This is a genomic window from Mucilaginibacter terrae, from assembly GCF_042679325.1.
In the GTDB taxonomy this organism is placed as follows: domain Bacteria; phylum Bacteroidota; class Bacteroidia; order Sphingobacteriales; family Sphingobacteriaceae; genus Mucilaginibacter; species Mucilaginibacter terrae.
The window spans coordinates 230,687-346,029 of sequence record NZ_JBHTMJ010000001.1 but is presented as its reverse complement, the minus strand read 5'-3'; the positions used below and the strand labels follow the sequence as shown (position 1 = coordinate 346,029).

Genomic DNA, 115,343 nt, shown 5'->3' with positions numbered 1-115,343 from the left:
TGCTTTAGATAGCGCTTATCTTTGGTTTCACGGTAGAGGTTAGTGTAACCGTAAATGGCCCAGGCCTGTCCCCTCGCCCAGCACGATTCATCGGCATTACCCTGATGCGTTCTTTTGGCCAGCAGCTTACCGGTTTCCTTGTCAAAATCAAGTACGTGGTATGTAGAATTGTTGATCCTGAAACGGTACTGCATGTCGGTATTGGCATGCTTAACGGCTATCTTGTAAAAGGATGAATCGCCGCTAACGCGGGTGGCCCAAAACAGGTACTCGAGGTTCATCAGGTTATCTACTATGACCGGATAGTTAAACTTCGGATTGTCCCAGGACTTGATAGCGCCCACATTGGCATTAAAGCGGGTGGCTAAAGATTTAGCACCTTGCAGCAGTACCTGTTTATGATGGGCCGACCCGGTTAGGTGATATGCCTGCCCAATAGAATTATACATCATAAAGCCCAAATCGTGCGTGCCGGTGTTGTTTTGCTGGCTCTCTATACCTGCGGTAAAAGCCATAGCCTGCTTTTTCCAATAAGGGTTGTTGGTAAAACGATATATGAACCATAATTCGCCGGGGAAAAAGCCGCTGGTCCAATCGGAAGCGTTAACGGTTCGCAAGGATCCATCTGCATTGGTATTGCGGGCATATTTTGTAGTATCGGGATATTTGCTCAGGTAACCCTGCAATTGCGCTTCTGCCAGTTTCAATACTTTTTGTACCGGTAGCTTAGCCTCTTTTTGCGCATGGCAAACTTCAGCTGTAAAAAAGGTTAATGTGAGTATGAATATATATTTGAACATGTGCTGATGATAGGATAGCTGGTGTTTTAAGTTTTATTATAAGGCTATTTTGCAGGAACCAGGTTAATTTCGCGAAAAGTAAAGCCACGGCCTTCCTGTATAATAGTTATGGGTTCTAATTTTAACTGGTAAATTCCCGGCTTCTCAAAAGTAAGGCTACCGGCATTGGTTATAATGTTTTTCCAGTACAGGGTACGTGGGTTAGGCCTTTTACTATCGGCATAAATTTTTAAATCGGTTACTTTACCGTTAAAAATAACTTTTACCTGGTGGCCGCCGGTCCAGTCGGGCTTTTCATGAGCGCCGGTTTCGGTAGATACCACTTCCATGTTATAATTTCCGGGCTTAATAACGGTAAATGTCCAATCCAGTTTAATGGCGGCATCTTTCCAGTTTTGTGCTCCTCCCCCATTGTTATTAATGGCCAGTAACGCAGCTCTACCGTTTTTGGTAATGGCGGCTTTACCACCAAACAAGTTTATTTTACCTGTATGGTCCTGAACAATTTGTTGCTCTGTTTTAGCTGCACCTTCAATCTCTAATACCAGTACCGATAACACCTTGTCTGGTGCCTGAACGGGCAGCTTTATTTTTAACGTGTGATGATTGGCTTGCTTATTATATTGTTCTTCAAAAGGTATTGGTTTCTTTGCTTTATCGGCCAACAGGTACATTCTTCTTATTTTACTTTGCAGCCCTTCTATATAAAAATCGCCTTGGGGCCAGTTAAATATACCGGCATAAAGCCTACCTGGTTTTTGAGTTATGTTACCCCAGGGAAATTCCAGGTAATACGGACTGGCTTTACTACCATATATGGCTTCACCATTCACTTTCATCCAGTCTCCTACCTGTTTAAGTATATTTACCGATTCCTGGGGTATTACACCATCGGCAGTTGGCCCAACGTTCAGCAGGTAGTTACCCCCTTTACTGGCAATATCAAACAACAGGCGGGTTACACCATCGGGAGATTTCCAGGCGTTATCATACTTTTTGAAGCCCCAGGTATTATTGAGCGTAGCAGGCACTTCCCAATCGCCGGTTACGGTGGTGGGTGGTACGGTATTATCACTGGTAGATTGGTAATCGGGTTCTATACCTCCACCTAACCTGCCGCTAATAATACATTTCGGCTGTAGTTTGCGCACTAATGCTTTTATAGTGTCAGCCTGTTCTTTGGTGATGGATAACGGGGTATCAAACCATATCATGTTTACCTCTCCGTAATTGGTTAACAGTTCGGTGAGTTGAGGCAAAACCTTGCTGTTGATGTATTGGGTATGGTTTCTCTCCTTTTCGGGTGGATAATTATCCCAGTTGTTACCCCAGGCGTTAGGTTCGGCCCAGTCTTGAGCCTGCGAATAATAATAACATATTTTCATACCCTGCTTATGACATTCATTAGTTAAGGCTTTGATAATGTCTTTTTTATAGGGTGTGGCATCTACCACATTGTAGGGCGAAACGTTAGATTTGAACAGCGCAAAACCATCATGATGTTTACTGGTAATAGTAATGTACTTCATCCCGGCATCTTTGGCTGTTTTAACAAAGGCTTTTGCATCAAACCGGCCAGGGTTAAACTGTTTAGCCAGTGTACTGTATTCGGCATAAGGAATTTTGTAGGTATTCATAATCCACTCGCCTATCTTTTTATCATCGTACTGCCCTTTCCACTCTCCCGCCGGGATAGAATACAGTCCCCAATGTATGAACATACCGAAACGCGACTCGCGCCACCAAGCCATACGCTCATCTTGAGTCGAATTTATTTGCGCATTAGCCCACTGCCCATAAACCAGTGATAATAATATTACAAAGATTATTTTTTTCATAGAAGTTCTTAAAAGTTCATTATTGCCTCACAAAACTTCAACTCTCCTGTCAAACTCCGTTTCCGAAACGCTCAAATTTATGTTACCAACAGTATATGAACACTAAATAAGTGCTTGGGCAACCTGTAGTATGCAAGGCAATAGCTGCATAATTAATCAACAGCTCTTTGCTTCTTTACCGGGTAAGGCTTGTATTTACCTTCAGCGTTAAGCGGCAGTTTGGCGGCATTGGCCGGCTCTACGTATTTTACCTCTTTAAGCTGGTTTTGATATGCAGCTTCCATTTGCTTTTGCAGGGCGACGTACTTAGGGTTGTTAAACAGGTTATTCATTTCATAAGGATCAGTACCCAGGTCAAACAGTTCCGTCCAATCGTCCTGATGTGGATATTTGATCAACTTAGCTGTTTTGGTGCGTACGGCAAGCATAGTAGGAGTTGGCGAATTACTTTCGTAGTAATATTGAAAAAAGAAAGCGTCGCGCCATTGCTTTTCCTTTCCGGCAACCAGGTTAACCAAACTTTTACCCTGAAAATCCGCCGGTGGTTTTACCCCGGCCAGTTGCAGTAAGGTAGAGGGAACATCCAGATGCAGTACCATATCGTCAATTACCTTGCCCTTAGGAAACTTTGCCGGATATTTAATTAACAGAGGAATGCGCATACTTTCCTCATAGGCGGCGCGCTTATCCTGTAAAAAGTGTTCGCCATGAAAGTAACCGTTATCGCTGGTAAAAACTACGATGGTGTTTTCCTCCAGCTTCAGTTCTTTAAGTAAATCGAGTATGCGGCCTACATTATCATCGGCGCCGGTAACGGTGCCCCAATAAGGTTTTACACGTTTATTGCCGCTACTGTCTGTCCACGAATACAAGGGTTTATCGGGGTTGGCAAAGCGAGCGTCCCAAAATGAGATATATGACGGTTTCGATAGTTCGTTCACCGGTTTGGTAAGCTTAGCATCGGTATATAAATTTTTATACCTGGCCGGTGGTGTCCAGCCACCGTGCGGAGCTTTAAAGCCTAAAATAACTACAAAAGGCTTGTCTTTATTTTTCCTGATGTAATTTACTGCGTAATCGGTAGCCACATCATCAACCCAACCGTTAGTAGGTTGTTTAACACCGTCGATCTCAAAGGGGCAATTATTGTACTGCCCGTGCGCTACGTAACTGGCCGAATAATCAAACCCCGGCCTTTTGCCGCTTTGGCTACCCATGTGCCATTTACCAATATAAGCTGTAGTATAACCAGCCTTTTTAAGCAGTACCGGATAGGTGTTTACAGAATCGGTGAAAGGATGATAATTGTCTATAATACCGTTAACATGGTTGTATTTGCCGGTAAGAAAAGAAGCCCTGCTGGGCGAACATAGCGACAAGGTAACAAAGGCATTTCTAAAACGTACGCCTTCTTTGGCTATCCTGTCCATATTAGGTGTTTTTAAATATGGAAATCTTGCTGCCTTGCCCTGCTCCTGCTGTACAATGCTCAGGCCGTCAAACCTTTGATCATCAGTGTACATAAAAACAATGTTAGGCGCCTTTTTTTGCGCTACAGACAGGGTAACCAGCATAAGCATTATTACGGTGAAAATCAATCTATTCATATTGGTAATCCTAATTATTAATTTAATATGCTTGTATTGGTTAGTTATATATTGCTACAGCTTTGTTAATCTTATAAAAAATACGTCTTTACTTTGTACGTTAACTTCGTAAGTAAAACTGCCGGTAGTAATGTTTTGGAGTTTTTCAACAACAGGCTTGCCTGCGGTAAGTGCTTTCAGCTTACCTTCCTGCTCGCGGTTAATATTATATGGCGATCCCATCTCCTTATAAGCATTTAAGACATCGTTATGATGGTAGCCGGTTTGGTATAATTGTATTCTGTACTTTCCGTTAGGCACGTTGGCAATGTTCAATTTAATTTTACCCTGGTTTTCGGGTTTGTTACCATTATCGAAATACTTAACGGCATAGTTAGAATCGGGCTTGGCCATAAAATCCCAGAACAAGGCCTGCAGGTTGCCTTTAGCATCTTTACAAACGTAGGATTCCCCATCGTTATTTTTAAGTTCCAGATTACCTAATTCACTTAAAAACTGGTAAGCAAAATAAGTGGGTTTTTTAATACTCTGCAGGTTAAGCATACCAAAACCACCATGAAAAGGGGTTACCTGCGGCCCCGGTTCCTCAAAAATATCGGTAAAAGTCCAGTAGCTCATCGAATTAGCACCCTCGGTATGGCGCAGTACATGCAACACAAAGGCAGCATTTTGATAAGTATCGTGCCGGGTATCTTTTGGGCCTGATGAAGAGTTCCACTCAGTAAAATGCAGCTCCTTTTTATAGCTCAGGCTATCCATCCAGTGTAAAACAGTATTCACATCTTCTGGAATGGCATTACTGGGACGCAACCTTTGTTTGCGGGTACCGAATTCATCCAAAAAACTTCCAGAACCGTAAGCATGGGTAGAGATGAAATCGACCGGCAAATTGTTTTGCTTGCAGTAATTAATAAACTCGCGTACCCAGGTTTTGCCCGAAGTAGCCGGCCCGCCTACGCGGTAATTGGGCGATACAGATTTAACCGCTTTAGAAGTTACATTATAAAGCTTAAAATACTCATCGCGCCCGGCCGACCAAAAAGAAGTTAAATTAGGTTCGTTCCATACTTCAAAATACCATTGCCGAACTTCTTCTTTTCCATAACGTTCCTCAAAATGTTTAACCATAGCTACAATCAGATCATTCCATTTATTATAATCTTTTGGTGGCGTATTGATGCCCTTCCACCAAAATACGGTTTTGCTGGCATCAGTTGCTAGGGCAGCAGGCATAAAGCCAAACTCAACAAAAGGCCTGATTTTTATGCTGAGCAGAAAATCGTAAAGTTTATCAACATACTGCCAGTTGTAAATGGGTTTACCATTGGCGTCTTCTTTATACACCCCCATATCATCATGCAACAATCCATGAAAACGAATATACTTGAAGTGCATTACCTTTTGAACATCGGTAAGCTGCTGCTGCCAATCGGCACGGAGGCCTTCATTGGCACGGCCGGCACCCACGCAAAAATTATACATGGTACTGGTACTACCTTTTACCTGCTGCATATCGGCATTAATAGCACGGTTGGTTTGTGCCAAAGCCATGTTGAACAGCAAAATGGAACACAGTGCAGTATATAGTATCTTGTTTATATGGTAATAAATCATCTTGTTGAATATGATCTGATTTTTATTAGTGTTTTTTACATAGGAAAAGCTTAGCATAATTCATCTGCATAAAATTATCAATTATCAAATTTACAAAATACTAAATCGTTTTAGCCATAAATAATTTATTATTTTGATACTCATTGCTTAGGTAAATTCCCCAGTTTAATAAGTATGTTTCCACCTTTTGCAACTGAATTGTGTTCTAAATAAGTTTTCACATAAGGTAATCCGTTTTTAGCTACAAGTTGTATATATTTTACCGAAGGTGAGCTATTTGGTGCTGCAATAGTTAACCGTTTACCATTTGGCAACCCGATAATTATTTTACTAAAAAGAGGAGAGCACAGCTCATACCTGCCCGAAACAGGATCTAGCGGGTACATACCCATAGAAGCAAACACATACCAGGCCGACATTTGACCTGCATCATCGTTTCCACTCAAGCCGCCCGGACCGTCGGTGTACTCCTCTGCCAGTACGCGCCTTACTTCACGCTGTGTTTTCCATGGGGCTTTGGTATAATTGTACATAAAAGGTATTTGGTGCCCAGGCTCATTACCATGCCAATATTCTCCTTTTTTAAACAAAGTATCCAGCGCAGCTTCCAACTTATTGGTTCCACCCATTAGGGCCGCCAAACCAGGCACATCATGCGGCACATAAAAGGTGTACTGCCGGGGCGTACCTTCAGTTATATAACTTACTTTTTTATCCGGCTCAAAATCTTTTATCCAGGTGCCGTCGTCGTTTCGGCCGCGTGATAGGCTTACGGACGGGTCGAACACATTTTTATAACTGGCTGATCGCTTCATCAGCTGTTGATAATCACGGGTATAATTTAAAGCTTTGGCCATCATAGCCAGGGCATAATCATCATAAGCATATTCCAGCGTACGCGATACCTGTTCTGCTTTATGAAATGCTTCCTTAACCGGGTCCTGTAAGGGAACGTAACCGTATTTGAGGTAAGAGGTTAATGCCCTGCGTCCTTTGCCATCTACGTATTCATCTACAGGAGGGGTTTCAAAAGCATTTTTATACATCAGGCTGTAGGCTTGTTGGGTATTATAACCTTTAATGCCCTTTAAATAGGCCGAAGCTATAAACACGGTTGAATGGTCGCCTACCATTTCGTTGGTATAGTTGTTCCAGCATGGAAATATTGGAAGCCACCCACCCTGCCTGCCTTTAATGAGAATAGAGTTTACCCAATCATTTACCAGGGCAGGATCAAGTAACTCGTACAAGGGTAGCTGTGCCCGGTAAATGTCCCACATCGAAAAATCATCATAATATTTGCCTGATGTAAGTTTAGCTGTTTTATATTGCTGTGCAAATTGGGGGTACGTACCATCGGCATCGCTAAACAGGCGTGGCAGTTGCATGGTATGGTATAAAGCCGTATAAAATATTCGCTTATTCTTTTCAACACCTTCTACCCTGATCCGGGCTAATCTTTTTTCCCATTGTGCGGCGCTGCGTTGCTTCAAAGCTTCAAAACTGAGTGTGGCCACTTCGGTATCGAGGTTTTTCCGCGCTTCGGCAATACTGGTAAAAGAAGTGCCTACACGCACAAGCAATTGCTCACCTTTTTGTAACTTAAAACCTGCAAAAGCGCCGATGCCCTTCCTGTTACTTAGTGTTTTACCGGTTAGTATGGTATCATTACAAAAAGTACCGCTTTGGGCAAATGTTTTTACCATGCGCATTACAAAATAGCCGCTAAAGCCCGCCGGCTTACCCGAACCTTGGTACAGGCGGTAGGCAGGGTTATAGCCATAAATTTCCTGCATTTTGGCGTTAACTTCAATATAAGCTTTGCCGCGGTCATTATTGGGGGTAACCAGCAGGTACAGGCTATCGGTACGCTGCATAGTAAAACGTAAAATACCGCATCGCTCGGATGAGGTAACTTCGGCCGTAACCTGGTAGCGGGGCAGGTTTACGCGGTAGTAATTAGGTGCTAAAACTTCATCCTGATGCGAAAAAACGGTTTCATATTGTTGAACACCGGTTTGCAATTTGCCGGTTACAGGCATGAGTGTTACGCTGCCATAATCCTGCATGCAGGAGCCACTTATCCAATGCGTGGCACGCAAGCCACTAAAACTGGTGGCTTTGTATAAATAAGGTGGAACACATTTTTGTTCGCCAACTTGTGTTTGGGGTGTCCACTGGGTCATGCCAAAAGGTACGCCTACGGCCGGTATGGTATTGGCATACTGTTCAGAGCCATCGCCATGTTTAAGCGCCTCGGCAGTAGTACTGCTTGCCGTACCCGATAAGGGCTGAACGTAAGACAGTAGTTTTACCTGCGCTGCAAGCGGCACGTAACTCATATTTATTAAGCCTATCACTAAAAAACAGGCATTTAAAGAAGGCTTTAAAACACCGCTTAACTTTGCACTTGTACGCTTCAACATCAGTTTTACTTTAAATAAATAGTTGATACTTTTCCCTGCATGGCAGGCAAAGTAAAAACCGCCTGCCTGGCATCATTAGCCGTAATAATTTTACCGATATAAGTATTTTGCTTGCCGTTTTCATCTACCGCTGTTAACAAGGCTTGCCTGCCTTTTAAGGTATAGGGTAAACTTAGCTCAATGGCCTTATCTGCATAAAGCTTCCATACCTTGTTTTCATAACTTAAGGCGGCGGTAACCGAAGTGTGAAGCGCTTTAATGCCATAGTTACCTTTAAACAAGGATTGCCCGTTACCTAAAAACAGGTATTCCAGCTTACCACTTTTTAAACCCGCAACAGCATAAGTACCCGTAAAACTATAATCCTGATAATTATTAGTTTTCTTACCGTCGGCATCGGCAAAAATATATTGAGTGGTTCTATTAATACTGGCCACTTTAAGGCCGGTAAATACAGGGTTAGTGTTAGCGGCGGCAAAACTGCTGATGCCGGTAACCGATTGCTCATGCGCGTAAGAAGGTTCCAGTACAGCTACAAAAGGTTTTGTCCAGGCTTCGCCATTTTGCCGTACTACGAGGGTTGGCACTTTTGCTTCAGCTATATCACTGGCTACCAAATTATTTCGTAATGACCGGGCCTTGGGTGAATTTACAGAGAATATTTTTCGGCCTTGCTGCCCCTGCATCCACATATTCATCCAAATAGCTTTTTTGGAAACGCCCTGAAGCTCGAATTGGGCCTTAAAATCACCATTGTAATTTATGGCGATTTTATCGGTAAAGTAATTATAACCTACAATATCGCCTTTAGCTGATGAAAGTTCATCGGTAGGCTGCAACATAAGCGGCTTACCTCCGGCATTGTACAACCAGGTATGCTGGCCGAGGTTATGATACAGGTATTCGTTTTTGACATCGCTACGGTCTGTTTTTGCCGACCGGAAGATGTCAACATAGTAAGCTGTTGAATTACCTGTGCGAATGATGCTCACCAGACGTGATTGCACGGCCTTGGTTGCCGGTTCAATAAAGCTAACCCTGGTATAAGTAACGTTTTTAAACAGACTGTTTTTTTGCAAAACCTGCGGATAATAATCCTCCAATACAAACGGATAATTGGAACGCATACTGCCATAGGTTGATTTACCATCGACCACCACCGTATTATGGGCAGCAAATTGAGAATAAAACTCATGGTGGTTTTGCTGCCAGTAGCTATCGCCTGCAGCAAAATCGGGGGCCAGTGGGTAACCTTTGCCATATAGCTCTACATTAATACCATTAGCATGCGCATGGTTACCCATAGATGCATTAACGGAGGCCATCATACCGGTATTGATATCAAAGCCGTTACGTTGCACAAACCAGCTTACATTAGGTGCATAAAAAGTAGAGGTAGCAAAACTTTCGAGCCCTTTGGGTATTGTTCTTTCCAGCTCGGGCACGTAAAAAAACAGTTCAAACAAAGAGGTAATACCCCGGTCGTAATCATCACCTTGGCTATATTTGAGCAGGCTTGTAAAAGTATCAAGGTTAGTTTTTTCTCGGTATTTGTTGCACCAGGCAATCATATACTCTATGCTCTTATTGGATAATTTGTCGTAATGTGCATCGCCGAAAGAAACCGTGTGCTTATTGGGCATTAAATATTGAGCGGTGGCAATAACCGCCTTTTTTAAGGTCGGCACAATGGGTTTGGCATTACCCTTCATTACACGATCGGTTAAGAGCAAGGTTTTTAAAAAATCTTCTGATACGCTAAGCGAATAGCCCGGGGCTTCATACCATATACCAGTATTGGTGTCAAAGTATTTAAGGCTCTCTGTTAAAGGTACCTGTGCGGGCATAGTTCGGTTAAAAATAATATCTAAGTAATATTGAACCCCTTTTGCGTTTTCATAGTTATCATCATCATCAAGCGCCATGGACAGGTACGATAAAAACCTGGCTTCAAATATATTCCAGTTGTTGTTGGTAACACCTTTGAGAGTAATATTATCAGCCCATTTTTGAAAAACGGGGGCTGCAAATTGTTTACCGAAACCCGGATGTTTTTGCTCCAGGTAAGTATATAAAAAATCGTAACTTATGACTGTTGGAATAATTACCGACTCATGTATGACCTCGAAGGAAGTTAAACCCGATATTTTATTAGGTTTGTGCTCATCTGCATCTAAAGGTAGTTTGAGGTAGTATAATCCTTTAATGTAGGTAGTAAGCACTGGCAAAGCAAAATCTGCATATTTTTTATCGCCGGTGTACCAGTACAAAAATGCGGCATCCTGCGCCAAACTAATAATGCTTTCGTTAATACGTTCGATATTAAGACCACTTTTAGAAGGTTGTACCCATACTCCTTTGCCTTCGCTCATCATATATACAGAACCATCATCTGGATCGGCATAGGGTACCAAATCTTTTATAGCTGGACTACTGTAAGGTGTAGACCAGTCTCTCGAACCTGTATATCTTACCGTTGGTACCGGCGCATAGCCCTCTGCCTTAACAAAATCATTCACACGGGTATATATATCGGTGTGGTGCGATTTCCAATACATTTGCAAACGAGACACCAACCAGGTACTGTCTTTTTGAAAATAAGCCAAGTAGGGTTTCAATTTTTTTTCAGTGCGGTCAATAACCGCTTTTGCCCAGGCAAACTGGTTTACTTTATCAGTTAACTGCTGTTTTTCGCTATTACTGGTATAAATACGCGGGTGTACAGCTGTTACGTGCTGTGGTATAGGAATTACTTGTGCCTTAACTGAAACATAACAGCAACAAATGATTACAATAATTATAGCATTGTAAACGATATTGAAAATTTTAAACATAAAATTTCACTACTTACTCTGCGGCGTAAAAATAATGGTTTGGCCGCCACAAGGTTTTATATCCCACGTAAAGTTATCATCTTTATTTACCTGTATAGTACGTGTCATTATACTTTCCAGCTTGTCATCCTGGTAAATAGTTGCCTTATAGGTAACTCCCGGTTTTAAAAATGAAAGTTTCTGGCTCGAATTCCATGCTGTAGTACCCGTAGCGCAACCCATATACCAGCTATCACCGTTGCGCCTGGCTATGGCAATATTTTCACCTATTTGACCTTGCAGGGCTTGGGTTTCATCCCAAACCGTTGGCACTTTGGTAAAAAATTCAAGTTCTTTTTCATTCTTATAATCTTCGGGCTTGCCATACCATAAAAGCGTTTGCAAAGGGCTGAAGAAAATAACAGACAAAGCCAACTGATGGCCTTTGCTTACGTCGAAACCCAATTTGGCGTACCTTGCAGAAAGGGCCCGGCTACTATTAAGATAACCGATGGTGAAATCGCCCGGGCCGGCTAAAAAGCGTGTAAAGGGCAAAGTGACATTATGCAAAGCACTACCGCCATGCTCATTACCACGTATTCCTTCTTGGGTTAACAGGTTAGGGTAAGTACGGCTTAAGCCGGTAGGCTTGTAATTATCATGTATATTAACCAAAAAGCCTGCTTTGTAAGTTTTATCGAGCGCCTGGTTTAGCCAACTTAAGCCATTTTGAGTTAAACCGTCAACAAAGCCAAATTTGAGTCCGGTAACTCCCCATTTTTTATATAGTGGTAAAATACTATCTAAATGTGCTTTTAAGCCAACATAATTTACATACAAAAATACTCCAATGTTCTTTTTTTTCGCATAAGTTATTACCTGCGGTATGTTTATAGCCGGTATAAAAACTTTGGGGTTTGAAGTAGTCCTGAATTCGGAACCATACCAGCCGGCATCAAACAACACGTATTGAAAGTTATGTGCCACGGCAAAATCAATACTCAAACGGGCATCATTATCAGTTAAATTTGACCGGAATATCTTACCGGGTTTTATCCAGTTGTTTTGGGCGGCTGAATATTTTACATCGCACAGTTTAAGTAACAGATCGTTGTATTTTAACAAACCTATTGCTGTTGTTGCAAATGATACTGTACGCCATGGCGTTATAAAATAAGGGGTGGCATTGACAACTTTATCTTTAAAAAACGCCATTTTTAATGCATCACCAGCTTCGCCTTTACGAAGCACCGCTTTGTTATAATTGATATTATTAGCTTCGGCAATACTAATATAACCCAAAGCTGATTTTAATGTGGTTGGAAAGTCGCATGAATCGGCGAGGGATGATAAAGCCGTTGGCCTGAACACGGATTCTTGCTCATAACGGAAAATAGTTTGTGGTTTACTAAAATTGAATCCGGTGGTTTCTTTAAGTATAGTAAGGGTATCGGCATTATTTAAGCGGTACCTAAAGGCAGCACTGCCGTTAAATACACGTATTTCTACTTCGTAAAGCTTTTTACCAGAGGCCATTACTTCAAAAAACTGACCGCTATACTTATTGCTAATTTCTTTATTTTCGCCAACCGGCCAAGGAAAAATTTCGTTAACCTGAGTTACTCTGCCCGGGTTTACCATTATATTATTGAGAGCACCTGTCCATTGCTTAACCTCCAGCCCCAGCGGCGAAGCGGTTAATAATGGCTGCTTGTTAAAAGATATGCCATAAACCATTTGCTTTGAGGAAGTTGTGTTCAGCTCAAAAATGGTACTCTTATCTGGCGATACTATTTTAAACGATTGTGCTATGCTTGATTGCCATACACATAAAATAAGTAAAAACAGGGGCAATAAAATTTTATATTTTAAATCGGTTTTAGCCATGTTAAATAGTTTTAGTATTAATAAGTTTATGCGCTTGCCAGCCGCTTGCCGCTCCTATTAGTGCCGATTTTTCGCCCAATGCAGAACGTTTAACATCAATGGCAATACCTTTACTGCTAAGCTGCTTTTGTAGGCTTGGGGCAAACAGATCAAAAGCGTTTGATATATTACCACCACATATTAAAGCCTGCGATTTATTTGAAGAAAGCACCTCTTCCAGAAATAAACCCAAATTATAACCAAATTCAGCAAACATGTTTTGTATTAATTTACTACCGGCTGCTGCATCTGCCAATTGTTTTACATCTAACGCCATATTACCTGTAAGTTCATAATACCGTTTTATAAACCAATTGGTTGAAAAATAATATTCTGCAATGCTCTCTTTAAAAGGCATTTGCCAAAGTTCGGCATCATTAGCTACATGGTTTGCATAATTGGCGGTTCCAAAACCTGTGCCCAAGGTAATTCCAATTACGCTGCTATAGCCTATTGCTGCGCCACCTAAAACCTCTCCCTGTAAAAAACAAGGGGCATCGTTTTTCATGTGTATATTTTGAGGGTCGAGATCCAGCTCTTTGGCAATTAATTCTTTTATACTTAAGCCGTATAAGGATTCGTATTTATTTAAACCTTTAATCCATACTACTCCGGTTTCATAATTACAGGGACCGGGCATAGCAATACCCAGCTTTTGCGGTTTAAAGCCTGCTTTGTTGCAAAGCTCTTCCATGGTCATGCACCATACCTTTATAATTTCAGACGCAGAAGCCGCTGAATTTACACTTTTGCGTAAACAAAAGTCGTCAACAATTATACGTTTACTAATATCAACCATGCCGGTAGTAATGTGCGAACCACCAATATCTGCACCAATAATTATAGATGAATTCATGAAAAAAAGAAAAATTAGGACTTGTAAAATTTGTATCCGAAAAGAAATATAACCGCGTAACAAACAATAGGTAAGTAATATGCTGCAGCTACATCATAATTGGCAATCTGCCCCATTATAAGCGGAAAAAATGCTCCTCCTACCACACCCATTGATATAAAGGACGAAGCTTGCTGAGTTTTTACACCAAGATTTTTGATCCCTAAACTAAAAATAGTGGGAAACATGATACTGAAGAAAAAGTTGACCATAAACAAGGCGATGAAAGATACCCACCCAAAGCCTTGTGCTACTATTAAACACATTACAATATTGCCTAATGCAAAAGCAGCCAGTAATCTATTGGGTGCAATAAAGCGCATTAAATAAGTCCCTACAAAACGTCCTAACAGCATCATAAACATAAATATGCTCATGTATCGGGCTGCAGTAGCATCAGTGAGGCCCATCTTTTCGTGACCGTAATTAATGAAAAAAGCCCAGGTACCGCTTTGCGCAGCTACGTTAAAAAATTGTGCGGTAACGGCCCATACAAAATGGCGATGGCCGAAAAGTCCTTTTTTAACAGGCATTAATACAGCATCGGTATGGTAACCTTCGGTTATAGCCTGATGCGGATCTGCAACAGGCGGTACTTTAACAAATGCAAATGCAATGGCAACAACTGTAATAGCAATTCCGATAATAATATACAGGGTTTTTATTGAACTAAGCCCAGCCTCACCATGTACTGCAACGGTATTAAATATAAAGAAAGAGCCTATAGTTGGGCCAATGGTGCTACCAACAGCGTTGAAAGCCTGCGCAAAATTGATACGCTGATCGCTGGTTTGCTGGTTACCCAATGCAGCTGCAAACGGATGTGCTACAGTTTCTAAGGTAGACAATCCACATCCCATAATAAACAGGGCTACACGAAAAAATAAAAAAGATTGTGCAGCAGCTGCAGGTACAAACAAAAACGAGCCAAGTGCAAATAACAATAGGCCTAATAATACACCATTTTTATATCCAAAGCGTTTCATGAACAATCCGGCGGGAATACCCATTACAAAATAGGCTCCGAAGATAGAGAACTGCACCAAGCCCGATTGGGACTTTGATAGGTTTAACACCTGTTGAAAATGCTTGTTCAAAACATCGGCCATGGATATGGCTATGCCCCAAAACAGGAATAAGGAGATAACAAAAATGAGTGTAACCAAAAACTTTTTTTCGGTAAAGGCAGGCTTAACTGCAATAGAAGGTTGTAATTGCATTTGTTGATGTAATATTATTGGGGCATTTGGATTTTAAGATCATCATAGTAAAATGGCGCAGTGTTGATGTCGGCCCAAACCGAACCCAGAAAAACCTTATCTACCTTGTTGCCTGATTGTATTTTATTAACCGACTGCATATCGATAAAAAATTCGCAGCCTGTGATAGTAAAAACAAATTTGAATTCATGCCAGCCAGTTTTACGGGGTACACTGGTAGGCTTAAAATCTTTACCGTAGCGTACACTGTAATTAGTTGTCGAGGTTGCCGTACGCACACCTATCATATATACTTCTTTGGTTTCTGTATTATTTATTGAAACAGCCGTTATACCGGTAGCTTCGGCCTGATCATAAAACCATATACTTATGGTGGCATTTTCAACTGCAGGACTTATGGTTTTAAATATACCGCATTTCGCAGTTGTACCGGCTTCATAACTTTGCTTACCACTGCGGGCCTGCTTGATGCTTATTACCGGCTCGCATTGCGAGTTGGCATTTTTCCATTGTTTGCGGCCTGCTTCGAAATCGTCGGTAACCTGGGCAAATGCAGAGTAACCACAAAATAATGTTAGACTTATTAGTAAGGTTATTTTCATGTAAAGTTACTTTAGGGTTAAAAAACTAAACTTATCCTGCGCCTTGTATTCAAGCGCAGGATAAGTGAACTCCAATCATATTATCGGTAAATGGTTATTAGCTATGGCGTTACTGTTATAGTAATTTCTTTCAAGCTTTCTTCCACCCCGTCAGCGTTAGCATTACGCACGGCAAATGTTGCTTTATAAGTACCCGGCGTTGTATAAATATATGTAAACTGCGGTACCACGAAACCTGTAGAAGCAGTTTTGATCGTAATTACGTTCGCTGCATCGGCGGTGATCTTTTTCAGGTCAAACGCTTTAGAGATTGCCCAGTCTTCGTCGGCCGGCAAGCCAATATCCAAACCAAGATGACTCAAATTGCTGCTATTTACTACCCATGAGGCGTTGCCACCATTAAGATCTACCGAAGTAAAGGCACCGCCTACATTATCTGCTGCAAGGGTGGTAATTTTTCCGTTATTGAATATGGAACGAAATTTAAATCCACCAACTGTCCATTGTCTTTGTTTTAATGTTTCGGGGCTATTGGACAAATATTTAAATGCCACGTATAATGGCTTACTATCCATAGCCAAATCATTTACACTAATAACACCCGATGCTAAATTGGTTGCCGAGGTACCTAAAACGGCACGGCTTGTAACATCTGTCCAGGTGGCTTTGCTAATGTTTGCGGCATCATTAATTCCGCTAAAATTGCTTGATACCAGTACCGATAAATTATTGGTCGCCGTGCCAAACTGCACATTGCTGGTAAATTCAAACTCTGGCTTGCCATTAACGGGCGACATGTACTCGCTTCGCTTTTCATATTCGCTCCCTACTTCGCCACTAAAAAAGTATATATAGTCGGCCGTACCCGATAAGTTAAACCTAACAGTATCGCCCACTTTAAAAGTTAGCTTATTAGTTTCCGCATTAAAATCGGGTTGCTTTAATTTTACTTTATTACAAGCGGTTGCCAGTAAAGCAACAGCCAATAATGGTAACAATATCTTTTTCATTTTTAAATTTTATGTTAAAACCCAGGATTTTGTTTAGCTAATTTATTGTTAGATAATTCTATAAATGGAATCGGCAATAAGTTCCACCTATCACTAATGTTAGTACCATCTAACATAACAGGTAAATAATTGGCACCTCCGGTGCCGCGAGGTTGAGGAGGTATCCTTTGCACATTATCATAAAACCGCTCTACACTGCCATTGGTTGCCAAATCGTAATTTTCCCTAACTTTTTGCACTAAAATACCCCAACGTTTTAAATCTTGTTTCCTAAAAGCTTCAAAGCATAGCTCGCGCATCCTTTCATCCCGTATAGTTTTCTGGAAAGCGGGTTTTGAAGCGTACATATCAGGTGACATATCGCCCACAATGAGTTCGGCTGTGGCTGTAGCGCCCGTGCCGCCGCCACCTGTTATGGTTACCGTTGGCGCAGAAGTATAATTAGTGCCTAATGATCCCATTAAAATTTCCACTACCTTACCAGTCACTACCCTGGCCGTTGCCGTAGCACCTGTACCGCCGCCACCTGTTATGGTTACGGTTGGTACTGTAGTATAATTGGTAATTCCCTGATTGGCGATCTTAACCCGCACTCTCCTTCCACCCGCAAGCAGTTGCCCGTAAGCACGACGGCGTACCTGGTTTACGGCATCAATAGCCGTTGCGGTTGGTCCGTTATCTTCATTATCTGCCTCAGCAAACATTAGTAGCACATCAGCATAACGTAATAATGGCCAGTTTTGAGGCGTGTTATTATTATCGCGCGGTAGCTGTACCTCGTTTATACGTTTCCATTTACCCGGCCACCTTTGCCACCAGCCATTTTGATTCCAGCCAAATGGCCTCTGTACCGATGGTACGGTTGGAGTACCACCTCCATAATCAAAGGGAGCACAGTTTAAATCGCGCCTTAAATCAGGCGTATTATCCATGCTTAAGCCTGAGTTATAATATGATTCGTAAGACCTATACAATAAAGGAGTAGTAAACAGCTGCCCTATAGTTTGCCCGTTAGGGTTTGCCCCGTCATTTATACCAACCATATTATTACTCATGATTTCGCGGGTAATATTTTCGGCAGCAACGCGATAAAAGCCTACCTCCCACATACTCTCTTTATAAGTTACATCATACGCGTCGGCTGAGTGATTAATGAAAATTTGCTCGTAACTGGGGTTTAAACGATGATCGCCCGAGGCTATTACCTTTGCTGCCCAGGCTTTAGCTTCTGCATATCGCTTGGTATCATTAATTGGGAAGCCGGCAGCATATAAGCATACCCTGGCCAAAACACCCTGTACGGTAGTTTGCACCACACGCTCACTGTGATATGGAGTAATGTTAGCTACACGCTGATCAGAAAGCATAGCTTCGGCTTCCGTCATCTCCTTGATCACAAACTCATATACCTCTTTTGAAGGGGTGAAGGCTATATTAGCATCGGCAGGGGTGCGTGTAGATTTTAGTTTTAAAGGCACATCGCCCCACCATTGTGTAGCTATAAACAAGTAGTAAGCCCTTAAAAATTTAGCTTCGGCTATAAAATGTTTTTTCCTAACGGGATTTAAACCTGGTACCCTGTCAATATTTTCCAACAAGGTATTTGCTCTTTCAACGCCTTCATAAATCCGTCTGAAAAGACCAATAGTGTTTGCACCCGATCCGTCATCCATATAATGCTCTACCCTAATACCTGATGTATTACCACGATTATAACTCTCGTCTGTACCCTGCGCAATAAAACATTGATAATTAGAAGAATACCAGGAGGTGGTACCTTGAGCAGTGTTCATGGCGTCGTACACAGAATTCAGATAGGCATCGGCCTGCGCTTCGTTGGCAAAATAGGCCTCTAACGCTACCGAGTCCTTGGGTATAGTTTCAAGATATTTTTTACACGATGTTGCACCAAACAAAACAATGGTTAATGCAGCTGCAAATATTTTATTTCTTTTCATTTTTTTAAAGCTTATAAAGTAAGGTTTAAACCAAAAGTTACTGTTAAGGCACGCGGGTAAGCCGAAAAATCATATCCGGCTGTAACACCGTTGCCACGTGTAGAATTCTCGGGGTCGGTAGAAGAATACTTGGTCCAGGTGTACAGGTTTTGCGCTGAGGTGTACAACCTGAGCGTTCTAAGGCCTATCCTGTTAATGAGTTTAGCAGGCAGTGTATAACCTAACTGCATGGTTTTTAAACGTATAAAAGAAGCATCCTCTAAAAACCTGGTTGAGTACACCGATGTACCTATGGCATTAGCGCGGTAAAGTTCGTTGCTCGGGTTATCGGGTGTCCAGCGGTTAGCATAGGTTGCAAACTGGTTAGTATTTAGCCCCACGGATGTTCCTCCCTCGAGGTATATACGGTTGGCATTGTAAGTTTGATTACCGTAAGACCATTGAAAGAAAACGTTAAGATCGAATGACTTATAAGTAAAATTATTATTGATACCGCCAACGTGTATAGGGTATGGGTTACCTATAATGGTTTGATCATTGGCATTAATTAATCCGTCACCGTTGATATCCCTGTATTTAGGGTCTCCGGGCTGCACATTAAGTGGCGTTTGGCCACCTACACCATTTCCGGCCGGTACCTCATCTTTTATTACATAGCTACCGTTCGGCTGCTGGTTAAAATCGCTGTATTGGTAAATACCGTCAAAAACAAAACCATACATACTGGCAATTGGATAACCAATTTTAGTGATATAGCCAATTACAGTGTTCAGGGTATTGCCCGCACCCCCAACCGGCCTGGTAATATTATCCGAACCGTTATTTAACGCTACAACCCTGTTTTGGTTGAAAGATATGTTGAAGTTGGTGTTTCAATTAAAATTTTTAGTACGCACATTTTCGGAGGTTACGGTAAGTTCGAAACCCTTATTGCTCACCTGGCCTATATTATCAAATATACTATTTATACCTGAGCTTAAAGGCAACTGTGATGATAATAACAGATCGTATGTTTGCTTGTTATAATAATCGGCCTCAATTAACAAACGGTCTTTAAACAAACCCATCTCTAAACCCAGGTCTAACTGTTTGGTGCTTTCCCACTTCAATTTCTCATTACCTAATGAGGTGATGTAATAGGCTTGTGCAAGTTGGTTAGCAAAGGGATAGTAAGTATTGGTACCGGTTATTAAAGAGGATGACGGGAAGTTACTGTTGATCCTGTTATTACCCACTATACCATAGCTGGCTTTTAATTTACCACTTGAAAATAATTTTAGTTTCTTAATAAAGCTCTCTTCGGTATAACGCCAGGCAAAAGCACCGGTAGGGAAGAATGCGAACCTGCTATCGCTTTTAAACTTAGACGATCCGTCGCGCCTTGCGCTTGCTTTAAACAGGTATCTGCCGCCTAATAACTGATAATCGGCGTTAAAGCCAAATGATAATAACTTATATTCTGTTGCACTGCCAAAAGGGGTAATGTTACCGGCCAGTGCATCCTTTAAACCATTTACACCCAAACTTTCGTTAGGTACTCTTATAGCCCTGTAGCCAAAAGATTGGCTATTACTGGCCTGGGTTTCGGCTAAGGCAAGTAAATTGATCCTATGATCTTTATTGAAGGTTTTATTATAGGTTAATATATTGGTGTTGGTAAAATCATTTACTTTAGTGTAATCGATGCGCCCGTTTTGCCCGTCGGCCCTACCTTGATTAGTTAATGGGCTCCCTTGGCGTGTAAATGAGTTATAAAACACCTCGTTACGGCGGTTAGATAAACTTGCACCGCCTGTACTACGAAATACCAACCCAGGAGCTATATTATATTCCAAATATAGGGTTGCTAAAAACGTATTATTAAATTGATGGTTATACTCGTTATTCACCGATGAGATCGGATTAACCCTGTAATCACCCGAGTTAGCAGGATTGTCAGGGTCCTGAAATTCGTCAAGAATGTCATCAGGATTTAAACTACCTGTAATAGGCCTATATGACCAAACCTGATAAAGCAGGTTGAAGGTAACATCATTTCCTCCTACATTATTTTGACTTCTGGGCACTAAACCAAATGATTCACTTGCCGAAAAATTAATATTACTACCGATCCTAAACTTCTTCCCTATCTTTTGATCGAGCGTGGCCCTGCCCTGGTAACGGTTAAATCCGCTATTAGCGATGATACCGTCCTGATCTGTAACACTGCCCGAAACTGTGTAACGGGTGGCATCTGTTCCGCCGGTTAAGGCAAGGTAATGGTTTTGAAAAGCACCTGTTTTAAATATCCTGTCTTGAAAGCTTGCCCCTGCAATATTACGGTAACTCTCCAAGGTTTTTCCATCTGTAAAATAGCTGTTAGCTGCAGTTGTTGGGTTAATTTCGGTTTGTAATTTTACAAACTGATAGGGGTCCATCAAATTAACTTTCTGCGTTATCTTATTAAAACCGCGATAACCACTATATGATACACTGGGTGTACCTACCTTACCTCTTTTTGTAGTAATAATAATAACGCCATTAGCACCCCTCGAACCGTATATTGCAGTAGATGAAGCATCCTTTAATACACTGATAGATTCGATCTCAGCCGGGTTGAGCGTATTATTATCCGGATTTTCTATCGCGAAACCATCTATTACATATAGCGGCGCATTGCTACCGTTGATAGAGTTATTACCCCTGATCACAATTTCGGCCGCATCGCCCGGTTGGCCATCTCCATTAATTACCTGCACACCGGCAACCCGGCCTCCCAATGCCTCCTCAAACGATCGAACAGGTGCTTTTTGCAATTCACCTACCCTTACCGAACCAACAGAACCTGTCAGATCTATTTTTCGTACGGATCCGGTATAACCTGTTTGTACCACAACTTCCGATAGATTGGTTACATCAGTTTTTAAAGCTACATTTATTGATGTACGGTTGCCAACGGTTATTTCTTGCTTAACAAAGCTTACATAGCTATAAACTATTACGGCGTTGTTGTTAGGAACCCTGATAACATATTTACCGTTAACATCGGTGACAGAGGTAGTTTGTGTTCCTTTTAAGTTTACGGTAACACCAACCAGGGCCTCTCCGTTATCATCACTCACTACACCGGTAACATTTTTTTGGGCAAAAGCACTGCTTGCACAAAATAACAGTATAAGAAGTAATATCTTTTTAATCAATAAATTCTTAGCAACCGCTTTTAAGGGTGATTGGTCACCAATAAAAACGGCTTCAGAATCTTTCAAGTAATTTTTTTTCATAATTATTTAGGCTTAACTATTCAGGGTAATTTTATCTCTGGAATTATTTGGTTTGAAAGCGGCGTTATGGTCTTAAAACCTGATCGATAACATTATAAACACCATTGGTGGTGGTAATATCGGCTGGGTTAACATTAGCTGTAGCAGTGTTTCCGTTTCCTAGAATTTTATAACCGCCAGATAACGTAACAGTAGCTTTGGCTCCACTTAAGGCAGTAAAAGTGTAAATTGGAGTTATTTCTAAACTGCTGCCATATATGCGCCCTTTAAATATATTATTGTTAAGAATAACTGTAAGCGTCGCTGCTAACTCGTTACTTACGGCAGCTTCGTTTGCATAACCCGCAGCAATAAAGGCTGCATCTGTTGGCGCATAAACCGTGTTGAGGCTCGTTCCCGAAAGTAGTTGCGTAAAGTTGGTTGTGCCTGTACTGGCCTTTACTATAGCAGCCGATAAAAATTTAAGGTTGGTATTGGCATTGATAGTTTGCAAAGTATTTAAGTTGCTGGGCACTGATAATACAGATGTTATACCATGTATAATACCATTACTTGCAACTGAATTAGCCAGAAAACCTTTTACAGTTACACCATTTGCAGAAGCACGTGTACCTGCTAACGAGTTAGGGCCTGTTGCTCTTACTTTAGTTATAATAATTGTTGTTGGCGTTGTGCCAGGCGTAATGGTTACTGTATTGGCAGGTAAATCATGTGCGAAAAATTTTCCGGCTACAATATGGTAGTTTAAAATAGTTGTAAGTGTGTTAATATCCGCTGCGGCTATTTTAGCAACAGAGTTATATACACCGCCGGCAACTGCTGTAAAAGCAGCATTAGTTGGTGCAAACAACGTGTAATCACTCGTACCGGATAAGAGTTGAACGAAATTTGTGGAACCCTGACTGGCACGGGTTACGGCAGATATTAAAAACGAATAATTTGGATCTGCCTGAAGCGTAGCCAGTATAGTCCTGCTGTTTGGTATCAACAACCTGTTAACAACCTGAATGTTGCCGTTAGTAGCTTTGACATCGGTTTTTAACACATTGGCTCCGTTAGCGAACGTGGCTGCGAAAGACGTATCGGCTGTTGTAAAATTTATTTTTCCCAATACGATCTTTTGGTTAACCGCACTGCTTATTTCCTGCTTATCTGTGGTTGTATTCAGATCGATTTTTGTATTAACGATGTGGTTTCTCACAATACTGCGCAGCAAAAGTGGATCGGCAGTTTTTACTGCGTTAACATTAGCATAACCCGCATCTATGAATGCTTGGTTAACGGGCGCAAATACAGTTATATTAACATTTCCATTTAAAGAATCTGCCAAACCCGCCCTGTCTACAGCTGCACGCATAAAGCTAAAATTAGAGATATCTTCCTGGAGAATTTTGTAAACACTTACGGCTTCATCAGTATCAATACTTGTGTCCTTTTTACAGGCCGAAAGCATTGCACAAAACAAAAACAATACGGGTACTACGTAACGGAGTACTTGGCGCTTACGGTTTTTAAGTCCGCAAACATAGTTTTGCAAAGTAAATCTTGTATTCATTTATAATTGGTTTAATAATTTAGTTTAGAAACTAAAACGTTTTAGCAAATAAAGCTAATTTATTTTATTTGTAAAGCAGAATATGAACTTTTACTATATTTTCAATAAATAAAAAAATGCTTTTATGCATTATCAAAAATTTACAGCCGTTGTTACAAGTTGTATAAAATTTTTACACGTTTTTTGAAACAGCATTAGTCAAATTTTTATAAGGCAAAGCTAAATTCATTAAATTATGCATTTTAACATTTATAATTTAGCCTTGATACTGCTTTTTTATACTATCTGTAACATTATAAAATAACAGTAGTATTTAATTTGATTAAAGCTGATGAACTACCAACAAGTAAGTTAAATTTGCCCGGTTCAAAAGTCCAGCTTTTTGTTTTGGGATGCCAGTATTCAAAATCGTGTTTAGTTAATAATAAAGTAACCGTAGTAAGCTCACCTTTTTTAATAAGTATCTTTTTAAAGCCCTTCAATTCTTTTACCGGCCGTTCAACTGTACTATGCTTATCAGCAATATAAAGCTGAGCTACCTCGGCACCATCCAGCGTACCCATATTTTTTATATCGAAGCTTACTTTAATGGTACCATTACTTTTAAAGCTCTTTATATCGGTTTTTAAATTGGCATAACTAAAATTAGTGTATGATAAGCCATAACCAAATGGGAACAAAGGAGTTATATTTTGATGCTCGTACCAGCGGTAACCCACAAAAATTCCTTCTCTATAATTTACATTGTAAATTTTTGAACGGTCGCCGTCTTTAGGCGCGTTCTTATTCATAGGCCTGTCGCCGGGCTCATAACCAAACCCGGGAGAGTCATGAAAATCTTTTTCAATAGTAAAGGGCAACTTCCCCGACGGATTAATTTTGCCGCTTAATATTTCGGCCAGGGCAACCTGCCCTGCTTGCCCTGGGTACCAGGCATATAATATAGCAGCTGCCTTGTCTTTCCAAGCGTTCATATTAATACCCGAACCCGAACTAACTACCACAATGGTACGCGAATTTAAATTGCATATACGCAATATCTTATCATTCTCGGCTTTCGATAAATTGAAGGGCCGGTCTATGGCTTCAGCATCATTAGTACCGGTAGATAAGATGATATAAGGCGCAGCTTTTATTTCGGCATCGGTAAGCTGCTCGGTAAACCTAATTGTGTTGAATGTTGCTGATAAAGCAGCTTTTAAATTCACATTGTTATATCCTAATACCCTGGCCGAGCCTCCTCCCAAAGCATTTTTATTAACATACTTTCCCATAACCAAAACAGGTGCCCCGGTGTTGAGCGGTAATATTCCGTTTTCGTTTTTTAATAACACTATTCCTTCGCGAGCAGTTTGTAAAGCTACTTCTTCATGTTCGGGATATGGTTTACCTTCTTCTTCTTTAATTAAGGGTTTGTTATCGTAAAAACCCATCATTATACAGGCTGTCATTATATGCTTCACCATATCATCAATATCGGCAATGTTTACTTTACCGGCATCAAGCAACTGTCGGGTTGTTTTTAGGGCATCTCCGTTAGGCATTTCCAAATTTTGGCCCGATTTGATTACCTTTTCACCATCCCATACCGATGTCCAGTCGGTCATTACCAATCCTTTAAAACCTAATTCTTTCCGTAACAGTTGTTTGATCACATATTCGCTTTGTCCGGCCCATTCACCGTTAACCAAATTATAAGAGGTCATTACCCCCATGGCACCGGCATCAATACCCGCTTTAAAAGCTGGCATATATATTTCATGCAAAGCTCTTTCATCAATTACAGAGTTACTTTTCCGCCTGTCTAAATCAGTATTGTTGGCCACAAAATGTTTAATTACTGCCATAGTACCTGTATTTTGCATTCCTGCCACGTAGTTTTCTACCATACGAGATACCAGATAAGGATCTTCGCCCAGGTATTCAAAATTTCGCCCGTTTTGTGAAATGCGGTAAATGTTAAGGCCCGGCCCTAACAATACATTGATAGCCTTTGAACGGGCTTCTTCCCCTATAGCTTGTGCATACTGATAAGCCAAACGGGTATTCCATGTGGCTGCCAGCGCAACAGGCGCCGGAAATGCTACAGACTTTTTAGTTAAATTAACTGTAGCAGTATCAGACGGTGCATTTAATCGTATTCCCTGACTGGCATCTGTAAAATTTACAGCCGGAATATCATATTTTTTAAATTCTGCAATATGAAAACCTTTGCCTCGGATCATTTCTATTTTTTCGTCAACGGTCATCTTTTGCAGTATAGCTTCGGCTCTTATTAAGGCTTTCTGATAGTTTACCGAAGGCACAAAGGGTTTGAAGTTACCGGTTTGTGCAAACGTACAAACGCAGCATACGAATATGATTACAAAACTTACAAAGGCTTTTTTCATGTGGTTAATTAATAATTGGCTAAATAACGTTTTAACAATTTACTCAAAGCAAGATGTTAAAACGTTTTAGCAAATTAAATACATTATACACTCCGAACAAAATTTTTACCAAGTTTAAAGTAAATAATTACGGTGTTTGGTTAAAAAAATATGTAATAAAACTCCTGTTTTGTAATCAGGTTACCGGTTCAGGTAGTGGCTCGTGTTGGTACACGGTAGTCTACCGGGCCATATACCACTACCGGCAAATGTGGAAATATGAAGTTTTTTCAATAAAAAAGTAATCAATAAAAAATAAAAGGTTACATAACGTCGCTTTTAATGCTTAATAAACAGGCAATAAATGCCTACTTATTAAATACTAAATATCTTATTTGTTAATTAAATACCTTTTTTATAAAGCGATCTATTTCCTGTATTTTTTGGCCAGCAATAAAATCATAGCGTGCATGTCCTTTTCCAACCATAATATGAAGTTCCGACAAATGGTTATCTTTCTTATTATTAAACGCTTTTTCTATGGCATAGGCGTAATCTACACTAATGGTTTTATCCATATCGCCATGATAGGTAATTATTGGCGGAGCATTATTTCCTATAACATCTGCATTTTCTAAACCTCCCCACAGATTTATTACCGCCCTAACTGGTAAAGCTTTATTCTTACAAACATAAGCTGTGTATAAGGCCGTCATTCCACCTGCTGATCCACCGGATATAATAAGTTTCGAAGAATCGAGCTTATAAGTGTGGGCATTATTTTTAATCCATGTTATTGCCAATAGTGCATCATCAGAAGCCATAGTAATAGCTTTATTAAGTGCAGGATGAAATTTACCGTTTACAGGCAGTCCGAGTGCCATATTATCACCTGCGCCTGCACCTTTTATTTTAACCCGTTTTAACTCAAGTCTATAATTTACAGATACAACCGCATAGCCTGAATTTGAAAATTTAGAACAAATTTCTTCTGTACCCTTTTTATCACCGCCACTAAATCCACCACCGTGTATAAACAAAATTACAGGAAATTTATTTTTGGATACATTGGCAGGCAAGTACAAATCCAGCTTTCTATCTGATGATGTATCTGTTTCAAAACCCTCAGGCTTTTCTGCATATCTTAAATTTCTATATTGTTTAAGGGTATCATTATCCACCATAACTTTTGTTTTAACGAAACCCTTATTACCAGAAATAATACCACAGTTTGTTACCAACAGTAATGTACAATTTATTAAAATAACAATCACATTTTTCATTATTATCACTTTAGTAAAGTGTACTTGCAAATTAAATTAGCTGTAATGATTAAAGGCGGCAACGCCCTTCAGCATTCAGCATCAATATGCTTGCTAATACACTATATATTGTTATCAGGATTATATCCCTGTCTATTTGATGAAATTTAATTTTACATTTGCTTTTGCGCAGGTCAACAAGTTTGATTATCTACAAATCTCAGATCCTCGTTTGCTACTTAGTAAATTACCTTTTGGTCGTGATGTTCTACAAATTTATTAATATTATCAAACATCCTATAAAACTTTAATTAGTATCGCACTAAATACTATCTCTAATTAACTAATCACTGTAATGTTTTCAAAGCGCTATTTTTTTGCAAAAAAATAATCTCATTAGTTGCTATAAAATGAATAGAATAAACGAAGCGTAAAATTCATTCGGCTTTATTGCTGACCTACCGGCAAAAATTAATTGGCTGTACCAAATATTACATTTTAGTTGTTGTTCTTTATAGAACTGCTATAAGATTTTACAGGAACTGCTGATGAAGTTAAATTCTCTATTTTACTGAAGCAATACAAGCCCATATTGGCAAACCATCCTCTACTGTGTAGTGTGAAAATTTGCACCGGAATTAGCTGGATCTGGTTAATCGCCAGAATATATAGATTTTACGTCCTTTATATTAACTTATTGTGCAAGTGTTATAAAAGCAAAAATTAATTTGAAAGGCGATAAAAAATATTGATTTTCTAAATTGGTTGTATGTTTGAAGGGTTAATAATTGGGCACTTAATTGAGTATTAGAGTTTTTAATTTCTAAATAGGTAATTGATAATAAGCTAATAAAAAAATATTTTCGAACTTATTAGGGATCACAAATCCAAAAACTAAAGTTTTTTTAAAAATGCCTTTACATAACGTACAGGCATTTTTCATTTGTGCAAAACCATTTTTGACTAACTTTTATTCCAACGGTTTTTCAATTACTTCATACCCCGGTTCAACTCCACTATTGATGAGTAAATATTATTTTCCTGTTCATAAGTCATGCTGCATAGTCTCCGGCACAACAATTATCTTTTCAAAGAACCTCACACAGCACCGAGAGTTTTATTATTTGAAGTTATATTAGGTAAGCTGGTTAGGTTAAAGCACTACTCCCATCTATTCTATTATTGAGGTCTAACTATTTAACTGGTCAATTATAAATGTAAAATTGTTTGCGCTAAAACCTACCCAACTCACCTAACACTTGCGTATTGTTTAATATTCAAAAGCGCTAACGGCATCCTTGCTTTCAAGCATCGAATGGCCCATTAAAAACTCATCTACCTTACGGGCAGCTTCGCGGCCCTCGCTAATAGCCCAAACCACTAAAGATTGCCCCCTGCGCATATCCCCGCAGGCAAATACTTTGCTTACATTGGTACGGTAAGCACCTTCTTTGGCTTTCACGTTTTTGCGTTCGTCCAGTTCCAAACCTGCTTGCTCTACCATACCGGTATGCTGCGGATGTAAAAAGCCCATGGCTAAAAACACCAGCTGGCAAGGGAGTTCACGTTCCGATCCGGGTACTTCGGCAAACTTCATAGGGCGGCCCATTACGTCCAGTTCCCAGCTTACGTCGGTTACTCTTAAAGCACGCAGGTTGCCGTTCTCATCGCCTAAAAATTCTTTAGTGTTTACTCCCCAGTAACGTTCACAGCCTTCCTCGTGCGAACTGGTTGTTTTGAGCAGCATGGGGTAGCTCGGCCACGGCATATTTTGATTACGGGCTTGTGGAGGCTGCATCATTACCTCAAACTGGCGCACACTATTGGCACCATGACGGTTGGATGTACCCACACAATCCGAGCCGGTATCGCCGCCACCTATCACCACTACATCTTTACCGGTAGCCAAAATATCTTCTACTGCAAAAGCGGTATCGCTTACCCGTTTGTTTTGCTGCTTTAAAAAGTCCATGGCAAAGTACACGCCTTTAAACTCACGACCCGGTATAGGCAAGTTGCGCGGTATAGTAGAACCACCTGCCAGCACAACCGCATCATTATTACGCTGCAGTTCTTCTAACAATATATCTTTACCAATCTCGGTGTTGCATTTAAATACAATACCTTCGTCTTCCATTACTTTTACACGGCGGTCTATCACCCATTTTTCCAATTTAAAATCGGGGATACCGTAGCGCAGTAAACCACCCGGACGATCATCGCGTTCATAAACCGCAACTTGGTGACCAGCTTTGCTCAACTGCGCGGCAGCAGCCATACCCGCCGGTCCCGAACCTATCACCGCTACTTTTTTGCCGGTTTTGATGAAGGGAGCACCAGGTTTAACCAGGTTTTTAGCGTAAGCAATTTCAATAATATGCTTCTCTATTTCCTCAATAGCTACCGGGGGCTTGTTGATACCCAACACACAGGCCGATTCGCAAGGGGCCGGACAAATACGCCCGGTAAACTCCGGGAAATTATTGGTGGTCGACAAAATATCGTACGCTTCTTCCCAGCTATGGCGGTACACAGCATCGTTAAATTCGGGTATCACATTGCCCAGCGGGCATCCCGAATGGCAAAACGGAATACCACAGTTCATACAACGGGCCGATTGCTCGTTCAGTTTTTCGTCGTTATATAAACCAACAAACTCGTTATAATTCTTCACACGCTCATCGGGCGCTTTTTTTACGGGTAGTTCTCTGTTAAACTCCTGAAATCCGGTAGGTTTTCCCATTTCTTAAATTAGCTAATGGTTTGATATTCTTGCTGCAACAACACTTTCTTGTACTCTTTGGGGAATACCTTAACAAAGCTCAGCGATGCCGAAGCCCAGTTGTTTAATAATTGCTGGGCCAGCTTGCTTCCTGTTAAATTTATATGCTTTTTAAGCAGGCTTATAATGTGCTCTTCATCTTGTTGGGTCAATGGGTCAAGGTCAACCATTTCGGTGTTGCAGTTATCGGCAAAGTCGTTATCGGGGTTATAAATCCAGGCTAAACCACCGCTCATGCCTGCGGCAAAATTACGACCTGTTTTACCGATTATAAGGGCACGGCCACCGGTCATGTACTCACATCCGTGGTCTCCAATACCTTCCACCACAACGGTTGCACCAGAGTTACGCACCGCAAAACGCTCGCCTGCCATACCGCGTACAAACAGCTCGCCCGAAGTAGCTCCATACATGGCCACGTTACCTATAATGATGTTATCTTCGGAAGTAAAGCTGGCTTCTGCTTTTGGATAAATAGCCAGTTGCGCACCCGAAAGGCCTTTACCTACGTAATCGTTAGCTTCGCCTTCCAGTTCAAAAGCAATACCCTTAGCGGCAAACGCGCCAAAGCTTTGACCCGCCGAACCTTTAAATTTATAATTGATGGTATTTTCGGGCAAACCAACTGACCCGTATTTTTTAGAGATCTCGTTAGAGAGCAAAGTACCCACGGTACGGTCGGTGTTCTTCAACTCGAAAGAAGCGAATACCGGCGTTCTATCGGCCAGGGCAGGTTGTGCGGTTTCCAGCAATTGCCAGTCGATGATATTCTCCATACCATGATCCTGTTTTTCGCTGTTATAAAGTGTGTTGCCTTTAGCATTGGTAACCGGGTGTAATATACCCGATAGGTCCACCTTCTTGGCTTTCCAGCTTTGCAGGTTATCCTTAACGCGTAAAAACTGTACACGGCCAACCATTTCCTGTATGGTACGGAAACCCAGCTCGGCCATAATTTCGCGCATATCCTCGGCCAAAAAGCGGAATAAGTTCACAATATGCTCGGGCTTACCGCTAAACAGCTTACGCAGGTCAGGGTCTTGCGTGGCTACCCCCACCGGGCAGGTGTTTAAATGGCACTTACGCATCATAATACAACCACCGGCAACCAGGGCTGCCGTTGCAACACCCCATTCTTCGGCACCTAAAAGTGCAGCAATCACCAGGTCCCTACCGGTTTTCATCTGACCATCGGCCTGTAAAACCACACGGCTGCGCAGTTTACTGCGTACCAGGGTTTGGTGCGCTTCGGCCAAACCCAATTCCCAAGGCAAGCCGGCATGTTTAATGGAGCTAATAGGCGATGCACCCGTACCCCCATCATAACCGGCAATTAAAATTACATCGGCATGAGCCTTAGCTACACCTGCGGCTATAGTGCCTACACCCGCTTTCGATACCAGTTTTACATTGATACGTGCTGCACGATTAGCGTTCTTTAAATCAAAAATCAGTTGTGCCAGATCCTCTATCGAATAAATATCGTGGTGTGGAGGTGGCGAAATTAAGCCTACACCCGGTGTAGAGTGACGGGTTTTAGCGATCCAGGCATCTACCTTATGGCCGGGCAGTTGTCCGCCTTCGCCGGGTTTAGCGCCTTGTGCCATTTTTATCTGTAGTTCATCGGCATTGGTGAGGTAGTTGGAGGTTACGCCAAAACGTCCCGATGCAACTTGTTTAATGGCCGAACGCATGGAATCGCCGTTAGCCATTCTTTCGTAACGCATTTCGTCTTCCCCACCCTCGCCGGTGTTGCTTTTGGCACCAATACGGTTCATGGCAATAGCTAAGGTACTGTGAGCTTCGTGCGAGATAGAGCCGAACGACATGGCCCCGGTGGCAAAACGCTTCATGATGCTTTCAATAGATTCTACCTCATCAATAGAAATAGATTCGCGGTGATGCGTAAAATCCAGCAAACCACGGATGGTGTAATGCTTTTCGGTTTGCTCATTTACCAAACGGGCGTAGTTTTTATAAACCTCAAAGTTATTGGTGCTGGTAGCATGTTGCAGCAAATGAACAGTTTGCGGATTAAACAAATGTGCCTCACCCCTGCGTTTCCATTGATAGATACCACCCTCGGGCAATAGTTTCACTTCACCCTTGGAGGTGGTAAATCCAAATTTGTGCTTAGTTAACGCCTCGCGGGCAATTTCATCTAAACCTAAACCACCAATACGGGTAACCGCACCGGTAAAGTAACGGTCAACCACATCTTTGTTAAGTCCTAATATTTCAAATTGTTGCGATCCATGATAAGATTGCAAAGTTGAAATACCCATTTTTGAGAATATTTTGAGCAGGCCGTAATTAACCGCTTTTACATAATTCTTAGATAATGCCTTAACATCCAGCGGACTATCGATACTGCTATTGTTCTTCATGGTTTCGATGGTAGACAGGGCCAGGTAAGGGTTTATAGCCGTTGCACCAAAGGCCAGTAAGCTGGCGAAATGATGAACTTCCCAAACGTCACCTGCCTCAACCACCAAACCTACCGCGCCACGACGGCCCTTTTTAACCAGGTAATGGTGAACAGCCGATACAGCTAACAATGAAGGGATAGCCGCATGTTCGGAATCCAATGCGCGGTCGCTTAATATTAGTACCTCAAAACCGTCATCAACGGCATCTTCGGCATAACGGCATAAACGCTCAATACCTTTTTGCAGGCTACCCGGATGCCCGTCGGCCTTAAAATAGGTTTGTAACGTTTTAGCATGGAACAAGCCGGTATCTATACTGCGCAGTTTTTCTAACTGATGGTCACGTAATATGGGGTGCTTTAAGGCCACGCAATGGCAGTGCATTTTATCCTCATCAAGCAGGTTACCGTTGTTACCTATAAAAGTAGCTAAACTCATTACCAAACGCTCGCGGATAGGATCTATAGGCGGATTGGTAACCTGGGCAAAAAACTGCTTGAAATAACTGGACAAGTGCTGAGGCTTATCGCTCAATACGGCCAAAGGCACATCGGTACCCATGGAGCCGATGGGCTCCATGGCATCGGTTGCCATGGGTTTAATAATACCGTCAATATCCTCACGGGTATAACCAAACACTTGCTGGTAACGGAAAACTGACTCAGGCGCTAAACTGGTAAAAGCTACACGCGGCTCGGGCAGGTCTTCTAAACGGATCTTGTAATTTTCTAACCAACGGCCATAAGGCTGGCGCGAAGCCATTTCCTGTTTGATCTCTTCGTCGGTTATAATTTTGTGCTGTACGGTATCAATCAGCAACATTTTGCCGGGCTGTAAACGGCCTTTGCTTAATACCAGCTTTTCATCAATAGTTAATACACCGGTTTCCGAAGCTGCAATTACGCGACCATCGGTGGTAACCGTATAACGCAGCGGGCGCAGACCGTTACGGTCTAACAAGGCACCAACCAGTTTACCATCGGTAAAACTGATAGCTGCCGGACCATCCCAGGGCTGCATAATGGTGGCATGGTACTCATAGAACGCTTTTTTAAGTGGGTCCATTTGCGTGTTGCCATCCCAGGCCTCGGGGATCAGCATCATCATTACGTGTGGTAAAGAGCGGCCCGAGTGCTGTAAAATTTCAATAATATTATCCAGACAAGCCGAATCGGACTGGTTATTGTCTATCACCGGCAATAGCATTTCCATCTCTTCGCTGCTGAAATAACCCGAAGCTAACGATCTTACACTACTGAAGAACCAGTTTAAGTTACTGGTTAAGGTATTGATCTCGCCATTATGCGCAATTAAGCGGAACGGCTGGGCCAGTTTCCAGGATGGGAATGTATTGGTAGAAAAACGCGAATGAATTACGGCAAAGCCCGATACCAATCGCGGATCGGCCAAATCGGTAAAATACTGGCGTAACTGAAAGGTAGTAACCTGGCCTTTATATACAATGGTTTTGCAAGAAAACGATGGAAAATAAAAATGCTCTACTGCGGCAGGCAAGGTTTCGTTAACTGTTTTATTGATGAAACGGCGCAGTACGTATAACTTACGCTCAAAATCTTCGGTATTATGAATATGCGACGGCCTTGACACAAAAACCTGTTCGGCATCGGGCTCGGCACTACGGGCGGTTTCGCCAATTACAGAGGCGTTTACCGGTAATTTACGGAACCCTAACAGGTTAATAGCTAATTTTTCGGCAGCATTAACAATAATATTGCGGCAGGCTTTTTTCAGTGTCGAATCTTTTGGAAAGAAGATCATCCCCACACCATATTCGCCGGGCTGCGGCAAGCTCACTTCTATATCCGAACACTCTTCCATTAAAAATTCATGCGGCAATTGTATCAGGATGCCTGCACCGTCACCCGAATCGGGATCGCAGCCGCAGGCTCCCCTATGCTCCATATTTTCGAGCATGGTAAGGGCGTCATGAATTATCTGGTTGGATTTACTGCCGTTAATATTGGCAATAAAACCCGTCCCGCAGGAGTCGTGCTCAAATTCAGACCTGTACAGGCCTTGTTGGTCACTTTCTATTTGATCCATTTTAAAATAAAATATTGTAAAGTTGGGCTATTAGTACGAATATACTGTTTTAGCAATTTAAACGAAATTAAAATTGCTTTTTTATCAAATTTCAAAATATTATAGCTTAACAACTAAATATTTTTCAAATTTCATAACAGGTTATGAATATTTTTGAGGCATGCTAACCTGCATATCAGGCTGCTTTAACTTACCTTTGAACTTCAATATTACTAAAATGAATGTTAAAAACAAAGCGGTTTTTTTAGATAGGGACGGCGTATTAAATAAAGAATTGGGCGATTACGTTTGCCGACTGGAAGATTTTAAAGTGCTGGAACATAATTTTGCTGCCCTAAAAGAACTGCAAAAACGCGGCTATTTACTCATTGTAGCCACCAATCAGGGCGGCTTAGACAAGGGTTGGTACACCGAAGAACAATTAGCCGAAATGCACCAACATTTAAAAAACACTTATGCTGCGCACGGCGTAACCTTTACCGATATATATTATTGCCCGCACCACCCGCTGTTTACTGGTGCCTGCGAATGCCGCAAACCTAAACCGGGCTTGTTGTTACGAGGAATTAAAGAATACGATTTGGAACCCTCCCTATCCTATTTTATAGGTGACCGCGAACGCGACGTAGAGGCCGGCCAGGCGGCAGGTGTTACCGGAATCCTGATCAATAGCGACCAGCCCATTGGCGAGGTGTTGCATTTAATAAAATAGGAGGATTTCATAAATTCATAACTTAAAGCGTTATGATCTGCGAATGCTAACATCATCATGCTTACTTTATTGAAATATAATGACCCATCTATTTAGCCTTAAACATACCATACTTTAGTATACAGTAAATAGCCCTCACACCGTCTTTCCAACCTATCTTTTTACCTTCGTAATACGTACGGCCATAATACGATATACCTACTTCGTAAATGCGTATGTGCGGTATGCGTGCAATTTTAATGGTTACTTCGGGCTCAAACCCAAAACGTTTTTCGGTTAAGGTTACCCCTTGTATCATTTTGGTATTAAACAACTTGTAACAAGTCTCCATATCGGTTAAATTCATATTAGAAAACATATTAGATGCAAAGGTTAACCAGCGGTTACCAATGGTATGCCAAAAAAACAGGATACGGTGGGGGTTACTGCCCATAAAGCGTGAGCCATACACCACATCGGCAAACCCGTTAACAACCGGTTTCAGCAGGTCGTTATATTCAAAAGGGTCGTATTCCAGGTCGGCATCCTGTATAATGAGGTAGTCGCCTGTGGCCTTGGCTATTCCGGTATGTAATGCAGCTCCCTTGCCCATATTTACCTCATGCTTAAAGTACTGTATATCAAGGCCGGCATTGGTTTCCCGGTATAAAAGAATAGCATCTTCTGTACTATCGCGCGAACAATCATTCACAATAATCACCTCTTTTTGAATATCGTTGATCAGTTCTACCGCTTTTACTTTATCCAGAATAAGGTGAATAGTCCGGGCCTCGTTATAGGCAGGTATAATAATGGACAACTTATTAATAATCATAGGCAACAATTACAAAGCAAATGGTTTTTAATACAATATTGCTTTAAAACGCATTAAACGGCTGAATAGTTTAAATTATGCTCCCGGTGATGAAAGCAGGCATTTGTAAAAACACAAATGTAGCATCAATACCCCAACATTAGTAAAATTGCTTTACTTTAGTAGTTGTATAAAACTATTGACCGGCATGCTCGAAAATTTGGACTGGAATAATATAATGGTAATTGATATTGAAACCGTGCCTCAATACAGCAGTTACAATCAGTTGCCCGAGCACTTTCAAAAACTTTGGGATAAAAAAACACAATACCAGCGTAAGGAAGAAACGGCTGAAGATTTTTATAAAAACGCGGGTATCCAGGCCGAATTCGGAAAAATTATTTGCTTATCGGTAGGTATATTTACCAAGGGCGGCGGTTTCAGGATAAAGTCCTTCGCATCGCATCATGAGGCTGAACTATTAACCAACTTTGCAGGTATGCTAAGCAGCATGTCGGATAAACTGATACTTTGTGGCCATAATGCCAAGGAATTTGATTTCCCCTATATATGCCGTCGCATGCTGGTGAACGGCATTAAGCTACCTGTGCAGTTGCAAATAGCAGGCAAACGTCCATGGGAAATTTGTCACCTCGACACTATGGATCTGTGGAAATTCGGTGATTACAAAAATTTCACTTCCTTAAATTTACTGGCTGCTATTTTTAATATACCTACCCCCAAAGATGACATTGACGGAAGTATGGTAGGCAACGTTTACTGGGTTGAAAACCAGTTAGAGCGTATATGCGTTTATTGCCAGAAAGATGTGCTTACTACGGCACAATTGCTCAAACGCTTTAAAGGAGAGCAGCTTATTACCGACGAACAGGTAACTATTGTAGATCAATAATCTATAATAAATAACAGTTAATAACCGTTTCATATAACGTATAATTGAGCCGCAGATCTTCTTTATAATTATGCTTCAAATTAACAACCTTAGCATTCAGTTTCGTACATCAAACGGATGGTTTGAGGCGGTTAAAGGAATATCATTACGCATAAAAAACGGCCAAACGCTGGGTATTGTTGGCGAATCGGGATCGGGCAAGTCGGTAACGGCCTTGTGTATCATGCGCCTGTTGGATGAAAAGCAGACCCGCATATGCGGTGACATTATTTTTGATGGAATCAATATTACCCAGGCTGCCGAAAAACAAATGCAAGGTTTACGGGGTAACCGCATAGCCATGATCTTTCAGGAACCGATGACCTCGCTTAACCCGGTTTTAACCTGCGGCAAACAAATTACAGAGGCTATCATACTACATAGAAAGCTTAATAAGGCCGAAGCAAGGCAGCAAGCCATTAACCTCTTTACCGAAGTTCAACTTCCCCGCCCCGAGAGTATGTTCGATAGTTACCCGCACCAGCTATCGGGCGGCCAGCGCCAGCGTGTGATGATAGCCATGGCCCTATCGTGCAACCCCGAACTCTTGATTGCCGATGAACCCACCACCGCACTTGATGTAACGGTACAAAAAACAATTATAGACCTGCTACTCAAACTCAAAGCCGAACGCAATATGAGCTTACTTTTCATCTCGCACGATTTAGGTGTGGTAAGCCAGGTGGCCGATGAGGTTTTAGTAATGTACAAAGGCACTGTGGTTGAACAAGCAACGGTTAAAAGCATATTTACTAACCCGCAACATCCTTATACCAAAGGGTTATTAGCCTGCAGACCATCGGCAAGCCATCATCTTAAAACCTTACCTACCATAGCCGATTTTTTAAAAGTTGATGATAGCGGGCACTTAACCGGCACAGGTTTAACACTTGGCAGCGTACAAGAAAATTTTGCTTATCCTGAAATGGAGGCAAGGCAACGTAAACAGCTATTGTACAAGCAGGAACCTATTTTAAAGGTAAACAGTTTGTGTACCTGGTTCCCGGTCAAATCCGGCTGGTTTTCGTCCAAAAAAAATAATATTAAAGCCGTAAACGATGTAAGCTTTGAGGTATATCCGGGCGAAACATTAGGCTTGGTAGGTGAATCGGGCAGTGGCAAAACTACCATTGGCCGTAGTATATTACGCTTGATAGAACCTACATCCGGCAGTATTACTTTCAAGAATACTAATTTGCTCCAATTGAATACCACCGATCTGCGGCACATGCGCAGGCAAATCCAGATCATATTTCAGGACCCCTACTCTTCTTTAAATCCGCGGCAAACTATCGGGCAACTGTTAATGGAACCTATGCAGGTGCATGGCCTCCATGGTAACGATAGTACACGCAGCCAAAAAGTAATGGAACTGCTGCAAAGGGTAAATTTACTCCCTGAGCATTTTAACCGATATCCGCACGAGTTTTCGGGTGGGCAGCGGCAACGTGTAGTTATAGCACGTGCCCTGGCCCTGGAGCCGCAATTCATCATTTGCGACGAATCGGTATCGGCTTTGGACGTATCAGTACAAGCACAGATTCTGAACCTGCTCCGCCAGCTACAGCAAGACTTGGGTTTAACCTATATTTTCATCTCTCATGACCTGGCGGTAATTAAGCATATATCAGACCGTATTATGGTGATCAGCAAAGGGCAAATAGAAGAAATTGCCGAACCCGACCAACTCTACCATCATCCCAAAACAGCCTATACGCAAAAGCTCATCGCATCCATACCTGAAATTACACTTCCACAATAATTTGGATAGCAACATAAGGTGTTTTAGCTTTGCCATAACTATGCATGCATAGCTTAATTAAGTTTGTTGTGTATATTAGCACCCATACAGATTACGAATGTCTAAAAAGAAAAATATAAACCCATCTGTTAAACAAGTACTTACACAGCTTGTGTTGGATGTATTTGAACAGGACGGGAAAGAAGCATTAAATTACAAACAGGTTGCGGCCAAACTCAACATCCGTGAGCCCGAATCGCGCGAAACTATACTCGAAATATTAAAAGAAGAAGCCAGGAAAGATACCCTTCAGGAAATAGCCCCCGGTAAATTTAAAATACTGGAATTGAAAACCTTTATAGAAGGAAAGGTTGATATGACCAATGATGGCTCGGCATTTATTGTAACCGAAGACGAGTTTGAGAACGACATTTTTGTAGCCCCGCGCAAATTGCGCAATGCCTTGAATGGCGACCGCGTTAAGGTGTACGTATATGCTAAAAGCAAAGGCAAACGCAAAGAAGGCGAAGTAATGGAGATTATTACACGTGCTAAAATGGAGTTTACAGGCATCGTAAAACTATCGGAAAGGTTTGCCTTTTTTATCCCCGATGATAGAAAGATGCTGCACGATATATTTATTCCTTTAGGCGATTTAAACGGCGCAAAAAATGGAATGAAAGCCGTTGCCGCTATTACCGATTGGCCGCCTGAAGCCAAAAACCCCATTGGCCGTATTAAAACCATTTTAGGCGTACAAGGCGAAAACGATACCGAAATGAACGCCATACTGGCCGAATACGGTTTCCCACTTTCCTTCCCTGCCGAGGTTGAGCACGATGCCGAAGAAATATCGGATGTAATTACTAAAGAAGAAATTGCTAAACGCCGCGATTTCAGGAAGGTGCTAACCTTTACTATCGACCCTTTTGATGCGAAAGATTTTGATGATGCCATCTCGTACAAAAAACTGGACAACGGCAATTTTGAAGTAGGTGTACACATTGCCGATGTTTCGCACTACATTATTCCCGATTCGGCCCTGGATAAGGAAGCTTACGATCGCGGCACATCAGTTTATTTAGTAGACAGGGTAATACCTATGCTGCCCGAACGCCTGTCGAACGGATTATGTTCCCTCCGCCCGAATGAAGACAAGCTTTGTTTTGCGGCCGTATTTGAAATGAACGAAGAAGGTCATGTTATAAGCGAGTGGTTCGGTAAAACCATCATCCACTCCAACCGCCGCTTTACTTATGAAGAGGTGCAGGAAGTAATTGAAACGAGTGAAGGTGACTACGTTGAAGAAATTTTAAAACTTAACGCTCTTGCCTATAAACTCCGTGATGCTAAGTTTAAAAATGGTGCCATTAGTTTTGAAAGTAAAGAAGTTAAGTTTAAGCTGGATGAAACCGGTAAGCCTATTGGCGTTTATGTAAAAGAACGCAAGGATGCACACAAGCTGATTGAAGATTTTATGTTATTGGCTAACCGTAAGGTGGCCGAATTTATAAGCAAAAAAGGCAAGGGTAAAAAGAAATACACGTTTGTGTACCGTGCCCACGATTCGCCTAACCCCGAAACGCTGGGTAACTTCGCGCAATTTGCAGCTCGTTTTGGTTATAAAATTAACATGAAATCGGACAGGGAAATAGCCCGCTCATTAAATCATTTGATGGCCGATGTTGAGGGCAAAAAAGAGCAAAACGTACTCACTCAATTGGCCATACGTTCCATGGCTAAAGCGGTTTATACGACCAAAAGCAGCAGTCACTACGGTTTGGCCTTTGACCACTATACCCACTTTACCTCCCCCATACGCCGTTACCCCGATGTAATGGTGCACCGGCTGTTATTACATTACCTCAACGGTGGCGAATCGGTTAATGCCGAGCATTACGAGGTATTGAGCAAGCACAGTTCCGAAAAAGAGAAGAAAGCGGCCGATGCCGAACGTTCATCGGTTAAATATAAACAGGCTGAGTTCCTGAAAGACCATATAGGCAGCATGTACACCGGCGTAATATCGGGCGTTACAGAGTGGGGTATGTATGTGCAGATCATCGAAAATAACTGTGAGGGTATGATACGCCTGCGCGACATATCAGACGATTTTTATACCTGGGATGAAAAGAACTATGCTATTATTGGTCAGCGGAAAAAGAAAGTTTACCAGCTGGGCGATGAAGTGCGCATTAAAGTAAAAAACGTAGATCTCACCAAAAAACAAATTGATTTTTTGCTGGTGCAGGATTAATTTTGCCTGCACTTGCTATAAATATGAATACATTAAAAAACTTACAAGAGCTGATAGAGGATGCGGTACATGAACTGCAATACCCTGTTTACCCGCCCGAACTGTACGAGCCTATCACCTACATTCTATCGGTAGGCGGTAAGCGTATGCGCCCTGCCCTGGTACTTATGGCCTGTGATATGTTTGGTGGTAATGTAAAAGCCGCCATACCCCCTGCCTTAGCTATAGAGGTGTTTCATAACTTTACACTGGTACATGATGATATTATGGACAATGCCCCATTGCGCCGGGGCAAGGTTACCGTGCACGAAAAATGGAACCCTAATGTGGCCATCCTTTCGGGCGATGTAATGCTGGTAGAAGCTTACAAGCTGATGATGCAGGTTGATACATCCGTTTTGCGCCAGGTATTGGAGATATTTAGTAACACCGCCGTTGGCGTTTGCGAAGGTCAGCAGATAGACATGAACTTTGAACAACAGGCTGACGTTGAAATTGATGCTTACATAAATATGATTCGCCTTAAAACGGCTGTATTACTGGGTGGTGCTCTTAAAATTGGTGCTTTAATTGGTGGTGCAAGTTTAACCAATGCCGACCTACTGTGCACTTTCGGAGAACAATTAGGTATAGCATTTCAGCTACAGGATGACATTTTAGATGTGTATGGCGACCCCGATAAGTTTGGAAAGCAGGTAGGCGGCGATATTATCTCTAATAAAAAAACTTATCTGCTCATTAAAGCTTTAGAGCTGGCCGGCATTAACGAAAAGAAGATATTAAATAACTGGATCAATTCAGCCAACTTTGAGCCAACAGATAAAGTGAATGCTGTTAAAGCAATTTATAATAGCCTAAACATCCGGCAATATGCCGAGCAGGCTATGCAGGAATTTGCAGACAAAGCTTTTGTAGCTTTAGATCAAATTAATTTACCTGAAGACCGCAAGCAGTATCTACGTAATTTTGCAGATGGGTTAATGGTGAGGGAAAAGTAAACTTATTTTATGAAAAAATCATTATTTATAATTCTAATTTGTCTTTGCAGCTATACAGCTAAATCACAAACTGATACTACCGCAAAGCAAGAAGTTTTTTACACTGTTGATGTATTGCCTGAGTATCCGGGAGGTATCGAAAAAATGTACAGATTTATCAATAAGAATTTGAAGTATCCAAAGCAGGCCAAAGAAAATAGCATCATGGGAACAGTACAAGTTAAATTTATTGTTGAAAAAGACGGAACCTTGACTAATATTGAAATTAGTCAAGGATTAAATACCGAAATTGATGCAGAGGCTATAAGATTAGTAAGCTTGTTTCCCAAATGGCATCCGGGTCTGGCGGCTGGTATGCCAGCAAGAGTACAATATACGATTCCAATAAAATTTCCTCATAATTAGCAGGCGAAAAAGTTTAATTCATAAAAAAAAGGCTTACACCATTTGATGTAAGCCTTTTTTATGAGTTAATTTATTGCTAATTAAGCAACAACTTCTTCGCCTTCTGTAGCAGTTTCAGCTTTAGGGGCCTCTTCTTCTACTTTAGGGGCAGCAGCTTTTTTAGCTTTACCATTAGTTGGAGCAGCTATTTCTTCTGCCTCAAATGCAATGTTAACAACCGGAGTAATTTCTTCAGCTACTTCAGCAGTTTCGTATGGTAATACCGATACGTATGAACGGTTATCGGCTTTCTTTTTGAAAACAACCTGACCATCGATCAAAGCGAATAAGGTATGATCGCGACCGATACCTACATTCAAGCCTGGGTTATGACGGGTACCACGCTGACGAACGATGATGTTACCGGCAATTGCTACCTGGCCACCAAATATTTTGATACCTAAACGTTTACTATGGGATTCGCGGCCGTTTCTGGAACTACCCGCACCTTTTTTGTGAGCCATGTTTTAATATTTTATCGAAACTGTAAACAGCCCCGCGTTAAACCTTCAATTATAATGTGATGCCTGTAATGGTTATTTTGGTGAATTGCTGGCGGTGACCATTTTTCTTTTTGTAACCTTTTCTTCTTTTCTTTTTGAAAATAAGAACCTTATCACCTTTAACATGAGACACGATTGTTGCTGATACTTTAGCACCCTGTAAGGCACTACCTAACGAAAAACTACCTTCGTTTTCAGCCAACAATACTTTGTCAAATTCAATACTAGCGCCCTCATCTCCTTGCAAGCGGTGTACAAAGAGGTGCTGGTCTTTTGCAACTTTAAATTGCTGTCCGGCTATATCTACTATTGCGTACATTGTTTGTTAATTAAATTGTTTAAAAATTTGAGGTGCAAATATACGAATTGAAATTTTAAAAAGCAACGCACTCCATATTAATATTATCGCAATTATTGTAGGTCAAAATCTCTGTTTTACTTATTTATTGATGTTTCAGAATATATTTCGGTTCATCATTCCACCTGTTGCTTAATTTTCCAGATGCTTTTCGCGCTCGTCTAATATGGTTTGGATTTCTTTAATGAGGCGCAGGTTGGCATCCTTCAAATTTACATCGCCATTGTAAGCCTGGTCAAACAATACTTTTTTTACCTTATTTTTATATGCAAATTCTATCAGGTACCTGGGCGATTTTAATTTTTTACCCTGGTACGTATCACCTTCTTCTACAGCCGGAAAATTCCAGAAACCAAGGTCGGATGCTTTACGATGCAGGTATAATTTATCCTCATTGGTTATACGCATGGTCAGCTTTTTAAGTTTTCCACTACGGGTAACATATTGGTAAGCACTTGTTCTCGAGTCGTATTTATTAATCAGGCTATCACCCAGCCCGTATTCAAACCTAATGTATTGCAGATCGGAAAAGCGGTAAGGAGCATTTTTGATCATCATACCATAATAATATACACAATAGAACGCTATAGGCAATATTACGGTTAGTGCAAAAAATATCTTTTTAGATTTATCAGTCATGTAAATTTTACAGATTATGCTGTTTACTTGCAAAAATAGATCAAATGGAATAATTACACGGTCATATTCTTGTTCAGATTATAATTTTCTGAATTTAAAAATCAGCTGAATTTCCTTTAATGAATACTCAATTTGAAATTAAACATTCGAAATTTCAAATTAGTGCTTCAATTCTCCCTCCCACTTGCTAACAACGGCGGTTGCCATAGCATTGCCCAATACGTTGGTAGCCGAGCGGCCCATATCCAGCAGTGGGTCAATACCAATTAGTAATGCCAAACCTGCTTCGGGTATGTTAAACATGGCAATAGTGCCTGCAATAACCACTAAAGAAGCGCGTGGAACACCGGCAATACCCTTACTGGTAAGCATGAGCACCAACAACATGGATAACTGCTGACCGAACGCCAGGTGAATACCATACGATTGCGCCAAAAACAGTGAAGCAAAGGTCATGTACATCATAGAACCATCGAGGTTAAAGGAATAACCTAAAGGCAGCACAAAGCTTACAATTTTGTTATTACAGCCAAAGCGCTCCAGTTCCATTAATATGCGTGGATAGGCCGCCTCACTGGTAGAAGTGCTGAAGGCTACCAGCATGGCATCCTTTATACGGTTTACCAAAGTAAAGGCCCGTTTACGCAGCACCAGGAAACCGGCAAACAAAATCACCAGCCAAAGTACTACCAGCGAAAAATAGAACTCGCCAATGAATATGGCATAGGTAGATAATATGCCCAGTCCTTGCCGGGCTACCACTACGGTTATAGCCCCGAAAACGGCCAGCGGTGCTACCAGCATTACATAACCTGTTATCTTTAAAATTACATGGGCTATGGCATCCATCGCTTTAATCACGATCTCACCTTTTTCGCCAATAGCACCGGTAGCTACCCCGAAAAATAAGGCGAATACTACAATTTGCAGGATCTCGTTATTAGCCATAGCTTCTACAAAACTCTTGGGTACAACGTGTGTAATAAAATCACGAAGGGATAAGGCTGTTTTTTGAATACCTGTGCTAATATGACTATCGGGTAATTGAATGTGCATATTTTCGCCTGGTTTAAAAAAGTTGACCAATACCATACCCAACAGCAACGATACCAGCGTGGCACTCACAAACCACAGCATGGTTTTTCCGCCAATACGCCCTACCGCACCAATATCGCCCACTTTGGCAACACCTACCACCAGCGTAGTAAATACCAGCGGGGCCACTATCATTTTTATGAGCCTTAAAAATATATCGCTTAATATACTAAAGCCAACCAGTTTGTCTTCACGTATGGTATCGTTCTCTTTACGAATCTTTGCCTCGGTGCTGCGTTCGGCTTTCAGTGTAGCATATTCAGCTAAAGTTGTGTCGGTTAACTGTACAACACGTACGTCTATAGCCTTTATCCGGGTTTCGGCAGCGGCTATTTTTACGTTATAAGCATTAATCACATAAATATTGTACAAATACCCGGTTATAACACCGGCCAATAAGGCAATAAAAATAAAAAGGGTAAGTTTGCTTTGTTTCATGAAACTATTTGAGTGGCTAAGCTACAATTAAATCCTATTTCGGTAAAATTTAAAGTGAAGGTATGGGGTTAACAACCTACAATTTACAGTCGGTAAAAAAAGAATTACAGCATTTGAGCAGCAGTCAGCTGGCCGATTTATGCCTGCGCCTGGCTAAATATAAGAAAGAGAACAAGGAATTACTGTCTTATTTACTGTTTGATGCCGGTAACCACGAAAGTTATATAGGGGGCATCAAACAGGAGATGGATGATTTATTTAAAGAACTGCCGGCTCATTACTATTATGCGGCCAAAAGCATGCGCAAAATTTTGAAGCTCATTACCAAGCATACCAAATTCATGGCGTCGAAACCTGCAGAGATCGACTTACTGCTGCATTATTGCCAGCAGTATGTTACCCATGTTGATAAGCGTACGGGTTACAAACCGCTACGTCAAATACTTCATAAGCAATTAGAAAAAACGGCAAAGTTGATTGGCGCGTTACACGAGGACTTACAATATGACCACAAAGCCGGTTTTGAAAGGGCGGTACTGGAAGCCGATGAAAAGTTAAGCTGGATAAATAAAAACGATTACCTGTAACAATCGCTATCTTTCGGCTCTCTAAACCTTACAACTTAAAAACTATTTCAGTGGCTGATAAAGATGCTGCCTTCAGGCAGATATTTGAATCGAACTCAAAAAAGATATACCGTTTATGTTACGGTTATACCGGCGACGAAGATGCGGCGCATGACCTGTTACAGGAAACTTTTGTGAAGGTATGGCAAAACCTCGACAAGTTTCGTAACACGGCCATGATCTCTACCTGGATCTATCGTATTGCGGTAAACACGTGCTTAACGTATCTGCGGTCGGAGAAACGCCAGGCTAAAGAAGAACTCACCCCTCTATTGGCCGAAACCCGCAGGGAAGAATATTCGGAGAAAAACGAACAGGTAGCTTTACTTTACAAGTGTATAGCCCGGCTCGAAGAATCGGAAAGGATTATAATTACCATGGTGCTTGATGAACTGCCCTACCCCGAGATCGCCGAAATTTCGGGCATATCAGAAGGAAACCTTCGGGTAAAAATTCATCGTATTAAACAAAGGCTAACCGATTTATACAACCAATATGAAAGACTTTGATCACCTGCTATCGGTTTGGCAAGAACAACCAAAGCTGCCTAAGCTTTCGGTAGATGATGTGCTTAAACAGGTAAAAAAAGGAATAAATAAATTAGGAATAAGGGTGCTATGGAGCATTGTGAGTATATCGGTGGCTATTGCCACCACTGCGGGTTTAACGTTATTTGCCGTGTTTGAAAAGCGCCTGAGCTACATTGGCTTATTTGTTTTGCTTATTGGGATGATTGTTTACCTGGTGCTGCAAATAGGCGATTACCGTACCATTGCCCGGCACGACCTAACCCTTAACCCTGGCGCTTACCTCAACAGTTTAAAAGAGTACCAAAAACGCCGGGCTTATTTGTACGGACGTTTTTATTACGCCTTTGTGCTCATGATCTGCGTTGGGATCTCCTTATACACTGTTGAGGTTTTAAATAACAAACCCTTAGTATTCAGAATCATATATTACACCTTGTGCGCGGCATATGTGTTATTTTGTACATTTTATTTAAAGGACAAACTGATACAGCGCGAAGAAAAACGGGTTAGCTATTTAATTGAGCGGCTGGAGCGATTAGAAGAGCAATTTGAGTAAAGCCTCACCCCGCCCTCTCCAAAGAAGAGGATTTTAAACGCCCGTTTGGTATTTACGGCTGATCAAACAAATAGTGGCTTTTGCCTGCGTAGCAAACCAATAAGCCGAGTTATGCCGAAGTTCATCGGCATAACTTAATTTAATTTCACATGTAAATGGCAAACTACCACTTAACTGTTTTATTAATAAAACCAATTAACTGGTCGGCCATGTCCTGCTGTTCTTTGGCGCTTGGGTGGCCGGGCGTACTTTTAACCGGGAAAATAAGGCTGTACACATTTTTATCGTTCAGGTTGCTAACCGCCTGTTTAATGTATCCGGTCCAAGGTAAATTGGCCCGGCTGGCATCCATGCTGCCTAAGGCACATATAATATGAGCTTTAGGATATTTGGAACGGATGGTTTTTACAAACGCTTCATACGCCTTTACTATATCAGCGGCAGCGGGTTTGGTGCTTCCAAAACGTGCTTTAAACTGCTCATGTTCGGGGTGGGTTACCAGCCAGGCATCATTTTGAAACAAGTTCAGCACCACTACTTCGGGCGTATATTTGTTAAAATCCCAATGGCTTTCAGGGTCGTTAGCATCCAGCCGGTCATACATCTCGGGCATAATCAATGGAAACCAGCTTACCATTAAGCCAATTCCGCTACGGGCAGTGCAATGGTATTCGGCATTAAAATACCTTGCCGTTATAGCCGCGTAGCTCTTGTAATTGTCTTCATACGGGGCGCTGCCACGGTCTTGCCCGGTGGTATCCAGCACAGCATATCCGCAGGTAATCGAATTCCCAAAAAATTCGATTTTACGCTTTTGGGTAGCCGGAGCTGTTAAAATTTGTGCATTACCGGTTAAATTAAAGCCGTAAAACCAGGTTTTACCGTGAGCCCACTCGGTTAACTTAAACAATTCGAGGCTGTGCTTACCAGCAGGTAAATTTGTGGCTAATGTGTACTCCTGCTTATCGATGCCCAGGTGAATCTTCTGCACGAGCTTACCATCCACAATAACGTGGTAATAATTATCGCCGCGTTCATCCTGCATAACGGCCTTGGCGCCGGTACCGTTAAAATTAATTTTTACGCTCGTACCCGACCACGATAGCACGGCCTTATCATCTTGAGCATTTACCCTGCCCATGTAATGTATATGGCTATCGGTGCTTTTAACGGCAACATCCTGGGCCTGGCAACATAACTCCCCTAACAGGATCAATGCTGCTAAAAAAACTGTTTTACGCATACAGGTTTTAGTGAATTTAATATTGGTATTTTTATTTAGAATAATTATAAACTATATTTGCAGCAGAATAATTGCTATGGATACAGAAACTATAAATAAACCAGCCGAATATACTGCTAATCAATTAATTTTGATCAAAGAGTTTACTTTTCAGCTGGAATGTGTTTACAAAAAGTGCTGTAAGAAATACAAAAAAGGTAAACGCTGTGGTAGTTGCCCTAAAGGATAGGGATTTCTATTCTTTGCTTGTTAAATGGTGTACATGTACGCCACCCTCCTCTTTTAAGCATTTCCGCTTATTATACAATAAGTTATATTTCCATCCCATAGTAAATCAATAAAAAACTTACACGGTAAAAATCGTTAAGTTATTCCTGGTTTTTATGAATGCACATATTCATTTAAGAAACATTTATGGTACCATATAAAAACGTTGAAAAAACATTAACGGGTTGGAAAGAAAAAAGCTTGCAGGTACCTATATGAAATATAGATCAGCAACTATTGTGGATATGGGTTAGCCCGAAAAAACGGATTGACACATTGCTGGTTAATTACAAATGCGGTATAAATACCAACAACAAGCTAAAGAGACAAATTCCTGAAACAATTATTTAAAACACTTTAATATTTCAAATTTATCTGCATTTTAGCAAAAAAGAACACATACCTATGATAATTGATTCGCGGGCTTTTGCCAGGGCCGGATTGTTGGGGAACCCCAGTGATGGGTATTTTGGTAAAACCATTAGTTTAAGTATTAAAAACTTTGGCGCCCATATTTTATTATATCAATCTCCCGAATTGGTTATTGAGCCGCAGGAAGCTGATGCCAACGTTTTTCGTAACGTTTACCATTTAAGAGATACCGTTAGCCTGATTGGTTACAACGGTGGCATTCCTATTATTAAAGCTGCCATTAAAAAGTTTTGCGATCATTGCGACGAAAACAACATCAAATTATCCAACAAAAACTTTACTATCCGTTACCACTCGTCTATACCACGCCAGGTGGGTTTAGCCGGGTCGAGCGCTATTATTATTGCTACGCTAAAAGCGCTGATGCAATTTTATAGTATAGAAATCCCATTGCATTTACTACCTAACATTGCCCTGCAAGCCGAAACTCAGGAAATGGGTATTAATGCCGGCTTGCAAGACCGGGTAATACAGTGCTATGAAGGCTGCGTACACATGGACTTTAACAAAGCGCAGATAGAGGAACACGGTTACGGGGTATATACGCCTATTGACCCTAACCTGCTGCCTAAGTTATACATCGCTTACAAAACCGACCTGGGTAAGGTATCGGGCAAGGTACTGAACGAGATTCGCTCTAAATATGATAAGGGTGATGAGCATGTGATATCGACCCTTAAAACGATTGCCAACCTGGCCGACCAGGGTGCCGAAGCGATAAAGAACCGCGACTACGACCTGTTAGGCCAGTTAATAAACGCCAATTTTGATAACCGCTGCAAGATTATGAGTATTAGCGAAAGCAATATGGAATTGATTAACACGGCACGTAATTGTGGTGCATCGTCATCATTCACCGGCTCGGGTGGTGCCATCATCGGTATATACCAGGATGATGAGATGTTGAAGAAATTAGTTTACAGTTTAAAAAAGATTAACGCAAGGGTTATAAAACCTTACATGATATAATTATGGTTAAGAAAGCAGTAATACCGGCAGCCGGTTTAGGAACCCGTTTTTTGCCCGCCACTAAAGCATCTCCAAAAGAAATGCTCCCAATTATTGACACCCCTACCATCCAGTATGTGGTACAGGAAGCTGTTGATTCGGGTATCGAGGATATTTTGATCATTTCGGGAAAAGGCAAAAGGTCTATCGAAGACCACTTTGACCGCCACCCTGAGCTGGAAGAGCGTTTGCTGGAAAAAGAAGACAAGATGTATGACGAGATCATGCACCTGTCGGACATGGCCAATATCCACTTCATCCGTCAAAAAGAAATTAACGGTTTAGGAGATGCCATATATTATGCCCGCCATCACACCGGTAAGGAGCCATTTGCCGTTTTATTGGGCGATACCATTATCAATTCGGTAATACCGGTTACGCAGCAGTTAATAGACATTTACGAGCAGTATCAAAGCACGGTGATTGCCGTAGAAACCGTACCGCATGATAAAGTTTCACGCTATGGCATTGTGGGTGGCGACATGCTGTCGGACACGTTAATGAACCTGAACACGCTGATAGAAAAGCCCGATGTAGACAAGGCACCATCGAACTTAGCTATTGCAGGTCGTTACATTTTAACACCCGAAATTTATACCGCGTTAGAAAAAACCCCTCCCGGTAAAAACAATGAAGTACAACTAACCGATGCCATGCTTAACCTGCTTAAAAGCGAAAGCATGTACGCCCATACCATTGAAGGTAAACGTTATGATATTGGTAACAAGCTGGATTTTTTAAAAACCAACGTGGAATTTGCGTTGCGCCGCAAAGAGTTTGCTAAACCTTTTTATAATTTTTTAAAGGACATTGTAGAAGCACATAAAGATCAGTTTTAAGCTGTAAACAAAAAGAGGTTGGTATCAGCCTCTTTTTGTTTATAACCAATTCAACACCTTACTCTGCTTGCAGGTCGGCTTCCTCATTCACCCGTTCAGATATCCGGTGAACTATTCCGTCCAGTTCTTTTGCGCAAAGGTTTATCATTTCCATAATTTCTTCTTTATCGGCTGTAGTTTCAATATCTTTAGCCAGGTACACCAGCCCTAATATGGAGGCAACAGGCCTGCGTACCTCGTGCGAGCTTAACCAGGCTATCTCCTGCAGGGTTTTATTTTGCTGTTTAATCCGGTCTTCTTTTTCTTTACGGGCCGTTATGTTTTGATGTACGCCAATATAGCCGGTACGTTTACCACAATCATTATATAAAGGAGTGAACTCTATTTCCAGCCATTGATGCCCGAGGCGAGGTAAATGGTGCGATACCTCAATGGTAAAGGTTTCAAACCTGTTTTTACGCTCGTTAATCAATACCATTGTTTCGTGCGAAATTTGCAGGCCGTAAAGAATTTCTTTTAGTTGTTGCCCCACCATATCCTCAAAGCTATAACTGGTGTAATCCTCAAATGCTTTATTAACCCAGGTAACCATATCATGCGTATCCATAACTACCACCATGTTATTCACCTTTGTAATAATTTCGGCCAGGCGTCTGTTCTCTTCATCAGCTCGTTTGAGCGCATCAATGTCCTTTATTGCACCTATAAGCCGTACGGGTTCATTTTCAATATTATAAATAAAGTAACCCTGGTCGTACACATATTTAAAAATATCGTTGCCGCAATCTATCCGGTATTCGCACCACCAATTTGTTTCTTTATTGGCCAATATTTTTTGCTGGCTGCTAATTACTTCTTTTAAATCATCGGGGTGTATAATTGATCGCCACCAGTTAAGGTTATTATGTATATTTTGAATGTCCCAGTTTACCAATTGCGTTAAACTGGTGTTATAAATTACGGTGTTTTTTATAATATCATAATCATATATTACATCGTGCGTTGCTTTCGATACAATATCGTACCGGTTTAAAGCTTCCTTTAATTGCAAATCTTTTTCCTTTTGCTCTGTAATATCCTGAAAGTATATAGCCAGGCCGTCTTCGGTTGGGTACACGGAAAAGGATAGCCATTTCTTCAGTGCTTCTGTATATTCCTCAAACTTGGCAGATTTTCCATCGCTGATCACTTTCTTAAACCTTGTACAAGCGCTATCTTCCCGCACCTCCGGAAAAACATCTAACAGGTATTTCCCGATCACATAAGCTTTTGAAAAGCCGGTCTCTTCCTCAAACTGTTGATTTACTTTTGTAAAAACCAGGTTTTTATTGAGCGTGAAGAAACTTTCGCTTATGGTATTCAGTGTATCTTCTAAAGTAAAAAGGTATTTATTCCGTTCTAACTCCAGTTGTTTAAACTCCGTTATATCCTGTGCAGATCCAACAATTTTATAGGGCAAGTCCAGTAATATTCCATTTTGGCTACTTGCCTTACATAATGCGTATTACCGTTTTCCAGTATCATCCTATGGGTGAAATCCGTTTCCTCGCCTGTGCTGGCCAGCAGTTCCAGCTTATCGCTTACTTTCTCCTTATCCTCAGGGTGTATGTGCTGTAAATACAAATCAAACATATTGTTGTTTTGTAAGGGGCCTATGGCTGTAATCATATGCATTTCATCAGACCATACCATGTACTTGTTCTCCAAAAAAAGTTCCCATCCTGCTACTTTTGCTATTTGCTGGGTTTCGCTCAATTTGCTTGTCTTTTCGCGCAAATCGTTGTTAAGTTTCTTCAGCCGCTGCTCAAAGGCAACCCGCTCGTTAACATCCTGGGCCATTACAATTACATGCGGCTTATTATTAAACGTAATTTTTTGCGCTGCTATGTTAACGTATATCTGGCTACCATCAGCTTTTTTATGTAGCCACGGGCCTGATTGCTTTACAGTTTTTGATACATTTTTAACTTCTTCATCAACGTTGGGTACATGGCCGGTCGGCCTGATATCCGATATACTCATTTGCAAAAAATCATTTTTGCTGTAGCCATAGGTATCAATTGTTGTTTGGTTAACCGATGAAAATTTAAGGGTCTCTAAATCGTATATCCACATGGGTAAAGGGCTGCCTTCGTACATGGAACGGTATTGTTTTTCACTTTCAATCAGCCTGTTATCATCGCGCTTGATTAGTTTCCAAAGCAAAACACCGGTCACTATTACAAAAAAAATACCTTTAGTGTTACCTGCTAATTCAAATGTTTTATTACTTAACTCGCCTTTTAACAAAAATAATAGCTTATCGCTGAGCGTGATCCATAGAGTACCCAATGCTATATATACAATAGCAATACGTAATGCACCTAATCTCATCGGCTATATATTTTACTATTAATCAATTGCATATTATACTTTAATCAAAAACATACAATATCGTAAATATCCAATAATAATTATTCACTTTAGGGTTATATAACTTTAAAAAGAAAATCTTTTAAATAAATGATAAAAGTTTGATTGTGTATTTGTGATCAAAAATACAGTAAATGGATTTGTAAGCATGTTGTACTATTTTTCAATTAATTAAACATTTACCTTAAATGTTTGGTTATGTATTATAAATAACTTTTTATATTTGCCCAGCTCATCTAACAATTAGCTATAACCATGAACGGTATTTGTTTACATCATTTGCATTTGCACCATCGCCCCCTGTGGCGATAATAATGATGTATGTTTCTACATGAAATAACAAAACCTCCGTTTACTTATAGTATAATACCCCCAATCTTTTGAAAACACTTAAAATTGCTATCCAAAAATCTGGACGGCTAAATGAAAAATCTGTAGAGTTGCTGAAAAACTGCGGCCTTAATTTTGAAAATTATAAAAGCTCCCTTATTTCGCCCGTATCAAATTTCCCTTTGGAAATCTTGTTCCTGCGTGATGATGACATCCCCGAGTACGTACAGGACGGTATTGCCGACTTAGGCATTGTTGGAGAAAACGTGATCCAGGAAACTGAAGTGGAAGTAAGCTACCTTCAAAAGTTAGGTTTTGGCAAATGCTCGCTCAAAATTGCAGTGCCTAATAATACCAACATCCTAAGCATAGCCGATTTAAACGGCCGCTCCATTGCCACTACCTATCCGGTTATCCTGAATAAATACCTGAACGAACTGGGCATCCAGTCAGATATTCGTACCATATCGGGTTCGGTAGAAATTTCGCCGGGTTTGGGTTTGAGTGATGCCATTTGCGACCTCGTATCAACAGGTGGCACCTTAAAAAGCAATGGGTTAAAACCCTTTGCCGATGTAATGAGCAGCGAAGCCGTGTTAATAGGCGGTAAAGGCAGCGAAAATAATGAACTAATTCAAGAGCTTATTCAGCGCATACAGTCGGTGCTACGTGCTAAAGAAACCAAATATGTGGTTTTGAATGTGCTTAAAGACCATTTAGATGCTGTAATACAATTGCTGCCAGGCGTAAAAAGCCCGTCGGTTGTGCCATTGGCCGAAGCCGACTGGGTAGCCGTACATACCGTAATACCCGAGCGTGATTTTTGGGACCGCATAAGCCAACTGAAACAAGCCGGGGCACAGGGTATTGTAGTAATGCCAATTGAGAAAATAATTTTGTAACCCACAGCCCCCTAAAAAGGGAAGCATGGATTATACAAACATTGTTATGCTGAACTTGTCAAAAACTTAGCCGAGCGTATAAAGCTTCAACAAGCTCAGTATGACAGTTGGCTTACAGATAAAAGAGAGTTGATTTAAGCACTTATAACCAATAAACATAAAATGTTAAAAGTTTATAACTATGCTAATTTAAGCACCGAAGAATTAAAAACCTTGGTGCAGCGTAATGTAGACCCGGCCAACGAGATTCGTACCGTGGTAGAAAACATTATTAGCAATGTACAGCAGCATGGCGATAGTGCTTTGCTAAATTATGCACAGCAGTTTGATAAGGTAGTGTTAGACAAGCTTTACCTGGACAAAACCGAACTGGCCGAAATTGCAACCGCCCTACTTCCCGAACAAAAAGCTGCCTTAGAAATAGCTTACCAGAACATCTATAAATTTCATGCAACGCAGTTAAAAACCGAGGACAAGGTAGAAACTATGCCCGGGGTAACCTGCTGGCGCGAACTGCGGCCTATTGAAAAAGTAGGTTTGTATATACCAGGTGGTACGGCTGTTTTACCCAGCACTTTTTTAATGCTGGGCATCCCGGCGCGCATAGCCGGGTGCCATGAGCTGGTGGTGTGTTCGCCCCCCGGTAAAAATGGGAAAGTGAACGCCTTTATAGCATATGTAGCGCAATTGCTTAATGTAGATCGCATTTATTTGGCAGGTGGTGCCCAGGCCATAGCCGCTATGGCTTACGGTACCGAAAGTATTACCAAGGTAGATAAGATATTTGGCCCCGGCAACCAGTTTGTTACCAAGGCTAAAACTATTATACAGTCCACCACAATTACAGCCATTGATATGCCCGCCGGACCATCGGAAGTATTGGTAATTGCCGACGAAACCGCTAACCCCGCCTATATAGCAGCCGATCTGCTGGCACAGGCCGAGCATGGTATTGATAGTCAAAGCATATTGGTAGCCACATCGGCAGAAATAATTGAGAAAGCAGTTGCCGAGTTGGAAAAACAATTAGCCATATTGCCCCGCGCCGAAATTGCAGGCATGGCTATAGCTAATTCGTACGCTGTAGTGGTGACCGACCTGAATGAGGCTATAAACTTCAGCAACATTTATGCTCCTGAACACCTCATTTTGGCAACCGATAACTGGCAACAGATTACAGGCAGCATCATTAACGCAGGCTCTGTATTTTTAGGTAACCAAACCCCCGAAAGCGTAGGCGATTATGCATCGGGCACTAACCATACCTTACCAACCAGTGCTTATGCTAAAGCCTACTCAGGCGTATCGGTAGATTCGTTCGTGAAAAAGATCACTTTTCAGCATTTAACACCGGAAGGCTTGCAAAACATAGGCCCACATGTAGAAATATTGGCCGATTTGGAAGGCTTGCATGCGCACAGAAACGCGGTAAGTGTAAGGATGCAAAGCCAAGCACCCAACCCCTAAAAGTGGAAGTTGAAGTTTTATAATTAACCATCATGTCATTGCGAGCGTATTGTAGCAACAGTACAGATGAAAAATGATAAACAGCACATCTTAAATGAAACTGATTAAATATTTTTTCTTGTGTATCGTATTCATGTCCTGCGGGGCTAATAAGACTTCGAATAAAATAGATACTACTGTCATTGATAGTCCCGATACATTAAAAATAATTCCAAAAGTGAAAGTACGTCAACCTGATACTGCATTTAAGCCTTATGAGTTAGTGGATAAATTTTACGTGACAGATACAGGTTATTTCGATTTTGGGCTGGGTTCTGGTGTTTATTCAGTAATCAAACAAAATGATAAGCTTATTGATACTATTGACCATACTTACGGAATGAATAAGGTTGATGATCATCAGTATATGTATCTTGTAATTGAAGGTGTAAATAATTTAAATTCATTAGAAGCAAACAAAGAATACACAAAGTCTATAAAGGCTAACATTGGTGACTTTGTAATCATCAATAATAAAAGAAAAATAAATCTAAATAAAAATGCTCCCAATTTTGGATGGTTTGCATCCCCTGCTATAATCAATCACAATATATATTACTGGCAAGTAAAAGAAATTAAAGAAAACAACCTTGTTTCTGCTGCTGTGTTTGATCCTATATCCGGTTCAACAAAGAGCATGTATTTACGGAATGAAGCATTAGAGACGGACGATGCAGGCTATTTTCCTCAACCGTATTTGAATAAAGATACCGTTGTATTTGAAATTGGCAACAGGCTGTGGAAATTCTCTCCATCATTTAAACTTTACAAATAATATGTTTGACATCAATAACATACTCCGAGCAAACATCAAAAACCTTAAACCCTACTCCTCCGCTCGCGATGAGTTTCAGGGTGAGGCCAGTGTGTACTTGGATGCTAACGAAAACGCGTTTGGCTCTCCGTTAGATACTAATTATAACCGTTACCCTGATCCTTTGCAATACGCCGTTAAAAAGCGCTTGATGGAAATTAAGGGTGTGCCCGTTCGTAATATATTTTTAGGTAACGGCAGCGATGAAGCTATTGATATTTTGTTCCGCAGCTTTTGTAATCCGGGAGTTGATAATGTAATATTAGTACCCCCCACCTATGGCATGTACGAGGTATCGGCCAATATAAACGATATTGAGATCCGCAAGGTTAACCTAACCGAAGAGTATCAATTGAACCTGGAAGGCATTGCTGAAGCTATTGACAAAAACACCAAACTTATTTTTATTTGTTCTCCCAACAACCCAACCGGCAACTCTATTAACAGGCCCGATATTGAAACCCTACTTGCTAATTTCAGCGGACTGGTGGTGGTCGACGAGGCTTATATTAACTTCAGTCGTCAAAAAACCTTTATACAAGAACTTACCGAATATGCTAACCTGGTAGTATTGCAAACCCTTTCAAAAGCATGGGGCTTGGCCGGCTTACGTGTAGGTATGGCATTTGCAAGCGAAGAAATTATTGAAGTGATGAACCGGGTAAAACCTCCCTACAACATCAACGAAGCCTCGCAGCAATTAGCCCTGCAAGCTTTGCAAAATATTGAGCAGGTAAACGGTTGGATTAAAGATACTTTAACCGAACGGGATCAACTTGTTTTACAACTAAAAGAGTTTGACTTTGTATTGGATATTTACCCGTCGGATGCTAACTTCATATTAGTAAAAATGACCGATGCAAAAGGGATCTACATGTTTTTAGTACAACATGGCATCATTGTACGCGACAGATCCAAAGTAGAACTTTGCGAAGGCGCATTACGCATTACGGTGGGTACACCACAAGAAAACACCATACTCATTAATACCTTAAAAACTTTAAATGAGCAGTCCTAAAAAAGTATTGTTTGTAGACCGCGACGGCACCATGATCGGCGAATGTGCCGATGAACAGATAGATTCGTTTTATAAGTTACAGTTCTATCCGGGTGCACTAACTTACCTGCCACGCATAGCTAAGGAAATGGATTATGAGCTGGTAATGGTCACTAACCAGGATGGCTTGGGTACTATCTCGCACCCTAACGAAAATTTTTTCCCGGTGCACGAGCTCATCATGAAAACATTTGAGAACGAGGGAGCCAAGTTTGAGGCTACTTATATAGACCGTACCTTTCCGGCTGATAACGCCCCTACCCGTAAACCCGGCACCGGCATGTTAACCGCTTACCTGGATGCAGAAAAATACGACCTGGCTAACTCTTTTGTAATTGGTGACCGCTTAAATGATGTGTTGTTAGCAAAAAATTTAGGTGCAAAAGCCATTTGGCTGAACGATGGGATGGGCATGGGTGCCAAAGAATTTTCTACAGAAGAGCTGGCAGCTATTAACCAAACTATTGCCATAAAAACCACCGAGTGGGAAAAGATATATGAGTTTTTAAAAGCAGGAAAACGAGTGATTGAACATCGCCGCACTACCAAAGAGACTGATATATATATTAAGATTGACCTTGACGGTACCGGTGAAGCCAAGGTAAACACCGGATTGCACTTTTTTGATCACATGCTCGATCAAATTGCCCGTCACGGCAGTATAGATTTGGAAGTAATAGCCAAAGGCGACCTGCATATAGATGAACACCACACCATTGAAGATACCGGTATTGCCCTGGGTGAGGCTATGGCAACAGCTTTAGGCAACAAGCGAGGTATTGAACGCTATGGCTTTTGTCTGCCTATGGATGATTGCCTGGCGCAAGCAGCCATTGATTTTGGCGGCCGTAACTGGCTGATGTGGGAAACCGACTTTAAACGCGAAAAAGTGGGAGACATGCCCACAGAGATGTTTTATCACTTCTTTAAATCTTTTACCGATGCCGCTAAAGCTAATTTAAATATAAAAGCCGAAGGAGTTAACGAACATCATAAAATAGAAGCTATCTTTAAAGCTTTTGCTAAAGCCATTAAAATGGCCGTACGGCGCGATGTTAACAATATGGTTTTACCAAGTACAAAGGGAGTACTGTAAGAAAGAGACAAGAAACGAGAGGCGAGAAACAAGATGCTACGTAATTATGGCATATATCTTGGCTCTTGTTTCTTGGCTCTTGCATCTGAATTCAAATTATGATAGGAATAGTGCGCTACGGTGCAGGCAACATTTTCTCGCTTACTTGTGCACTCGATAGGTTGGGAATTGCCTACGGCATGGTTCATACCGAAACAGATCTGGAGCAGTTCGACCGGTACATTATTCCGGGAGTTGGGCATGCCGGAGCCGCCATGAATAAATTGGAGCAAACCGGGTTGGTACCGGTTATTAAAGCCCTACAAAAACCAACGCTGGGTATATGTGTGGGTATGCAATTAATGACGGCCTACTCCGAAGAAGGTGATGCCAATTTACTACACATTTTCCCGAACAAAACTTTACGTTTTAAAAGCAGTCCCGATTATAAAGTGCCGCACACCGGTTGGAATCGCGTACACCAAACACAGGAAAATCCTTTATTTGCAGGTATTCCAAACGATGCGCACTTTTATTTCGTACATTCTTATTACATTGAGTATAACAATGCATATACTTTAGCATCAACCAATTATAGTTTGCCTTATTCGGCATCAATTTGGTATAATAACTTTTACGGTGTTCAATTCCATCCCGAAAAGTCGGGAATTTATGGAGAAACACTTTTAGCCAATTTTTCAAAAATTTAAAGCATGTACATTATTCCTGCTATCGACATTCTGGACAAAAAAGTGGTCCGCCTGCGCGAAGGCGACTACCAACAAGTAACCCAATACGAGGTTAGCCTCGAAGAAATGATCGATCGCTACCAGGCCATAGGCACCGAGCTGATCCACATTATAGACCTCAACGGCGCCAAAGGCGATTTCAGTAACCAGCAATACCTGTTTGATGTCATCAAAAAAACGGATATGAAAATTCAGTACGGTGGTGGCATCCGTAGTATTGAAAAGGTGCAGGAACTTACCGATGCCGGCATTGCGCGCGTTATTGTAGGTACTCAAGCTATCAGTAATCCAACATTTTTAGATGATTTGAGCAAAGCCATGTGTGGCAGCAGCAAATGCTCTGATAAAATTGTGGTAGCTATTGATGTGTTAGACGAGGTAATCAAATATTCAGGCTGGATGGAAAGTTCGCCTATTAAACTCATCGATTATGTTGACCGCTGCGTGCATTTAGGCTTTTACCGCTTTTTGTGTACCGATATTAATAAAGACGGCAAATTAGGCGGTGCAGGTATTGAGCTATACGAAAAACTGCTGGATCACTCCCCTTTCATCAAACTCATAGCCTCGGGTGGCGTAAGTTCCATGAACGATATTGAAGACTTAAATAAAATTAAGGTAGAAAGCTGCGTAGTTGGCAAAGCCATTTACGAAGACCGCATTACCATAGAGGACGTAAAAAACTGGAATTTGAAATCGTTAATTAGCATATAGTACAAGCCCCCCGCCCCCTAAAGTGGGAGACTTAAAATCAGTATGAAAAAAAGTAGAATGTCATTAGGTGCAAACCATTTGATATTTAAAAATGCAGAGCTATTACGTAATAACCCTACGACGGCTGAAACCATTTTGTGGATGCACTTAAGGGGGAAGCAGCTCGGTGCTAAGTTTAGGAGACAGCACCCTTTATAAACATACATAGCCGACTTCTATTGCCATCAACACAAAATAATTATTGAGGTCGATGGAAGTATTCATTTAGAACCATAAGTAGCTGCTAATGATATTGAAAGGGAAACTTATTTAACGAACAAAGGTTTTAAAGTACTAAGATTTATTAATAATCAGATTTTTACTACAATAGAAAAAGTTTTGGAGCAAATTAAAGATGCTATTGCCTCCCCCTTTAGGGGGCCGGGGGGCTTAGCCAAGCGCATCATCCCATGCCTCGACGTTAAGGACGGTCGAACTGTAAAAGGTGTGAACTTTGTTGACCTGCGCGATGCCGGCGACCCGGTAGAACTGGCCTGGAACTATTCGCAACAGGGTGCAGACGAATTGGTTTTCCTGGATATTACCGCCACACACGAAAAACGAAAAACACTGGTGGAACTGGTGAAATCTGTAGCACGTCAAATTAATATCCCTTTCACCATTGGCGGCGGTATTAATGAAATTGCAGATGCCGATGCTTTACTGAATGCCGGTGCCGATAAGATCTCCATCAATTCAGCTGCCGTTCGTAATCCCGCTTTAATTGATGAGCTGGCTAAAGCATTTGGCGTACAGTTCGTAATTGTGGCGGTTGATACCCGGCATGTGGCCAATACCAACATTGTACATTTAAACGGCGGACGTATAGCTACTGACAAAGAAACATTGACCTGGATCAAAGAAGCCGAAAGCCGTGGCGCGGGCGAAATCCTGCTTACTTCGATGGATCACGATGGCACTAAGGCAGGGTTCGATCATGGCTTGCTCAAAGTAGTGAACGATGCAGTACGGATCCCGGTGATTGCCTCGGGCGGTGCAGGAAGTGTTCAGCATTTTGTAGATGTGTTCAAGCAAACCAACGTAGATGCAGCTTTGGCAGCTTCGGTGTTTCATTATGGAGAGATTTTGATACCGGATTTAAAAGATGTGCTAAGAACGCATCGTATTGAAGTGAGATAAAGTTAATTATTACAACTGTCAGAGTATGAGCTTGTAGAAAACTTAGCACGCTGATACTTCGACAAGCTCAGTATGACAAACGAGTGCCACGTAGTTGGCGTAAAAAACAACCAATGCAAATAGATTTCACCAAATCACCCGATGGCTTAGTGCCGGTGGTTATACAAGATGAGCAAACCCTAGAAGTACTCATGTTAGGTTACATGAACCAGGAAGCTTACGACAAAACTATTCAGGATAAAGTAGTTACCTTTTACTCGCGCAGCAAAAACCGCTTGTGGACAAAAGGCGAGACCAGCAACAACTTTTTGCATGTAAAAAGCATTCACGTTGATTGTGATAATGACACCATCCTTATTAAAGCCAAACCCGATGGACCAACCTGCCATACCGGCGCACGTAGCTGTTTTCAAACTGCTTACAATCAAAACTTTATACTGGAACTGGAAAACATTATTGAAGACAGGTACATAAATCCACAGGAAGGCTCATACATAAACAAACTCCGCAAAAAAGGGCTTAACAAAATAGCCCAAAAAGTTGGTGAAGAAGGTGTGGAGGTGGTTATAGCCGCCCTTGCAGAAACCGAATCCGAATTGATTGGCGAAGCATCAGATCTGGTATTTCACCTGTTGGTTTTACTCCGCGAAAAGGGATTGAGTTTAGAAACTATCGCTAAAAATTTAGAGGGAAGGCATAAGTAAACTTACTATGTTAAGAGCAGTGATTTTTTGCATTTTTTTGATTTGTATTGGATTAAATGTAAATGCCCAATTAAGCACACTTCGCAATAATATTTCCAATATCGCTAAAGACGCTCAAGGCACAGTTGGAATATCTATTATAAATTTAGATACCCGCGATACATTGTCCTTTAACGGCAACAGCAAATTGCCTATGCAAAGTGTAATGAAATTCCCTATTGCCATTACAGTACTGCATGCTGTAGATCAGCACAAATTGGCTTTGAATCAACTGATCCATATCACTAAAAACGATTTACCTAAAACATACAGTCCTTTAGGAGATAAATTTCCAAACGGCAATGTTGATATATCTATTAGCGAATTATTAAGTTACATGGTATCGTTAAGCGATAACAACGCTTGCGATATATTGCTTAAAGTGTTGGGTGGGCCGGAAAAAGCAGAAGCGTACATGCACCAGATCGGCATAAAAAATATTGCAATAAAAGCTTCTGAGGCACAAATGGCAACTGCATGGAACGTTCAGTTTAACAATTGGTGCGAACCAAATGCCATAGCGCATTTACTGGATATAAGTTTTAAGAGCAATTTTCTTTCTAAAAGCAGCCACGCTTATCTGTGGCAAATAATGCAGGCAACCTCAACCGGGCCAAATCAAATAAAAGGGTTACTGCCAAAAAATACGGTTGTTTATCATAAAACGGGACGATCTGGCACTAACGCAGCAGGAATTACCGCAGCTACCAATGATGTAGGTATTATTACCCTACCTAACGGTAAGCATGTTGCCGTTGCCATATTTATAAGCAATTCTAAAGTTGACCTGGCTATGCGCGAATCGGTTATTGCACGGATAGCTAAAGCTGTTTATGATAATGCTATCGAGTAGATATTTATTAAATACACAACCGATCAACATAGCAGCAAAATATTTTTGCTTTCTTACATTATAAGAACTTATACATGATCTCCGTTAAAAAAGCATTCGAACTAACGGGGCACCAAAACCCCATCTTCGCCCTCGAACTTTCGCAGAAGCCGGGAATACTGTTTAGCGCCGGTAACGATAAGGGCTTGGTGGAATGGGACCTTGGCAAACAAGCTTTTATTAAAGTGATGTTCCCGGTTGCAGCTTCAGTATATGCTATCCATTGTCCTGCCGGGTACCCCTTGATGTTTGCTGGTTTACGCAACGGCAGCGTGCTGGTGTTCGATTTTATTCAGCAAAAAGTTATAGCCACACTTAAACAGCATACTAAACCAATTTTTGATATAAAGTCGGTTGCTGGTAAGCAGGAATTGCTTGTTGCCGCCGAAGATGGTGCGGTAAGCATCTGGAATTTAAACACGCTGAAATTTGTTCATACTATTCAGGTAAGTTCCGATACCATTCGTAGTATCAGTATTTCACCTGATGAGCAACAGGTAGCATTTGGCTGTCGGGATAATAGGGTACGCATTTACAGTTTAACAGACTACGGCTTTATTAATACGTTGAAAGACCATAGTATGGCCGTTTTTACAGTACAGTACTCACCCGATAGACAATACCTGCTATCCGGCTCCCGCGATGCACAGATCAAAGTTTGGGATCCGGCTACATTAACACTTAAACAAAGTATCGCAGCGCACCTGTTTGCTGTGAATCATATCCTTTTCCATCCCGAACAACCCTATTTCGCATCGGCCAGCATGGACAAAAGCATCAAGATATGGGGTGCAGATGATTTTAAATTATACAAGGTCATCAGCCGGGATAAGGGTTACGCCAGTCACCAGTTATCGGTAAACAAACTGGCCTGGAACGGTAACCAGTTGTTATCCACCGGTGATGATAAACGCATTATCGCCTGGGATATGGAGTTTTAGCTCCAATTGAATAAATCTACTTGAATGATTGCTGATGCTGACAAAAGTTTAATATCCGCTACATTTAATAATTTGCTGAAAAAAGATGCAGATAAACCTTCCCTGGCTATTGTATTGTTTATAAATACTTTCTACATTTCAGCAATATCTATCTACACCAAAAATCAACCGTATGGCAAATCTTTCGCCCAAGGCAAAAAGGCTTTTAGCTATTAGCCTGGCTATGTCTTGTATCATTATCGCACTGGTCATCATCATGAACAAGCGGGGTAAAAACAAGATCGATCCAGCTTTCAGCAAGTACATCGAGTCGTACACCACGGGTGTTATCTCCCGGCAGAGCGCCATCCGCATCAAACTATCTAACCAGGTACAAACCAGTCACGCCAAAAATGAGGCTTTAAAAGACGGTGTTTTCGATTTTTCGCCAACGGTAAAAGGTAAGGCTTACTGGGTAGATGCGCAAACCATAGAATTTAAGCCAGAAGAAGGTATGCAGCCCAATAAAGCTTACGAGGTAGAATTTGCGCTGGGCGACGTTACCGATGTACCCGGCGACCTGAAAGAATTTAAGTTCACGTTTGAAACTATTAGACCCGATTTTACGGTTGATTATGGTGGGCTGCAAACAGCCACCAATACCTCGCTGGATAAAATGAAATTTACCGGCAGCATTCAAACCGCCGATGTGGAAGACCCGGCTAAGGTTGAAAAAATTATTACGGCCTCCTACCCTTCGGCCACACCAGTTACCTGGCAGCATAACGAGGTTACCCGTACGCACAATTTCACTATAAACAACATTAAGCGTTCGGCAACGGCACCTACAAAACTGGCGGTAGCTTATAATGGCGATGCTTTGGGTATCAACGAAAGCCAAAGCAGCGATTTCGACATTCCTAAAATAGGCGACTTTAAAGTGCTGGCTATCCGTGCCGTGCAGGATCAGGAACAATACGTGCTTGTACAACTCTCTAACCCAATAATGGTAGGCCAGGAACTTAACGGTTTAACCGGCATTGGTACTGTGGCCGATGCCGCCTACACCATTGAAGGCAGTACCATTAAGGTATATGGTGCTAACAAACTGGAAGGCAACTATGCCGCTTTCGCCAATGAGGGCATTGAAGATATTACGCACAAAAAAACAACCCAGGCTTTTACCGCAAACGTATTTTTTGAGAACCGCCTGCCATCGGTAACCATTCCGGGTAAAGGTGTTATTCTGCCCGATTCGGGCCGGTTAATGATGCCCTTTGAAGCCGTTAATTTGAGCGCGGTAGATGTGAGCATTATTAAGATCTATGAGAACAATATTCCGCAGTATTTTCAAAATAACGGTTTCGATGGCAATTACGAGTTAAGGCAGGTAGGTAAACCTGTGCTGCAAAAAACCATCCGGCTGGATACTGATAAAGGGCTCAACCTCAATAAAAAGAACCGCTTTATGCTGGATGTTGACCACCTCATGCGTACCGAACCGGGCGCTATTTATAGGGTGATTATCGGATTCAGGCAGGAGTACTCCTTATACAGGTGTACCGCGGCTAAAGGCGGCAGTGTTACTACCAATAATGAAGACGAAAACAGTGATTACAGCGGCGAGGGAGATGAAGAGGGTAGCGGCAACGGTTCGGGTATTGATGAGGATGATGAGTTTTGGTCGAGGTACGATAACTATTACCCATCGGGCTATAACTGGGATGAGCGCGAAGATGCGTGCAGCTTATCTTACTACACCAAAGACCGCTGGGCTACCCGCAATATATTAGCCTCTAATATTGGCTTAATTGCCAAGCGCGGCAGTGATAATAGCATGGTGGTAGCCGTAACCAATATTATGGATGCCCAGCCCATGAGCGGCGTTACGCTCGACCTGTTAGACTATCAGAAACAGGTGATTATGTCGGTGAAATCAGACGGGGATGGCTTGGCTAAGTTCGACCTGAAACGCAAGCCCTACTTGCTGGTAGCCAAAAACGGCGACGAGCGAGGCTACCTTAAACTGGATGATGCCAGTTCGTTGCCGTTAACCCGTTTTAACGTAGGCGGCGACCAGGTGCAAAAGGGATTAAAAGGTTTTGTATATGGTGAACGCGGTGTATGGCGCCCCGGCGATTCTATCTTTGTATCCTTTATATTAGAAGACAAAAAGAAAACCCTGCCCGAAGATCACCCGGTGGAGTTTGAGTTTTTTAACCCGCAAGGACAATTATATAGCCGCTTAACGCGCACCAAATCCATTGATGGTTTTTACAGTTTTCATACGGCCACCACAACCGGCTCCCCTACTGGTAACTGGCGGGCTAAGGTGAAAGTAGGCGGTGCGGTGTTTGAAAAAACCATCAAGGTAGAAACCATTATGCCTAACCGCCTCAAGCTTAACCTGAGCTTTGGCAACCAGCAGGAATTAACCAAAGGCAGCAGTACCGGTGGTATCTTAAACGCCCGCTGGCTGTTTGGCGGTATCGCTCAAAACTTAAAAGCTAAGGTGGATGCATTTGTATCGGCACAAAAAACTGTGTTTAAAAACCTGGATGCTTACGAGTTTGACGACCCTACCCTGGCCTTTAATACCCAAACGCGAACCGTTTTTGACGGCCGGTTAGATGCCGAAGGCAATGCCACCATTAATGCCGATATTAATGTAGAAAAACAAGCCCCCGGGCAGTTACGTGCTAATTTCCTGGTAAAAGTGTTTGAACCGGGCGGTAATTTCAGCATACAGCAAATGACCATGCCGTACAACGTATATAGCGGCTACGTGGGCATTAAAACCCCTGAAGGCAGCGCCATGAACAATATGCTGGAAACCGATAAGGACAACACTATTGACATTGTGGATGTGAATAGCAAGGGTCAGTTTTTTGCCGGCAACCGCAACGTACAGGTAGAAGTTTACAAAATACAATGGCGCTGGTGGTGGGACGAAACCGGCAACGAACTAAGCAATTTCACACAAGACCAGTATAATAAGCTGGTGAATACCGAAAATGTAACTGTAACCAACGGCCGTGGCAAATGGTCGTTTAGAGTGCCCCGCGAAAACTGGGGCCGTTACCTCATCAGGGTAAAAGACCTGCAAACCGGCCACTCTACCGGCAAAATTATTTATGTAGATTGGCCTAACTGGTCGGAACGTTTACAGCAGGATAACCCTACCGAGGCGGCCATGTTGTCTTTTACATCCGACAAGAAAAGCTATAAGGTAGGCGAACAAGCCACGCTCACCATACCAACCGGTGCGGCAGGCCGGGCACTCATCAGTATAGAGAACGGCAGCCATGTCATTAAAACAGCCTGGATCAATACCGAAAAAGGTCAAACCCGCTACAGCTTTAAAATAGAACCGGGCATGGCACCTAATATTTTTACTACGGTTACCCTGCTGCAACGTCATGCGCAAACACTGAATGATTTGCCTATACGGATGTACGGCGCTATTGGGCTGGATGTGGAAGACCCCGAAACGATATTGAAGCCGGTAATTACCATGCCCGATAAGATCAGGCCCGAAACGCAGTCGTCCATTACCGTGTCGGAAACATCGGGTAAGGAAATGACCTATACCATTGCTTTGGTTGACGAAGGCTTGCTCGATTTAACTAACTTTAAAACGCCCGATCCGCACAGCACATTTTATGCCCGCGAAGGGTTGGGTGTAAAAACCTGGGATTTGTTCGACTATGTGATAGGTGCCTTTGGCGGCGGACTGGAACGCATATTAAGCATCGGTGGCGATGGCAGCGGCGTGGGTAATGGTAAAAACGTATCGGTAAACCGCTTTAAACCCGTTGTGAAATTTTTAGGCCCGTTCCGTTTAGGCAAGGGCGAAAAGCAAACCAAACAGTTCACGCTGCCGCAATACATTGGCTCTGTTAGGGCAATGGTAATAGCCGGGCACGATGGCAGTTATGGTTTTGCCGAAAAAGCGGTAGCCGTTAAAAAGCCGTTGATGATACTGGCTACCCTGCCCCGCGTGTTAGGTCCGTTAGAAAAGGTACAGTTACCGGTAACCGTATTTGCTATGGAAAACAACATTAAAACAGTGATGGTCAAAGTTCAATCCAACGCGTTCAGTAATCCGGGCAGCAGTTATCAAAAAACGGTAACGTTCACCAAAACGGGCGATCAATTGGTATCTTTCGATTTGGATGTAAAGAACTTTGTAGGCGTAGGCAAGGTAAAGATCACCGCTCAAAGCGGCAGCGAAACCACCGCGTTTGATGTGGTGCTCAACGTACGTAACCCTAACCCGCCTATCACCAGCATCATCCAAAAAGAGTTGCAACCCGGTGAAGTTTGGAACACCACCTATACCGCCATTGGCATGGGCGGCACCAATAAAGCCACGCTGGAAGTTTCGTCTATACCGGCGCTTAACCTGAGTAAACGCTTGAGTTACCTGGTACAATATCCGCATGGTTGCGTGGAGCAAACTACTTCTGCAGCATTTCCACAGTTATATCTGGGTAATTTGATCGACCTGAACGCTCGCCAGCAAGCCGAAGCTAAAAATAACATTAAGGCGGCTATCGACCGTTTAAACAACTTCCAGGTACCGGGCGGTGGTTTCAGCTACTGGCCCGATGGTGGCGATGCCGACGAATGGGGTACCAACTACGCTGGCCATTTTCTATTGGAAGCACAAGCCAAAGGTTATACGCTGCCGGTTGGCATTTTAGAGGGATGGAAAAAATTCCAGAAACAAAAAGCGCAAAACTGGTCGCCCGATGTGCGTGAGTTTTACGATTCGGGATTAATACAGGCTTATCGTTTATACCTGCTGGCCCTTGCCCGCATGCCCGAACTGGGTGCCATGAACCGTTTGAAAGAACTGAAATATTTAAGCCCTGAAGCCAAATGGCGACTGGCTGCCGCCTACAAACTGGCCGGCCAGCCCGAAGCGGGCTTACGCCTCATAGCCGGTTTGCCAACCGAAGTTAAACCCTACCGGCAAATGGCCTACACTTATGGCTCCGACGTACGCGACGAAGCCATGATCTTAGAAACGCTGACCCTTTTAGGCCAACAATCAAAAGCAGCCAAGCTGGTTTATTCGGTAGCAGCCAAGCTCTCGGCCAATACCTGGTATAGTACCCAAACCACCGCTTACTCATTGCTGGCTATTGCGCAGTATTGCGGTCAAAATAAATCGGGCAGCCGTTTACAGTTCGATGTGCAAGCGGGCAGCTTAAAAAGCGGGGTTAATGCCATATCCTACTTATGGCAATCCGGCATCTCGCCAAACGGCGGTAAGGCGTTGATCAAAAACCAGGGTAAAAACAGGTTGTACATCCGTTTAATACAGCAAGGGCAACCCACGTTGGGTCAAGACCTGCCATCGAACATTAACCCGGATATTTTGCAGATGCAGGTAAAATATTATATGCTGAACGGGACCCCTATCGACCCAACGTCGTTAAAACAGGGAACCGATTTTATAGCGCAGGTAGTCCTAAAAAATCCGGGGCAGCGGGGCAGGTATGCTAACATGGCACTAACACAAATTTTCCCTTCGGGCTGGGAAATATTAAATACCCGGATGATGAACAATGACGAAGTTTTTAAATCGGCCCCGTCGGATTACCGCGACATCCGCGACGACCGGGTGAACACCTACTTCAGCTTAGGCGAACACCAGGAAGCCACGTATTACGTCATGCTCAACGCGTCGTACACCGGGCGTTACTATTTACCGGCTACGTATTGTGAAGCCATGTATGATACCAGTATTAATGCCCTGCAAAAAGGGCAATGGGTGGAAGTACTGAAGTAAAGACCATTTATTCTAAACTACATTTTCCGTCTTCGTGGGGTTTATTCGAGAGTACCTTGCGAAGACGGAAATGATGTTGGGTAGCATTGCAGAAACTTCCCCCTCCTTTTAGTGGGCCGGAGGGCTTTCCAGCCTATTCTCCTTCCTGTGCATTTGGTAAACTTTTTCTAACACCGGCGAGGGGTGCGTAATCAAAAAGATACCTGTACCGTATTCGCGGGCAAGTTCGTTTTCAACCCCACCTATCCTTTTGTAGCTTTCTACCACGGGTTTCATATCGCTGATGTCGTTATCATCGCTTATATAGATCAGGTAGTTAGCTTTTAAGTTTTCGGGCGCCCAAAGAGCGAAGCTGCTGTTGAGGCATACCACGTCGGGTAATTTATATTGCTTACGGTACGCATGCAGGGCACCGGCTTCGCCATAGTTGTCGGCAAATATGATGGTATGCTTTTGCTGTTCGGGTGTTAGGCTGTAATAGGAGGCAGCAGTTTTGGCGGCCATTTCGTCCCAGCCCAACATATCGGCATAATCTTGCGAAAGCGGGTGTATTTTATGATCTTCCCAGGTTACCAAAAAATTTATGAACGGGGCATGCTGCCGGTAATATTTAAAAAAGCTGAGTGTTTGATTCAATGTTAAAATAGGCAGCGCAATGGGAAACAGCAATAAATTCGGGACTATTAAAAGCAGAACTGCCAAAGCACGCACTATATAATTCTTTAAAAAGAGTGCCAAACTATAGCCGCCGGCCGCAAATAGCATGGGGTAACCCGCCAGCAGGTAATAAGCCTTTCCGTTCATTTGAAGTAAAAAAGCAAACACTATCATATAGGCAAAAGCTATAAAACGGTAGTTACGTAAACTTTGATGAAACAGCAAAAAGCCAAATCCTGCAACCCATATTAAAAAACAAGCGGCATGCATTAACAACTGCGGTACAATAAATTCCGCTGGTTTAACATGGTCTAATTGCTCGCGCTGCAGGTTGTGCATATGGGCAAGCACCGGCCAGTGATGTAAATATTGCCATAACAGGTTCGGTAAAAATACAAGCAAGGCAATAGCTACAGTAATAAGCGTTTCCTTTCGCCATAATATTTTGCGCTGTGGCGTGAGTAGTATTGCTAACAGTAAGGCTCCGGCAAAAAAGCCCATGGTATATTTGGTAAGCAGGCCTAAACCTATAACCGCTCCTAACCAATACAGATACCGCGCCTGATTGGTGTTTACATATTTAACCGATAGATAGGCTGCCAGCAGCCACCATAACTGATCGAACACTACCGGCTGAAACAAATACCCACTGGCGGCCATTCCCGGCGAAAATATGACACATAAGCAGGCCAGCGCAATGGCAAACCGCCTGCCGCCAAATTCTATTACCAATAAACCGGTGAACCATACCATGGCGGCACTGGCCATAGCCGGAAAAACACGTGCAGCTCCAACCGTCGACCCGAAAACAGTAGTACTTACTTTGGCTAAAAGTGCGATAAGAGGTGGCACTTCCATATAGCCCCAATCCAAGTGGTCGCCTAAAACCAGGTGCAGCATTTCGTCGCGGTGAAAGCCGTAATGCCCTGCACTAAGCAGGTTAAACACCAGTTTAACAACTACAAAAATGAACACGAATGGCCAAAGATGTTTGGCAGATTTGGTTTGTGATATTGACATGGCAAGGAGTTGGCTAAAATTAACCAAGTATTTGGTAATTTGCCTGTTGTACTATAAAATACTATGAAAATCCACATTAAAAACATGGTTTGCCACCGTTGCAAGCTGGCTGTAGATGCCGAATTAAAGCAAAGCGGCTATCATCCGCAGCAAATTGAGTTAGGTGAGGTAATCATTGAAGAAGAACTCAATACAGAACAGCTGGAAGCATTAGATACCCGCTTAAAGCAACTGGGCTTTGAGTTGATAGATGACAGGAAAGGCCGTTTGGTGGAAAAGATCAAGAACCTCATTATTCAATTGGTTCATCATACCAGCGATACCTTGAGTATAAATTTGTCCGCCTACCTGGCCCATCAGTTACATTATGAGTATAATTATTTAAGTAACATGTTTTCGGAAGCGGAAGGTACCACTATAGAAAAATACTACATCAGCCAAAAAATTGAGAAAGTTAAGGAACTACTTATTTATGACGAACTTACTTTGAGCCAAATTGCCTACCGTATGGGTTACAGTAGCGTAGCTTACCTAAGCAGCCAGTTTAAAAAAGAAACCGGGTTAACACCAAGCCATTTCAAGCATATTAAAGAAAATAAGCGCCGCAACATTGAAGAACTGTAAATTTCATAAATCCCGGCCCGAATAATGTAAAGCAACCCCGCCCCACTGCCGTATCTTTGTGGTATAAATCATACATCAAAATGAAACATACCTATCAAGTAACCGGAATGACCTGTTCCGGTTGTCAATATAAAGTTCAGCACCTGTTAAGCCAGGTAGAAAATGTAATGGAAGCCACTGTAGATCTTACCAAAAGTGAGGTTACGGTAGAGATGGACAAGCACATCGGCACTCCTACCCTGCAAGCCGCGCTTAAAGATTACCCCAAATACCAGTTGACTGATGCACCTGCCATCAGCAGTGCCATCAGCGGCAGCATGGATGAAGAAACGAAATCGTGGTTTGAAACCTATAAGCCCATAGTGCTTATCTTCGGCTATGTGTTCCTGGTATCGGTTATAGCCGGTTCCACGGTTTTAGGTTTTGATGAAATGGCAGCCATGCGGGTATTTATGGCCGGTTTCTTTTTAGTATTCTCTTTTTTTAAGCTGCTTAATTTAGATGGCTTTGCCGATAGCTATGCCATGTATGATGTGGTAGCCCGCAAGTTTAAAGCCTGGGGTTATATTTACGCATTAATAGAATTAGGGTTGGGGATTGCCTATGCGGCTAATTTGAACCCGGTGATTACCAACCTGGTAACCTTAGTGGTGATGTTGGTTAGTATTATTGGCGTGTTACAAAGCGTACTCAGCAAAAAAACTATTCAATGCGCCTGTTTGGGTGCTGTGTTTAACCTGCCTATGAGCACGGTTACCATTATTGAGGATGGGCTGATGATAGTTATGAGCGGGGTTATGTTGTGGATGCTATAGGTATCTTCCCGTCATTGCGAGGTACGAAGCAATCTCTGTACGACAGACAGGGTGGCGTCCTCGCAATGAACTGTGAGTTATTGTGAACGACAACCAAACGGGCAACCCTTCTACGCGAAGATTGCTTTGTTTCTTAGCGATGACGAGAGTATAAAGCTGTGTTACTGATTAATAAGATCATCATATATATCCTTCCAACCTGGGTTAAGGTTAACAATAAGATCTATTTTATCCTGCCGGCTCCCTCCTTTAATTTGCTTTTCTGCGGCGATGGCTTCTTCAATATGATGATAAAAATTGTAGTAAACTAATTTATCGCAATGATATTTTGCCGTGAAGCTGTTGGGATGGACCTTATTTTTATGCTCCCATGTTCTTCCAATGATATCGGACGTAACTCCTGTATAGAATACGGAATGCCTTTTATTGGTTAAGATATAAACACAGCCACCTCTTTCCATTGTATAATAATAGTAAAAAACACGTGATTGCAACGTACGAAGCAACCGCTGCAAGATGAGTAATTGGCAACTTTTCTACGCAGAGATTGCTTCGAACCTCGCAATTACGAGTTTGAGAATGGTTACACCTTAACCGTCTTGTTCCTCAGCCAATGATCGGCCAGTACCAGGGCGGCCATGGCTTCTACAATAGGTACGGCGCGGGGTACCACACAAGGGTCGTGGCGGCCTTTGCCCTGTATTTGAGCGGCATTGCCTTCGGCATCTACCGTGTTTTGGTTAGTCATAATGGTGGCTACGGGTTTGAAGGCTACCTTAAATTCAATAGGCATACCATTGCTGATACCACCCTGCACCCCACCCGAATAGTTGGTGATAGTCTTCACCTCATCGGCGGTGTCTTTGACAAAAATATCGTTATGTTCCGACCCCAGCATTTCGCTGCCAGTAAAGCCCGAACCATACTCAAAGCCATGTACGGCGTTAATGCTCAACATCGCCTTGCCTAAATCGGCATGCAGCTTATCAAAAACAGGCTCGCCTAAACCTACCGGGCAATTGGTAATAGTACAGCTCACTTTACCGCCAATAGTATCGCCCTGCTTGCGAATCTCGTCTATACGGGCAATCATTTCTTCGGCTGTGGCCGGGTCGGCGCAACGTACAATATTGGCTTCACGAACAGCAATAAACTCCTCGGCCGATTCGATGCTGATATTTGGTGCATCTATTTTGCCTACGCTGCATACATGGGCCAATACGTCAATTCCCTGCAATTTCAACAGCAACTTGGCAATAGCACCCGCGGCAACACGCGCGGCCGTTTCACGGGCCGATGAACGCCCTCCGCCCCTATGATCGCGAATGCCATACTTGTGATGATAGGTGTAATCAGCATGCGACGGGCGGAAAATATCGGTATTATGGCCATAGTCTTTCGACCGCTGATCTTCATTAGGTATCAGCATGGCAATAGGCGTACCGGTAGTTTTACCCTCAAACGTGCCCGATAAGATCTGCACGGTATCGGCTTCCTTACGTTGGGTTGTAATTTTAGATTGACCGGGCTTGCGCTTATCAAGTTCAGCCTGTATGTATTCAATATCTACCTCTAAACCAGCAGGACAGCCATCAATAATTACCCCGATGGCTACGCCATGCGATTCGCCAAAGGTGGTGATACGAAAGATTTGTCCGAATGAATTGCCTGCCATGATTGTTAGAATATAGAGTCAAGAATACAGAATCAAGACTAAGGAGCAAATATGTAATTTTTTATGGAATTGTTTAAACCGGAGCCACAGTTTTAAAACATGTCATTGCGAGGAGCGATAGCGACGTGGCAACCGCACGCGTGTATATCTAAACGCGTGCGGTTGCCACGCTACGCTCGCAATGATAATCTGTGAAAATACTCCCCGTTGGTGGGCCGGGAGCTTACGCCGAAATGGCGTTGATAATATCGTACTGCGTAATGATCTCTATTTTACCTTGCTCATCCTCTACCAATACGGCAATGTTCTCTTTATTGATCATGGACGAGATCTTATCAATAGACGCATTCAAATCCACAAACGGGAACGGCGCAGTCATGATGGTTTTGAGCGGCTGCGATTTTAACGACGGGTTTTCTAACAAAGCATCCAGTATATCGCTTTCGGTAATTTTACCAATCACCATGCCCTGTTGGGTAACTGGTATTTGAGAAATATTAAGGCTTTTTATGGTGTTGATAGCCTCCAAAACGGTCTTCTCGGTGTCAATGGTTACAATCTCCGTGCTTTCTTTTTTGCGGATTATATCGCGGGCGGTGAGCTTATCATCTTTCAGGAAACCACGTTCGCGCAGCCAGTCCTCGTTATACATTTTGCCCAGGTAACGGGTACCATGGTCAGGAAAAATGATCACCACCACATCGCCTTCTTTAAAGCGGTCTTTCATTTGCAAAGTACCGGCCACGGCCGAACCTGTGGAGTTACCTGCGAAAATTCCTTCCTGCATGGCTATCTGGCGGGTCATTAAGGCGGCATCCTTATCGGTCACCTTTTCAAAATGATCTATCAGCCTAAAGTCGACGTTTTGCGGTAAAAAATCTTCGCCTATACCTTCGGTAATGTATGGGTAAATTTCATTTTTATCCATAATACCGGTCTCCTTGTACTTTTTAAAAACCGAGCCATAAGTATCTATACCCAACACTTGTATATCGGGGTTCTGCTCTTTTAAGTAACGGGCAGTGCCACTAATAGTTCCACCGGTACCTACGCCTACCACTAAATGCGTGATCTTGCCTTCGGTTTGTTCCCAAATTTCGGGACCGGTTTGCTCGTAGTGTGCCTGTGAGTTCGACAAATTATCGTACTGGTTGGGTTTCCATGAGTTAGGTACCTCACGCTCCAGGCGCGACGATACAGAATAATATGACCGCGGGTCTTCAGGTTCTACATTGGTTGGGCAAACAATTACCTCGGCACCAAATGCACGCAGGGCGTCAAACTTTTCTTTCGACTGCTTATCGGTACTGGTGAAAATACATTTGTAGCCTTTAATAACTGCTGCTATAGCCAACCCCATGCCGGTATTACCCGATGTACCTTCTATAATGGTACCACCAGGTTTCAGACGACCATCCTTCTCGGCATCCTCTATCATTTTCAGGGCCATACGGTCTTTAATAGAATTACCAGGGTTGGTAGTTTCTATCTTAGCCAACACGGTAGCCTTAATGTCTTTTGTTATTTTATTTAGCCTAACCATGGGCGTATTGCCAATGGTTTCCAGTATATTATTACTCCACATAATTAGTAGACAAAATTGGGAATATTAAATGAAAAAGTGGCAGTTTAGTTTGATATTGTGCAATAAAGGTATATTAAATGATTGTTTTTAACAGAACATAACAGTTTTATCGTTCCTGCAATATGGGCGTTCCCCTATGGGTCAGGCTTTTTGCTCATACGCCTGCAGGCCTTACAGCACGGGCCGGTATCCGCTTCAATCCTTAACGTGAACTGCTAAAAGCCGGCGCTTATCTTATCTTATATCTTTCAAGCCAGGCAAAATAGTATCCAGTCCCCAGCGCTCTTCCATACCCAAACCAAACAGGGCAAAATCATACTTTACCGGGTCGGCAGGGTCAAACTGCCGCAGGTGATCGGTGAGTTCGAGGGCGGTTTGCCAGTCGGTTTGTTTGCGGGTTATGAGTTTAAGTTTACGGGCTACCCTATCCACATGCAAATCGCAGGGGCAAATTAAATCTGCCGCACTTATCCTGTTCCATATCCCGAAATCGACCCCGGCATCATCCTTACGCACCATCCACCTCAAAAACATGTTCAGCCGCTTACAAGTAGCTTTTTGCGACGGCGAGGATACATGCTTTTTAGTACGGTGAGGAAAATCGGGCAGGGAAAAGAAGTAGGAACGGAAATGATTTAACAGAAGTTCAGCCCCAGCCCCCCGGCCCCCTAAAGGGGGAGTAAAATTTCGAATTTCGGATATTCGATTTCGAATTTCTTTACTGAATACAGATTCCTGACTCTTGGTTCTTGTCTCTTGGCTCTCCTCCTGCTCCCCCTTTAGGGGGCCGGGGGGCTGTAGGCTGGGGGTCTGCAAAAATGCATCTTCCAAACTATCAAATTGTTCATAATGATACCTGAAAAATGAGATGAAGTAAAGTGTATCAATATCGTTAAAAGTGCGGTGTTTAAAGCTCAGCAGCTTTTTCAAATCGGGTTCCTTATGATTCATGATGAAATCGTAGGGGGCGCCATCCATCAGCATAATCAGTTCGCGGCATTTGTTAATGATAGTTACGCGTTGACCCCAGGCAAGCGTTGCGGCCCAAAAACCCATGATCTCGATATCCTGCTTCAGCGTGAACTGGTGCGGGATAACGATAGGATCATTTTGAATAAACTCGGGGCGGTTGTATTGCGCTACTTTTGCATCGAGCAGCCCCCTAACCCCCTGAAGGGGGAATATTTGACTATCGGTATCAAAAGTTTTTCCCATCCTATAGTACTCTCCTTTAGGAGGTCGGGGGGCTAAGCGCTGTTTTTAAATCTTCCAGCAAGTCCTCAATATCCTCTACACCTACGCTTATACGCAACAAGTTATCCACCACGCCTACTTTCTCACGCACTTCTTTTGGGATAGAGCCATGCGTCATGGTAGCCGGGTGATTGATCAATGATTCTACACCGCCCAGTGATTCGGCCAGGGTAAAAACTTTAAAGTTAGAGGCAATGCGGAAGGTTTCCTGCAAATCGGCGTCTTTCAATACGATAGAGATCATGCCGCCAAAATCGCGCATTTGCTTTTTGGCCACCTCGTGGTTTGGATGATCGGTAAAGCCAGGCCAGTAGATCTTTTCTACTTTGGGATGATCCTTTAAAAATTCGGCAATGGCGCGACCGTTTTCGCAATGGGCTTTCATACGCAGGTGTAGGGTTTTGATACCACGCAGTGCTAAAAAACTGTCCATTGGCCCCGGAGTGGCACCACAGGCATTGTAAATGAACCATAGGCGCTTGTACAAGTCTTCGTCGTTCATCATGAGCGCACCCATTACCAGATCAGAGTGGCCTCCAATGTATTTGGTTACCGAGTGCATCACAATATCTGCGCCCAAATCCATGGGGTTTTGCAGGTAAGGAGATGCAAAAGTATTATCAACCACCAGCGTTAAGTTATTAGCTTTGCTGATAGCAGCAACGGCCTCAATATCCACCACCTGCATGGTTGGGTTGGTAGGCGTTTCTATCCAGACCATTTTGGTATTGCGGTTCACATACTCCTCAATAATACTGGGATCGCTCAGATCAAGAAAATGAAAAGTTATGCCATAACCGGCAAAGATCTTGGTAAACATCCGGTACGAACCGCCATACAAGTCGTTACCTGTAATGACTTCATCGCCGGGTTGCAGCAGTTTCATTACGGCATCGGTAGCACCCATGCCGCTCGAAAACGCCAAACCATATTGTGCATTTTCTAATGCGGCCAGGCAATCTTCTAAAGCCTTACGGGTTGGGTTGGTACCCCGCGAGTACTCGTATCCCTGGTTATCGCCCGGCGCTTTTTGCGCATAGGTTGATGTTTGGTATATAGGCGTCATCACCGCGCCTGTGCTTGGATCGGGGTATTGCCCCGCGTGTATTGCTTTTGTTCCGAATTTCATGACCTCTCCCAACCCTCTCAAAAGGAGAGGGCTATATTTTTTTTGTAAATCAAAGTCCTTCCCTTCGGGGAGGCTTCAGGTGGGGTTTTAATATGCCCTTGCAAATAACACCCTTTGGCTCGACAGATTGCCCGTCAATATACACTTACCTTCTTCCTGTTTATTGTTCAAAGGGATGCAGCGAATGGTAGCCTTGGTTTCGTCTTTAATGCGCTGCTCGGTTTCAGGTGTGCCATCCCAATGGGCCGATATAAAGCCGGGTTTTTCGTCGAGCAGGCGTTTAAACTCATCGTAAGTATCAACCTCGGTGGTGTTCTCTGCACGGAAATTAAACGCTTTTTGATAAATGTTAGTCTGTATCTCTTCTAACAATTGTTCGATATGATTGGCTAATCCTTCTTGTGCTACGGTATTTTTTGTACGGGTATCGCGACGAGCCAGCTCAACCGTTCCGTTTTGCATATCACGGCTGCCAATAGCAACACGCAGTGGTACTCCTTTTAACTCGTACTCGGCAAACTTAAAGCCCGGGCGTTGGGTATCACGGTCGTCAAACTTAATGGAGATATTTTTGGCCTTCAGCTCTATGGTTAATCCTTTCACGTAAGCACGGATATTTTCCAGTTCTTCATCATGCTTGTAAATAGGCACAACTACTACTTGTATAGGTGCCAGCATGGGTGGCAATACCAAACCGGCATCATCAGAGTGGGTCATAATCAGTGCTCCCATTAAACGGGTGGATACCCCCCATGAGGTGGCCCAAACGTAATCCAGCTTACCTTCTTTGCTGGTAAACTTTACATCAAATGCCTTGGCAAAGTTTTGTCCTAAAAAGTGAGAAGTACCTGCCTGCAGGGCTTTACCATCCTGCATTAAAGCTTCAATGCAATAGGTATCCAGCGCGCCGGCAAAACGCTCGTTGGCTGTTTTACGCCCTTTTACCACGGGTACGGCCATCCAGTTTTCTACAAAGTCGGCATAAACCTCCAACATTTGCTCTGTTTCGGCTACAGCTTCTTCGGCGGTGGCATGCGCGGTATGTCCTTCCTGCCATAAAAATTCGGTAGTACGTAAAAATAAACGGGTACGCATTTCCCAGCGTACAACGTTAGCCCACTGGTTCACTAAAATGGGCAAATCGCGGTATGACTGGATCCAGCCTTTATAAGTATGCCATATTATAGTTTCGGATGTTGGGCGAACAATTAGTTCCTCTTCTAATTTGGCATCTTCATCAACAATAATGTTACCTTCGCCATCGTTCTTTAAACGGTAATGGGTTACAACCGCACATTCTTTGGCAAAACCTTCAACATGACTGGCTTCTTTGGAGAAAAAAGATTTAGGTATGAATAACGGAAAATAAGCATTGCTGTGACCGGTATCCTTAAACATTTTATCAAGCGCAGCCTGCATTTTTTCCCAGATGGAGTAGCCGTAAGGCTTAATGATCATGCAGCCGCGTACCGGTGCATATTCGGCTAAATCAGCTTTTATTACAAGGTCATTAAACCATTGCGAGTAATCTTCGTCTTTACTTGTAATCCCCTTGCTCATATATGTTTTATGGAATAGATTTTGACTATTGAAAATGTGTATTATTGCCGCCAAATTTATAAATTTATACGTTAATTAAACTTCTACTTTAAATATACCTCAACTAAAATGAAAAGGAACATACTACATACCGCCGTTCTTTTGAGTGCCCTGGCACTGGCTTCCTGCTCAACAACCAATAAAATTGCATCAACATCAAAACCAGATGATGATGTTTATTTCAGCAAAGCTGAAGCTGGTGAAGCACCTGTTTACCGTCAACCCATACGCGAAGAGCGCTACGTGGAAACCGATGGAGCCGAAGGAAATGATGACGATTATTACTATTATGATAGTTATTCATCACGCATAAACCGTTTTGGGTATGCGTCGCCATTTAATTATTATGATGATTACTATTACGGTTACAGCCCGTATGGTTACAATAATTACGCCGGTTACGGCGGCTGGAACGTGGGCTTAGGCTACGGTTACGGCGGATTTGGTGGGTTTGGATACGGCTTAGGTTATGGCGGCGGCTTTGGCTACGGCGGTTACGGATACGGTGGTTTTGGCTTAGGTCTGGGTTACGGTTACGGTGGTTTTTACTCACCTTACTCCTATTGGGGAACAGGTTATGGCTACGGCGGAGGTTACTGGGGTGTAGTTTCGGCTAATAACAGCGTGGCACGTGCAAGGCCTTACCGTGGTTCAGGCTTCCCAAATTCTAATATGAACGGCAGCCGTTCAACTGCACGCCCTACCGGTTATAACGGCAACTACCCTAACACCATGAACTATCCAGGCAGGCGCGGGTCAAACAGCGTTGGCAGCAATGGTAGTTATACTGGTAACGGAGGAGCCCGCACTACAAGAGGGCAGGCTGATCCACGACCTGTTGCACGCCCGCAGCGCGACGAGGTTCAACGTCCAACATACCAACCGGCATCTGTTGAAAGGAGTTCAGGTTCCTCTTCTTCTGGCAGTTCATCTGGCGGCGGCGGAAGCAGAGGAGGCGGCCGTCCATCAAGACCATAATATCTTATTGCATATACATCCATGAAAACTAAATATTTACTCCTGGCAATAGCTATAGTAGCAATTGCTCCATCGGCTTTTGCCCAATATTCGCAAGATGCCATACGTTTTGGTACCGGGCAAACCGGTACTACATCGCGCATTAAAGCAATAGGTAATGCTAACGTAGCTATAGGCGGCGATCTCAGTTCGGTTGGCGGTAACCCTGCTGGTCTTGGTTTTTTTACCCGGTCGGAAGTGAGCATTACGCCCGAATTTAACATGAGCAAAGTAAACAGCAGTTATGTTGGCTCTAACAGTACTGATAAGAAAAATACAGGTAACTTTAATAACGCATCGGTAGTGTTTTATAATCAGCTCAAAAAAAGCCGCGGTGAAAGCAAAACCGAAGGTTGGCTGAGCGTAAATTTTGGGGCTTCGTATAATCGTACTAACGACTTTTATCAAAACACCTATTATCAAGGCAAAAATACCACCAGTTCGGTAGCCGATTATTATGCCTTTTTAGGCAATCAGGCCATTGATAATGATTTTAGTTTAGATGGATACCTCGAAGGCTGGGCACGTAATCAGCAATTGATCAATAATAATGATGATCCTAATACCTACGTAGCGGCACCTGCATTTGGTGGTACTCAATCTAATACAATTACTTCTACCGGCGGACAAACCGAGTATAATTTCTCATTCGGTGCTAACTATAGCAATAAGCTTTATTTAGGTATGGGTATTGGTTTTACCAACATCAGGTATAACTACACCTCTAACTTTTTAGAAGACAACCTGAATTTAGAGAACAATCTCGATTTTCTTTCGACTTACACGCGCGACCAGGTTACAAAAGGCAATGGCGTTAACGGGCGTTTAGGTTTAATATACAAGCCGGTAGAAGCTGTGCGAATTGGGGCTACTGTAACAACCCCTACATGGTACACCGTTGATGATAATAGCTACGAAGGTTTGGCAACACGTTATATTGGTGGCCCTAATTACAGTACCCAGGGCGATACCTACCAAGCTGGCTACAATTTACGTACGCCATTTAAAGTAGCAGGCGGATTAGCCGTATTTTTAGGCAAATATGGTTTTATAACCGGCGATGTGGAGTTTATCGACTACACCAGCACAAAAATAACCAGTGAAGAATATGATGTTACTGTAGATAATAACGACATCAAAAGAAACTATCAATCGGCTGTAAACGCCCGCTTTGGCGCGGAGGCTCGTTTGCCTGGCAGCTTGTTTTTAAGAGGTGGTTACGGCATACAAGGTAGTCCGTTTAAAACCGGCGGCAGTGATATTAAAACCGCAAGCGGAGGTTTAGGTTACCGTTTTGGCAATTACTATGCCGACGTAACTTATACTCACGTAAAAAATTCGGTAACGCAATATCCCTATGAAATTGGTGATTTCAGCCCTCCGGCCAATATACGTAACAGGAACAGCAATGTATTTTTAACAGTTGGTTTGCGTTTCTAAAAGCAAACAGATAATGTTTAAACGAGAAAGCCCTGGTAAACTTTTTACCGGGGCTTTCTCGTTAATTGTATAATGTACTGAATTAATCCTCGTTTACAAATGAACGTAACATCCAGGTATTCTTCTCTTTATATTGCATAAAGCTGTTTACCAGATCGTTAGTCCCATCATCGCCGGCACCGGCACTAATATCCAGTATTTCACGCTCCTTCTCAATCAAAATTGCCATGTCTTCTATCAATGCTTTCACCAAATAGGTATCGGTTTGACCAATGGTATTAACTTCTTTAATGGTAGAAACAGAAATATAATCAGCAAAAGTGCTGTAAGGTGGCTTACCTAAAGTCAATATACGCTCGGCCAGGTCATCAATGGTTTGTACTGCCACGGTGTACATTTCCTCAAATTTGGCATGCAATGTAAAAAAACTGGGGCCTTTAATATTCCAGTGGCATCCTCTTATTTTTTGGTAATGAATATGATAGTTAGCCAGCAGTTCGTTTAAATGATCAACAACCGGTTTAACCTCTTTTTCGTTCAGGCTTATTTCTTTAGCATCCATAGTATTTGTAGTTTTAAAGTTAAGTTTCAACACAAACCTAACCTAAGTGTTTTAAAAAGCTAACAATTTATATGCTTTTAAATAAAAAGACTATTTTTAAACATGACTCAGTTAAAGCTGCTGGTAGCCGAACATTTTAACGGGGAAATATGGCGCATGGAGATAGATCATATAAGCCATACCCTATTTGCCGAAACTCGTAATAATGAAGACCGTAAAGTGAGCTTTGCCGCTATTAGCCTGGTAACCGGTAAAACCTTTTTTAAAAACTACACTATTGACGAAAGCTGGCTTACCGGCATTGAAACTGCCTATAATTCGGTATTGTTACTGCATTATTACGAAAATGCCGCCAGCCCGGCGCATAAAGGGTTAGCCGCTGTTGAAGCTACCACCGGTAAACTGCTTTGGCATAACTTTAATTACACTTTCGATCATTTAAGCACTAACGGACCAATTATTTATGATAGCCGTTTGCAGCCTCCGCATTATAAAGTAACCGACATTACCACCGGTATTGGGCAACGCAACTTTAACGGCGCAATTGATACCATTCCCCATAACCATATCAGTGTTCCGCAAGCTATACCCACGCCCGCTAACCTGCCCAAACTGCCGGTAGAACCGCATCGTAACAATGTGTATTACCTCAGGTACAATAATTTGATAATTGTATCTTTGCACGCGCTTTGGGCAGGCCAGTTGAGGCAATATCTTTATATTTTTGAAAATAACCAGCTTGTTTTTGAAGATATATTAAATACCAATATACAAAAATTGCAGCCCGAGGCGTTTGTGTTATACCGTAATCAACTTATTTACCTCAAAGATAAAGTGGAGATTAAGGTACTGAATTTATAAGCTGTAAAGTTTGAATATGACATTGAAGATCTATTTATTAGGCGGCCTGTTATGGGTATGTACATTGCCATTAGTAGCCAGCCCCCTGCCCGATTCGGTTGGGGTAGAAAACCAGGACGGCAAAAAGATAATACTACACAAACTGGAACCTAAAGATAATTACTACTCTATTGGCCGCAGGTATAATATTAAACCATCGGTCATTATACAATACAATACCAACGCATCTTTAAGGGTAGGCAACATTGTAAAGGTGCCTACCGAACAATCTTTTGTTTCGGCCAGTACGCAGCAGCCGGTGCCAACCAGTACCTTAGGCAACGTAGGTGCCGGCACGGCAGCCACGGAGTATAAAGTATCGGCCGGGGAAACATTATATGCTATATCCAAACGTTTTAATGTTAAGGTAGAAGATATTATAAGCCAAAATAATTTAACATCGAACAGCCTGGTGCCGGGCCAGATCCTGCAAATCAGGTCGGTGACGGCTCCGGTAACGTCCCTCCCTGCTACCGTAGTACAGCAGAGCACTGCGCCGGTATATCCAGCCAAGAGAGATTCTACTTTAGTTGGGCAAACAGATAGTGCCACTGTGGTTGAACGTCGTTTACCGGCTAACCGTTATGGCATAACCGAGCGTAACGAAAAAGGCGTAGCCACTTTTATAGACGATGCCGGTATGGGTTTAGACCCTAATAAAAAGCTGGTTTTACACCGCACAGCACCGGTGGGTACGGTGTTAAAAATCACCAATCCTATGACTAACCGTACTACCTTTGCCAAGGTGGTAGGTCGTTTTACCGATAACCAATCCACCAAGGATGTGGTTATTGTGTTAACTAAAAGCGCCGCCGATGCATTGGGTGCCCTCGATAAACGTTTTTATGTGAACATTAGCTACGGAACGCCTAATGAACAATAAACCTTATATTATTGGTATTGCCGGTGGCAGCGGATCGGGTAAGACTTTTTTTTTGAAGTGTTTTTTAGAACACTTTTCGGCCGATGAAGTGTGCTTGGTATCGCAAGATGATTATTACATTCCGGTAGCACACCGCATGACTGCCGAAGAAAATAAACATTATAACTTTGATCTTCCCCGTACTATAGACTTCGATCATTTTTACCAGGATATAGTTAGCCTGATTAATAACGAGGTGGTATATAAAGACGAATACACTTTCAATAACCCCAGCGCAACGTCAAAAACACTGGAAATCAAACCCGCACCCATCCTTATTGTAGAGGGCTTATTTATCCTACATTTTAAAGATATAGCTGAAAAGCTAAACCTAAGGATATTTTTAGAAACCGACGAAGAAGTTGCCCTCAAGCGCCGCCTTAAACGCGACCTGGAAGAGCGGGGTTACTCTAACGATGATGTACTTTATAAATGGTACAACCATGTAGTACCAGCTTACAAAGAATACTTGCTGCCCTACCGCGAAAGTTGTGATAAAATTGTGGTTAACAACACCCAGATAGCCGATGACATTATCCGTATCACTGATGAAATATCTGCCGAATTAAGGCACAACTTATTTGGTGAATAAAAAAATGTATCCTAATAAATATAAACAAATTATAAATACGTACTTATATAACAAATAATGCGTATTACCATCAAAATCAGGGATTTGGGAATCGCTTAAAAAGAAAACGTGCTAAACCAAGCACCCGAATAATCAAACAAAATGGCTGATCATGATGTATGACACAACCTCGTATTTTAAAAAATATCGCTCTAATTACAGCGCAAACAACCTGTAAGCCATGGTTAGGTTAAAGAGGTTAGCCCTAATCTTAGAATCACCCGGACCATTTTCCAGTTTATTTAGGCCCAGTTCGTAACGCAAGTCTAAAGACACTTTTTGAACATCTAAACCAACACCAAATTGCCAGGCATAATTCTGATCTTTAACACGCAACCTACTGGCATTGGCAAAAGCAGTACCCACACTCTGATCGTTACTAACTGCAAATGAAACCAACGGGCCGGTATTCAAACGAACGCCCGATCCAAACATTCCAAATTTAGTTCCTACCAGTAAAGGAAGATCAATGCTTTTGAACTTGGCTGTATTTTGAGTACTGGTGGCGGCATCTCTAAATTCTACATTTTTGGCAGTAAAATACAATTCGGGTTGAAAGTGAATACCAGCGGTGCCTACACGCGCCCAAAATCCGGCTAAATAACCAGCCTTATTTTCACTGCTTAACGTATTTTCGGTTGAAAATGAAGACAGGTTTACGCCAGCTTTAGCACCAAATTCAACACGTGGAATAAACTGGGCCGATGCGGATGCAGCAGTACATAAACTAATTGCCAAAATGTATATTGCTTTTTTCATAATACAGGTATATATTGGCTTAACAACTTTCGTTAACTTTTGTGCTGCCCTAATTATACTTTATACTATGCTATTTGCTTAAAAAGACAACCTGCCCTTATAATAGTTTAAAATTTTAGTGCGGATGTAATAATCATACCGGGCATTAATCAGGTTATTATTAGCCCTATCCAGGTTATTTTTGGCTACTATATAATCAACCGAGGTTAATACACCCGCGTTAAAACGAATTTCGGCCGTGCGAAAAGATTCCTTAAACGCATCTACCTGTTCATTTAAAATTTGATACCTACTGAAGGCCGAACTCATGTTGATGTAAGCCTGCTCCACGTTTTGTTTAAGTTGTATGCGGGTATTTTCCTCCACATAACGCGCTTCGGTAAGGTCTATTTTTGCTATAGATACCCTGCTCCTATTTAAAAATGCATTGAGTATAGGTATTTGAATGCTTACACCAACCTGCGTATTGTAGTTATTCTTAAACTGGTCATAATAACCTATCTTTTCGTTACCTAAGTTTTGATTGAACTGATACACCGGCTGATTTCCGGCAGGCGTTTTAATAAAAGCTCCTGTATTAACCTCGGTTGAATCGATAAAAACCGACCGCCTGGCGGCATTAGAGTACCGTGTTGAAAGGCCACTATACAAAGATAATGTAGGGAAAAGTACCCCCTTGGTTACCTTAACCTGCTTTTCGGCACTTTGCCGCCTTAATGTAGTTGCTTTAACCAGTGGCAGGTTTTGTAGGGCCGAGGTATAAACTTCCTCGGCAGTTTCATTGAACTTTGCAGACGATAATAGGTCGGCACTTAAACGTTCAACAGATATACTCCTGGTATAGAGCACATTCATTAACTGCAATAAGTTTAGTTTAGAAAGCTCCAAAGCATTTTTAGCATTAATAACTGTGAGTTGATCGGTAGACTGCTGGCCTTTTACATCATAATAATCTGATGGTTTAACTGCGCCATTAGTGTTCATTACCTGTAAACGCTGCAACTGCTGTTTCGATACCTCTAACTGGCTGTTAGCCTGGGTAAGTAAATCGGTGTTATTTATTACCTGTAAATAAGTGGTGGTCACGTTAAGCGTAATATCATTTTTAGCCTGCTCAAAGTCCATTTTACCGGCCTGGTATGCCAGTGAGGTACGTTGTATGCTGTTTTGCACGGCCATGCCATTAAACAAAACGAGATTGGCGTTGGCATTATAATCGGCTGAGGAAATTTGCTGATTAAGGTACGTATTGGTAAAAGGATCTAAACTGCGGCCCGTGCTAACACCATGATTGATACTGCCGTTTAAGGTAGGCAACAAATTAGCGCGTTGCTGCTGCCAGTACACACGGTTACGCTCCATATCCAGTTCAGTTTGTTTAACGGTAAGGTTGTTTTTTATGGCAATATCAATACATTGCTGCAGGTTATAAACCGAATCGGCAGTTTGGCACTGGCCCTGTTGATGCCAGTATATTAAAATTAAAAATAAGACAAGGTAACGCATGCTATTTACAATATAATAGATGAATCGATCTTTCCATCGAGTAAATTAATAATGCGTGAACCGTACTGGGCGTTTTTTTCGGAGTGGGTAACCTGTATAATGGTTACGCCGTCTTCCTTATTCAGCTTCTTAAACAATTCCATAATCTCCTCGCCTTGTTTAGAGTTCAGGTTACCGGTAGGTTCATCGGCCAAAATAAGTTTTGGTTTGCTGATAAGGGCGCGGGCAATACCCACTAACTGCTGCTGGCCGCCCGATAACTGTGCCGGAAACAGGTCTTTTTTACCCACCATATTAAAACGGTCTAAAGTATCGGCCACCATAGCTTTACGTTCCGATGATTTTACATCCTGGTAAAGTAAAGGTGTTTCAATATTTTCATAAACGGTTAACTCATCAATTAAATGGTAAGCTTGAAACACAAAGCCTATGTTTTGCTTATATAATGCCGAACGTTGCTTTTCTTTCAACTGATGCACCGGCTCGTTCACGAAGTAATGATAACCTTCGGACGGCTGATCGAGCATACCAATGATATTTAACAGGGTAGATTTACCCGAGCCCGAGGGGCCCATAATTGATACGAACTCCCCTTGTTCAACCTCCAGGTCAACCTTGTTCAACACATAGGTTTTGGCACTGCCCGAAGCGTAATATTTTGATATTTGTTTAAGTGTTAGCATAATTTATTGGATAGTTATAAGCAAATGTTCGCTGTAATTATAGGTTACCAAGTGTCAATTCTGTACCAAACTAACAATCCTCTGAATATCAACAGTTTATTACCGTTTGGGAATATAAACCTGTTCGCTTGCGTAACATACATTGTGCGGTTGCGATACAATTTTTTTGTTCATTAGTTCACTTGCTCATTAGTTCATTGGTGAAATGTTTATTGATTAAAACAAGGTAGTATCGATGCTACTTGCTTTATGAACCAATGAACTACTGAACCAATGAACAAGTAAACCAATGAACTATTCGCTACGCAGACTCTTAACCGGGTTAACCGAGGCAGCTTTAATGGCCTGAATGCTTACCGTTGCAAAGGCGATGAACAGGGCTAAAGCTCCTGCCAATGCAAACATCCACCATTGTATGGTAATACGGTAAGCAAAGCCTTGCAGCCAGCTGTGCATTATATACCAGGCTACGGGCGATGCGATGATGAGAGCAATAATAACGAGTTTAAGAAAATCTGCCGAAATAAGGTTAATAAGGCTTAATAAATTAGCACCTAAAATTTTACGGATACCAATTTCCTTAATGCGTTGACGGGCGGTAAACATAGCCAAACCCAATAAGCCCAAACAAGCAATAAAAACCGCGGTAAATGCTGCAGCAATAAATATACGGCCAAGCTTGTATTCGGTTTTGTATTGCCTGTCGTAGGCCTCATCTAAAAATGAGTAACTAAATGGATCGCCGGGAAATATCTTTTGATACAACTTACGGATAGCTTCAACCTTATCGGGCATGTTACTGCCATCCGTTTTTATAGTAAAATAACCATCGGCCACCGCTGGTAAAAAAATCATCGGTTTTATTTGCTCATGCAGCCCCAGGTGATGGTAGTCTTTTACCACACCTACAATTTCGTAATCGCTTTCCCATTTAATTTTTTGTCCAATTACAGCATTGGTATTTGTATAACCCAGCTGTTTAACGGCACTTTCGTTTAATATAACCTTTTTAGCTTTGCCCCATCCTTGCGCTAATACAGCATTTGTAAAAGTTGAGCCATGTAAAAAACTGATGTCATAAGTGCTAAAAAACTGGTCGTCAACAATTAGCATAGCATAACTTTTTTTGTCATCACCCACACTGGGGTTCATGTTGGTTATACCAGCTGTAGAAAAGTTATAACCTTGCCCCGGAATGTTATTGGAAGCAGCTAACTTTTTTACGTATGGTAGCTGGCGCAATTGGTTTTCAAATGCTAATGAGTTTTTAATTTGCGAACTATTGATTACCGATGGGCCGGTAATTACTATCCGCTGATCTACCTTCATGCCCAAATCCTGGTTTTGCATAAACTGCAGCTGTTGATACAATACAATAGTGGCTATAATGAACACAATGGAAGTAACGAACTGAAACACTACCAAACTACGCCTTAACGATAAGCCGCCAATGGTTAATAAAGCCTTGCTTCTGATAGTTTTTAAAGGGTTAAATGAACTAAGCACCCACGCCACGTAACCGCCGGCCAGTAAGGTGCCGGCCAAAATTAATGTGAATGCGGCAAGCCAAAATAGTCCCTGGTTTAATATGGATAACGATAGCTCAATTTCTAAAAAGTTATTATAAACGTTTTGCACCAGCATTACCAAAACCAATGCAACAATTAAGCTTAGTAAGGTAAGTACAAAGGTTTCGGTAAAATATTGCAGGGTAAGCTGCCACCTGTTTGCACCTAAAACTTTACGTACACCCACATCCTTAGCGCGATTAAGCGCTTGCGCGGTAGATAAATTTATATAATTGACCCAAGCAATTATAATGATTAGTACAGCTACGCTTAAAAATGAAACCACCAACAGCAAACTTCCAAATGTTTGAAAACTGTAATTAAAACCAGGTGCCAGGTGAAGATTAGCCAGAGGTTGAAAACCTACTTTATCGGTTTTGGTATCGGGTTTAAGGCGGTGTAATAACTGTGTGGATTGATTTTCTAATTGTTTTACAGACACACCCTCATTGGCTAAAATATACAAATAGGTAAACTCCGCCCCTAAACCGGCAGGATCGGCCCAGTCGTTGCCATTACGGCCAGCTTCACTTTCAAGCGTTGAAAAAGACAGCAGTACATTGGCCTGTATATCCGAGTTTTGGGGCATGTCTTTAAATACGGTAGTAATTGTGTAAGCGGTGTTGCCAAATTGATTATTAACCTGTAAAACCTTACCTATTACATTGCTTTTTCCAAAATATTTTTTGGCAACACTTTGTGAAACAGCTACCGTTTTGGGTTGGTTCAACAAACCGCTTCCCTGCAAAACAGGAAAGGTGAAAACTTTAAAAAAATTATTATCGGTGAACGACACCATATCCTCCCGAAATGTTTTTATACCGGCAGCATCATCAACTGTAATTACGCCGCTGCCAACACCTTCTGCAACACGCACATACTGTTTAATACCCGGTGTACTGGCTTTTGCAAACGGCCCCAAGCCAGGCGGCATATAATAATTGCTTCGGCCATCCTTGTACAAAAACGATACACGATAAAGCTGTTTAAAGTTTTGATGGAAGCGGTTGCCACTCCATTCAAAAGCTACATACTCGGTTATAAGGATAAATACAGCAAAACCTAATACTAAACCCAGCATATTAATCACAGAAAACGCCCTGTTTCTCCATAAACTCCTGAATGCGATTTTGATATGGTTAGCTAACATCGTATTTATAATTATTAGTTTGCAGTATTAATTGGTTACAAATTATTCGCTTCTTAAACTTTTTACCGGGTTAGCCACGGCAGCCTTTATTGATTGAAAACTAACCGTTATTAAAGCGATGAGGATAGCCGATGTACCAGCCATTACAAAAACCCACCATTCTACCGCTACACGGTAAGTAAAGTTTTGTAACCAGGTATTCATGGCATACCAAGCTATGGGTGTGGCAATAATGATAGAAACCATCACCAGCTTTATAAAGTCTTTAGAAATAAGGGTTGCAATATTGGCTACCGATGCACCTAACACCTTACGCACACCAATTTCCTTAGTACGGTTACCAGCCATGTAAGCCGCTAAGCCAAACAAGCCCAGGCAAGATATGATGATGGTGAGTAGGGCAAAGCTCCCGGCCAGTTTGGAGGTACGTTGCTGCTCCTTAAACTTGGTTAGATATTCCTGATCTACAAACAACGGGGTGAATGGAAACGCAGGATTGTATTTTTTAAAAATAGCTTCGGCTTTTTTCAACGAGGCACTTACAGGTTGATTAGGGCTGAGCCTGTAATTAATTACATTGTTCCAGTCGCTTTTAGGTCCCATTACCAGCATGGGGTTCATGTGTTCAAATGGAGACCCCCATATAAAATCCTTGAAAACACCTACTACATGCCACTTCACAAAATCCTTATCAATGATTTGTCCTAACGGGTTTTTAAACTTCATGGCCTTCACGGCCGATTGGTTCAGCAAGCAGGCGGTTGAATCGGTTGCAAATTTTTCAGGATCAATATCGTGGCCCAGCACCATTTTAAGCTTCATGGTTTTAGTAAAATCGCCTTTGGTTGCCATTTGGTCAAAAACTATTTTTGCATTGGGGTCTTTACCTTCCCACGTTAATCCCCACGAATTGCTGCCCGCACTAACCATGGTTTGGTTAGTGATGCTTACTGCGGTTGCAACGCCGCTGCTTAACAAATCGTTTTTAATGAGGTTGTAGTTTTTCTCCATATCACCCGAAAACCAGCTGTATAACAAACTACCCTTATCGTAACCCTGATCACGGTTTTGCGCATATTGTATTTGCCTGCGAATAATGATGGTGCTGATAATCATTACTACGGCAAAAGTGAATTGTAAGATAACCAAAGCCTTACGTGGGGTAATTAAAATATTAGCCGAACGAAACGTGCCCTTCAATACTTCAATAGGCTTAAAGGATGATAAGTATAACGCCGGGTAACAACCTGCCAGCAAGCCCGTAAACAATATAAAACACAGCATCCCAACCCAAAACTCAACATCGGTATATGGCATAACCAATTGCCACTGCACTAACGTATTAAAATAACCCAAACACAGCTGCGCTAAAATAACTGCTATAACCCCTGCAATAAACGCTACGATAACCGACTCTAATAAAAACTGACCGATAAGCGAGTTTTTCAGTGCGCCTACTGCCTTCCGAACCCCTACTTCTTTAGCGCGTTTTTCGCTTCGGGCAGTACTCAAATTGGTAAAATTGATGCAGGCGATCAACAAAATAAAACCAGCTATTACAGCAAACAGCTTTATCACATCAATTCTGCCACCTGATGGTAAGCCATTTTTAAATACATTATGCAAATAAAAATCACTTAGCGGGAAAAGAAATACCTCATTGTCTTCCTGCTTATTACTATGGCGGATGGTAATGTCTTTGATCTTTTGGTTAACCTGTTGCAAAGAGGCATTAGGCTGCAACTCTACAAACGTTTTGTAACTGTTATTTCCCCAATATGGGTCGTCCCTGCCATATTGCAATTTTATAAATGCCCAGGAAATAATAAAATCACTTTGAAAACGAGTGTTCGATGGTAGCTTTTTCAACACACCGCTAACGGTCAAATTAAACTTGTTATCAAATTTGATGATCTTACCCAGTACGTTGGATGTACCAAACAGTTTTTCGGCAAAGTTTTCGGTAACTACAATATTGTAAACACCATTGAGCGCTATATTTTTGTTACCACTTAAAAGCGGGAAACTAAAGATTTTTAAGAAACCGGAATCGGCGTTAAAGCCATCGGCTTGTATTTTTTTGCCGTTGTAGTCAATCTGGTGACTTTCAGCGGAAGTGGTCCTTACTGATGATCTTACTTCCGGGAACTCCTGTTTAAGTGCAGGCCCTAAAGGGTTGGGCGTTGTAGACCAGCAACCGATCTCCCCTTCAAAATTGGCTCGGTTAAACGCCACATATAAGTTATCTATGTTGCTGTGAAAACGATCGAAGCCAACCTCGTTTTTTATCCATAAGGCTATTAGCATAGCGGCAGCCATACCAATAGATAGCCCGGTAATGTTTATAAACGAAAACCCTTTATTTTTCAGCAGGCTTCGCCAGGCAATTTTGATGTAGTTTTTAAACATAGTTCTTTTGTGTTGCGGGTTGTTAGTTTCGTATTGCGGGCAGTAATACCTTCAACTCAAATCCTAAAAACTTGATTATTCGCTGCGAAGGCTTTTAACCGGGTTAGCCAACGCCGCCTTAATTGATTGAAAACTAATGGTTACAAAGGCCATTACAATAGCCAATAAAGTTGAAAGGGCAAACACCCACCATTGAATGGTAACACGGTAAGCAAAACTTTGCAGCCAGTTATCCATTAGCCACCAGGCTATTGGAAACGCTATAACCGAAGCCAGTAAAACCAGCTTCACAAAATCCATTGATAGCATCATTATAATGCCGGATACATTAGCACCCAGTACCTTACGAATACCTATTTCTTTAGTACGTTGTATCACTATCATAATAGAGATTGCCAGCAAGCCTATGCACGAGATAACAATAGCCAGCACCGCACCACTTACAAATATGCCCGACAAGCGGCGCTCATTTAAATACTGACGTTCGGTATTTTCGTTGATCCATGAGCCTTTAAATTCGGCATTGGGGTATTGGCGTGCCCAGCTTTTCTTAATATCATCATAAGCATGCACCAGGCTGTTGGGTTTAGCTTTCACAAAAATGTAATTGATACTATAACTCTTATCCATAGTTAAAGTAAGCGGATCAATTTTTTCATGCAGCGACTTAAAATTGAAATTTTTGGCGATACCGATGATCTGCACTTTAGGCTGCCTATCGTACATGGGCAAAAAAGTACCTACCAGGTTTTTGCCGCCTAACTCGCGGGCCATGCTTTCGTTAATAATAATGCCGGTACTGTCGCCCGCAAATTTGGGATCAAACTCGCGTCCTTCCACCAATTGAATATCCAGCGTTTTCAGGTAATCATAATCCACCCGCTGTATGTTAGTACGAATCTCGCGGCCTTCCAGGCCAAAACCCAATACCGATGTGCGCAACGAACCATCGTTGCCACGACCCATATTCATGTAAGCACCTGTTACTGCAACAACTTCGTTATTACTCCGCAGTTCGTTACGCATGAGTTGCAATGCTTTTTCACCAATAATACCCCTATTTATGGGTAGGCTAAGTACTTCGGTTTTATTGTAACCCAAAGGTTTGTTTTGCAGATAATTGATTTGCTGCCAGGTAATTATAGTACAAATAATGAGTAAAGTTGATAAGGAGAACTGCACTACCAGTAAGGTATTGCGGAGCTTACCTGGTTTGGCCGATGTTACGTTACCTTTTAATACCGCTACGGTTTTAAACCGGATCATCATTAAAGCCGGATAAAAACCAGCCACCGCTGTTACCAGTAAAAATATCGCCAAAATACCAAACAAATGTGCCGGTTGCAGCATCATGCCCAGGCTTATCTTGCTTTTAAAAACAGCCTTAAACGAACTAATTAACAGCGTACATAATACTACGCCTAATAAAGTTGATACCAGGCAAACCATAATGGTTTCGGTCCAAAATTGGCTCAACAACTGCCATTTACCGGCACCCAGGGTTTTGCGCACCCCAACTTCGCGGGCACGGGTAAAACCACGTGCTACCGATAGGTTAATGAAGTTAATACAAGCGATAATGAGTATGAAGCAGCCTATTACCACTAAACTAACGGGGTAAGTTTTGCTTATTGGGTTACCCTCTACCCCACCCAAATCGGTAGTAAAGTGGTTATCGCTAAACGGTGAAATTGCAAGACTAAATACATTACCCTGTGCATCGGCCTTAGCACCATCTCTTTTTAAGGTTTCAATTTCTTGCGCAAAGTGTTTGGTTACAAATGGCTTTAACTGTTTAGTGAACAAGCCGGTGTTGTAACCTTTTTTAAATTGTACAAGCGATGAATGACTGCGGTTGTCCCAAACATCTTTTTCGGTTTGGTACCATGGTATTTGTTCAAACCGCAGTAGTATATCAAAAGTAATGCTCGAGTTATCGGCTATATTTTTTACCACACCCGATACAATGTACGGCTGCTCTTGATTACCGATGTTGAGCACAACTGTTTTATTTAACGCAGGCTCGTTACCAAATATGGCTTTCGCCGATGATTCGGTAATTACTATACTATTCAGATCAGACATTGCAGTTTTCGCATTTCCCTGAACCAAGGGGAATGAGAACATTTGCAGGAAGTCGGGGTCAACAAAATGAATGTTTTGATCAATTTGTTTGTTGCCATACTTAACCAAAGCGCCCGCGTTTGCCGAACGGCTAATGAATTTTATTGCAGGATATTCAGCCTTTAGCGTAGGGCTAAAAGGTACTGGCATGGCTGAGCTTTTTTCAGCGCCGCCGGTTCGGTTAGATATGGTGTAAACCTGGTAAATATCTTTAAGATTGGTATGGAATTTATCATACGAAAACTCATAAAATACCGTCAAAAATATCAGCGTACAGCAGGCAATGGCAATAGAAAGTCCTACAATATTCATTAAATTAAATATCCGGCCTTTCCAAAGGTTACGCCAAGCCGTTTTTATGTAATTTTTGATCATTGTTTTTTTGTGAGTGGTAATAAGTTTAGTGGTGAGTGGTTAGAGTGGTTGAAAAGTTTGATATGAATGAGCACGCCATATTGGTATAACATAAATACCTAATAACTCACTAACTACTCAATCTTACTAAATTACATCATAATATTTTCTACAACTGTATGGCCGTCAAGCAAGCGTATAATGCGGTGGCTGTAACGGGCATCGTGCTCCGAGTGAGTCACCATAATAATGGTGGTACCTTGCTCGTTCAAATCAGTTAACAGTTCCATTACATCGTTACCGTTGCTGCTGTCCAGGTTACCGGTAGGCTCATCGGCCAGTATTAGTTTTGGTTTATTTACTACGGCGCGGGCAATGGCCACGCGCTGCTGCTGACCACCCGATAACTGTTGCGGGTAATGGTTACGACGGTGCATGATCTGCATTTTGCTGAGTACCGCCTCTACCCGTTCCTTTCGTTCGGCAGTACCAATGCCGGTATAAATGAGAGGCAACTCAACATTTTCAAAAACGGTCAATTCATCAATGAGGTTAAAGCTTTGAAAAACGAAACCAATGTTATGCTTACGCAAATCGGCGCGCTTACGCTCATTGTATTTAGCCACCTCGGTACCGTTAAATAGGTAACTGCCGCCATCAGGGTCGTCCAGCAAACCTAAAATATTCAGCAAAGTAGATTTGCCACAGCCCGATGGACCCATAATGGCTACAAACTCACCCGTATTAATTTCCAGGTTGAGCTTGTTTAATGCAACAGTTTCTACCTCCTCGGTGCGGTAAAATTTTTCCAGATTAGTTATTTTAATCATTTAGCCTCCTTATTAATATTTTGTTATCTGTTTTCAGTTGTCTGTGTTTGGATGTTTTCACATCTATATTCTTGACTCTATATTTCTGTACTCTCTTACTTCAGCACCAGTTCCTGCATATCGCCATAATTCTCGTAGCTGGATGTTACTACGCGGTCGCCAGGTTTTAAGCCCTGCATAACTTCGTAATAATCCGGGTTTTGGCGACCTAACTGAATATCTATCTTATAAGCTGTTTTACCATCATCGCTTAGTTTGAAGATCCAGTTACCACCTGTTTGCTGGTAAAATCCGCCTTTAGGTACTAATACAGCCTGTGTTTCATCACTTAATGCTAAACGGATCTGCAGGCTCTGTCCCTTGCGCAAATCTTTAGGCATCGGTCCGTTAAACTGCATATCAACTTGAAAACGGCCGTTGCTTACCTGTGTGAATACTTTTTTGATTTTCAGCTTATATGTTTTATCTCCCAGAGTAAATTCACCCATTTGTCCATTAAAAACGCGAGTAATGTAGTGTTCATCCACATCAACCCTAACCTTAAAGCCCGATAGTACATCTAATTGGCCTAACCTGCCTCCTTTTTGCTTGCTTTGACCTATCTCGGCATCTAATGAGGTTAATTGGCCGTTTACAGGTGCCCGAACAATCAGGTCACCTACCTTTTTGCGCATCAGTTCCAAGGTAGATTTCATGTGTGCATAAGACTCTCTCGACTGTTTGGTTTGCTGATTAATGGCGGTAGAATCCTGGTTAAGGATCTGCGTGGTTAAACGCTTCCGGCGCAGGGCATAGTTATAATCGTTTTCCGATTTTTGGTATTCCTGCAAGCCAATAGCTTTTTGCTCATACAGGCGTTTGTTCAATTTATAAATGCGGTCGGCCTCTTTAAGTGCGCTTTCCACCTCGGCCATTTGGTTTAATTTACCTATGGTATTTTGGTTGGCATTATCATGTGAGATCTGCATTTGCGTAAGCACGTTGAATACGGCAGTTTCCTCATTAGCGAGGCTGAGCTCTAAGTCGGTATTGGCCAGTTTCAATATCGGCTCACCGGCTTTCATGGTAGCACCATCTTCCACAAATAGTTTTTCTACACGTCCGCCTTCAACAGCATCCAGGTAAATAGTAGTAATGGGCATTACAATTCCATTCAATGGAATGATCTCTTGGAAGGAACCTTTTTTAACTTCACTAACAGTTATGCGTTCGGTATCAACATTCAGCTTACTTTTACCCGAAGTAAAAATAATACTTCCGGCTACCAGTAAAACCACGGCTACTATGCCGCCAATGATTAATACCCTTTTCGTATTCCACGTTTTTTTCTCAATTATTCTGTCCACTTAAAGTATGTATTTTTATAAGTAAGTATATAAACCCTATGCCATAGTTTAATTAATTGTTTATCAATACGTTATATAACCATAGTTAATTACACCGTACGCTTGTGTTACATAAAGTGTGCGGTAACGATACAGTATAAACAATGGAATAAATACGAGTGGATTGATTAACAAATAGTTATACTTTTGGATGGTCAATTGCCACTTTAGTAGTGTAGCAGCACGGTTTAAAACAATGTGTAATTTGCACTCCACACTATATATGTTTAACTTAACCATTCACAATATAACCAAATGATATTAAAAAAGGCAACAGTACTGGTTGTTGATGATGATACAGACGTACTTACCGCGGTAAAGCTTTTACTGAAAACAGAAGTATTGGAAATCATTACCGAAAAAAATCCCGAGAATATCAATTCGCTGCTTACCCGCAACCAGGTTGACTTGGTATTGCTGGATATGAACTTTAACAGTGCCATGAACACCGGCAATGAAGGGATTTACTGGCTACGTAAAATTAAGGAATGGAAGCCCAACGTTTGTGTAATTATGATTACAGCCTATGGACATATTGACCTGGCCGTACGCTCCTTAAAAGAGGGGGCCAACGACTTTGTGGTGAAACCTTGGCATAATGAAAAGCTGATTGAGACCCTGAAAGATTTGCTCGATAAACAGGAAGGCGTTAAAAAACCAAAAGTAGCTGTTAAAAGCACGGCAGGCAGCACCTCAATTTTAGGCGAGGCTGAAGCCATGCAGGACATATTTTATAAAGTAAACAAAATTGCCCCTACCGATGCCAACATATTAATATTAGGTGAAAACGGTACCGGTAAAGACCTCATGGCAAAAGCCATACACGAACGCTCTTTACGGGCCAACAAGCCTTTTATTAAGGTTGACGTAGGCGCACTGACCGATACCCTTTTTGAAAGTGAATTATTTGGTCACAAAAAGGGTGCTTATACCGATGCCCGGGAAGACCGTATAGGCCGTTTTGAGGAAGCCGAAGGTGGTACGCTGTTTTTAGATGAGATAGGAAATATCAGTTTACAGCAACAAGCCAAGTTGTTAACAGTACTGCAAAACAGACAGGTTACCCGTTTGGGCACCAATAAGGCGGTTGATATTAACATCCGTTTAATATGTGCTACCAATATTCCCTTACAGGAACTGGCTAACGAGAATAAGTTCAGGAAGGATTTGATCTACCGGATAAATACAGTAGAGATTACCATGCCGCCTCTAAGGAAACGGAGTAACGATGTTCCGTTACTGGCCCGTCATTTTGCTAAGATCTACGCTTCTAAATACCTGAAACCGACTGTTGATTTCAGCAATGCGGCTTTACAAAAACTGCAAAGCTACAATTATCCGGGCAACGTAAGGGAGTTACAATATACCATTGAGCGTGCTGTAATTATGGCCGAAGATGCCTTGTTGCAACCTGATGACCTGATATTTTCTTCATTGGAAACCAGCATTGCGGAAGCACCTGAAGCGGCCGATAATGTGCCTTTAAGCATGATGGAAAAGAACGCCATACTGCGGGTAATTGAAAAGCACAATGGTAATATAACCCGTGCCGCTAAAGAACTGGGGTTAACCCGAACCGCTCTATATCGCCGATTGAACAAGTATGATATTTAAACGCTATGAATGGCAGCTATTGCTGCGGGTGCTTATCTTATTTGCTATACTATGCGGCGCGGCGTATGGCTTGGCAGGCGGGCAATATATATACAGTATAGTTGCAGCTCCCGTTGTTACTTATGTAATTGTTAGCATCTTAAAGCAATACACTAAAGTGCAGCAAGAGGTTCAGGAATTTTCAGAAGCGGTGCACTACCGTGATTTTTCGCGCCATTACGCTATAAAAAGTGCACCGGCCAACGTACAGATTTTACGCAAGGGATTCAATGATATTAATGTTACTTTTAAAACTATCAACCGCGAACGTGAAACTCAATACCATTACCTGCAAAAAATTCTGGAACTGGTGGGTACGGGCATTTTATCGTACGATCAGGAAACAGGAGAAACCGGTTGGGTGAACGAGTCGTTTAAAAACCTGCTGAATATCCCCTATCTGAAAAGTATCTACTCTTTAGAGAAACGCGATGAGAATTTGTATAAAGAAATCATCAGCCTTAAATCGGGTGATAGCAAGGTGGTTACTATTATAAAGGATCAGCAGAAAGTTAAGCTACAACTGATGGCCAGCGTGTTGCGTAGTGAAAACAAGGTGTACAAACTGGTGGCTTTCCAAAATGTGAGTGACGCAATGGACGAGTCGGAATCAAACGCATGGTCGAAGTTACTGAACGTAATGACGCATGAGATCATGAACTCGGTAGCACCAATTTCTTCACTGGCAGACACCTTAAAGAACCGCATTAAATCACTCGATAAAAGTAACACTTCGGGGCAACATGATCTGGAAGATCTGGAACTGGGTATAGATACCATTAAACGCCGTAGCGAAGGCCTGTTAAAGTTTACCGAAAGCTATCGCAGCTTAAACAAGATCACCAAGCTGGAACTGCAAAAAGTTTCGGTTTATGACCTGTTTGAGAATTTAAACACCTTGATGCTGCCCACGCTCCAAAAGAAAAACATTGAATTAGATATCATTCTGCGCGAAATTAACATGACCATTGATGTGGATGTTAACCTGATCGAGCAAGTACTCATTAACCTGTTAGTTAACGCCATAGAAGCGGTAAAAGATCAACCCGAGCCTATAATGAGCCTCTCGGCCGAGATTTTGGCAAATGGCAAATCGGTATTGAAAGTGAGTGATAACGGTGTGGGCATGTCGCCCGAGTTAATGGAAAAGATCTTTATTCCGTTTTTTAGTACCCGTAAAACAGGCAGCGGTATTGGGTTGAGCTTGTGTAAACAAATTATGCTCATGCACAAGGGTAACATTCAGGTACAAAGCACCGAGGGTAAAGGTACGGTGTTTATCTTACAGGTAAATTAGATAATCTGCCCTTCAAAGTTCATAATTCTTCATTTTTATTTAACGTGTTCCACAAAAAGTTATTAAACAGATGAAACGCGCATTAGTTATACATTTTATACCGTAACTAACTGCCAATTTGACAAGGCGTAACCGTTTGGAACAGGCATTGATGTATGCGGTATATCAACAAACATAAATCTTTTAAAATTTAACTATATGCAAGAAAAAGGAACGATTTCGATTCATACCGAAAACATTTTCCCGATCATTAAGAAGTTTTTATACTCTGATAACGAAATCTTTTTGCGCGAGTTGGTATCAAATGCGGTAGATGCAACTCAAAAGATCAAGCGTTTATCTTCGTTAGGCCAATACAACGGTACTTTGGGCGAACTACAGGTTGAAGTAGCGTTAGACGAAGCTGCCAAAACCATCACCATATCCGACAACGGATTGGGTATGACGGCCGACGAGATCAAGAAATACATCAACCAGATCGCTTTTTCGGGCGCTACCGAGTTTATGGAAAAGTTTAAGGAAGCTAAAGACGCCAATGAAATTATCGGTCGCTTTGGTTTAGGCTTTTACTCCGCGTTTATGGTGGCCGACCAGGTGGAAATACAAACCCTATCTTACCAGGATGGTGCCGAGGCTGCCCGCTGGATCTGCGATGGCAGCACCGAATTTGAAATTACTGAAGGTAAGCGCACCACCCGCGGTACCGACATTATATTACATGTAAACACCGAATCGGAAGAATTTTTGAGCAAACAACGGTTACAGGAAATTTTAGATAAATACGCTAAGTTTTTACCTGTACCAATCAAGTTTGGCGAAAGGACCGATAGCGTACCCGATGGCGAAGACGAAGAAGGCAAGCCAAAATACATGGATGTTCAAAGTGATAATATCATCAATGAAACTAATCCCATTTGGACCAAAGCACCTTCTGAATTAAAAGACGACGATTACCTGCAGTTTTATAAAGAACTGTATCCGTTTTCGGAAGATCCGTTATTCTGGATACACCTCAATGTTGACTATCCGTTTAACCTAACCGGTGTGCTTTACTTTCCTAAGGTGAAAAACGACTTTGATTTTCAGCGCAATAAAATCAAATTATTCTCGCGCCAGGTATTTATTACCGACGAGGTAAAGGATATTGTACCTGAATTTTTAATGCTATTGCATGGTGTTATCGATTCGCCGGATATTCCTTTGAACGTATCGCGCAGCTTTTTACAGGCCGATAGCAACGTTAAAAAGATTAACACCTACATTACCCGTAAGGTGGCCGATAAATTGAGCGACCTATTTAAAGCAGACCGCAAAGCTTATGAAGACAAATGGACCGATATTGGTTTGTTTGTTAAATACGGTTATGTAAGCGACGATAAGTTTCAAGAGAAAGCTAAAGACTTTGTGCTATTGACCAGCACCAGCAAAGAGAACTTTACACTTGCCGAATACAAAGACAAAGTTGAGCCAGCGCAAACCGATAAAGACGGCAACCTGGTTTATATTTATACCAACGACCCCGATAAGCAAAACACGTTCATACAATCGGCCACTAAAAAGGGTTACGATGTATTGCTGATGAACTCGCCTATCGACAACCACTTTGTGGGTTCGTTAGAGCAAAAGCTGGAGAAAACATCTCTGAAACGTGTGGATGCTGATGTGGCCGATAAGCTGATCAAAAAAGATGACGCCCCGGAAACTGTTTTAACTGAAGAGCAGATCACCCAGGTAAAAGCCGTATTTGAAAAAGCGATCACCAAACCAAACTACAAGGTTGAGTTGGAAAGCCTGAACCCCGAAGAGTTGCCGGTTACCGTAACTATGGACGAGTTTATGCGCCGCATGAAAGAAATGTCGCAAATGAATGGCGGCGGAATGGGCTTTTACGGTAACTTTCCCGATAGCTACAAAGTAGCTGTGAACGGAAACCACAAATTAATTACCCGCATACTGGAAACCAGCGATGAGGCCACCCAATTGCAATTGGCTAAACAAGCCTTTGATCTGGCCTTGTTATCGCAAGGTTTGCTAACCGGTGCCGATCTTACCGAGTTTGTAAACCGTAGTGTGAATTTGATATAATTGAGATTGTAGAAAAGCGTTGTCAGTGTAATTTATTCTGATACTGTATTAAAACCAAAAGCTGCCATTAAACCTGGCAGCTTTTTTTGTGTCTAATTATACGGGTTATCAAACAATTTGCATGATCTTATACTTGTAAAAGATAACCGATCATAAGTTTACCCAACTAATTTCAAACCCATGAAAGCATTAAAATATATCGCGTTATTTACATCGTTGTTTGCCGGCAGTGCATTGGTGGTTAGCGCGCAAACAACACCTGTACAGAAACAACGCACACATTTGATTGCAGATAATTCGTCGACCGTATTAACACAGGATAGTAGCAAAAAAACCACTAAGGCTGAGCGCAATGCACTTAAAGCCGCCGATGTAAAAAAACTGATAGAGAGTAAGCAGTTCACGTTTCACGCCAGGTATGCCAATCCTTTAGGAGGCGGTGTGATGTCATTAAACGGACAATTGATCAATATTTCCCCGCAGGGAACCGGTCATATTTATTTGACATCAGATTATGATGTACGTATCAGGCCCGATTCGGTAATAACATTTTTACCCTATTTTGGCCGTACCACCTTTGCACCAAGCTTAAACCCTACAGATGGCGGCGTAAAGTTCACTTCCACCAAATTTGAGTATGATGCCAAAACAGGTAAAAAAGGCAACACCGTTATTACCATTACGCCTCAAGATGCGCAGTACAACCGTAAAATGATCTTAGATATAGCTGATAACGGGGTAGCTACACTACAAATGATTATTACAAACCGTAATGCTATATCGTACGATGGATTTATAGAGGAAATATAATCAACATATTTGATTTGTAAATTAGCACGTTAAAGACTTAATAAATTTCACTGATGTATAACGGGATGAGGTTGTGTAATAACGCTTTCAAAATGTATCCTAACCAACATTCCGCTCCCAAAAAGGTGGAGGAGTTACGCCAAGCAACCGTAGCTACACATAGCCTTGCCCCCTGTGATAAGTTTAGTTATCAATAAAGTAACGTAGAATAGTTAGGTGCTTTGCGTACATACTAAAAGCTACCGCTATATCCTGTAAACGAGCAGAGGTGAGTTTCGGGCCATATTCATTTATTTGAGCGGTTACCTCATCCCATTGTATTAACAATTATGCTTTGGTAGTTGGTTTTGCACCGCTCACATGGCTCCATTTCGTCCAGGCGTTTCCATTTACCGGTGAATACGCCAATAATGCCACCACCTGCAAGGTCTATTATTTCCATCACAAGCAGGGCAAAGGGGGCGCATTCCTCCTATCGAATAAGTAAACAACTGGTCTTCGGGATAGACCTCAATCATTTTGCGGGTCAGTCCGCGGCGCCCCTGCCAGTGTTCTAACAATTGAGCAGGACTCATAACCGTGTTTTGTGTTGCCATAATTTCCTTCGTTTACATAATCTTTAGTTTTTGATTAATACAAAAAAACTCACAGCCGATAACAACCCTATGTAAGCAGGGAAATGGAAATTTAACTTACAAACTATTTCAACAGCCCAATAGCCGAATGCCTAATATTAACCAAATTTGGCTTCTATATCTTCTAATGATTATATTTATGCCATGTCATCCATCCTTATTAAATCGGCCACGATAGTTAACGAAGGCCGCCTGTTCGTAGCCGATATATTAGTAAAAGACGGTTACATTAACCGTATTGATACCAGCATTAATGCACCAGCCCAGCAAACTATTAATGCAGAAGGACTACATCTTTTGCCCGGTTGCATTGACGACCAGGTACACTTTCGTGAGCCTGGGCTTACTTATAAAGCCGATATTTATACCGAAGCCCGGGCGGCTGTAGCGGGTGGCATTACTTCTTTTATGGAAATGCCTAATACAGTTCCCAACACACTAACCCAGCAATTACTTCAAAATAAATATGATATAGCTGCGCGTAACTCGCTGGCTAACTACTCGTTTTACATGGGTGCTTCTAATGATAACCTGGAGGAGGTGTTGCACACCAATATACAAAACGTTTGCGGCGTAAAGGTTTTCATGGGTTCGTCTACCGGCAATATGCTGGTGGATAATCCTAAAACCCTCGAAAAATTGTTTGCACAGTCGCCTATATTAATTGCCGCCCATTGCGAAGACGAGCAAACCATCAAAGCCAATTTTGCTCATTACAAAGAATTGCTGGGTGATGATATTACGATTGATTATCACCCGAAGATCCGCAGTTCCGAAGCCTGTTACCTGTCCTCCTCAATGGCGGTGCAACTGGCCAAACAGCACGGTGCAAGGCTGCATATTTTGCACATTTCCACAGCTAAAGAAACAGAACTATTCGACAATACTATACCATTAAAAGACAAGAAGATAACCGCCGAAGCCTGCCTACACCACGTATGGTTTAGTGATGAAGATTATGCTACCAAAGGCAACCTCATTAAATGGAACCCTGCCGTTAAAACCGCGCAAGACCGTGATGGCATTTTGCAAGCTGTTTTAAATGGCCGCATCGATGTAATAGCAACCGACCATGCCCCGCACACGGTTGAAGAAAAAGAACAGGCTTACTTACAAGCACCATCGGGAGGTCCGCTGGTACAACATGCCTTGCCGGCCTTATTAGCTATGCATCAGCAAGGTAAAATAACCCTGGAGCAAATAGCCGAAAAAACCGCACACAACGTAGCCATCTGCTTTCAGATAGAAAAACGCGGCTTTGTTCGCGAAGGTTACTGGGCCGATTTAGTGTTGGTTAACCTGAATAAACCCTGGCAGGCAACTACACAAAACACTTTGTACAAGTGTGGCTGGAGCCCATTTGAAGGTACATACTTCCCGGCAAGTATTGAGCATACCGTAGTTTCGGGCAACCTGGTTTATAGCAATGGTAACTTTAACGAGACAATAAAAGGTACCCGGTTAATTTTTACCCGCTAATTGTTATTTTCACAGCAGTAAGATTACCTACTCGTTTTATAATATCCGCTTATGTATAACCGCCGTAAATTCATTAAATTATCAGCCGCAGGTGCCTCACTGGCTGTTGTGTCAACAGATCTGCTGGCAAAAACCGTTACAGCGGCACCACTGGCGGCCGGTTTACCTATCGTAATATCTACATGGGGTTTTGGCATTGCGGCCAACCAGGAAGCATGGAAAACCTTATCTAAAGGCGGCCGGGCGTTAGATGCAGTAGAGGCAGGTGTAAAAATACCGGAAGCCGACCTAACCAACCATACCGTTGGCCGCTCAGGCTACCCCGACCGGGACGGGCACGTTACCTTGGATGCCTGTATTATGGATGAAAAAGGCAATTGTGGTGCCGTAGCTGCTATGGAGTATATTGCACACCCCATTAGTATTGCACGCCTGGTAATGGAAAAAACACCCCATGTGTTTTTAGTTGGCGAAGGAGCTACACAATTTGCGGTTGAACAGGGGTTTAAAAAAGAAAGGTTGCTCCTGCCCTCGTCTGAAAAAGCATGGAAAGAGTGGCTGAAAAAAGCGGAATACAAGCCCATCATCAACATCGAAGACAGTAAAGGCATACCAGGGAATCAATATAATCACGATACCATTGGCATGCTGGCCCTTGATGTTAAGGGCAATATATCCGGTGCTTGCACTACCAGTGGCATGGCTTTTAAAATGCACGGCCGTGTTGGCGACAGCCCCATTATTGGTGCTGGTTTGTATGTAGATAACGAAGTTGGTGGTGCCACATCAACCGGCGTAGGCGAAGAAGTGATACGTAATGTAGGTAGCTTTTTAGTGGTTGAACTCATGCGACAGGGCTACACGCCGGAAGCCGCTTGCAAGGAAGCGGTTCAGCGCATCATCAAGAAAAAGCCAGATACAGCTAAAGAGATACAAGTTGGATTTTTGGCTATCAACAAAAAGGGAGAGTATGGCGCTTATGCCATTCAAAAAGGCTTTTCCTTTGCGGTTTGCAATAAAAACAAGCAGGACCTTCTAATTAAAGGAAAAAGTTTTTATTAATAAATAGATGAATTTAAACGGTATGTATCTATATTAGGCGTAAAAAATTAGGCTCTCCGGTCTTTAACCGCCGGTTGTATTTTAGCTGATACTTATCATGAAAATATTGCTTGAAGTTTGTGCTAACTCTGTACAATCTGCTATAGCTGCCCAGGCGGGAGGGGCAAGTCGTATAGAACTATGCGACAATTTGCACCAGGGAGGTACCACACCTTCTTACGGCCAGATAAAAATCGTACGTCAACTCATTCAAATTCCAGTACATGTTTTATTAAGGCCGCGCACAGGCGATTTTCTATATACCCACAATGAATTTGAAGTAATTAAAGCCGATTTAAATTATGCTGCGCTTGCTGATTGCCAGGGCATAGTTACGGGCATTTTAAATGCCAATGGTACGGTAGATAAATTTCGTTGCGCGCAGTTGGTTGAAATAGCTCAGCAAGCCGGCATGCGCACAACTTTTCATCGCGCTTTTGACCTTTGTGCCGATATGTATCAGGCCTTGGAAGATATTATTGAATTAGGCTTCGACTGCATCCTTACCTCGGGTGGTAAAACCACAGCTATTGAAGGTGCCAGTAAAATTACCCAACTCATTCAGAGGGCAGCAGGCCGTATAGTTATAATGCCCGGTGGTGGCGTTAGCGAGCACAACGTAGCCGATCTGGTTCATTTTACAGGTGCAAACGAAATTCATTCTTCGGCAAAAGTACGTCGTAAAAGTGCCATGACATTCAAAAATACGCATATTATTATAGGCAGTACTTTTAGCGACGAGTACGATTTGGATGAAACAGATGCAGACCGTGTAAAAAATATTATCCTTAAAGCCAATGAGCAGTATTTGCTTTAAAAAATACTTAAAGGCAATATAAGCGTAAAGCGATTGCTACCGGATCCGCCAAATACATCGGTATCAAGCAAATAAGTATAGCGTACGCCAAACGTTACCTGGCTTTGATTAAACCACTGCGTATCAAAATACAACTCCGCCCCTGCCGAACGGAAATCGGCTTTAAAGGCAGCACCACTTCGGTAAAAATCGGTTCCGTGGGTATAATCATAAAATAAGTTTCCTCTTAAACGCATCAGGTAAACCAGGTTGGCTATTCCGGCATCGGGGTAAGCTACCGGGAAATGATAATTGGCCCCTGCCTTATATAAGCGGTACAAATTATCAGATGTATATCCCCTCGAAAACGGCAACTGGTTAGAAAAAATGCTGTAATTGCGGTCTCGTCTTTGATGCGCCAAATTAAAAACCAAGCTATGATTGGTAAACAAGCCGGGAAAGTAAAATGTGCCTGAAGCTAAAAATTGATGTGCATTTAAAGTGTTAATGGTATTACGGTAAGTAAGCGTAATGCTTTGTGCCAGTTGTGGGTTAATTAACTGGTAAGGTTTAGCAATTTGGTTACTAAAGGTAATGGAATTATTTAAGTAGGTATTGTTAGGTAATGCACTTTTAAAAGCTACCTGTTTAACATCATTAATACTATAATTAATACTGCTGCTTATATTAAAGCGGGTGTAATTACGGCCTCCTGCAAAATTTAGGGGCAGTTGTAAACCAGCCTGCAAATTAGTTTCGTTCCAGTTCACCTCAACCGTATTGCGGTTTTGGTCAAAGCCATAGTCGCGCCTGTCAATAGTATAATTCACACCGGCAAACAGATAAGGAAAAGCAGCGCCATAAACCGATGTGAAGCCAAACTGCTTGTAGCCTTCGTTGCGGTTGTAGCTAAAAGATAGTTCGCTTTGCAGTGTGTTTAAAATATTTTCGCCCATTAACGAAAATGAATATTCGGGATCATCAAAGTATGGAACCAGGCTATGAAAATTGAATGGGCGTGTAAACTTGGGGTATTTTTTATATGGCAGGGCTTTCTTTTTAATGGAAGCCAGCAAGTTAGCCCCTGTGTCCATTTTCAATGATGCGATCTCAAAATCAGGCAATGGCGGCAAGGCATCAACAGGTTTTAATTGTAGCCGGTTTCTTTCAAGCTCATGCAATTGGTAACCAAAGGTGCTAAAACTTACCCAGGCTATCTTATTGCTGCCCACAGCAGGTTGATAGTTGCCTATATAAGCCTTTAGCGAATCACTTTGTATTTCAAATAATTGACGGTCTTTAATACTAAGGGCAAACATTTTATCGTCCTTGCCCCATGTGCCGGTAAAATACACCGTATCTTTTTGTATCACCGGGAATGCTTTGGGTGCCATATCAACCGTTGTAAGATCATCGGTTTTACCGCTTTCTATATCAATGAGCGCTATAGACATTTCGCCTGATGGTTTCCGCACCGCTGCAACTATCTCACTGTTATTATAAAATTTCGGATAGGTATAAAATACATGGTTGGGGTTAGGTACGGCTGTAATTAATTTACCATCGGCTACATTAAGTACGTGCAAAGCATACTTTCCAGATGCGGGTATATCTACCGCCACAATCCGGCTATTATCGGCATTAAATGCTGGTGCAAAGTATTTGGTTTTGGTAGTAATTTGCCGCTGATGGCCGGTTTTAATGTCAACAATTTTAATTTCGTTATACTCCCGGTACCCCCAGCGCACATCGGGCCTACGCGAAGCGTACACAATTTGTCCGTTCTGGTAATTAAAATATCCATCGAGTGTAAAATCACTCAAGCGGATCTTGCGTTCCAGGTTACCCGTTTTTTCCACAAAAGTCGCACGTTGCCGGTATGATGATTTTCGGTAAATTACAGTATTTTCATCTGCATAAGCCGGAAATTCCTGGTTACCAATAAAATGCTGGTTGCTTTTATAAGCGGATGCACCTTTTTGCAGTTCGGGGGTTACCAGTTGCTTTTTAAAATGCTCAAAAGCGGCCAACCTGAATTTGGAATAGTCCTGACCAGTATAAGTTTTCACCGCATTTTGAAACGGATAAACGAATGATTTATACGCCGCGGCATAGTTGTTTACATTACGCCACAGGTTATCGCCGTACTTTTGGCGACCATAAGCCACCATCATATAGCCCATAGGGTACCAATCGGGCACATAATCGCGGTACGATCCGTTGCGCAACTTCATCCAGTTATAATTTTTACCGGCTGCCCAAAGGCTACGGTATCCGTTAAAGAAGTAAGGCAATCTGCCCCTGCCCTGATTAGTTAGCAAAGTTTCGTTATAAACGGCATCACCCTCGGCAAACCAGTTGGGCACGGCAATGCTATAAGCTAATGATTGCCCGCCCTCGCCAAAAAGTACATGTAAAAAACGGGTAAGGCCAACATCGGAATTATTATATTGCTGTACATGCCTAAACTCATGAATGCCCAACTGATCGGTTGGTAAAATACTACCTAATGAAAAACTGTTTTGAGCCGGTGTAATATAAAATTCGCTACGGAAAGGGGCTAAACCTACGTAACCATTGGTAGTAACCAGTTGATTTTGAAGAACAATATTAACCTGCCTTTGCTTAGTGCCAATGGTAGGTTTCATTACATTGTTGATCTGTTGCACTACATTAGCCACCCTTAAACCTGCCGAATCCATACCTACAGGGAAAATTACCCGAGTTGCCGGGGTATTAATCTGGTTCCATTTAACCGATGGAGGGTTACCGCCAAATTGCTGTGCCCTTACCCCACTTATACCTAATAATAAACCTGCTGCAATAAGTCCGCAAAATTTAACTTCAAACATCAGCGTGAAAATAGGGAGAATTTGCGAGTAAATCAACGCTCGTCAATTCACATAAGCATGACATCCGTTAGCCGAAAACTACCTACATTTGACGCTTGTTAAGCAAGTACTATGGCTAAAGTTTCCATTAACCTGGCAACAGGTTCTTTACAAAAAGAAGACATTATTGTTGGTATAGATTTAGGCACTACCAATTCACTGGTAGCATTCATCGACCCAGATAAAAACCCGAAAGTAATTAATGATGCCGGTAAAGGCGTGCTGGTGCCATCGGTTGTACATTTTAACACCAGCGGTAGCATTACGGTAGGTAACGAAGCTAAAAGTTATTTAATAACCGATCCGCAGAACACCATATTTTCGGTAAAGCGTTTGCTGGGCCGTTCATACAATGATATTGAAAATTATCAGAATTTTTTTTCATACAAGGTGATTGATGATAATACCGAAAGCCTGGTTAAGGTTAAAGTGGGCGACCGCTTTTACACGCCTATTGAACTATCGGGATTAATACTGAAAGAACTTAAAGAACGTGCTGAACATGCGCTGAAAACGCCGGTTAACCGCGCGGTTATAACCGTACCTGCCTATTTTAATGACTCGCAGCGCCAGGCTACCCGCGATGCCGGTAAACTGGCCGGACTGGATGTACTCCGCATTGTGAACGAACCAACCGCGGCAAGTTTGGCGTATGGAATAGGTTTAGATCCCGAAGTAACCAAAACTATTGCCGTTTACGATTTAGGGGGAGGCACTTTTGATATGTCTATTTTGCAAATTCAAAACGGGATATTTGAGGTACTCTCTACTAATGGTGATACCTTTTTAGGCGGCGACGACTTTGACCGTGCTATTGTAGAATACTGGATAGAAAAAAATAATCTCAACAAAACCGAACTGAGTGAAAACCGTGAACTTACCCAGCAACTACGCTTAAAAGCCGAAGAGGCCAAAAAAGCATTTGCACATCAAAGCTTATTCAACGAAAAGATAGGCGATATTTGGTGCACACTTGACCGTAATACTTTTGAAGAACTGATAGCGCCTAAAGTACAGCAAACTGTTAACGCCTGTAACAATGCTTTAAAAGATGCCAAACTGACCATTGCCGATATTGACGAAGTGATTATGGTTGGAGGTTCCACCCGCACGGCGTTGGTTCAAAAAAAGGTAGCTGAATTTTTTGGCCGACCAGTACATAACGAGTTGAACCCCGATGAGGTAGTTGCCTTAGGCGCCGCCATACAAGCCGATATATTGGCCGGTAACCGTAGCGATATTTTACTGCTGGATGTTACTCCCCTATCTTTAGGTATTGAAACTATGGGCGGGTTAATGGATGTCATTATTCCGCGTAATTCCAAAATTCCTACTAAAGCTGGAAGACAGTACACCACCTCTCTTGACGGACAGGTAAACATGAAAATTTCCGTTTACCAGGGCGAGCGCGACTTGGTTAAAGAGAACCGTAAACTGGCCGAATTTGATTTGAAAGGCATACCGGCTATGCCTGCGGGTTTCCCTAAGGTAGATATTAACTTTTTGCTGAATGCCGATGGCATTTTAACCGTGCAGGCCATCGAGTTGCGCTCAGGTACCAAACAAGAAGTAGAAGTTAAACCGGCTTATGGCATCACCGACGATTTGGTTGAAAAAATGCTTATTGACAGCATCACCCACGCCCAAGACGATGTGAACCAGCGTATGGTAATAGAAGCGCGTACCGAGGGAGAACAAATGGTGTACACCGCCGAACGCTTTATTGAGAAGCATAAGGAACTACTTACCATTGCCGAAATTGCCGAAACACACCAGTACATTCAACACTTAAAAGACGTACTGACCAGCGGCGATAAAGACCTGATCCTGAAAAAAGTAGACAGCCTGAACAACTTGACCCGTCCCTTTGCCGAACGGGTAATGGACCAGGCGATTAGTACGGCTATGAAGGGTAAAAGGGTTGATTAAGGCTTATTGGTAACAACTATAAAGTCAGTCTTGTCGAAGGCTTAGTAAATTGTACAAGTTTTCAACATGCTCAGCATAACAAATCACTAAATAAACAGAAAGGCCTCGAATTTCGAGGCCTTTCTGTTTATTTAGCTTACTATTTATTTCAAGTTGTCTATTTCTTCCTGCTCTTTCAAGGCCTGAATATTGTTCTTGCCTTCATATTCGCTGGTTTGACCGGCAAAATCTTCCAATATAGATGCGATGGCATCCAGGTTGTCGGCAACACGCTGGTGCATATCCGGCAGGTCTTTCTCCAGACGTTTATCGCCTAAGTCAATATTATCAACCTCAATTTTTCCCAGTTTTTGTATAATGGCCTGTTGGCTGTGCTTTAAGTCTTCTAACTCATGGACAATCTTTTCCATTAGTTCAAATTTTCTGATCTTATCCATCTGTAATATATATTTGTAAACTATTACAAGACTTATTTTCAAAAAAAGTTTTATTAAATTTTAAGAAAATTAGCACTTCAACAATTGTTAACGCTGCATTAACCGCGCCACATACTTACCAATAATATCAAACTCTAAGTTCACTACCGTGCCAATGCGTACATGCTGCAAATTGGTGTGCTCGTAAGTATAAGGTATAATAGCTACCGAAAAACTATTGGCCTGAGAGTTTACCACCGTTAAACTAATGCCATTGATACAGATAGAACCCTTTTCAACGGTTACATTACCCATAGCCGGGTTGTAAGTAAAAGTGTATTCCCAGCTACCGTCCAATTCATTATAAGCGGTGCAGGTAGCGGTTTGGTCTACGTGCCCTTGTACAATATGCCCATCCAAGCGGGCGTTCATTTGCATACAGCGTTCCAGGTTCACCAGTTCGCCCACTTTTAAATGCCCGACGTTCGATTTATTGAGTGTTTCTTCGATTGCGGTAACCGTATGCCTGCCATCGGCCACGGCAACCACGGTAAGGCAAACGCCGTTATGTGCTACCGACTGATCGATCTTCAAGTCAGATGAAATATCAGATGCAACCGTGATGTGAACATTGCCCTGTTCGTATTTTAAATCGGCCACCTGGCCTAAAGTCTCTATTATTCCGGTAAACATATTGCCCCCAATTCCCCTATAAAAAGGAAGTAAATTTTGTGAGCACAATATTAGTTATAATCTTGCAGGCGTTTATCAGTTGTAAATCATTATCAATTATTCTCACCCGATAATTACAGCAAGAAACGGGTTTCATGCGCTATATTAGCCAAGTACTTTTGTGTATCAATAAAATCAATAATGGAAACGCAAAACGAGTTAGATTATAAGAGAATAGCCGGAGCCATTGAGTTTTTAAGGCTCAATTACAAACGCCAGCCCACTTTAAACGAAGCTGCCAATTTTGTGAATTTAAGCCCGTTCCATTTTCAGCGAATGTTTAAGGACTGGGCCGGAGTTACGCCCAAACAATTTTTGCAGTATGTAAGTGTAGAACATGCCAAAAGTATTTTGAAAGAGCAGCAGGCCTCCCTGTTTGATACAGCTTTTGAAACCGGACTATCGGGCACGGGCCGCCTGCACGATCTGTTTGTGAAGATTGAGGGAATGACACCCGGCGAATACAAGAACGGCGGCAAACAATTGCACATTAATTACAGCTTTGCCCAAACCCCGTTCGGCACCATCCTGGTGGCATCAACCCCTAAAGGTATTTGTTATATGGCCTTTGCCGATGCTGATGAAACAGACGCTTTTATTAAATTACAAAGCCGCTTCCCTAATGCCGGTTATCATAAAATGCTCGACCAGATCCAACAAAACGCGTTGTTTATTTTTACGCAAAATTGGGGCAAGCTTGGCGAGATCAAAATGCATTTAAAAGGTACGGCTTTTCAACTCAAGGTTTGGGAAAGCTTGCTAAAAGTGCCTATGGGTGGCTTAACTACTTACGCCCGCTTAGCTTGTAGTTTAAACAACCCAAACGCTTGCCGCGCAGTAGGCACTGCCGTGGGCGATAATCCCGTAGCTTTCCTTATTCCCTGCCACCGGGTTATCAGGTCGACTGGCGAAATTGGTCAATACCACTGGGGCAGTACGCGCAAAAATGCTATAATTGGCTGGGAAG

Annotated in this window: 86 protein-coding genes and 1 pseudogene (2 of these 87 running past the window's edge); 40 read left to right on the top strand and 47 right to left on the bottom strand. The window is 42.1% G+C overall.

What is annotated here, in order from left to right; translation table 11 throughout:
* The 19 genes from ACFQ3S_RS01405 to gltB all read right to left on the bottom strand — a co-directional run.
* A protein-coding gene (locus ACFQ3S_RS01405; RefSeq protein ID WP_377160434.1) for a glycoside hydrolase family 88 protein crosses the window boundary here: on the bottom strand, nt 1-800 show its 5' portion. It extends 388 nt beyond the left edge of the window; only the first 800 of its 1,188 coding nucleotides appear in the window; it begins with the start codon at nt 798-800; its stop codon lies off the left edge, out of view.
* 44 nt (nt 801-844) lie between these two features.
* The gene (locus ACFQ3S_RS01400; RefSeq protein WP_377160432.1) at nt 845-2,638 is read right to left on the bottom strand and encodes an alpha-L-fucosidase; all 1,794 of its coding nucleotides are present in this window, start codon (nt 2,636-2,638) and stop codon (nt 845-847) included.
* Between the two features lie 152 nt (nt 2,639-2,790).
* On the bottom strand, nt 2,791-4,245 hold the full coding sequence (locus ACFQ3S_RS01395; protein WP_377160430.1) for a sulfatase family protein: 1,455 nt from the start codon (nt 4,243-4,245) through the stop codon (nt 2,791-2,793).
* Nucleotides 4,246-4,299: 54 nt separating this feature from the next.
* Nucleotides 4,300-5,796, bottom strand: a complete 1,497-nt coding sequence (locus ACFQ3S_RS01390) for a GH39 family glycosyl hydrolase (protein ID WP_377160428.1) — start codon at nt 5,794-5,796, stop codon at nt 4,300-4,302.
* Nucleotides 5,797-5,999: 203 nt separating this feature from the next.
* Complete coding sequence (locus tag ACFQ3S_RS01385; protein WP_377160426.1) at nt 6,000-8,285, bottom strand: GH92 family glycosyl hydrolase; 2,286 nt, start codon at nt 8,283-8,285, stop codon at nt 6,000-6,002.
* A gap of 5 nt (nt 8,286-8,290) precedes the next feature.
* Nucleotides 8,291-11,119, bottom strand: a complete 2,829-nt coding sequence (locus ACFQ3S_RS01380) for a heparinase II/III domain-containing protein (protein WP_377160424.1) — start codon at nt 11,117-11,119, stop codon at nt 8,291-8,293.
* 9 nt (nt 11,120-11,128) lie between these two features.
* Nucleotides 11,129-12,985, bottom strand: coding sequence for a glycoside hydrolase family 97 protein (locus tag ACFQ3S_RS01375; RefSeq protein ID WP_377160422.1), 1,857 nt, complete (start codon nt 12,983-12,985; stop codon nt 11,129-11,131).
* A 1-nt stretch (nt 12,986) separates the two neighbouring features.
* The gene (locus ACFQ3S_RS01370) at nt 12,987-13,880 is read right to left on the bottom strand and encodes an ROK family protein (protein ID WP_377160420.1); all 894 of its coding nucleotides are present in this window, start codon (nt 13,878-13,880) and stop codon (nt 12,987-12,989) included.
* A gap of 14 nt (nt 13,881-13,894) precedes the next feature.
* On the bottom strand, nt 13,895-15,139 hold the full coding sequence (gene fucP / locus ACFQ3S_RS01365; protein ID WP_377160418.1) for an L-fucose:H+ symporter permease: 1,245 nt from the start codon (nt 15,137-15,139) through the stop codon (nt 13,895-13,897).
* Nucleotides 15,140-15,153: 14 nt separating this feature from the next.
* Nucleotides 15,154-15,741 carry a hypothetical protein gene (locus tag ACFQ3S_RS01360; RefSeq protein ID WP_377160416.1) on the bottom strand — a complete coding sequence of 196 codons (588 nt, stop codon included), beginning with the start codon at nt 15,739-15,741 and terminating at the stop codon, nt 15,154-15,156.
* Between the two features lie 101 nt (nt 15,742-15,842).
* Nucleotides 15,843-16,751 carry a DUF5017 domain-containing protein gene (locus ACFQ3S_RS01355; RefSeq protein ID WP_377160414.1) on the bottom strand — a complete coding sequence of 303 codons (909 nt, stop codon included), beginning with the start codon at nt 16,749-16,751 and terminating at the stop codon, nt 15,843-15,845.
* Between the two features lie 14 nt (nt 16,752-16,765).
* Complete coding sequence (locus tag ACFQ3S_RS01350) at nt 16,766-18,709, bottom strand: RagB/SusD family nutrient uptake outer membrane protein (RefSeq protein ID WP_377160412.1); 1,944 nt, start codon at nt 18,707-18,709, stop codon at nt 16,766-16,768.
* Nucleotides 18,710-18,720: 11 nt separating this feature from the next.
* Complete coding sequence (locus tag ACFQ3S_RS01345) at nt 18,721-19,431, bottom strand: hypothetical protein (RefSeq protein ID WP_377160410.1); 711 nt, start codon at nt 19,429-19,431, stop codon at nt 18,721-18,723.
* 150 nt (nt 19,432-19,581) lie between these two features.
* Complete coding sequence (locus ACFQ3S_RS01340; RefSeq protein WP_377160408.1) at nt 19,582-21,969, bottom strand: SusC/RagA family TonB-linked outer membrane protein; 2,388 nt, start codon at nt 21,967-21,969, stop codon at nt 19,582-19,584.
* A gap of 64 nt (nt 21,970-22,033) precedes the next feature.
* On the bottom strand, nt 22,034-23,524 hold the full coding sequence (locus tag ACFQ3S_RS01335) for a fasciclin domain-containing protein (RefSeq protein WP_377160406.1): 1,491 nt from the start codon (nt 23,522-23,524) through the stop codon (nt 22,034-22,036).
* Nucleotides 23,525-23,817: 293 nt separating this feature from the next.
* Complete coding sequence (locus ACFQ3S_RS01330) at nt 23,818-25,914, bottom strand: beta-glucosidase family protein (protein WP_377160405.1); 2,097 nt, start codon at nt 25,912-25,914, stop codon at nt 23,818-23,820.
* A 377-nt stretch (nt 25,915-26,291) separates the two neighbouring features.
* Nucleotides 26,292-27,176 (bottom strand): alpha/beta hydrolase, encoded by an 885-nt coding sequence (locus ACFQ3S_RS01325; protein ID WP_377160403.1) that lies wholly within the window; start codon nt 27,174-27,176, stop codon nt 26,292-26,294.
* 1,249 nt (nt 27,177-28,425) lie between these two features.
* Nucleotides 28,426-29,898 carry a glutamate synthase subunit beta gene (locus tag ACFQ3S_RS01320; RefSeq protein WP_377160401.1) on the bottom strand — a complete coding sequence of 491 codons (1,473 nt, stop codon included), beginning with the start codon at nt 29,896-29,898 and terminating at the stop codon, nt 28,426-28,428.
* Between the two features lie 8 nt (nt 29,899-29,906).
* Nucleotides 29,907-34,430, bottom strand: coding sequence for a glutamate synthase large subunit (gene gltB, locus ACFQ3S_RS01315; RefSeq protein WP_377160399.1), 4,524 nt, complete (start codon nt 34,428-34,430; stop codon nt 29,907-29,909).
* Nucleotides 34,431-34,647: 217 nt separating this feature from the next.
* On the opposite strand from gltB, the gene ACFQ3S_RS01310 reads away from it, so the two are divergent.
* Nucleotides 34,648-35,142: a D-glycero-alpha-D-manno-heptose-1,7-bisphosphate 7-phosphatase gene (locus ACFQ3S_RS01310; protein WP_377160397.1), complete on the top strand. Its 495-nt coding sequence runs from the start codon at nt 34,648-34,650 to the stop codon at nt 35,140-35,142.
* Nucleotides 35,143-35,230: 88 nt separating this feature from the next.
* On the opposite strand, the gene ACFQ3S_RS01305 is transcribed toward ACFQ3S_RS01310, so the two are convergent.
* Complete coding sequence (locus ACFQ3S_RS01305; protein ID WP_377160395.1) at nt 35,231-35,956, bottom strand: glycosyltransferase family 2 protein; 726 nt, start codon at nt 35,954-35,956, stop codon at nt 35,231-35,233.
* Nucleotides 35,957-36,143: 187 nt separating this feature from the next.
* Here ACFQ3S_RS01305 and ACFQ3S_RS01300 point away from each other — a divergent pair, with 187 nt between their 5' ends.
* From ACFQ3S_RS01300 to ACFQ3S_RS01280, 5 genes are all read left to right on the top strand, one after another.
* Complete coding sequence (locus ACFQ3S_RS01300; protein WP_377160393.1) at nt 36,144-36,848, top strand: 3'-5' exonuclease; 705 nt, start codon at nt 36,144-36,146, stop codon at nt 36,846-36,848.
* Nucleotides 36,849-36,918: 70 nt separating this feature from the next.
* Complete coding sequence (locus tag ACFQ3S_RS01295; RefSeq protein ID WP_377160391.1) at nt 36,919-38,649, top strand: ABC transporter ATP-binding protein; 1,731 nt, start codon at nt 36,919-36,921, stop codon at nt 38,647-38,649.
* 97 nt (nt 38,650-38,746) lie between these two features.
* Nucleotides 38,747-40,885 (top strand): ribonuclease R, encoded by a 2,139-nt coding sequence (rnr, locus tag ACFQ3S_RS01290; protein ID WP_377160389.1) that lies wholly within the window; start codon nt 38,747-38,749, stop codon nt 40,883-40,885.
* A gap of 23 nt (nt 40,886-40,908) precedes the next feature.
* Nucleotides 40,909-41,883: a polyprenyl synthetase family protein gene (locus tag ACFQ3S_RS01285; RefSeq protein WP_377160387.1), complete on the top strand. Its 975-nt coding sequence runs from the start codon at nt 40,909-40,911 to the stop codon at nt 41,881-41,883.
* 9 nt (nt 41,884-41,892) lie between these two features.
* The gene (locus tag ACFQ3S_RS01280; protein WP_377160385.1) at nt 41,893-42,288 is read left to right on the top strand and encodes an energy transducer TonB; all 396 of its coding nucleotides are present in this window, start codon (nt 41,893-41,895) and stop codon (nt 42,286-42,288) included.
* Between the two features lie 80 nt (nt 42,289-42,368).
* On the opposite strand, the gene rpmA is transcribed toward ACFQ3S_RS01280, so the two are convergent.
* The 4 genes from rpmA to ACFQ3S_RS01260 all read right to left on the bottom strand — a co-directional run bounded on the left by rpmA (nt 42,369) and on the right by ACFQ3S_RS01260 (nt 45,360).
* Nucleotides 42,369-42,791, bottom strand: coding sequence for a 50S ribosomal protein L27 (gene rpmA / locus ACFQ3S_RS01275; RefSeq protein ID WP_377160383.1), 423 nt, complete (start codon nt 42,789-42,791; stop codon nt 42,369-42,371).
* A 49-nt stretch (nt 42,792-42,840) separates the two neighbouring features.
* Nucleotides 42,841-43,149, bottom strand: coding sequence for a 50S ribosomal protein L21 (gene rplU / locus ACFQ3S_RS01270; RefSeq protein ID WP_377160381.1), 309 nt, complete (start codon nt 43,147-43,149; stop codon nt 42,841-42,843).
* A gap of 171 nt (nt 43,150-43,320) precedes the next feature.
* Nucleotides 43,321-43,827 (bottom strand): hypothetical protein, encoded by a 507-nt coding sequence (locus ACFQ3S_RS01265; RefSeq protein ID WP_377160379.1) that lies wholly within the window; start codon nt 43,825-43,827, stop codon nt 43,321-43,323.
* A 159-nt stretch (nt 43,828-43,986) separates the two neighbouring features.
* Entirely contained in the window at nt 43,987-45,360 is a 1,374-nt protein-coding gene (locus tag ACFQ3S_RS01260; RefSeq protein WP_377160377.1) for a dicarboxylate/amino acid:cation symporter, read from the bottom strand.
* 62 nt (nt 45,361-45,422) lie between these two features.
* Between ACFQ3S_RS01260 and ACFQ3S_RS01255 the strand changes: the two genes are divergently transcribed.
* Genes ACFQ3S_RS01255 through ACFQ3S_RS01245 form a run of 3 tightly spaced genes read left to right on the top strand, consistent with a single transcriptional unit; the run spans nt 45,423 to nt 47,072 of the window.
* Complete coding sequence (locus ACFQ3S_RS01255; RefSeq protein WP_377160375.1) at nt 45,423-45,947, top strand: hypothetical protein; 525 nt, start codon at nt 45,423-45,425, stop codon at nt 45,945-45,947.
* A 50-nt stretch (nt 45,948-45,997) separates the two neighbouring features.
* A complete protein-coding gene (locus ACFQ3S_RS01250; protein WP_377160373.1) occupies nt 45,998-46,495 on the top strand; it encodes an RNA polymerase sigma factor in 498 nt (165 codons plus the stop codon).
* The gene (locus tag ACFQ3S_RS01245) at nt 46,482-47,072 is read left to right on the top strand and encodes a hypothetical protein (protein ID WP_377160371.1); all 591 of its coding nucleotides are present in this window, start codon (nt 46,482-46,484) and stop codon (nt 47,070-47,072) included. Before ACFQ3S_RS01250 ends, ACFQ3S_RS01245 begins: the two co-directional genes overlap by 14 nt.
* A 163-nt stretch (nt 47,073-47,235) precedes the next feature.
* Here the strand turns inward: ACFQ3S_RS01245 and ACFQ3S_RS01240 are convergent, their stop codons facing one another.
* Nucleotides 47,236-48,315, bottom strand: a complete 1,080-nt coding sequence (locus tag ACFQ3S_RS01240) for an SGNH/GDSL hydrolase family protein (protein WP_377160369.1) — start codon at nt 48,313-48,315, stop codon at nt 47,236-47,238.
* A gap of 672 nt (nt 48,316-48,987) precedes the next feature.
* On the opposite strand from ACFQ3S_RS01240, the gene ACFQ3S_RS01235 reads away from it, so the two are divergent.
* On the top strand, nt 48,988-49,983 hold the full coding sequence (locus tag ACFQ3S_RS01235; protein WP_377160367.1) for a mevalonate kinase family protein: 996 nt from the start codon (nt 48,988-48,990) through the stop codon (nt 49,981-49,983).
* A gap of 2 nt (nt 49,984-49,985) precedes the next feature.
* The gene (gene galU / locus ACFQ3S_RS01230) at nt 49,986-50,861 is read left to right on the top strand and encodes a UTP--glucose-1-phosphate uridylyltransferase GalU (RefSeq protein ID WP_377160365.1); all 876 of its coding nucleotides are present in this window, start codon (nt 49,986-49,988) and stop codon (nt 50,859-50,861) included.
* Between the two features lie 58 nt (nt 50,862-50,919).
* Here galU and ACFQ3S_RS01225 read toward each other — a convergent pair whose 3' ends face one another.
* Together ACFQ3S_RS01225 and ACFQ3S_RS01220 are read right to left on the bottom strand one after the other, a co-directional pair.
* Nucleotides 50,920-52,320 carry a PAS domain-containing protein gene (locus ACFQ3S_RS01225; protein ID WP_377160363.1) on the bottom strand — a complete coding sequence of 467 codons (1,401 nt, stop codon included), beginning with the start codon at nt 52,318-52,320 and terminating at the stop codon, nt 50,920-50,922.
* Entirely contained in the window at nt 52,284-53,234 is a 951-nt protein-coding gene (locus ACFQ3S_RS01220) for a PAS domain-containing protein (protein ID WP_377160362.1), read from the bottom strand. The genes ACFQ3S_RS01225 and ACFQ3S_RS01220 overlap by 37 nt, the downstream gene beginning before the upstream one ends.
* Nucleotides 53,235-53,653: 419 nt before the next feature.
* Between ACFQ3S_RS01220 and hisG the strand changes: the two genes are divergently transcribed.
* The 13 genes and pseudogenes from hisG (at nt 53,654) to ACFQ3S_RS01155 (ending at nt 69,954) form a co-directional block, all read left to right on the top strand.
* The gene (hisG, locus tag ACFQ3S_RS01215; protein WP_377160360.1) at nt 53,654-54,505 is read left to right on the top strand and encodes an ATP phosphoribosyltransferase; all 852 of its coding nucleotides are present in this window, start codon (nt 53,654-53,656) and stop codon (nt 54,503-54,505) included.
* Nucleotides 54,506-54,667: 162 nt separating this feature from the next.
* Nucleotides 54,668-55,972, top strand: coding sequence for a histidinol dehydrogenase (gene hisD / locus ACFQ3S_RS01210; protein WP_377160358.1), 1,305 nt, complete (start codon nt 54,668-54,670; stop codon nt 55,970-55,972).
* A 94-nt stretch (nt 55,973-56,066) separates the two neighbouring features.
* The gene (locus ACFQ3S_RS01205) at nt 56,067-56,786 is read left to right on the top strand and encodes a hypothetical protein (RefSeq protein ID WP_377160356.1); all 720 of its coding nucleotides are present in this window, start codon (nt 56,067-56,069) and stop codon (nt 56,784-56,786) included.
* 1 nt (nt 56,787) lies between these two features.
* Nucleotides 56,788-57,843 carry a histidinol-phosphate transaminase gene (gene hisC / locus ACFQ3S_RS01200; protein ID WP_377160354.1) on the top strand — a complete coding sequence of 352 codons (1,056 nt, stop codon included), beginning with the start codon at nt 56,788-56,790 and terminating at the stop codon, nt 57,841-57,843.
* Nucleotides 57,830-58,978, top strand: a complete 1,149-nt coding sequence (gene hisB / locus ACFQ3S_RS01195) for a bifunctional histidinol-phosphatase/imidazoleglycerol-phosphate dehydratase HisB (RefSeq protein ID WP_377160352.1) — start codon at nt 57,830-57,832, stop codon at nt 58,976-58,978. Before hisC ends, hisB begins: the two co-directional genes overlap by 14 nt.
* Before the next feature lie 98 nt (nt 58,979-59,076).
* Nucleotides 59,077-59,667, top strand: coding sequence for an imidazole glycerol phosphate synthase subunit HisH (gene hisH, locus ACFQ3S_RS01190; protein ID WP_377160350.1), 591 nt, complete (start codon nt 59,077-59,079; stop codon nt 59,665-59,667).
* Nucleotides 59,668-59,670: 3 nt separating this feature from the next.
* Entirely contained in the window at nt 59,671-60,420 is a 750-nt protein-coding gene (locus ACFQ3S_RS01185; RefSeq protein WP_377160348.1) for a 1-(5-phosphoribosyl)-5-[(5-phosphoribosylamino)methylideneamino]imidazole-4-carboxamide isomerase, read from the top strand.
* Nucleotides 60,421-60,462: 42 nt separating this feature from the next.
* Nucleotides 60,463-60,810, top strand: a pseudogene (locus ACFQ3S_RS01180) (endonuclease domain-containing protein); the annotation flags it as partial.
* A gap of 9 nt (nt 60,811-60,819) precedes the next feature.
* The gene (gene hisF, locus ACFQ3S_RS01175; RefSeq protein WP_377160656.1) at nt 60,820-61,599 is read left to right on the top strand and encodes an imidazole glycerol phosphate synthase subunit HisF; all 780 of its coding nucleotides are present in this window, start codon (nt 60,820-60,822) and stop codon (nt 61,597-61,599) included.
* A gap of 113 nt (nt 61,600-61,712) precedes the next feature.
* On the top strand, nt 61,713-62,303 hold the full coding sequence (gene hisIE / locus ACFQ3S_RS01170) for a bifunctional phosphoribosyl-AMP cyclohydrolase/phosphoribosyl-ATP diphosphatase HisIE (protein ID WP_377160346.1): 591 nt from the start codon (nt 61,713-61,715) through the stop codon (nt 62,301-62,303).
* A gap of 37 nt (nt 62,304-62,340) precedes the next feature.
* On the top strand, nt 62,341-63,195 hold the full coding sequence (bla, locus tag ACFQ3S_RS01165; RefSeq protein WP_377160344.1) for a class A beta-lactamase, subclass A2: 855 nt from the start codon (nt 62,341-62,343) through the stop codon (nt 63,193-63,195).
* A 74-nt stretch (nt 63,196-63,269) separates the two neighbouring features.
* Nucleotides 63,270-64,175 (top strand): WD40 repeat domain-containing protein, encoded by a 906-nt coding sequence (locus tag ACFQ3S_RS01160; RefSeq protein WP_377160342.1) that lies wholly within the window; start codon nt 63,270-63,272, stop codon nt 64,173-64,175.
* A 172-nt stretch (nt 64,176-64,347) separates the two neighbouring features.
* Entirely contained in the window at nt 64,348-69,954 is a 5,607-nt protein-coding gene (locus tag ACFQ3S_RS01155) for an alpha-2-macroglobulin family protein (RefSeq protein WP_377160340.1), read from the top strand.
* A gap of 108 nt (nt 69,955-70,062) precedes the next feature.
* Here ACFQ3S_RS01155 and ACFQ3S_RS01150 read toward each other — a convergent pair whose 3' ends face one another.
* Entirely contained in the window at nt 70,063-71,631 is a 1,569-nt protein-coding gene (locus ACFQ3S_RS01150; RefSeq protein ID WP_377160338.1) for an ArnT family glycosyltransferase, read from the bottom strand.
* 63 nt (nt 71,632-71,694) lie between these two features.
* Here ACFQ3S_RS01150 and ACFQ3S_RS01145 point away from each other — a divergent pair, with 63 nt between their 5' ends.
* Both ACFQ3S_RS01145 and ACFQ3S_RS01140 read left to right on the top strand, forming a co-directional pair.
* Nucleotides 71,695-72,255, top strand: coding sequence for a helix-turn-helix domain-containing protein (locus tag ACFQ3S_RS01145; protein ID WP_377160336.1), 561 nt, complete (start codon nt 71,695-71,697; stop codon nt 72,253-72,255).
* 80 nt (nt 72,256-72,335) lie between these two features.
* Nucleotides 72,336-73,070 carry a heavy metal translocating P-type ATPase gene (locus ACFQ3S_RS01140; RefSeq protein ID WP_377160334.1) on the top strand — a complete coding sequence of 245 codons (735 nt, stop codon included), beginning with the start codon at nt 72,336-72,338 and terminating at the stop codon, nt 73,068-73,070.
* Nucleotides 73,071-73,231: 161 nt separating this feature from the next.
* Here the strand turns inward: ACFQ3S_RS01140 and ACFQ3S_RS01135 are convergent, their stop codons facing one another.
* The 6 genes from ACFQ3S_RS01135 to proS all read right to left on the bottom strand — a co-directional run bounded on the left by ACFQ3S_RS01135 (nt 73,232) and on the right by proS (nt 80,273).
* Nucleotides 73,232-73,531 (bottom strand): GIY-YIG nuclease family protein, encoded by a 300-nt coding sequence (locus ACFQ3S_RS01135; RefSeq protein WP_377160332.1) that lies wholly within the window; start codon nt 73,529-73,531, stop codon nt 73,232-73,234.
* 122 nt (nt 73,532-73,653) lie between these two features.
* Nucleotides 73,654-74,745, bottom strand: a complete 1,092-nt coding sequence (aroC, locus tag ACFQ3S_RS01130) for a chorismate synthase (protein WP_377160330.1) — start codon at nt 74,743-74,745, stop codon at nt 73,654-73,656.
* A 223-nt stretch (nt 74,746-74,968) separates the two neighbouring features.
* Entirely contained in the window at nt 74,969-76,330 is a 1,362-nt protein-coding gene (locus ACFQ3S_RS01125; RefSeq protein WP_377160328.1) for a cystathionine beta-synthase, read from the bottom strand.
* 234 nt (nt 76,331-76,564) lie between these two features.
* Nucleotides 76,565-77,545 (bottom strand): TIGR02757 family protein, encoded by a 981-nt coding sequence (locus ACFQ3S_RS01120; RefSeq protein WP_377160326.1) that lies wholly within the window; start codon nt 77,543-77,545, stop codon nt 76,565-76,567.
* A gap of 16 nt (nt 77,546-77,561) precedes the next feature.
* Complete coding sequence (locus ACFQ3S_RS01115; protein ID WP_377160324.1) at nt 77,562-78,713, bottom strand: cystathionine gamma-synthase; 1,152 nt, start codon at nt 78,711-78,713, stop codon at nt 77,562-77,564.
* Between the two features lie 87 nt (nt 78,714-78,800).
* The gene (gene proS / locus ACFQ3S_RS01110) at nt 78,801-80,273 is read right to left on the bottom strand and encodes a proline--tRNA ligase (RefSeq protein ID WP_377160322.1); all 1,473 of its coding nucleotides are present in this window, start codon (nt 80,271-80,273) and stop codon (nt 78,801-78,803) included.
* A gap of 108 nt (nt 80,274-80,381) precedes the next feature.
* Between proS and ACFQ3S_RS01105 the strand changes: the two genes are divergently transcribed.
* A complete protein-coding gene (locus tag ACFQ3S_RS01105) occupies nt 80,382-81,290 on the top strand; it encodes a hypothetical protein (RefSeq protein ID WP_377160320.1) in 909 nt (302 codons plus the stop codon).
* Between the two features lie 21 nt (nt 81,291-81,311).
* Nucleotides 81,312-82,769, top strand: coding sequence for an OmpP1/FadL family transporter (locus ACFQ3S_RS01100; protein ID WP_377160318.1), 1,458 nt, complete (start codon nt 81,312-81,314; stop codon nt 82,767-82,769).
* Nucleotides 82,770-82,851: 82 nt separating this feature from the next.
* Here ACFQ3S_RS01100 and ACFQ3S_RS01095 read toward each other — a convergent pair whose 3' ends face one another.
* On the bottom strand, nt 82,852-83,331 hold the full coding sequence (locus ACFQ3S_RS01095; protein ID WP_377160316.1) for a Dps family protein: 480 nt from the start codon (nt 83,329-83,331) through the stop codon (nt 82,852-82,854).
* Nucleotides 83,332-83,433: 102 nt separating this feature from the next.
* Here ACFQ3S_RS01095 and ACFQ3S_RS01090 point away from each other — a divergent pair, with 102 nt between their 5' ends.
* From ACFQ3S_RS01090 to ACFQ3S_RS01080, 3 genes are read left to right on the top strand one after another with little or no spacing between them, the layout of a single operon-like run.
* Entirely contained in the window at nt 83,434-84,192 is a 759-nt protein-coding gene (locus tag ACFQ3S_RS01090) for a DUF4905 domain-containing protein (protein ID WP_377160314.1), read from the top strand.
* Nucleotides 84,193-84,208: 16 nt separating this feature from the next.
* The gene (locus ACFQ3S_RS01085; protein ID WP_377160312.1) at nt 84,209-85,114 is read left to right on the top strand and encodes a DPBB and LysM peptidoglycan-binding domain-containing protein; all 906 of its coding nucleotides are present in this window, start codon (nt 84,209-84,211) and stop codon (nt 85,112-85,114) included.
* Nucleotides 85,104-85,745 (top strand): uridine kinase family protein, encoded by a 642-nt coding sequence (locus ACFQ3S_RS01080; RefSeq protein WP_377160310.1) that lies wholly within the window; start codon nt 85,104-85,106, stop codon nt 85,743-85,745. Before ACFQ3S_RS01085 ends, ACFQ3S_RS01080 begins: the two co-directional genes overlap by 11 nt.
* A 195-nt stretch (nt 85,746-85,940) precedes the next feature.
* On the opposite strand, the gene ACFQ3S_RS01075 is transcribed toward ACFQ3S_RS01080, so the two are convergent.
* The 8 genes from ACFQ3S_RS01075 to ACFQ3S_RS01040 all read right to left on the bottom strand — a co-directional run bounded on the left by ACFQ3S_RS01075 (nt 85,941) and on the right by ACFQ3S_RS01040 (nt 98,513).
* Nucleotides 85,941-86,543 (bottom strand): porin family protein, encoded by a 603-nt coding sequence (locus ACFQ3S_RS01075; protein WP_377160308.1) that lies wholly within the window; start codon nt 86,541-86,543, stop codon nt 85,941-85,943.
* Nucleotides 86,544-86,621: 78 nt separating this feature from the next.
* The gene (locus tag ACFQ3S_RS01070; protein WP_377160306.1) at nt 86,622-88,049 is read right to left on the bottom strand and encodes a TolC family protein; all 1,428 of its coding nucleotides are present in this window, start codon (nt 88,047-88,049) and stop codon (nt 86,622-86,624) included.
* Nucleotides 88,050-88,054: 5 nt separating this feature from the next.
* Nucleotides 88,055-88,732, bottom strand: a complete 678-nt coding sequence (locus tag ACFQ3S_RS01065) for an ABC transporter ATP-binding protein (protein WP_377160304.1) — start codon at nt 88,730-88,732, stop codon at nt 88,055-88,057.
* Between the two features lie 294 nt (nt 88,733-89,026).
* Nucleotides 89,027-91,450 (bottom strand): ABC transporter permease, encoded by a 2,424-nt coding sequence (locus tag ACFQ3S_RS01060; protein WP_377160302.1) that lies wholly within the window; start codon nt 91,448-91,450, stop codon nt 89,027-89,029.
* Between the two features lie 42 nt (nt 91,451-91,492).
* Nucleotides 91,493-93,859 carry an ABC transporter permease gene (locus tag ACFQ3S_RS01055; RefSeq protein WP_377160300.1) on the bottom strand — a complete coding sequence of 789 codons (2,367 nt, stop codon included), beginning with the start codon at nt 93,857-93,859 and terminating at the stop codon, nt 91,493-91,495.
* A 75-nt stretch (nt 93,860-93,934) separates the two neighbouring features.
* The gene (locus ACFQ3S_RS01050; RefSeq protein WP_377160298.1) at nt 93,935-96,358 is read right to left on the bottom strand and encodes an ABC transporter permease; all 2,424 of its coding nucleotides are present in this window, start codon (nt 96,356-96,358) and stop codon (nt 93,935-93,937) included.
* Between the two features lie 131 nt (nt 96,359-96,489).
* The gene (locus ACFQ3S_RS01045) at nt 96,490-97,167 is read right to left on the bottom strand and encodes an ABC transporter ATP-binding protein (RefSeq protein ID WP_377160296.1); all 678 of its coding nucleotides are present in this window, start codon (nt 97,165-97,167) and stop codon (nt 96,490-96,492) included.
* Between the two features lie 95 nt (nt 97,168-97,262).
* On the bottom strand, nt 97,263-98,513 hold the full coding sequence (locus ACFQ3S_RS01040; protein WP_377160294.1) for an efflux RND transporter periplasmic adaptor subunit: 1,251 nt from the start codon (nt 98,511-98,513) through the stop codon (nt 97,263-97,265).
* Nucleotides 98,514-98,807: 294 nt separating this feature from the next.
* On the opposite strand from ACFQ3S_RS01040, the gene ACFQ3S_RS01035 reads away from it, so the two are divergent.
* The 4 genes from ACFQ3S_RS01035 to ACFQ3S_RS01020 all read left to right on the top strand — a co-directional run bounded on the left by ACFQ3S_RS01035 (nt 98,808) and on the right by ACFQ3S_RS01020 (nt 104,397).
* Nucleotides 98,808-100,166 carry a sigma-54-dependent transcriptional regulator gene (locus ACFQ3S_RS01035; protein ID WP_377160292.1) on the top strand — a complete coding sequence of 453 codons (1,359 nt, stop codon included), beginning with the start codon at nt 98,808-98,810 and terminating at the stop codon, nt 100,164-100,166.
* Nucleotides 100,156-101,502 carry a sensor histidine kinase gene (locus tag ACFQ3S_RS01030; protein WP_377160290.1) on the top strand — a complete coding sequence of 449 codons (1,347 nt, stop codon included), beginning with the start codon at nt 100,156-100,158 and terminating at the stop codon, nt 101,500-101,502. The genes ACFQ3S_RS01035 and ACFQ3S_RS01030 overlap by 11 nt, the downstream gene beginning before the upstream one ends.
* A gap of 198 nt (nt 101,503-101,700) precedes the next feature.
* Complete coding sequence (gene htpG / locus ACFQ3S_RS01025) at nt 101,701-103,587, top strand: molecular chaperone HtpG (protein WP_377160288.1); 1,887 nt, start codon at nt 101,701-101,703, stop codon at nt 103,585-103,587.
* Between the two features lie 180 nt (nt 103,588-103,767).
* Complete coding sequence (locus ACFQ3S_RS01020) at nt 103,768-104,397, top strand: DUF4251 domain-containing protein (protein WP_377160286.1); 630 nt, start codon at nt 103,768-103,770, stop codon at nt 104,395-104,397.
* A gap of 307 nt (nt 104,398-104,704) precedes the next feature.
* On the opposite strand, the gene ACFQ3S_RS01015 is transcribed toward ACFQ3S_RS01020, so the two are convergent.
* Nucleotides 104,705-104,839 (bottom strand): hypothetical protein, encoded by a 135-nt coding sequence (locus ACFQ3S_RS01015; protein WP_377160284.1) that lies wholly within the window; start codon nt 104,837-104,839, stop codon nt 104,705-104,707.
* Between the two features lie 337 nt (nt 104,840-105,176).
* Here ACFQ3S_RS01015 and ACFQ3S_RS01010 point away from each other — a divergent pair, with 337 nt between their 5' ends.
* From ACFQ3S_RS01010 to ACFQ3S_RS01000, 3 genes are all read left to right on the top strand, one after another.
* Complete coding sequence (locus ACFQ3S_RS01010; protein WP_377160654.1) at nt 105,177-106,511, top strand: dihydroorotase; 1,335 nt, start codon at nt 105,177-105,179, stop codon at nt 106,509-106,511.
* Between the two features lie 51 nt (nt 106,512-106,562).
* A complete protein-coding gene (locus ACFQ3S_RS01005) occupies nt 106,563-107,573 on the top strand; it encodes a N(4)-(beta-N-acetylglucosaminyl)-L-asparaginase (protein WP_377160282.1) in 1,011 nt (336 codons plus the stop codon).
* A gap of 97 nt (nt 107,574-107,670) precedes the next feature.
* A complete protein-coding gene (locus ACFQ3S_RS01000) occupies nt 107,671-108,429 on the top strand; it encodes a copper homeostasis protein CutC (RefSeq protein ID WP_377160280.1) in 759 nt (252 codons plus the stop codon).
* Here the strand turns inward: ACFQ3S_RS01000 and ACFQ3S_RS00995 are convergent.
* Nucleotides 108,426-111,260 (bottom strand): TolB family protein, encoded by a 2,835-nt coding sequence (locus ACFQ3S_RS00995; RefSeq protein ID WP_377160279.1) that lies wholly within the window; start codon nt 111,258-111,260, stop codon nt 108,426-108,428. The two genes, ACFQ3S_RS01000 and ACFQ3S_RS00995, sit on opposite strands and share 4 nt — an antisense overlap.
* A 111-nt stretch (nt 111,261-111,371) precedes the next feature.
* Between ACFQ3S_RS00995 and hscA the strand changes: the two genes are divergently transcribed.
* On the top strand, nt 111,372-113,228 hold the full coding sequence (gene hscA / locus ACFQ3S_RS00990) for a Fe-S protein assembly chaperone HscA (RefSeq protein WP_377160277.1): 1,857 nt from the start codon (nt 111,372-111,374) through the stop codon (nt 113,226-113,228).
* A gap of 143 nt (nt 113,229-113,371) precedes the next feature.
* Here hscA and ACFQ3S_RS00985 read toward each other — a convergent pair whose 3' ends face one another.
* Nucleotides 113,372-113,665 carry a hypothetical protein gene (locus ACFQ3S_RS00985; protein WP_377160275.1) on the bottom strand — a complete coding sequence of 98 codons (294 nt, stop codon included), beginning with the start codon at nt 113,663-113,665 and terminating at the stop codon, nt 113,372-113,374.
* 87 nt (nt 113,666-113,752) lie between these two features.
* Nucleotides 113,753-114,337: a riboflavin synthase gene (locus tag ACFQ3S_RS00980; RefSeq protein WP_377160273.1), complete on the bottom strand. Its 585-nt coding sequence runs from the start codon at nt 114,335-114,337 to the stop codon at nt 113,753-113,755.
* 180 nt (nt 114,338-114,517) lie between these two features.
* On the opposite strand from ACFQ3S_RS00980, the gene ACFQ3S_RS00975 reads away from it, so the two are divergent.
* On the top strand, nt 114,518-115,343 hold the 5' portion of the coding sequence (locus ACFQ3S_RS00975; RefSeq protein ID WP_377160271.1) for a methylated-DNA--[protein]-cysteine S-methyltransferase. Its footprint extends 29 nt past the window's final position; 826 of the gene's 855 nt are visible here — the first part of the coding sequence; it begins with the start codon at nt 114,518-114,520; its stop codon lies beyond the right edge, outside the window.

Coding starts and splice junctions, on each gene's coding strand:
- ACFQ3S_RS01245 (WP_377160371.1), top strand. CDS start 46,482: ATGAAAGACTTTGATCACCTGCTATCGGTTTGGCAAGAACAACCAAAG.
- ACFQ3S_RS01240 (WP_377160369.1), bottom strand. CDS start 48,315: ATGCGTAAAACAGTTTTTTTAGCAGCATTGATCCTGTTAGGGGAGTTA.
- ACFQ3S_RS01255 (WP_377160375.1), top strand. CDS start 45,423: ATGGGGTTAACAACCTACAATTTACAGTCGGTAAAAAAAGAATTACAG.
- ACFQ3S_RS01355 (WP_377160414.1), bottom strand. CDS start 16,751: ATGAAAAAGATATTGTTACCATTATTGGCTGTTGCTTTACTGGCAACC.
- ACFQ3S_RS01105 (WP_377160320.1), top strand. CDS start 80,382: ATGAAAAGGAACATACTACATACCGCCGTTCTTTTGAGTGCCCTGGCA.
- hisH (WP_377160350.1), top strand. CDS start 59,077: ATGATAGGAATAGTGCGCTACGGTGCAGGCAACATTTTCTCGCTTACT.
- ACFQ3S_RS01385 (WP_377160426.1), bottom strand. CDS start 8,285: ATGTTGAAGCGTACAAGTGCAAAGTTAAGCGGTGTTTTAAAGCCTTCT.
- hisB (WP_377160352.1), top strand. CDS start 57,830: ATGAGCAGTCCTAAAAAAGTATTGTTTGTAGACCGCGACGGCACCATG.
- hscA (WP_377160277.1), top strand. CDS start 111,372: ATGGCTAAAGTTTCCATTAACCTGGCAACAGGTTCTTTACAAAAAGAA.
- ACFQ3S_RS01005 (WP_377160282.1), top strand. CDS start 106,563: ATGTATAACCGCCGTAAATTCATTAAATTATCAGCCGCAGGTGCCTCA.
- ACFQ3S_RS01010 (WP_377160654.1), top strand. CDS start 105,177: ATGTCATCCATCCTTATTAAATCGGCCACGATAGTTAACGAAGGCCGC.
- ACFQ3S_RS01285 (WP_377160387.1), top strand. CDS start 40,909: ATGAATACATTAAAAAACTTACAAGAGCTGATAGAGGATGCGGTACAT.
- ACFQ3S_RS01160 (WP_377160342.1), top strand. CDS start 63,270: ATGATCTCCGTTAAAAAAGCATTCGAACTAACGGGGCACCAAAACCCC.
- ACFQ3S_RS01140 (WP_377160334.1), top strand. CDS start 72,336: ATGAAACATACCTATCAAGTAACCGGAATGACCTGTTCCGGTTGTCAA.
- ACFQ3S_RS01390 (WP_377160428.1), bottom strand. CDS start 5,796: ATGGCTTTGGCACAAACCAACCGTGCTATTAATGCCGATATGCAGCAG.
- ACFQ3S_RS01305 (WP_377160395.1), bottom strand. CDS start 35,956: ATGATTATTAATAAGTTGTCCATTATTATACCTGCCTATAACGAGGCC.
- ACFQ3S_RS01085 (WP_377160312.1), top strand. CDS start 84,209: ATGACATTGAAGATCTATTTATTAGGCGGCCTGTTATGGGTATGTACA.
- rnr (WP_377160389.1), top strand. CDS start 38,747: ATGTCTAAAAAGAAAAATATAAACCCATCTGTTAAACAAGTACTTACA.
- htpG (WP_377160288.1), top strand. CDS start 101,701: ATGCAAGAAAAAGGAACGATTTCGATTCATACCGAAAACATTTTCCCG.
- ACFQ3S_RS01340 (WP_377160408.1), bottom strand. CDS start 21,969: ATGAAAAAAAATTACTTGAAAGATTCTGAAGCCGTTTTTATTGGTGAC.
- ACFQ3S_RS01295 (WP_377160391.1), top strand. CDS start 36,919: ATGCTTCAAATTAACAACCTTAGCATTCAGTTTCGTACATCAAACGGA.
- ACFQ3S_RS01030 (WP_377160290.1), top strand. CDS start 100,156: ATGATATTTAAACGCTATGAATGGCAGCTATTGCTGCGGGTGCTTATC.
- ACFQ3S_RS01345 (WP_377160410.1), bottom strand. CDS start 19,431: ATGTATGGTTTTGTTTTTGACGGTATTTACCAATACAGCGATTTTAAC.
- ACFQ3S_RS01400 (WP_377160432.1), bottom strand. CDS start 2,638: ATGAAAAAAATAATCTTTGTAATATTATTATCACTGGTTTATGGGCAG.
- ACFQ3S_RS00995 (WP_377160279.1), bottom strand. CDS start 111,260: ATGTTTGAAGTTAAATTTTGCGGACTTATTGCAGCAGGTTTATTATTA.
- hisC (WP_377160354.1), top strand. CDS start 56,788: ATGTTTGACATCAATAACATACTCCGAGCAAACATCAAAAACCTTAAA.
- ACFQ3S_RS01045 (WP_377160296.1), bottom strand. CDS start 97,167: ATGATTAAAATAACTAATCTGGAAAAATTTTACCGCACCGAGGAGGTA.
- ACFQ3S_RS01395 (WP_377160430.1), bottom strand. CDS start 4,245: ATGAATAGATTGATTTTCACCGTAATAATGCTTATGCTGGTTACCCTG.
- ACFQ3S_RS01300 (WP_377160393.1), top strand. CDS start 36,144: ATGCTCGAAAATTTGGACTGGAATAATATAATGGTAATTGATATTGAA.
- ACFQ3S_RS01380 (WP_377160424.1), bottom strand. CDS start 11,119: ATGTTTAAAATTTTCAATATCGTTTACAATGCTATAATTATTGTAATC.
- ACFQ3S_RS01070 (WP_377160306.1), bottom strand. CDS start 88,049: ATGCGTTACCTTGTCTTATTTTTAATTTTAATATACTGGCATCAACAG.
- ACFQ3S_RS01020 (WP_377160286.1), top strand. CDS start 103,768: ATGAAAGCATTAAAATATATCGCGTTATTTACATCGTTGTTTGCCGGC.
- ACFQ3S_RS01015 (WP_377160284.1), bottom strand. CDS start 104,839: ATGGAAATAATAGACCTTGCAGGTGGTGGCATTATTGGCGTATTCACC.
- ACFQ3S_RS01235 (WP_377160367.1), top strand. CDS start 48,988: ATGATAATTGATTCGCGGGCTTTTGCCAGGGCCGGATTGTTGGGGAAC.
- ACFQ3S_RS01260 (WP_377160377.1), bottom strand. CDS start 45,360: ATGAAACAAAGCAAACTTACCCTTTTTATTTTTATTGCCTTATTGGCC.
- rpmA (WP_377160383.1), bottom strand. CDS start 42,791: ATGGCTCACAAAAAAGGTGCGGGTAGTTCCAGAAACGGCCGCGAATCC.
- ACFQ3S_RS01095 (WP_377160316.1), bottom strand. CDS start 83,331: ATGGATGCTAAAGAAATAAGCCTGAACGAAAAAGAGGTTAAACCGGTT.
- ACFQ3S_RS01320 (WP_377160401.1), bottom strand. CDS start 29,898: ATGGGAAAACCTACCGGATTTCAGGAGTTTAACAGAGAACTACCCGTA.
- ACFQ3S_RS01330 (WP_377160405.1), bottom strand. CDS start 25,914: ATGAAAAAAGCCTTTGTAAGTTTTGTAATCATATTCGTATGCTGCGTT.
- ACFQ3S_RS01100 (WP_377160318.1), top strand. CDS start 81,312: ATGAAAACTAAATATTTACTCCTGGCAATAGCTATAGTAGCAATTGCT.
- ACFQ3S_RS01050 (WP_377160298.1), bottom strand. CDS start 96,358: ATGATCAAAAATTACATAAAAACGGCTTGGCGTAACCTTTGGAAAGGC.
- galU (WP_377160365.1), top strand. CDS start 49,986: ATGGTTAAGAAAGCAGTAATACCGGCAGCCGGTTTAGGAACCCGTTTT.
- ACFQ3S_RS01135 (WP_377160332.1), bottom strand. CDS start 73,531: ATGGAAAGAGGTGGCTGTGTTTATATCTTAACCAATAAAAGGCATTCC.
- ACFQ3S_RS01185 (WP_377160348.1), top strand. CDS start 59,671: ATGTACATTATTCCTGCTATCGACATTCTGGACAAAAAAGTGGTCCGC.
- ACFQ3S_RS01075 (WP_377160308.1), bottom strand. CDS start 86,543: ATGAAAAAAGCAATATACATTTTGGCAATTAGTTTATGTACTGCTGCA.
- ACFQ3S_RS01120 (WP_377160326.1), bottom strand. CDS start 77,545: ATGGGAAAAACTTTTGATACCGATAGTCAAATATTCCCCCTTCAGGGG.
- ACFQ3S_RS01335 (WP_377160406.1), bottom strand. CDS start 23,524: ATGAATACAAGATTTACTTTGCAAAACTATGTTTGCGGACTTAAAAAC.
- ACFQ3S_RS01350 (WP_377160412.1), bottom strand. CDS start 18,709: ATGAAAAGAAATAAAATATTTGCAGCTGCATTAACCATTGTTTTGTTT.
- proS (WP_377160322.1), bottom strand. CDS start 80,273: ATGAGCAAGGGGATTACAAGTAAAGACGAAGATTACTCGCAATGGTTT.
- ACFQ3S_RS01155 (WP_377160340.1), top strand. CDS start 64,348: ATGGCAAATCTTTCGCCCAAGGCAAAAAGGCTTTTAGCTATTAGCCTG.
- gltB (WP_377160399.1), bottom strand. CDS start 34,430: ATGGATCAAATAGAAAGTGACCAACAAGGCCTGTACAGGTCTGAATTT.
- aroC (WP_377160330.1), bottom strand. CDS start 74,745: ATGGCAGGCAATTCATTCGGACAAATCTTTCGTATCACCACCTTTGGC.
- ACFQ3S_RS01035 (WP_377160292.1), top strand. CDS start 98,808: ATGATATTAAAAAAGGCAACAGTACTGGTTGTTGATGATGATACAGAC.
- fucP (WP_377160418.1), bottom strand. CDS start 15,139: ATGCAATTACAACCTTCTATTGCAGTTAAGCCTGCCTTTACCGAAAAA.
- ACFQ3S_RS01125 (WP_377160328.1), bottom strand. CDS start 76,330: ATGTGGAGTAATAATATACTGGAAACCATTGGCAATACGCCCATGGTT.
- hisD (WP_377160358.1), top strand. CDS start 54,668: ATGTTAAAAGTTTATAACTATGCTAATTTAAGCACCGAAGAATTAAAA.
- ACFQ3S_RS01000 (WP_377160280.1), top strand. CDS start 107,671: ATGAAAATATTGCTTGAAGTTTGTGCTAACTCTGTACAATCTGCTATA.
- ACFQ3S_RS01055 (WP_377160300.1), bottom strand. CDS start 93,859: ATGTTTAAAAACTACATCAAAATTGCCTGGCGAAGCCTGCTGAAAAAT.
- ACFQ3S_RS01060 (WP_377160302.1), bottom strand. CDS start 91,450: ATGTTAGCTAACCATATCAAAATCGCATTCAGGAGTTTATGGAGAAAC.
- ACFQ3S_RS01065 (WP_377160304.1), bottom strand. CDS start 88,732: ATGCTAACACTTAAACAAATATCAAAATATTACGCTTCGGGCAGTGCC.
- ACFQ3S_RS01145 (WP_377160336.1), top strand. CDS start 71,695: ATGAAAATCCACATTAAAAACATGGTTTGCCACCGTTGCAAGCTGGCT.
- ACFQ3S_RS01370 (WP_377160420.1), bottom strand. CDS start 13,880: ATGAATTCATCTATAATTATTGGTGCAGATATTGGTGGTTCGCACATT.
- ACFQ3S_RS01265 (WP_377160379.1), bottom strand. CDS start 43,827: ATGACTGATAAATCTAAAAAGATATTTTTTGCACTAACCGTAATATTG.
- ACFQ3S_RS01360 (WP_377160416.1), bottom strand. CDS start 15,741: ATGAAAATAACCTTACTAATAAGTCTAACATTATTTTGTGGTTACTCT.
- ACFQ3S_RS01080 (WP_377160310.1), top strand. CDS start 85,104: ATGAACAATAAACCTTATATTATTGGTATTGCCGGTGGCAGCGGATCG.
- rplU (WP_377160381.1), bottom strand. CDS start 43,149: ATGTACGCAATAGTAGATATAGCCGGACAGCAATTTAAAGTTGCAAAA.
- ACFQ3S_RS01090 (WP_377160314.1), top strand. CDS start 83,434: ATGACTCAGTTAAAGCTGCTGGTAGCCGAACATTTTAACGGGGAAATA.
- ACFQ3S_RS01150 (WP_377160338.1), bottom strand. CDS start 71,631: ATGTCAATATCACAAACCAAATCTGCCAAACATCTTTGGCCATTCGTG.
- ACFQ3S_RS01310 (WP_377160397.1), top strand. CDS start 34,648: ATGAATGTTAAAAACAAAGCGGTTTTTTTAGATAGGGACGGCGTATTA.
- ACFQ3S_RS01280 (WP_377160385.1), top strand. CDS start 41,893: ATGAAAAAATCATTATTTATAATTCTAATTTGTCTTTGCAGCTATACA.
- ACFQ3S_RS00980 (WP_377160273.1), bottom strand. CDS start 114,337: ATGTTTACCGGAATAATAGAGACTTTAGGCCAGGTGGCCGATTTAAAA.
- ACFQ3S_RS01325 (WP_377160403.1), bottom strand. CDS start 27,176: ATGAAAAATGTGATTGTTATTTTAATAAATTGTACATTACTGTTGGTA.
- ACFQ3S_RS01205 (WP_377160356.1), top strand. CDS start 56,067: ATGAAACTGATTAAATATTTTTTCTTGTGTATCGTATTCATGTCCTGC.
- ACFQ3S_RS00985 (WP_377160275.1), bottom strand. CDS start 113,665: ATGGATAAGATCAGAAAATTTGAACTAATGGAAAAGATTGTCCATGAG.
- ACFQ3S_RS01375 (WP_377160422.1), bottom strand. CDS start 12,985: ATGGCTAAAACCGATTTAAAATATAAAATTTTATTGCCCCTGTTTTTA.
- hisIE (WP_377160346.1), top strand. CDS start 61,713: ATGCAAATAGATTTCACCAAATCACCCGATGGCTTAGTGCCGGTGGTT.
- ACFQ3S_RS01115 (WP_377160324.1), bottom strand. CDS start 78,713: ATGAAATTCGGAACAAAAGCAATACACGCGGGGCAATACCCCGATCCA.
- ACFQ3S_RS01220 (WP_377160362.1), bottom strand. CDS start 53,234: ATGAGATTAGGTGCATTACGTATTGCTATTGTATATATAGCATTGGGT.